Origin of the sequence: Pseudomonas sp. RW3S2 (assembly GCF_014268955.1) — a bacterium.
GTDB classification, from domain to species: domain Bacteria; phylum Pseudomonadota; class Gammaproteobacteria; order Pseudomonadales; family Pseudomonadaceae; genus Aquipseudomonas; species Aquipseudomonas wayambapalatensis.
The window spans coordinates 1-112,963 of record NZ_JABWRM010000010.1 but is presented as its reverse complement, the minus strand read 5'-3'; the positions used below and the strand labels follow the sequence as shown (position 1 = coordinate 112,963).

The window sequence follows — 112,963 nt, the reverse complement described above, 5'->3', positions numbered from 1 at the left end:
GTGCAGGTCGTGGCTGTGATCATGATGGTGGTGATAGACCGCAAGGCTTGGCGCGTTCTGGCCGAACAGCTCGACGAATGCCGGGTCGTTGCTGACCTGCTCCGGGTGGCCCGAACAGCACACATGGCGGTTCAGGCAGACCACCTGGTCGGTGGCGCTCATCACCAGGTGCAGGTCGTGGGAGACCATCAGCACGCCGCAGCCGTGGCGGTCGCGCAGGCGGGTGATGAGGTTGTACAGCTCGGTCTGGCCAACCACGTCCACGCCCTGTACGGGTTCGTCGAGCACCAGCAGCTCAGGCTCGCGCAGCAGCGCCCGAGCCAGCAGTACCCGTTGCATCTCGCCACCGGAGACCGTCTGGATCGGGCTGTCGATGACATGCTCGGCGCCCACCTCCTGCAATGCCGACAGCGCCGCGGCGCGATCCACGCCCGGCACCAGGCGCAGGAATCGCAGCACCGACAGCGGCAGGGTGGCGTCGACCTGGATCTTCTGCGGCATGTAGCCGATGCGCAGGCGCGGCTTGCGCCAGACCTTGCCACTGTGCGGCTTGAGCAGGCCGAGCACGGCGCGCACCAGGGTGGTCTTGCCAGCACCGTTGGGGCCGATCAGGGTGACGATCTGGCGCGGTGCGACCGACAGGTCGATGCTGTCGAGCACCGCCTCGCCGCCAAAGGTGACGCCGACCTGCTCCAGGCGGATCAGCGCGTCGCTCATGCGGCGCCCCGGCAGTTGCCGCACAGGCCGACCACTTCGACGGTCTGGGATTCGACGGCAAAGCCCACGGCCTTGGCACTGGCGACGATGGCGCCGCTGATGCTCTCCTGCTCCAGTTCGATGGCCACGTGGCATTCGCGGCAGATCAGGAATTGGCCCTGGTGCTTGTGTTCAGGGTGGCTGCAGCCGATGAAGGCGTTGAGCGAGGCGATGCGGTGCACCAGGCCGTTCTCGAGCAGGAAGTCCAGGGCGCGGTACACGGTCGGCGGCGCGGCGCGGCGACCGTCCTGCTCGCTGAGCACGGCGAGGATGTCGTAGGCGCCCAGCGGCTTGTGGCTTTGCCACACCAGCTCCAGCACACGGCGGCGCAGCGCGGTCAGGCGCAGACCCTGGCGGACGCACAGGGCGTCGGCTTCGGCCAGGGCGCTGTGGACGCAATGGGAATGATCGTGGGGACGGTGAGCCAGCGGCGTGATTGACATGGGCGGCGACGGTTATCGATGGAGACGTTATTATGTTACCTGTTTCTGACGAGCCGAGTATCCACCGTGTCCCGATTCCTTGCTCTCTTTGTCGCTTTCATCACTTTCTCGGCCCACGCCGACGTGCGTGTGCTGACCAGCATCAAGCCCCTGCAGCAGATCGCTGCCGCGGTTCAGGACGGTGTCGGCAGCCCCGACGTGTTGCTGCCGCCCGGCGCTTCGCCGCACAACTACGCCCTGCGCCCGTCCGACGTACGGAAGGTGGGCGACGCCGACCTGCTGTACTGGATCGGCCCGGACATGGAGAGCTTCCTGCCGCGCGTGCTGGGCAGCCGGAGCAAGCCGACTGTCGCGGTGCAGGCGTTGCCTGGCATGAAGCTGCGCCGTTTCGGCGAAGACAGCCACTCGCATGAAGAAGACCACGACGACCACGACCATGATCACCGCCCAGGGTCGCTCGATGCGCACCTGTGGCTGTCATCGGTCAATGCTCGAGTGATCGCGGCGAAAATGGCCAGTGACCTGGCGGCGGCGGATCCGGCCAATGCGGCGCGCTACCAGGCCAACCAGAAGGCCTTCGGCGAGCGCCTGGATGCGCTCGATCAGCGGATCAAGGCCCGCGTGGCCGGCATTGCCGGCAAGCCCTACTTCGTGTTCCACGAAGCCTTCGACTACTTCGAGGCAGAGTACGGGTTGCGCCATACCGGCGTGTTCAGCGTCGCCGCCGAGGTGCAGCCGGGCGCGCAGCATGTCGCGGCGATGCGCAAGCGCCTGCAGGAAGTTGGTCCGACCTGTGTGTTCAGTGAACCGCCGATCCGTCCGCGCCTCGCCGAAACGCTGGTGGCCGGGCTGCCGGTGACCTTGGCGGAACTGGATGCGCTGGGTGGGACCGATACGGTGGATGGCAAGGGCTACGAGCGCTTGCTGGAGAAGCTGGGGAATGATCTGACCGGTTGCCTGGAGCATCTCTAGCGGCTGACCCGGCCCTATCGCGGGGCAAGACGAATCGTCGCACCGCCCACAGGCAAGGCGCTGATTCTGGGGTCAGCGCTGTGTCTGTGGGAGCGGCGGTGCGACGATTCGACTTGCCCCGCGATTGGGCCGCCGCGCTTACAGCGCGAACGGCAACTTCAACGCCACCTGCTGGCGCTGCACCAACCGCACCTCGAACTCGCTCGGATCATGGATCGTCACGTCCATGCCGGCAAAGTCCCGCGCCGCAATCAACCGCGACAGCCAGAAACGCACGCAACCCACCCGCAGCATCACCTGCCACAGCTCGGCCTCGGCGGCGGTGAACGGCCGCAGCGCGGCGTAGGCGCCCAACAGTGCCTGGGCGCGCGGCAGGTCGATGCCGCCCGCTTCGTTCAGGCACCAGTCATTCACGGTGATGGCGATGTCGTACAGCATCGGCCCGGAACAGGCGTTGTAGAAGTCGATCAGACCGGTCAGGTGGGTGCCTTCGAACATCACGTTGTCGCGGAACAGGTCGGCGTGCAGGTTGGCCCGTGGCAGGGCGAGGATCTGCGCCTTGTGCACGTTGATCTCGTCCAGCGCCGGTTGCAGCAGCGCCACCTGGCTGGCGTCGAGCCCGGCCAGCAGCTCGGCGCCGGACGCCAGCATCCAGTCCAGGCCGCGGTCGGTGCGGCGCTCGATGATGCGCTCACGGGTCGCCAGGTGGATATGCGCCAGCAACTCGCCGACCTGGGCGCAGTGCTGATTGTTCGGCGCCTTGACGTGCTTGCCCGACAGCCGCGGCTGCAGCAGTGCCGGCTTGCCGCACAGTTCGCGCAGACCATTGCCGTCGCGATCGCGCACCGCGTAGGGGACGGGCATGTCGGCGTCATGCAGCACGTCGAGCAGTTCGATGAAGAACGGCATGTCTTCGGCCGGCCCACGCTCGATCAGCGTCAGTACGAATTCCCCTTTTTCCAGGCTTACGAAGAAATTGCTGTTTTCGGTTCCGGCGGCAATGCCCTGGAAGTCGAGCAGACGGCCCAGCTCGTATGGCGCCAGAAAGGTTTCCAGCTCAGGCCGGGACACAGGGGTGAAGACTGACATGTTGAAAAGTTGCCCATACGGGCACTTCCAGGAGGAAGTGCCTGGTTGATAAGAACGATACGCGTTACTACCTTACCATTCGAAGATCTTCCAGGACGGAATCAGCATGTCCGGCTGGTCGGATCGAATGAAATTGCCATCGGAGCCATCGGCGCGTACCAGGAAATAAGGCTTGCCGTTTTTCGGCGTGATCTTGATCGCATACAGGAAACCGTTCTGACGGTACTCCTGGATGGTTCTGTCGCCTTCCGTGCGAATGGTCACATCGGGATCTGCCGATGGGGCGTCGTCCGCCGCCAGCGTAACGACCGGCATGGTGGCCAGCAGGCTGAGCAGTAACAGGCGAATGGGTGTACGCATGATAACCTAAGTCCTTTTGTCGTCACTGATCCGGCTATTCTAGCTCCGGACCCGTCGAAAAGGTTGATTCTCCTCATGAGCCAAGCGCCCCTCGTCCTGGTGGACGGTTCGTCCTACCTCTACCGCGCCTTTCACGCCCTGCCGCCGCTGACCACGTCCAAGGGCATGCCCACCGGTGCGGTCAAGGGCGTGCTGAACATGCTCAAGAGCCTGCGCAAGCAATACCCGGACAGCCTGTTCGCGGTGGTCTTCGACGCCAAGGGCGGCACTTTCCGCGATGCCATGTTCGCCGAGTACAAGGCCAACCGCCCGAGCATGCCCGACGACCTGCGCCTGCAGGTCGAACCGCTGCACGCCAGTGTCAGGGCCCTGGGCTACCCGCTGCTGTGCGTCGAAGGCGTCGAGGCCGACGACGTGATCGGCACCCTGGCCCGCAGCAGTGCGGCAGCCGGGCGTCCGGTCATCATCTCGACCGGCGACAAGGACATGGCGCAACTGGTAGACGGCCACATCACCCTGGTCAACACCATGACCGGCACGGTGCTCGACGTGGCTGGCGTGCACGAGAAGTTCGGCGTCGGTCCCGAGCACATCATCGACTTCCTGGCCCTGATGGGTGACAAGGTCGATAACATCCCGGGTGTTCCGGGAGTCGGCGAGAAGACCGCCGTGGGCCTGTTGACCGGTATCGGTGGCGGCCTGCGTGACCTGTACGAGAACCTCGACAAGGTGCCGGGCCTGGCCATTCGCGGCGCCAAGACCCTGCCGGCCAAGCTCGAGGAGCACCGCGACGCGGCGTTCCTGTCGTATGAGCTGGCGACCATCAAGGTCGATGTCGAGCTGGATGTCGAGGTCGATGCCCTGGTGTGCGGCGAGCCGGACCGCGAAGCATTGCTGGCGCTGTACACCGAAATGGAGTTCAAGAGCTGGGTCGCCGAGGTACAGCGCGACGCCGCCCGGGAGGGTGACACTATTGCTCCGGTCGAGGAGCCTGCGGCCCAGGTCGAGGCGAAATACGAAACTATCCTCGACCAGGCGCGCTTCGATGTCTGGCTCGAGAAGCTGCGCCAGGCGCCTCTGTTCGCCTTCGACACCGAGACCACCGGCCTGGATGCCCAGCGTGCGGAGCTGGTCGGCCTGTCGTTCGCGGTCGAGCCCCATGAAGCGGCCTATGTGCCGCTGGCCCACGACTACGAAGGTGCTCCGAAGCAGTTGGACCGCGACGCGGTGCTGAAGGCGCTCAAGCCGTTGCTGGAAGACCCGGCCAAGGCCAAGGTCGGGCAGAACGCCAAGTACGACATCAACATCCTGGCCAACGCTTCGCTGCCGATCCAGATGCGTGGCGTGGCCTATGACACCATGCTCGAATCCTATGTGCTCGATTCCACCGCCACGCGTCACGACATGGACAGCCTGGCGCAGAAGTACCTCGACCACAGCACCATCGCCTTCGAGGATATCGCTGGCAAGGGCGCCAAGCAGCTGACCTTCAACCAGATCCATCTGGACAAGGCTGGCCCGTACGCCGCCGAAGATGCCGACATCACCCTGCGCCTGCACCACGCACTGCAGGCACGCCTGGCGAAAACGCCCAGCGTGCAGCCGGTGCTGATGGACATCGAGATGCCGCTGGTGCCGGTGCTGGCCAGGATCGAGCGCCAGGGCGCGTTGGTCGACGCGGAGCTGCTCAAGGTGCAGAGCGGTGAGCTGGGCGTGAAGATGGCCGAGCTCGAGCGTCGGGCGTTCGAGCTGGCGGGCGAAGAATTCAACCTGGGTTCACCCAAGCAACTGGGGGTGATCCTCTACGATAAGCTGGGCATGCCGGTACTGAGCAAGACTGCCAAGGGCCAGGCTTCCACGGCCGAAGCCGTGCTCGCGGACCTGGCCGCCGAAGGCTATCCGCTGCCGACGGTGCTGATGGAGTACCGCTCCCTGAGCAAGCTCAAGAGCACCTATACCGACAAGCTGCCGGACCAGATCAACCCGCGTACCGGGCGTATCCACACCTCCTACCAGCAGGCGGTGGCCGCCACCGGGCGCTTGTCGTCCAGCGATCCGAACCTGCAGAACATTCCGGTACGCACTCCCGAAGGCCGACGCATCCGCCAGGCCTTCGTTGCCAGCCCCGGCTACAAGCTGCTGGCCGCGGACTACTCGCAGATCGAGCTGCGCATCATGGCCCACCTGGCCAAGGATGAAGGCCTGCTGCACGCCTTCCGCAATGACCTTGATGTGCACCGCGCGACGGCCGCAGAAGTATTCGGCGTGGCGCTGGATGCAGTCACCAACGACCAGCGTCGCAGCGCCAAGGCCATCAACTTCGGCTTGATCTACGGCATGAGCGCCTTCGGCCTGGCCAAGCAGATCGGCGTCGATCGCAAGCAGTCGCAGGACTACATCGACCGCTACTTCGCGCGCTATCCCGGCGTGCTGGCCTACATGGAGCGCACCCGCACCCAGGCCGCCGAGCAGGGCTTCGTCGAAACCTTGTTCGGGCGGCGCCTGTACCTGCCGGACATCAATGCCAAGAACCCGGCCCTGCGCAAAGGTGCCGAGCGTACCGCGATCAACGCGCCGATGCAGGGTACGGCGGCCGACATCGTCAAGCGCGCCATGGTCGCGGTGGACAACTGGCTGAGCGACAGTGGCCTGGATGCCCGGGTGATTCTCCAGGTGCACGATGAACTGGTGCTGGAGGTGCGTGAAGACCTGGTCGAACAGGTGAAGGCCGAAATTCGCCCCTACATGAGCAACGCCGCGCAGCTCGATGTTCCGCTGCTGGTCGAAGTCGGCGTAGGCTCGAATTGGGACGAAGCTCACTAAACGGTAGGGCGAAGAAGAGTAGGATCTGTGTCGTAGTGCCGCAGATCCGCAGGGTCGGCTCCTCGCCCCCCCCGGTTCTGAAGATTCATGAAACTATCGCAAATAGTTTTCAAGGCTTCGGAACTAAACCGGTGAACCGGAACTCAGAGTAACTGAATGGCTGGTGAAGCCTTTCGATGCTCCTATGTTGTGTTAAGTGTTGGCAGATATCTGGACCCCGCCCTAGCGGTCCGGACTTGGACCCCGAACTTCCCCCTCCCCATATGAAGTCCGGGGTTTTTTTTGCCCGGAATTTGCCTCATCGCTGCTGGAGAAGCCTGTGGCAGCGGACCGGCCCGCCGCCACAGATTGCAGGTGGATCTTCAAGCCACCGGCTTGTCTTCCAGCTCCATCCAATCCGCCAAGACCCGATAGGCCTCTTCCAGCCCCTGGCGCTTGGGTGCCGAGAACAGCTGGATGGACGCCGCGTCGCCCCAGCCCTTGCGAATTTCCGACTGCACCTTGAGCAGGGTGTTCTTGCCCGCGCCGTGCGTGAGCTTGTCAGCCTTGGTCAGCAGGATGTGCATGGGCATGCCGCTGGCCTTGGCCCAGTCGAGCATCATCTTGTCGAAGTCGGTCATCGGGTGGCGCACATCCATCAGCAGGATCACGCCCCGCAGGCATTCGCGCCCGCCCAGGTAGGCCTCCAGGTGTTTCTGCCAGTGCTGCTTGAGCGGAATCGGCACTTTCGCATAACCGTAACCTGGCAGGTCGACCAAACGCCGTTCATCGTCCAGACTGAAGAAATTCAACAGCTGGGTGCGCCCCGGGGTCTTGGAGGTACGCGCCAGGCTGGCATGGGTCAGGGTATTGAGGGCGCTGGATTTACCGGCGTTGGAGCGGCCGGCGAAAGCCACCTCGTAGCCCTGGTCTTCCGGGCATTGTTCGACCTTGGCAGCGCTGAGGGCGAATTTGGCTTTCTGGCAGAGGCCGAGGATGGGGTTCTTGACTTGCATGGGATATCCGATGTGGGTGTTGCCTGATCCAGGCCGCGTTTCCGTTTGGAGGGCGGAAGTATATAATGCCCCAGTTTTTGTGTGCTCATTCTCCCAGCGAAGGAGGACGAGCATGGGGTGTCGATCACTAGCTCGCGCATCAGAACGCAGCGCGGCCCCCAACCCTGTCAGGTCGTTCCGCATGGCGAAATGGCTGCTGGCGGTCGGTATGTTCCAGCCGTTTTTCAGCGCACAGGCTACACAGGATCCCGAGGCGTTGTACAACCGCACATGTGCGGCCTGTCACGCCGGTCAGCTGCCACAGGCCCCGAGGAAGGGCGATGCGGCGGCCTGGGAACCGAGGCTGGCGCGAGGTCTGGATGTACTGGTGGCGCATGTTACCCAGGGTTTCAAGGCTATGCCGCCGCGTGGATTGTGCATGGACTGCAGTGCCGAGGACTACCGATTGGTCATCCTTTGGATGAGCGGCAGTCCCGATACATAACATTTCACCCTTAGCCGTGTTGGATTAGCTGATGAACAAACTATTCGTGAGTCTGCTGTTGACCATGGGTGTCGCAGGTGCGGCCACTGCTGCCGACCCCATCAAAGGCGATGCCGCTGCCGGCCAGGCGAAGACTGCGGTCTGTGGTGCCTGCCATAACCCCGACGGCAACAGCCTGGCGCCGAACTTCCCGAAACTGGCCGGCCAGGGCCAGCGCTACCTTGAGAAGCAACTGCACGACATCAAGTCGGGCAAGCGCACGGTGCTGGAGATGACCGGCATGCTGGCGGCCTTCAATGACCAGGACCTGGCCGATATCGCCGCCTACTTCGCCAGCCAGAAAGGCAGTGTCGGCGCGGCAGATCCCAAGCTGGTAGAGCGTGGTCGTGCGCTGTTCAACGGCGGTGACCTGGAGAAAGGCATGCCCGCCTGTACCGGTTGCCACTCCCCTAACGGCGCAGGCATCGCCCTGGCCGGCTTCCCTCACCTGAGCGGCCAGCACTCGCAGTATGTCAGCAAGCAGCTCACCGACTTCCGTGAAGGCAACCGCACCAACGATGGCGATGCCATGACCATGCGCACCATCGCCGGCAAGCTGAGCAACAAGGATATCGAGGCGCTGGCCAGCTATATCCAGGGGCTGCATTGAGGCGAGCGTTAACACTCGGTTAATGCACCATCGCTAAACATGAAAAGGGTGGCGCAGGCCACCCTTTTTTATGGTCCCAGCCGTTACACTACAGAACTCGAGCCCTTCATGGCCTGTCACAGCATAGGTCGTGTCGAGGCGACCACTGACTGCTCAGGAGTAAAGCATGCGTAAACTGATTCTCAGCGCTGCGCTGGTCGCCGCCAGCGTATTCGGTATGGCCGCGGTACAGGCCGCAGAGCCTGTGGCCGGCAAGGAATATATCGAGCTGAGCAACCCGGTCCCGGTCTCGCAGCCAGGCAAGATCGAAGTCGTCGAGCTGTTCTGGTACGGCTGCCCGCACTGCTACCACTTCGAACCCACCATCAACCCCTGGGTCGACAAGCTGCCGGCAGACGTCAACTTCAAGCGCGTCCCGGCCATGTTCGGCGGCCCTTGGGATGCCCACGGCCAGATGTTCCTGACCCTCGAAGCCATGGGCGTCGAGCACAAGGTCCACGCCGCAGTCTTCGATGCCATCCAGAACCAGCGCAAGCGCCTGACCGACCCGAACGACATGGCCGACTTCCTCGCCACCCAAGGCGTGGACAAGGACAAGTTCCTCGCCACCTTCAACTCGTTCGCCATCAAGGGCCAGGTCAACCAGGCCAAGGAACTGGCGAAGAAGTACGAAATCACCGGCGTGCCGAGCATGGTGGTCAACGGCAAGTACCGCTTCGACCTGGGTACCGCTGGCGGGCCGGAAGGCGTCCTGAACGTCGCCGACCAACTGATCGCCAAGGAGCGTGCCGCTAAGTAAGCGGCGCAGCCATGGCCCGCTTGCGTACCACGCGAAGTGTTGGCCTGCACCAGCCGCGGGTCAACGAACATCATCTGCAGGCCCCAGGCCTGCCGGAGGATGGTCGCCTGCGGCTGCTCAGCTTCAATATCCAGGTCGGCATCAGCACCGAGCGCTACCGCCACTACCTGACCCGCAGCTGGCAGCACCTGCTGCCGCATACCGGGCGGGCCGGCAACCTGCAGAAGATCGGCGACCTGCTCGGTGACTTCGACCTGGTTGCCCTGCAGGAAGCCGACGGCGGCAGCCTGCGCTCGGGCTACGTCAACCAGGTCGAGCACCTGGCCCAGCTCGGCGCCTTCCCTTACTGGTACCAGCAGCTCAACCGCAATCTCGGGCGTTTCGCCCAGCACAGCAACGGCGTGCTCAGCCGACTCAAGCCCCAGCACCTTGAAGACCACCCCCTGCCCGGTCCGTCCGGTCGCGGGGCGATCCTGGTGCGCTTTGGCGAAGGCGAGAACGCGCTGATCGTGGTGATGATGCACCTGGCGCTGGGCGCCAAGACCCGCGCCCTGCAACTGGGGTATGTCCGTGAGCTGATCGGCGGCTACCGCCACCAGATCCTCATGGGCGACATGAACACCCACGCCAACGACCTGCTCGAGCGCTCGCCCCTGCGCGACCTCGGCCTGATCGCCCCACAGGTCGAGGCGACCTTCCCCAGCTGGCGCCCGCAACGCTGCCTGGATCACATCCTGCTCAGCCCGAGCCTGACGCTTGAACGGGTCGAAGTGCTGTCGCAGCCAATTTCCGACCACCTGCCTGTCGCGGTCGAGATCCGATTGCCGGATGCCCTGACTGTGGATACCCTGCCGGTCGTGCGCTGACACACTCAAGAGTTCGCGCTTCGCGCCGAAATCCAGTATTCACATACTCCCTGATGCCATTACCGTTGCGGATCCAGGCATGACCGACGAAGCCGAGCGCTGGAAAGAAAAATATCTAAAAAGCATCGAACGGCAGGAGAAACTCGAGCGCCGTTGGGAAGCCCGCCTCGACCTGCTGCGCCGTGGCCTGGTCCGCAGCACGCTGGCCGCCGAGGGTAGCGACAAGGTCGTCGACCAGTGCATGAAGGAAATGCGCGAGGTCATCCGCAGCGACAGCATGGACGCGGGGCTTGCCGGGCTCATTCCACGCCTGGAAAAGGCGGTGCTGGAGTCTGAACAGCGTCGCGAAACGCGCATGAACCAGGTCAGCGATGCGCTGACCTCGCTGGTCACCCAACTGCAAGGGTTGGAACTGCCTGGCGATGTTTCCCGCCCCCTGAAGAAGCTGGCCAAGAAACTCGACGGTGGCGTCAGCCAGTCGCGTGAGCTGCCGCCGCTACTGGGTGAGCTCAGCGGGCTGCAAGGGCGAGCGTTGTCGTCGCTGCGCAAGGTGACCGAAGAGGCGCGTCCGGGCTTGTTGCAGCGGCTGTTCGGCGGTCGTGAAGACGGCTCTCAGGTCGCACCAGAGCCGGAGCAGGTGCCAGCATTGCCGCGCGCTGCGGTGCACGTCGAGGCGGTGACCGAAGCTCCGCCCGTCCATATGCCCGAGGCGCAACCGCCGGCCCCGCCCCGCTTGCTCGACGCCGACGAGCTGCAGCCCCTGCCTGCGGTGCAGCCGGCACCCGAGCCGGCCCCGGAAGTTGCGCTGCCCGCGCCGGAAGTCACCCCGTCTGTCGAGCAGGTGGAGCCCGTCGCCGAGGCCCCCGAGCAAGCCGACCTTACCCACCCCGCACCTGTTGAAGCTGCCGCCGAGCCTGAGCCAGTCGAACCGCAGCATGTCGCCGACGGCTCGCCACAGGAAGACGCCAACACCCCCGAGCCGCTGGAGGACGAGCCGCTTGCCGAGGACGGCCCCTACGACCTGCCGGATGCCGTGGAGCCGCCCTACAGTCAGGTTGCCGCGCACATCGAGGAAACCCTCATCGGTTTGCTCGATGACCTCAGCCTGCCTGAGCGCCACAAGGCCCAGGCCCTGGATATGCGCGAGCGGGTGGCGCGCGGTCTGAACTGGTATGAGCTGATCCCGGTGCTGGACGACCTTGCGGTGTTGATGCTGGCAATCAACGACAGCGGCCAGCATGAATTCGAAGCCTACCTGCAGCAGATCAACGAGCGCCTGGAGACCTTCCAGAGCCATCTGCAGGAGGCCAGCGAGGGACACGCCGACAACAGCACCGCCGCCCGCGAGCTGGACAGCCAGCTGCGCGAACAGGTCGATGGCCTGCAGAGCAGCGTCCAGGGCGCAGTAGACATCGACAGCCTCAAGCACCTGCTGGACAACCGGCTCGAGGGCCTGCTGGTCACCATGGATGAGCACCAGCACGAGCGTGACCGCCGTGAGCAGGAACTGGCCGGACGCCTGCAGGGCCTGGCCGAGCGAGTGGCGAGCATGGAGCAGGAGGCGCTTGGCTACCGTGAGCATCTGGAAGAACAGCGCCAGAAAGCACTGGTCGATCCGCTGACCGGTCTGCCCAACCGCGCGGCTTGGAGCGAACGGGTCGAGCGCGAGCTTGCCGACTGGCAGGAGAACGGCGGCCACCTGGCCATGGCCATCCTCGACCTCGATCATTTCAAACGCATCAACGACGGCTATGGCCATCTGGCCGGCGACAAGGTGCTGAAGATCGTTGCCGACCAATTGCGCAAGCGCTTGCGCGGGCGCGACTTCATTGCCCGCTTTGGTGGCGAGGAGTTCGTCCTGCTGCTGCCCCAGACATCACCCCCTGCAGCGCTGCAGGTCGCCGAGACGATGCGTGCGGCGATCGAGGCCTGCCCGTTCCACTTCAAGGGGGAGCGCGTGGTGATCACCACGTCCATCGGCGTCAGTGCCTTCCGTTCCGGCGAACGTGGCGACCAGGTGCTCAAGCGCGCGGACGAAGCGCTGTACCGCGCCAAGGACCAAGGGCGCAATCGCGTCGAGCAGGGGTAGATAAGTACCGCTACCCCACCCCTGTGGCGTTCGACACTGTCCGTGCACTTAGTCCGCTGAGTGGGCATCGTTGGGGAATGGGTAATCGGCGATAGCACGTTATACTGTAGCGCTTATACCGACACATGACGTGCCTCCATCCGATGAAAACGCTCGCTACCGCCCTTCTCCTCATCATGCTCGCCGGCTGCTCCAGCGGTCTGCGCATCGACCGCAGCCACACCTCGGCGAACCAGGACAGCCGCATCCAGTTCGTCGTCCTGCACTACACTAACGCTTCGCTGGAGCGCTCGCTGGCGCTGCTGACCCATGGCGAGGTCAGCAGCCATTACCTGGTTGGCGACGGCAATGCCACGGTCTACCAGCTGGTGGATGAAAGCCGCCGCGCATGGCATGCCGGCGACAGTCAGTGGCAGGGCCGCACCTGGCTCAACTCGAGCTCGATCGGTATCGAGATCGTCAATCCCGGCTATACCGATACCCCCAGCGGACGTGTCTGGCACCCCTACAGCGAAGCGCAGATCGAGGCAGTGATCGCCCTGGTCAAGGATATCGTCCAGCGCAACAACATCCAGCCGCGCAACATCATTGGCCACAGCGACATCGCGCCTTTGCGCAAGCTCGACCCGGGGCCGCTGTTCCCCTGGAAGCGCCTGGCTGACGCAGGCCTCGGGATCTGGCCGAACGCCGCCTCCGTGGCGCGCCAGCAGGTGTATTTCGAGGCCAATCCACCGAGCCCGCTCTGGTACCAGCAACAACTGGCCCGTTTTGGCTATGCCATCGAGCAGACCGGCGAGCTGGATGTCTCGACCCGCCATGTCATCGCCGCTTTCCAGATGCATTTCCGCGCGCAGCGCTTCGACGGCATGCCCGATGCGCAGACCGCGGCAATACTGCAGGTGCTCAACAGCATGCGGTGAATCAGGACCGCCTATCGCACCGCGCCAACTGTTCATCCAGTTGCTATACCTTTGGTATTCAACTGGATGCCGCGCATGTCTTCGCTGATCGCCTCTGTGCGCCAAATTTTCCACCGCCCCTGGCTGTTGGCCTCTCTGGTCGCATTGGCCAGTGCTGCGCTGCTGCTGGCCGCCAGCTTCGGTGTCACCCTGCAGCAGATGAAACAGAGCGAAAGCGCGCAGATGAATGCCCGCGGCGAGCGCTTCCTCGAGCGCCTCGAGCAGGTGTTCGGGCAATTGCGCGAGGGGGTCGACCAGTTGCAGACGCTGCCGATACGCGGCTGTGATCCAGCGATGTTGTCTGCGCTGCGTCAGGTGGGCCTGAGCTACCGCTTTGTCTATGAGGCGGCCTATGTCGACGGTGACATCGCCTGTTCCAGCCGAGGCGCAGAGCAGGTCATGCGGCCCATGCGCGCCCCCGATATCCAAGGGCCCACCTACAGCTACTGGCTGAACACCACCACCGAGCCGAACGAAAATCTCGCTGCGTTGATGCTGGGGCGTGGCCACTTCCTGGTGTCCACCTCACGTGGCCACCTGACCGACGTGGTCGATCTCCCGCCCGGTGGCAGCCTGCTGGTGGTGCTCGACCGCGGCAGTCGGGCGATCCCGGTGCTGGGCCCTCCCCAGCCCTGGCCACCGGCGCCGGACTGGCCGCCGCCGTCGCGCAAGGCGCTGATCGAGCTCAGCGACCGCCTCGTCTACCGGATGCCGACCAAGTCGCCGGACTACCAACTCGTCCTCATCGCCCCTCGTGCAAGCTTGCCGCTGAAGCTCAACGGCATGCTCTGGTTGCTGTTCCCCGGCAGCCTGCTGCTCGCCTGCTGCATCGGTTGGCTGGTGCTGCAACTGATCCTGCAGCGTCGCTCGATGAGCTCGGAGTTGCAGCAGGCGCTGCGCCGTGGCGAGTTGCAGGTGCTCTACCAGCCGATCTTCGAGCTGGACAGTCGCCGCTGTGTCGGCGCCGAAGCACTGGTGCGCTGGCGGCGACCGGATGGCAGCCTGACCAGCCCGGAGTTGTTCATCCCGCTTGCCGAGAACACCGGGCAGATCCGCCAGATCACCGATTTCGTCCTGCAGCGAGTACTGGAGCAACTGGGCCAGCTGCTGCGGGCCAATCGGCACCTGTACATCTCGGTGAATCTGGCGGCGTGCGATGTGATGGTGCCGCGTATCGGCCGGGTCGCAGCGCGCTTGCTGGCCCATCATCGGGTGTCTGCAACGCAGATCGCGTTCGAAGTGACCGAGCGCGGCCTGATCGATGTGGTGGTGGCTCGCGACAACCTGCAGGCGCTGCGCTCGGTCGGGCATCAGGTACTGATCGATGACTTCGGCACCGGTTACTGCAGCCTCGCTTACCTGCAGACCCTGCCGGTCGATTGCCTGAAGATCGACAAGGCGTTCATCGACGCCCTGGGCCACGACGCCGCCAGCAGTGGCGTTGCCCCGCACATCATCCGCATGGCCCATGACCTGCACCTGCGGGTGATCGCCGAGGGGATCGAGTGCGAGGACCAGGCCGTGTTGCTCAACAGCGAAGGAGTCAACTATGGGCAGGGTTGGCTGTTCGCCCATCCGCTCAACGCCCGACAGTTCGCTGAGCTGATCACCCGAGGACGGCGGATGGGCGGGCGGCGGCTCGATGATGAGCCTTGAGCCGACGCCTCACACCGGCAGTGCCATGTAGAACTGCGTCCCCTGCCCCGGCCGCGAGAACACGCCCATGCGCCCGCCATGCAGTTGCACGATTTCCTTGCACAAGGCCAGGCCCAGCCCTGCGCCACCTTTCTTGCGCCCGACCTGCACGAACGGCTCGAAGATCCGCCCCTGCTGGCCATAGGCGATGCCTTCGCCGTCGTCCTCGACGCTGATAATCACCCGCTCGGCATGCCGCCGTGCGTGCAGGCGAATGTGCCCGCCGCTGGCGGTGTGGCGGATGGCGTTGTGCAGCAGGTTGTCCAGCACCCGGTCGATCTGCGCAAGGTCGACCTGAATGTGCGGCAGCGGACGCTCCAGCTCGCTGACCAGTTCGATCTGCTTGTGCGCCGCTGATTCGGCGAAGCGTGCCTGGGCCCGCTCCAGCAAGTCATCGAGTGTGCAGGGCGCCAGTTCCAGTTTCTGCAGCCCGCTCTGGTAGCGAGAGAAATTGAGCAGGTCGTTGATCAGTTGGGTCAGACGCTGCATTTCTTCGCCGATGGTGTCGAGCAGATCGTTTTCCCGCGCTTCGGGCGGGAAGGTGATCCGTTCGCGTAGCAGGCCGAAGGCCATGTGCATGCCGGTGACCGGCGTGCGCAGTTCATGGGAGGCACGCAGGACGAACTCGCTGCGTACGCGCTCGAAGGCACGCTGTTCGGTCACGTCATGCAACACCATCACCGCGCCGAGAATCGGCCCCTGCGGATGGCTGACGGGCGTCAGGCTGAAGGTCAGCAGGCGGGTCTCTTCGTCCACCTCGATGCTCAGGTCATCCGGTGGCCGGTCCAGGCTGCCGCCGCGCAGCACCTGGCGCATCTGTTGCTCCAGCTCCGGACGGCTCAAGGCTTCGGCCAGGCTACTGCCGAGCCGGGAGGCATCCCAGCCCAACTGCCGTTGAGCCACGGGGTTGAGGTGCTCCAGGCGGCCTTGGCGATCGATGATCAGCAGGCCGTCGTCGATGCTGTCGAGCACGGCCTGCAGGCGCTGCTGGCCGGCCAGCAGTTCGTCGATATTGGTGGCCTGGTGCTTGCGCAGGGCGTCGGCCATCAGGCCGAAACGGCGGGTCAATTGGTTGAGTTCGGTGGCTTGGGTCACAGGCAGGGTAACGTCGAAGTTGCCCTGGCCAACCTGATCGGCTGCCTTGGCCAGGGCCTCGATCGGCTGGCCGAAGCGACGGGCGATGTTATGCGCGGTGATGAAGCCCAGCACCACCACCGCAAGGCCCATCAGGCCCAATGCACCACTGACCAGCAAGGCATGGTCGCGGGCATGCTCCTCGCTGCGGGAAATGTGCTCCAACGCCTGCTTGTGCGAGTCGATCAGGTCGGTACGAACCTGGTTGAACGCAGCGCCCAAGGGGTCGTCGACGCCCATGCTGCGCGACGGTGAGGGGCTGTCGCGATAGGCCTGGAGGAAGGCCTGGTAGTTGCTGCTGGCCTTGCTGAACCCGGTACGTTCACCGCCCTGCTCTAGGCCCGATACCAGTAGCGCCTGGAAGTTTTCCTGCAGGTTCACCAGGCTTTTCGGATCGGTATCTGCATCGAGTATCAGGTTCAACTGCTCACCCAGGTTCTGCCGCAGCTTGAGCCCGACTTCCAGGGTATGGGTGGTGTCGCGCACCAGCCTCTGCTGCACCGCAGCCATCTGCAGCACGCTGACCAGCCCCAGCAGCAAGCCCAGCAGTGCGACCGTCACCAGTGCCGAGATGCTGAGAAACAGCCGCGTGCGCAGCTTCATGGGCCACTTCACAGTTTGTACTGCTTGCGCTTGCGGTACAGGGTGGAGGCATCGATACCGAGGGTCTTGGCGGCCTGGTCGAGGGTATCGCTGGCCGCCAGGACGGCACCGATGTGGGCGCGCTCCAGCTCATCGAGGCTCAACGCTGCGCCAACCTTCGGGGCGTTGCCGGTGGGCTGCTCGCCCATCCCCAGATGGCCGATTTCCACGCGTTCCTGCGGGCAGATGATGCTGGCGCGCTCCACCACGTTGCGCAGTTCGCGGATGTTGCCCGGCCAGCGGTAGTTGAGCAGGGCCGCCCGGGCCTCCTCGCTGAACCCGCGCGCCGGGCGCGAATACTCCTTCACGAAGCGGGCGAGGAAGCGATCGGCGAGCGTGAGGATGTCCTCGCTACGCTCGCGCAGTGGCGGCAGGTGCAGGGTGATGACGTTGAGGCGGTACAGCAAGTCTTCACGGAAGCGGCTTTCGCGCACCATCTCCTCAAGGTTGAGGTTGGTCGCGGCAAGGATGCGAACGTCGGCCCGACGGGTGACCGGATCGCCGACCCTTTCGTATTCCTTGTCCTGGATGAAGCGCAGCAGTTTGGGCTGCAAGGTCAGTGGGAAATCACCGATTTCGTCGAGGAACAGCGTGCCGCCGTCTGCCTGGCTGACCCGCCCGAGCGTGCTCTCGCTGGCGCCGGTGAAGGCCCCGCGGGTATGACCAAACAGCTCGCTTTCCATCAGCTCGGCGTTCAGCGAGGGGCAGTTGATGGTCACGCAGGCCTTGCGCGCGCGCTTGCTCCAGCCGTGAATGGCGCGGGCCAGCTCGCCCTTGCCGGTGCCGGACTCCCCCAGGATGAGGATATTGGCATCGGTGGTCGCCACCTGCCGCGCGGTTTCCAGCACCGCCATCATTTGCGGGCTGTGCGAGTCGAGGCCGTCCTTGGGCTTGCGCACTTCACCTTCCAGCGCTTCCAGGCGCGCCGACAGCTGGCGCACCTCCAGTTGCTTGGCGGTGGCCAGGCGCAACTGGTCGGGGCTGCAGGGTTTGACCAGATAGTCGGCGGCGCCGGCCTGGATGGCATCCACCGCGGTGTCGATCGCCGAGTGCGCGGTGACGATCACCACGCGCATCCAGGGCGCCTGGATGCGCATCTGTGCCAGCACATCGAGGCCGTTGTCTTCTCCCAGGCGCAGGTCGAGGAAGCACAGATCGAACACCTGGCGTTGCAACAGGGTCTCTGCCTGAGCGGCGCTGTTGGCGGTGGCGACGCTGTAGCCCTCGTCTTCGAGGCAGTAACGGAAGGTGCGCAGGATCGCGGACTCGTCGTCCACCAGCAGAATGCGGCCTTGGTTGTCCTGGGCTGACTCCATTTTTCCTGCGCTCCTTTGGGATTGATCTCAGTTAGTGTCGGAAAAATCGGGCAAGTTGCATGGTCGATTCTGAAGGATTCCGCCCTATGCATGCTAGCTGTTGCCCTGTTTGTTGGCTAACAGATTGAAATAAATAGAGTTTCAGGTACTCGAGAACGCTGGCACGCAGGTTGCGAAAGTGCCTGGATTTGTTACGAAAAGGAGAAGTGCCATGCCTTTGTTCATGCGTCATTGCGCCCTGGCTGCCGGCCTGCTGCTGGTAATCGGCCCTGCTGTCGCCGACCCGTTGCAGGATGCGCGACTGGAGGGGGCCGTGCAGACTGCGGTTTCCCTCAACAAGGTGCTCAATCCGTTCCGCATCGAGGTGCAGGTGGAGGGCCAGCAGGCGCGTCTCAGCGGCGAGGTGGAAAACCCCGTCGAGCGCGACCTGGCCGAGCGTGTCGCCTTGGCCACTCGCGGCATCGAGCGGGTGGACAACCGTTTGCAGGTCAATGCCGAGCTGGCGGAGCAGCCGCTTGAGCGACGTGCCTACGCCCAGCGCCTGGAGGACGCCACCCTGACCGCGATCATCCGCGCGCGCCTGCTCTGGAGCCGGATAACGCAAAAGGCGCCGATCGAGGTCGAGAGCCGCGACGGCGTGGTGACCATGCGCGGTCGCGTCGACAACGTCGAGGCCAAGGAGCTGGCCGGCGTCATCGCCCGTACCAGCGAGGGTGTGTACTTGGTCAACAACCTGATCAGCCTGGATTCCGCAGCCATGGCCCAGGCCCGTGAAAACCCGCCGACTGTGCCGACAGGGCCGCAGCCCAGCGATGCCTGGATCATCGACAAGGTGCAAAGCAGCTTGCGCTATAGCCGCAATCTCGACGGGCCGAACATCAAGGTGGCGAGCCAGGAAGGCCTGGTGCGGCTGTCTGGCGAAGTGGTCAGCCAGGAGCAGAAGACCATTGCCGTGCAGATTGCCGGGCAGATCCTCGGGGTACGCGGCGTGGATGCCGATCTGTTGAAAGTGGCGAGCAAGGTGGAAGGGTGAATCGTGCAAAACGCACGGGTCGACGAGAGGCATCGTGCAGGATACGTCCTCACCTTCTCCGTTGAATTTGGATAACTTGTTGATTAATAAGGATTTTTATCCATCTTAAAAGCTGGCATGCAGGCTGCAATAACCTCCTCAAGGTTTGGATAACAATGACAGCAGGAGGAGCCGGCATGAATCGCCAATCCGTCAACCGCTCGCAGGATGCAGTACTGCCCTTGCATCAGTTTCTGTACCTCGCGATGGCGTTGGTCGTGACCCTTGCCGCCGGGCTGTTCTACCACAGCTGGCAGACCGCCCGCCTGGCCGATCAGGTGGCGGCGCAGACCGCGCTGTTGACGCAATTGAAGACGGCTCATGCCACCACGCTGGTCAAGTCCGCCCAGCCGCTGCCTTCGGCCAAGGCTTCGCCAGCCACCCTGGAAAGCATCGTTCCTCAGGAACGCTGGGTGTTCTAGGTGCCACGCCGACCCTATCCCGAAAAGAAAGGAGAGTCATCATGCTGAGTTGGGCCATCACATTCCTGATCATCGCCATTGTCGCCGCGGTACTGGGCTTCGGTGGTATCGCCGGCGCCGCAACCGGTATCGCGAAGATTCTGTTCATCGTCTTCCTGGTCCTGTTCGTCGCTTCCTTCTTCTTCGGACGCGGTAGAGGTTGACGCCCATGAGCAGGATGCTCTGCAAGGCCCTGGTCACCGCCCTGCTTCTGGGCGGTGGCTCTGCGGCGATGGCAGCCAATGACGGCCAGGTGCGGGCCAACCAGTTGCTGGGTTCGGATCCGGAATACCGAGAGACTTGGCAGAAGACCATAAAGAATGAAGAACGCCTGCCCGAGTGGGTGATCAACCTCAGCGGCAGCTCGGCGCAGCAGATGTCGGCTGTGACCGAGGACGGCGACAAGTATCTGGTCGGACCTCTCTGCGAGTCGGACGACAACTGCACCTACAAGCGCCTGATCGTGGCGTTCAGCTGGGACAAGGATGAAGCCTACGGGATGCTCGTGGAGGTTCCCGAAGGCTTGCCCTCGGACAAGTCGCCGACCCGCCATGCGGATTACCGCTGGCTGGGCAAGCCGGACGACGGCATGAAGGCGCTGCTGAAGGAGCAGCTCAAGCGCGACCCGAACTGGTACTGACCAACGGTCGCGCATTGTAATCATATGGTCGCTGAACGTACTTACCGTTGCGGCGTCCATGATGCGCCGCCTCGAGGAGAGGCAGCACATGACCAGGGGGCCGGGCTGTTCTGATCGCTTCAGGATCGGAGTGGCCTAGGGGTACAGGGAGTACCTCCGACGAGGGCCGGGTCAGGAGAGACAGCGTCGGAAGATCCAGATCAGCGGTGTCGGAAAAGACATGACGGCCTGATCTGGCTTCCGAAGCGTCCACACGCAGATTTGCCTTTTCGGGCGCACTTGTACGATTTCCCCTTCAAGACACATTTTGTCGTAACCGTATATCGAATTTTTTTCCCCTCGATTGTGCGGTGCGCACAGTGCTTTTTGTTCCATTCGGATTGTCGAACAACCCTCCTCTACCCTCGAACTGATCCTGTCGTTTCTGCCTAAAAATGGCGGTTTGGCCTTGTTCGGAAAACCGAACGGCTAGATTTTATGGCCGCTGAATTGGCCGATTTGCGGTCTTTTCTTATGCCGATTCGGCATGGGGTAGTCGTTTCCGGCATTAGACTGGCCCTGTCCACGTCGCAATAGTTGCCGCCTTTTTCGCTGGCCCGAGCGCTCGTTCGCTCGCTGGCGGTGACCTGAGAACAGGGTCGCCGGACGGAAGCCAATCGCTGCCCGTGACGTTGCCAACGGCTCTGGGATGCGCTTTTCCGACCTGTCGGCCATGACCACTACAACAAAGGTAACGACATGAAGAAGGCAAAACTGAGCCTCGCCTGGCAGATTGTGATCGGTCTTGTCCTGGGCGTTGCAGTCGGCGCGCTACTGAATCATTTCAGTGCAGAAAAGGCATGGTGGATCAGCAACGTCCTCCAGCCAGCCGGCGACATCTTCATTCGCCTGATCAAGATGATCGTCGTCCCGATCGTGATTTCGTCGCTGATCGTGGGCATCGCCGGGGTTGGCGACGCGAAGAAACTGGGCAGCATCGGCCTGAAGACCATCATCTACTTCGAAGTGGTGACCACCATCGCCATCGTCGTCGGTCTGGTACTGGCCAATGTGTTCCACCCAGGTGCCGGCATCGACATGAGCACCCTGGGCACCGTCGACATCTCCAAGTACCAGGCCACGGCTGCCGAGGTACAGCATGAGCATGCGTTCATCGAGACCCTGCTCAACCTGATCCCGTCGAACATCTTCGCAGCGCTGATGCGTGGCGAGATGCTGCCGATCATCTTCTTCTCGGTCATGTTCGGCATGGGCCTCTCCAGCCTCAACGCCGACCTGCGCGAGCCGCTGGTGCGTACCTTCCAGGGCGTGTCGGAGACCATGTTCAAGGTCACCCACATGATCATGAACTATGCCCCGATCGGCGTATTCGCCCTGATCGCCGCGACCGTCGCCAACTTCGGTTTCGCCTCCCTGCTGCCGCTGGCCAAGCTGGTGCTGCTGGTGTACTTCGCCATCGCCTTCTTCGCCTTCATGGTGCTGGGCCTGGTGGCGCGCGTGTTCGGCTTCTCGATCATCAAGATCATGCGCATCATGAAGGACGAGCTGATCCTCGCCTACTCGACCTCCAGCTCCGAAACCGTGCTGCCACGCGTCATCGAGAAGATGGAGAAGTACGGTGCGCCGAAGTCGATCTGCTCCTTCGTGGTGCCGACCGGTTACTCGTTCAACCTCGACGGTTCGACCCTGTACCAGAGCATCGCTGCGATCTTCATCGCCCAGCTGTACGGCATCGACCTGTCGATCAGCCAGCAACTGCTGCTGGTGCTGACCCTGATGGTCACCTCCAAGGGTATCGCCGGCGTGCCGGGCGTTTCCTTCGTGGTGCTGCTGGCGACCCTGGGCAGCGTGGGCATTCCACTGGAAGGCCTGGCCTTCATCGCCGGTGTCGACCGCATCATGGACATGGCCCGTACCGCGCTGAACGTAGTGGGTAACGCCCTGGCCGCGGTGGTGATCGCCAAGTGGCAAGGCATGTACGACAGCGCCAAGGGCGAGGCGTACTACAACTCGCTGCTCCAGGCCAACGGCAAGAAGAAAGAAGCCGTGGTGGCGGGCAAGACCGTCAACCAGTAAGCCTCGAGCTGCATGCAAGAGCCCCGACCCGTCGGGGCTTTTTGCATTCTGGAGTCCTACACGATCCCCTGTAGGAGCGGCCTTGTGCCGCGATCGGGCGCGAAGCGGCCGTAAACCAGGCACCGAGATGCTCCAGGAAGATCACGGCCGCCTGACTTGCGGCCGCTTCGCGCCCGATCGCGGCACAAGGCCGCTCCCACAGGGAGATTGGGCTGGCCTTTAGATTTTGAACAAGACAGTTGCTCCCACAGGGAGCGGGTCGGATTCAGAGCGCCTTATGCGCTATCATTCGAGCATTTTTCAGGGGGACTTCAGATGCTCAACGGCCTCTGGCTCGGCTTTTTCGTGGTGGCGGCCATCTCCGCCCTGGCCCAGTGGCTGGTCGGCGGCAATGCTGGCATTTTCGCTGCGATGGTCGAAAGCATCTTTGCCATGGCCAAGCTGTCGGTCGAGGTCATGGTCCTGCTGTTCGGCACCCTCACCCTGTGGCTGGGCTTTCTCAAGATTGCCGAAAAGGCCGGCATCGTCGAATGGCTGGCCAAGGTCCTCGGCCCGCTGTTCGCACGCCTGATGCCGGAAGTGCCGCCCGGCCACCCTGCCCTGGGGCTGATCACCATGAACTTCGCCGCCAACGGCCTGGGCCTGGACAACGCCGCCACGCCCATCGGCCTGAAGGCCATGCGCGCGCTGCAGGAGCTCAACCCCAGCAGCACCACGGCGAGTAACGCGCAGATCCTGTTCCTGGTGCTCAACGCCTCGTCGCTGACCCTGCTGCCAGTCACCATCTTCATGTACCGCGCCCAGCAAGGTGCCCCCGACCCGACGCTGGTGTTCCTGCCCATCCTGCTGGCGACCAGCGTCTCGACCCTGGTCGGCCTGCTGTCGGTCGCCGTGATGCAGCGCCTGCGCCTGTGGGATCCGGTGGTGCTGGCGTATTTCATCCCCGGCGCCCTGCTGCTGGGCGGCTTCATGGCGTTTCTGGGCACGCTGTCGGCGGCTGCGCTGGCGAGCCTGTCGTCGATCCTCGGCAACCTGACGCTGTTCGGCGTGATCATGCTGTTCCTGGTCATCGGTGCGTTGCGCAAGGTGAAGGTCTACGAGGCCTTCGTCGAAGGCGCCAAAGAGGGCTTCGACGTCGCCAAGAGCCTGTTGCCCTATCTGGTCGCGATGCTGGTCGCGGTGGGTGTGCTGCGCGCCTCCGGGGCGCTGGAGCTGGCGCTGGGGGGCATCCGCCATGCGGTCGAGTGGATGGGCGTGGACAGCCGCTTCGTCGAAGGCCTGCCCACGGCGCTGGTCAAGCCGTTCTCCGGCAGTGCGGCGCGGGCGATGCTGATCGAGACCATGCAGACCCACGGTGTTGACAGCTTCCCTGCGCTAGTGGCCGCCACCATTCAGGGCAGTACCGAAACCACCTTCTACGTGCTGGCGGTGTACTTCGGCGCCGTGGGCATCCAGCGCGTGCGCCACGCGGTGGGCTGCGCGCTGCTGGCCGAGCTTTCCGGGGTGATCGCGGCGATCTTCGTCTGCTACTGGTTCTTCGCCTGAGCCTGCATCCGTGAGGCCTGGGCGACCGTCCAGTCCACCACCTGGCGCGCGAGCTGGTCACTGGCCGCGCCGAAGCCACTGACCACTGCCGGCACCTGCTTGTCGGCCAGTGGCTGGTGCACCTCGAAGCGTTGACTGGCGAGGATGCGCTGGCTGCGCCCTTGCACCAGCCGTGCGTCGTAGCGGATCAGTACCTGCACCCCGTCTTCGCGGTATTCGCTCTGGAACGCTTGCAGCTCGCCCACCAGCTCGTAGTCAGCCTGCAGGTTGCTGTCATCGGCGCTCAGGCGCTGGACCCGGCCGTCACGCTGGAAGGCATCGAGCAGGCGATTGCGCACCAGCAGTGGCACCGGATCGCTCCAGCGCGCGCCCTTGTAGCTGCTGATCACGTCGCCTTGCGCAATCACGGCAATGCGCGGCCCGGCCAGGACCTCGCCGGCCAGCGGCTTGTTCAGGCGCAGCGACCAGTCCACCGGTGTCGCCGGGCGGCTCTGCTGGTTAACCGGCAGGCGATAGGTATCGATGGGCTCCGCCTGGGGCAGGATCGAGCAGGCGCTGGCCAGGCTCAGCAGGCTGCCTGCGACGAGCAGGCGAAGGGACGGCCTCATGGCTGGAACTCCTTGTTTGGGTCGCGGCCCAGCAGGTAGCCGCTGGGGTCGGCCTCCAGGCGCCGAGAGATGCCCTTGAGGGCATTGAGGGTTTCGCGCAGCTCGCGGATCGCCGGGGCCAGTTGGTTCAGGCCCTGGGCGCCGTCGTCGAGCGCTTCGCGGTTGTTCTTGAGCAAGTCGTTGATGGTCGCGGTGCTCTGTGCCAGCGACTGCATGGCCTGCTCCGCGCTGCCGAAGGCTTGCTTGCCTTCGCTGCCGAGCAGGCCATTGGCGTTGCGCATCAGGGCCTGGGTTTCGGCCAGGGTGGCGCTGGCCTGCTTGCCGACCTGGCCGAGTTGCTCGATGGCCTGGGCGATGCCGCCCTTCTGGCTGGCGAAGGCACCGGTGGTCTGTTCGAGGTTGGCCAGGGTGTTGCTCAGGCGCTCGATGTTGTTCTCCGAGAACATCTGGTTGGCGTTGTGCAGTAGCAGGTTGATGTTGGTCACCAGGTCGCTGCTGTCGTTGAGCAGGCGTGAGATGGGCGACGGCGAGGCGACGATCACCGGCAACTGCCCGTTCTTGCCCTTGAGCGACGGGCTCTGCGGCGTGCCACCGCTGAGCTGGATGAACGAGTTGCCGGTAACCCCGGCGAGCGTGAGCTTGGCCTGGGTGTCTTCCTTGACCGGTGTGTCGGCGCTCAGGCGGATGCGCGCCAGCACCCGGCGCGGGTCCTGCGGGTCGAGGCGCAAGGTGCTGACATCGCCGACCTTGATGCCGTTGTACTGCACCGCGCTGCCCCGGGACAGGCCCGAAACGGCCTCGTTGAACACCACTTCATAATCTTTGAAGGCGTCGTCGACGCTGGACTTGGTCAGCCACAGGCCGAACAGCATGGCGCCAGCCACCACCAGCACTGTGACCAGGCCGATGAGGACATGATGAGCTCGGGTTTCCATCGTTCAGTGCTCCTGTCCCGCGCTTGCGGCGGCCTGTTCGGCTGCACGTCCGCGCGGGCCGTGAAAGTATTCGTGAATCCAGGGATCGTCGGTGCGTTCGACCTCGGCCAGCGGGCCTGCGACCAGCACTTTCTTTTGCGACAGCACCGCCACCCGGTCGGTGATGGTGTAGAGGGTGTCCAGGTCGTGGGTGATGAGGAACACCGAGAGGCCGAGGGCATCGCGCAGGGTCAGGATCAGTTGGTCGAAGGCTGCGGCGCCGATCGGGTCCAGCCCTGCCGTGGGTTCGTCGAGGAACAGGATATCCGGGTCCAGTGCCAAGGCGCGGGCCAGGGCCGCGCGCTTGATCATGCCGCCGGACAGCGAGGCCGGGTACTTGTCGGCGGCGCTGATCGGCAGCCCAGCCAGTGCCAGCTTGACCCCGGCCAGGTGCTCGGCGTCGGCGCGTGACAGCCCGGCATGTTCGATCAACGGCAGCGCGACGTTCTCGGTGACGGTCAGCGACGAGAACAACGCGCCTTTCTGGAACAGCACGCCGAAGCGCCGTTCCACCTGCGAGCGTTGGTCGTCGTTCAGCGTGGCCAGGTCCTGGCCGAACACCTTCACCCTGCCCTCGTTAGGCCGCCGCAGGCCGACGATGCTGCGCAGCAGCACCGACTTGCCGCTGCCCGAACCGCCGACCACGGCGAGGATTTCGCCGCGGTACAGGTCCAGGTCGAGCTGCTCGTGCACGCTCTGGCTGCCGAAACGGTTGCACAGGCCACGGGCTTCGATCACTGCTTCACGTGCACCACTCACCAGCCCATCTCCATGAAGAACAGCGCGGCCACCGCATCCAGCACGATGACCACGAAGATCGACTGCACCACCGCCGAGGTGGTGTGTGCCCCGACCGACTCGGCGCTACCGCTGACCTTGAAGCCCTCCAGGCAGCCGATGGCGGCGATCAGGAAGGCGAAGAACGGCGCCTTGAGCAGGCCGACCAGGAAGTGCTGCACGCCGATGTCGCTCTGCAGCAGCGAGAGGAACATGGCCGGCGGAATGTCCAGCGACAGCGCACAGACCACCGCGCCACCGACGATGCCGCAGACCATGGCGACGAAGGTCAGCAGCGGCAAGGCGATCAGCAGCGCCAGGACCCGCGGCACCACCAGCAGCTCGATGGGGTTAAGGCCCAGGGTGCGGATGGCGTCGATCTCCTCGTTGGCCTTCATCGAGCCGAGCTGCGCGGTGAAGGCACTGGCCGTGCGCCCGGCCATCAGGATCGCGGTGAGCAGCACGGCGAATTCGCGCAGGAAAGAGAAAGCCACTAGGTCGACGGTAAAGACCGTCGCACCGAAATCGGCCAGCACCGTGGCCCCTAGAAAGGCCACTACGGCGCCGACCAGGAAGGTCAGCAAGGCGACGATGGGCGCGGCGTCCAGGCCTGTCTGCTCGATGTGTGCGACCACTGGGGTGACCCGCCACTTGTGCGGTTGCAGGAGTCGGGTGGCGAGCGTGGCGAGGATCAGGCCGACGAAACCGAGCAGTTGCCGGGTGTCCTGCCAGAGTGTGTCGACGGCGCAGCCGATGCGTGCGAGCAATTGCAGCAGGACCGGTTGTTCGGCTTCCTTGATCGGGATGCAGTAGTCCTGCACCGAGCAATACACCGTCTTGAGCAAGGCCCGGCTGGCCTCGGGGAGCTCGTCGGTGCAGCGCGACAGACGCTCGGCGCCCAGCAACTCGGCCAGCAGCGAGGCGCCGGCGGTGTCCAGGCGCCCAAGCTGGCTGAGGTCGGCGATCGTGTCGGCATCGTACTGGTCGCGCAGGCGCTCGCTGTCGCGCTTGAGGCTGGTGTAGTGGGCCAGGGTCCAGTCGCCGGCGATCAGTAGGCGCGCGGGGTGCTGGCGGGTGTCGAGGGTGGCGCTGGGCTCCATGCTTTTGACTCTGCACGACGGCGGTGGGTCAGATCATAGCCTGTTGCAGTGGCAGTGGCTTCAATCGCGGGGCAAGTCGCAACGGCGAACCCTCACCCCGCCGGTACATCCTCGACCACCTTGAAGCGCAGCACGCCGATCACCTGGCCATCCTCGGTCAGCACGCGCACCTGCCACTTGCCCACTGGGTTGGGCGGGAAGTTCTGCTTGTGGGTCCAGGCCCGATAGCCTTCCTTGCGCCCACCGTGGATGTCCAGGGCGATGCGGTCGACTTCTTTGCCGTCCTGCTGCCACACGTGATAGATCCGCTCGTTCAGCCCGCGTGGGGCGTTGATTGCGGTATAGGCGTACAGCCCCGCGCTGCGAATGCGGCTGGCGGCGATCTCGTCCAGCGATTCGCCGGGCTGGCGGTCCTGCAGCTCGGTGGTCACCGCCACTTCGGTCATCCACAGGGTGGCCGGTGGCACCCATGAACGCAGCAGCCAGCCGCCGCCACCCACGGTCAGGGTCACCAGCACCAGCGCCACGGCGCGGCGCCAGGTGTTGATCGGGAAACTGCTGGCCAGGCTCGGGAACGACAGCACCATGGCCGCGATCAGCGCCAGCTTGAAGCTCTGTGCGGTGGTCAGGTGCAGGATGATCGGCAGCGCCGTGAGCAGCGCGGCGAACAGGGTCAGGGTGTGCAGCGCGAGGAACAGCCAGCGCCGCGGTGCGAGCCATTTGTAGTACAGCGGATCGACGATGGAGATCAGCCCGGCTGCGCCGAGCAAGCCGGTGAACACCAGCTGGCCGCTGTTCCAGGTGGTGGTGATGAAGAAGAACGGCAGGACGAAGAACAGGCTTTCCTGGTGGATCATCTGGGTGGCGTAACGCAGCAGCGGCTGCGGGATTTCGCGCTTGAACGTGCGCGCGAACAGGCCGGTCAGGGTGTTCTCGAGCATCAGCCAGACCCAGCTGACCAGCATCAGCACGGCGATCCAGCTGGCGAGGCCGGCCTGGCGGTCGACCAGGATGAAACTGCCGATTCCGGACAGGAAGCCGCCAAGGGCGATGACCCCTGGGTAGCGTTTGAGCAGTTCGATGATGCGTTGGACGATGTGGGGTATGGGGGGCATGGGTTGGGCAGCGATAGGGGTGACTGTTCTGGCCTCTTCGCGGGCAAGTCGCAACGGCGAAGAGGCCGATACAGGATACCGCCGAATCAGCTGTCCCGTGTAGCGCCGCTGGGGCGATCCGCCGGCTGGCGCCTTTTGCGGATCAGGCCGATGGCGAGTATCAGTCCCAACCCCAGCGCCACCAACCCGTACAGCTCGTCATACCCCAGCAGCGGTTTCTCGATACGCCGGTAGCCCGGTTCCTTGAGCAACAGCCGTAACGCCTCGTTGGCCTGCTTGAGGCTGACCTTGCGCAGTTTGCCGACCGGGTCGCTGAAGTGGCCGTTGTCGTAGTCGTTCAGCGCGCCCCAGTAATAGTCGGCCAGTGCACTGTTGCCCTGGGTGGTCCAGCTTTCGCGGGCAATCGCGGCCTCCTTGAGGCGGGCGAAGGTGTCCGGGTCCAGGCCATGCTTGCGCAGGTGCTCGAACAGCTCCTGCAACACCTTCACCGCCTCGTCGATGTCCTGGCGCTCAAGGTCGGCGTTGAGGCTGAGCATGCCGCTGTCGCCGAAGCTTTCGCGCCGCACCGAAGGTCCGTACGACAAGCCGTGACGCAGGCGCAACTGGTCGTACAGCGCCCAGTCGAGGTAACGCGAGAGCAGCTCGAGTGTCTGGTCGTGGTCGCTGTCGAGCACCGGTTCGATGAACAGCCAATGCAGCCTGGCGGTATCGCCCAGCCAGCCGCGGGTCAGGTCGCGGCGTTGTTCGGCCTGCTGGCTGATGCTGTCGAGGTTGCGTCGCTCGCCCGGCTCGGTGGCTGGCAGCTCGCCGTAGGTGCGCTCCAGATAGGCCGGCAGCAGGCGGTCGAGGCCGCCGACGACGATCAGGCTCATGTTGTTGGCGGCGTACCAATGCTCGCGCATGGCCTGCACCTGTTTCAGGGTCATGCCGTCGATATCCGAGCGCTCCGGGCATTTGAGCCCCAATTCCACCGCCAGCTGGTCGCTGGCCGGATGACCGATGTCCTGGCGGTCCAGCCAGCGTTGCAGGTGGCCGTAATGGCCGCCATCCTCGCGCTCGATGATTTTCTTGGCGGTGGCCAGGGCCTTGGCATCGATCTTCGTGTCCCGCACCGCCGCCAGCAACAGGTCGAGCACCTTGCGCTGGTTGCGTGCCGGCGCCTCGATGACGAAGGTGGTATCGACAGCGCTGGTGAAGGCGTTCCACTCCCCGCCCAGCGCCTGCAGGCGCTCTTCCAGGCCACCTTCGCCGGTTTCGTCGATGCCGCTGAACAGCAGGTGTTCGAGCAGGTGCGGCAACTCGCGCTGCTTGCACTCGAAATCGTCGAGGCCCACGCCGACCACCAGGCGGATCGACACATGATCGCGTTCGTACCCGGACTTGAGGATCACCTGCAGGCCGTTGGGCAACAGATAGCCTTCGACCCGTGAGCGGTCGAGGGCGAACGAGGGCAGGCTGCAGAGAATCAGGCAAACGAAGGTCAGGCAACGCATGGGCGGGCTTCCGGGCCGGTCTCCAGGTGTGCGGGGGTCAGGACAGGCGGGCGTCGTCCGGCACGCTGTCGAGCAGAAGCCCGCCGGTGTCCGCGCCGCCCAGTACCACATAGGCACTGCTGCAGAACAAAGAGTTCAACCGCTTCATGTCGGCGATCAGCTCCAAGTGTAGCGAACTGGTCTCGATACTCTGCACCACTTTGCGTTGCAGGCGGCTGACATGAGCATGTGCCAGGCGCCGTTCCTGGGCGCGAAAGCGACGCTTCTCGCGCAGCAGCAGGCGTGCGCTCTCAGGGTCGGCGCTGAGGAACACCGACAGGCCCAGGCGCAGGTTGGCCAGCAGTTGCTCCTGAAGGCCCGTCAGTTCTTCCAGGCCGACCTGGGAGAACTCCCGGCGTTGTGAGGTCTTCTGCTGCTGCACCTTGCGCAGCATGCGCTCGATCAGGTCGCTGGCCAGCTTGAGGTTGATCGACAGTTCGATGATCTCGGCCCAGCGCCGGTTGTCCTGTTCGCTCAGGTCCTCGCGTGACATCTGCGCCAGGTACAGCTTGATGGCGCTGTACAGGGCCTCGGCGTCCTCGCCCAGGGCGCGGGTCTGTTGTGGTAGTGCGGTCTGGCTGCCGCGCAGGGCGCCGAGCATGGCCTCGAGCAGGCTGTCGACGATGTCGCCCAGGCGCAGGGTCTCGCGGGCTGCGTTGGCCAACGCCAGGCTGGGGGTTTCCAGCGCCGAGGCGTCGAGGTGCCGGGGCTTGGCCTGACCATTGGCGACTTCGCGTTCGGGTAGCAGGGTGGTGCACAGGCGTCCCATAGGTTTGACCGTGGGCAGCATGATCAGGCAACGCAGGGTGTTGTAGAGCAAATGGAAGCCGATCACCAGCTCTTGCGGGCTGAAACTCAGCGAGTCCATCCAGTCCACCAGCGGGTGCAGCACCGGAATGATCAGCAGCAGGCCGATCAACTTGTACAGCAGGCTGCCCAGGGCCACGCGACGCCCGGCTGCGTTCTGCATGCGGGCGCTGATGAAGGCCAGCATGCCACTGCCGATGTTGGCGCCAACCACCAGGCCGATGGCCACCGGCAGGCTGATCACTTCTGCACCGGCCAGGGTCGCGGTAAGCAGCACGGCCGCGAGGCTGGAGTAGGTGATCATGGCGAACAGGGCGCCGACCAGGGCGTCCAGCAGGATATCGCCGGTCAGAGAGGCGAACAGCACTTTCACCCCTTGTGCATGGGTGATCGGCGCAGCAGCCTGCACGATCAGCTCAAGTGCCAGGATGATCAGGCCCAGGCCGATGGCCACTCGGCCCATCTGGCCCAGGCGTGTCTGCTTGCGCGACAGGAAGAAGATCACCCCGACGAACACCAGCAGGGGCGACAGCCACGACAGGTCGAAGGTCAGCACCCGCGCCATCAGCGCGGTACCGACGTCGGCACCGAGCATGATCGCCAGGGCTGGGGTCATGGCCATCAGGCCCTGGCCGACGAAGGAGGTGACCAGCATGGCGGTGGCGTTGCTGCTCTGCACCACGGCGGTGACGACGATGCCGGCAATGAAGGCCAGCGCGCGACGGTCCATGTTCTGGCTGAGCACGCGGCGCAGGTTCGAGCCGTAAACCCGAAGAATGCCGGTGCGCACGATATGTGTGCCCCAGACGAGCAGCGCCACGGCGGAAAGCAGGTTGAGCAGGGTCAGCATGTTTCGAGGCCCCCTTTTTACCGATGCCCCAATGCGGGGCCAATGGGTGAAGCCGTGAGCCTGGCCCGGGGGTGGGCTTTGTATTCAGTGCTCACTGAAGCTTTAGTTGTTTTGCGCGGTTGTCGCCAGCTTGGCATGGCGGGCATTTATTTGAAACATTTCTGTCACAAGTATGTTGGGTGTTTCAGAGCCAGTGCAGACAAACGAAAAAGGCCCCGAAGGGCCTTTTCAGTGACGTCCAGTACTTACTGACCCGGAATGTCCTTGCGCAGTTTCACCGGATCATGCTCCTTGCCTTCCTTGCGCGCCATTGCAGTACGCATGCGGATGTTGATCGCTTCCACTGCCAGCGAGAACGCCATGGCGAAGTACACATAGCCCTTCGGTACGTGCACGTCGAAGGACTCGGCGATCAGCACGGTGCCGACCACGATCAGGAAAGACAGCGCGAGCATCTTCAGCGACGGGTGCTTGTCGATGAAGTCGCTGATGGTGCCGGCGCACAGCATCATCACCAGCACGGCGACGATGATCGCGGCGATCATCACCGGCACGTGCGAGACCATGCCGACTGCGGTGATCACCGAGTCCAGCGAGAACACGATGTCGATGATGGCGATCTGGATGATGGTGTAGAAGAACTTGCCGCCGGCGCCTTTGGGTTCGTCGCTGCCTTCGTCCTCACCCTCGAGGCCGTGGTAGATCTCCTGAGAGCTTTTCCACAGCAGGAACAGGCCGCCGAAGAACAGGATCAGGTCGCGCCCCGAAATGCCCTCGCCAAAGATTACGAACAGGTCGTCGGTCAGGCGCATTACCCAAGTGATCGAGAGCAGCAGCATTATCCGGGTGACCATCGCCAGCGCCAGGCCGAAGATCCGCGTGCGCGGCTGCATGTGCTTGGGCATGCGGCTGACCAGGATCGAGATCATGATGATGTTGTCGATCCCGAGCACGATCTCGAGTGCAGTCAGGGTGAAAAAGGCAACCCAGATTTCCGGGCTGGTCAGCCATTCCATGTGTATTCCTTCGAAGGATGAAGGCGACGCGCCCGGGAGAGCGGGCGTGTCGCGGTGGGGTGGTGCTCTTGTCTTACAGACTACTGATCAGTGGGAAAACTCCCATGAGCAAGGCGGCGAGCATTATGCACAGGCACACCAGAACTGCCCACTTGAGGGTGAAGCGCTGGTGATCGCCGAATTCGATCCCCGCCAGGGCTACCAGCAGGTAGGTGGAGGGTACCAGTGGGCTGAGCAGGTGTACCGGTTGTCCGACGATCGACGCACGGGCCATTTCCACCGGGGTGATGCCGTAGTGGCTGGCGGCTTCGGCCAGTACCGGCAGCACGCCGTAGTAGAAGGCGTCATTGGACATGAAGAAGGTGAACGGCATGCTGACGATCGCGGTGATGGCCGCCAGGTACGGGCCGAGCGCATCCGGGATCACCGCCAGCAGGCTCTTGGACATGGCCTCGACCATGCCGGTGCCGGACAGGATGCCGGTGAAGATACCGGCGGCGAAGATCAGCCCGGTCACGGCCAGCACGCTACCGGCGTGGGCGGCGATGCGGTCTTTCTGCTGCTGCAGGCAGGGGTAGTTGACGATCATGGCGATACTGAAGGCGATCATGAACAGCACCGGCAGCGGCAACACGCCGCAGATCAGCGCGACCATCAGGGCAGCGGTCAGGGCACCGTTGAACCAGATCAGCTTGGGGCGGCGCGCTTCGGGGAACTGCGACACGCTGATTTCGCTGTGATCGATGTCGTCGGTCGGCAGGTGCAGCTCACCCAGGCGGGCACGCTCGCGCTTGCCGTACATGTAGGCGATGGCGAGGATCGCCAGCACACCGAAGGCCATGGCCGGGATCATCGGCACGAAGATGTCCGAAGGGTCGACGTGCAGCGCGCTTGCAGCGCGGGCGGTCGGGCCGCCCCAGGGGGTCATGTTCATCACGCCACCGGCGAGGATGATCAGGCCGGCCATGATTCGCGGGCTCATGCCCAGGCGGCTGTACAGCGGCAGCATGGCGGCGCAGCAGATCATGTAGGTGGTGGCGCCGTCACCGTCGAGCGAGACCACCAAAGCCAGCACGGCGGTGCCGACCGAGACTTTCAGCGGGTCGCCCTTGACCAGCTTGAGGATCTTGCGCACGGCCGGGTCGAACAGGCCGGAGTCGATCATCAGGGCGAAGTAGAGGATGGCGAACATCAGCATCACGCCGGTAGGCGCGAGCTTGCTGATGCCTTCGAGCATCATCGGGCCGATCTTGGCGGAGAAACCGCCGAACAGCGCGAACAGGATCGGAACCAGGATCAGGGCGATCAAGGCCGACAGGCGCTTGGTCATGATCAGGTACATGAAGGTGATGACCATGGCAAAGCCAAGGAAGGTCAGCATGGCGGTACTCCAGGCAGGGCGCGGCGAAAGGACGGACGATTCGGGCGGATCAGCGCGTCAGGCGCTGTGCATGGAATAGCGTGAGGGGTACTGCGGGGAGGCGGGCACAGGAAAGCATCGGTATCACCATTGTTGTTGTTGATTGGGCCGGGTGCGCACGTTGGCGGACACCCTGGCTGGCCGGTCTGTCGCCGGAGGTGGGGCTATCCTAGGGGCGCAAGCTTTCAGCCAGCTTTCGCCTCGATGAAGGCGACGGGAGGTCGTTTCATGAATGACGTACTGGAAGGCGGGTGCCATTGCGGTGCCCTGCGCTATCGACTGGAGGGTGACCTGACGGATATCGCCCATTGCCACTGCTCGATCTGTCGACGGGTCAGCGGCGGGCTGGTGGTGACCTGGCTCACCCTGCCGCGCAAGGGCTTCCAGTGGATGGCGGGTGAGCCGAAGCGTTATATGGCCCCGGCCAGTTGCACGCGCTACTTCTGCGGCGACTGTGGCGCGCATGTGGCGCTGGAGACGACGCACAGTCCGCTGAGCATCGATGTGACGGTGGCGACGCTGGACCGGCCAGAGCAGGTGCGGGCCAATCGGCACATCTGGACCGGCAGCCGACTGCCGTGGCTGCACCTGGATGAGGAGCTGCCTGGCGAGGTCGAGGAGAGTCTGTAACGAAATGCGGGGCCTGGTTACAGGCCCCGCAGGTCTTCAGATGGTCAGCGTCCAGTCGTAGTCGACGATCAGTGGCGCGTGCTGCGAGAAGCGCGGCTGGCGCGGCAGACGCGCACTGCGCACGAAGCGGCGCAGACCCTGGGTGAGGATCTGGTAGTCGAAGCGATAGCCCAGGTTGAGCATCTCGGCCTGTTCGTTGTCCGGCCACCAGCTGTACTGGTCGCCTTCGCGGCTGACTTCGCGCAGGGCGTCGACATAGCCCATTTCGCCGATGATCGCGTCCATCCAGGCCCGCTCTGGCGGCAGGAAGCCCGGCGACTGCTGGCTGTCGCGCCAGTTCTTGATGTCGAGCTTCTGCTGCGCCACGTAGAACGAGCCGCAATAGATGTATTCGCGACGCTTGCGACGCTGCTTGTCCAGGTACTTGGCGAAGTCATCCATCAACTTGAACTTCTGGTTCAAGTCTTCGTCGCCGTTCATTCCCGAAGGCAGCAGCAGGCTGGCGATGCTTACCTTGTCGAAATCTGCTTGCAGGTAGCGCCCGTAACGGTCGGCCGTCTCGAAGCCCAGGCCGGTGATGACTGCCTTGGGCTGCATGCGCGAGTAGAGCGCCACGCCACCTTGGGCAGGCACTTCCGCTTCGCAGGCATAAAGGAAATAGCCATCGAGCTGGAAAGCTGGGTCATCGAGTTCAAAGGCCGAGGCGCGGGTATCCTGAAGGCAGATGACGTCGGCATTCTGGGCTTGCAGCCAGCTGAGCAGTCCACGCTCGGCCGCAGCCTGAATGCCATTCACGTTCACACTGATGATCCGCATAAATGGCCCCAAAAATCTCGTGCGTGTATGATACCCGAGCTCAACTCATTTAGCTAAATCCGTGGTGTCCGGGACTTTTCATGCAGCCGTATCAGCGCGACTTCATTCGTTTTGCCATCGATCGCGGCGTTCTGCGCTTCGGTGAATTCACCCTGAAATCGGGGCGTACCAGCCCGTACTTCTTCAACGCCGGCCTGTTCAACAGCGGATCGGCCCTGGCCCAGCTGGGGCGCTGCTATGCGGCCGCCATCGTCGACAGCAAGATCCCCTTCGACGTGCTGTTCGGCCCGGCGTACAAGGGCATTCCGCTGGCAGCGGCCACGGCGGTGTCCCTGGCCGAGCAGCATCAGCTCGATGTGCCATGGTGCTTCAACCGCAAGGAAGCCAAGGATCACGGCGAGGGTGGTAGCCTGGTTGGCGCCCCGCTGGCCGGTGACGTGCTGATCATCGACGACGTGATCACTGCCGGTACCGCCATCCGCGAAGTGATGCAGATCATCAAGGGCCAGCAGGCCAACGCCGCAGGCGTGCTGATCGCACTGAACCGCGAAGAGCGTGGCAATGGCGAGCTTTCGGCGATCCAGGAAGTGGAGCGTGATTTCGGCATTCCGGTGGTCAGCATCGTTTCGCTGACGCAGGTACTGGAGTTCCTGGCCGACGATCCCCAGCTCAAGCAACACCTGCCGGCGGTCGAGGCGTATCGCGCGCAGTACGGGATCTGATCTCGGATCGGTAATGAAAAAGGCGACCCATGTGGGTCGCCTTTTTCATTGGATCGGCGGCGGGTTTTTCGCGGGCAAGCCCGCTCCCACAGGGATTGGGCTGGCTTCTAGCTTTTGAGCAAGACAGTTGCTCCAACAGAGGTCTACCGCCGCTGTGGGAGCGGGCTTGCCCGCGAAGCAGTCGCCGCTTAGTCCGTGCCGTACTTCGGCGAACGCGGCCCGTACAGGATCCCGCCGTTCGGGTTCGGCGACAGCAGGCGCGCGCTGGTGATACCGGCGATCGGATAACCGGCGTCTTCCTGCACGCTGCTGATGACCTGGTTCACTGCTGCTGTGATCAGCATGCCGATCAGGCCGCCCTGGTTCTGCCGGCCCTCCTCGCTGGATGCAGTGGCGGTGCCAGTCCACAGGGTGGTGCCGGTCTTCAGGTCGACCAGCTTGGCGCTGGCGGTCACGATGGTCGCGCTGCTCAGCACCATGTAGCGGGTGCCGTAGTCGCTGACGGTCACGTACAGCGCCGCGTCGGCACCGAAGATCTCGTGCAGCTTGGCGGTCGGCAGCTCGTGGATGTCAGCCGGGGTGGTCATGCCGTTCTGGCGGAAGGTCTCGGCGACCAGCGCCACCGGCATCACGTAGTAGCCCGCTTCGGCCAGCGGGTAGGTGACCTGCGCGAGCATGCTGTAGCTGGCCTTGACGTCCGGCGAGTTGTTCAGCGGCGGCACGATCAGGATCGACTTCGGACGGCTCTGCTTGTAGGCCGCGTAGTCGGTGGTCTTGCGCTCGGCACAGCCGGCGAACAGGGCCAGCACGCAGGCGCCGACGATCAATTGGGTGAGGCGCTTGATCACTGCTTCGCTCCTTGCGTGGCGTTCTTCATCAGGAAGTCCATGTACGCCGCCGATTCAGGGAACAGCGCCTTCTCGGTGCGGAACTGCTGGATCATCTGGTCGTCCTTGCCCAGGCTCGAATAGAGCAGGCCCAGTTGCGCGTGATACCCAGGCGGGACGGCGCCATTCTTGGCCTTGATCTTCTCCAGGTCGCGCTCCAGGGCGATGACCTGTTCTTCCTTGGACTGGTCGTTGAAGTATTCGCGCACTTGCGGCTGGTAGCTTTCCCACTGGTACAGCGGCTTCTGCGAGTTGCAACCGACCAGCAGGGCGCTGGCCAGCAGGAGCCCGGCGCCAGTGCGCCAGGCCGAGCGGGTGATGCTCATCTACGTGCTTCCTTGTCGTTGTCGTCTTGCTGCAGGGTCTTACTGCGCTTGCGGCTTCCACTGGCCGCTTTCGACAGCGCCGACCAGCTTGTTCACCGCTTCGCGCATGGCCAGGTCGAGGACCTTGCCATTGAGGGTCGAGTCGTAGCTGGCGGTACCGCCGAAGCCGATGACCTCACGGTTGGACAGGGCGTATTCGCCTGCGCCCTGGCTCGAGTAGACCACTTCGGAAGTGCTGATGTTGACGATGTTCAGCGCGACCTTGGCGTAGGCGATCTGAGTCTTGCCACGGCCGAGAATGCCGAACAGCTGGTGGTCGCCGACTTCCTTGCGGCCGAATTCGGTGACATCGCCGGTCACGACGAAGTCAGCGCCCTTCAGGCGTTGGACCTGGCCCTTGATGGCCGCTTCCTGCTGGATCTCACCCATGTTGTCGCGGTCCAGCACGTTGAAACGGCCAGTCTGCTGCAGGTGGGTGATCAGGATGGTCTTGGCCTGGCCGCCGAGGCGATCGACGCCGTCGGAGAAGATGCCGCGCATGTAGCTCGAACGGTTGTCGAACTTGCCTACGGCGATCGGTGCACGCACGCCGCTGTACGGGCGGCTGACGCTCTCGACCTGTTGTACGGCCACGGCGGTGGAAGTTTCGGTAGCGCAGCCGGCGATGGACCCGAGCGCGACGGCAGCTGCCAGCACGAGTCCTTGTGATGCGTATTTCACGCGAGTTCTCCAGGTAAATAGTAACTATTTGCAGCGGGCGTGCATTCTGCCACGTTGTGTCGGCAGCCTGGAGAGAAAGTTGAGGGCGGGACAGAGAAAAGTAATGGCATTGCGCCATGTTTCATTTTGGGTTTGGAGCAAGCCTGCGTGATCCTTGTAGGTGCAGGCTTGTCGGGGCGTACTTTTCGCGGGCAAGTCGGGGCGCCGAACCGCCGCTCCTACGGGGGTTTTGCAGGAGCGGGTCAGCGATCAACGCATCAGTGACGCTTGCGGTTGGTGATCAGGGTGCCCACGCCGCTGTCGGTGAAGATCTCCAGCAGCACCGCGTTCGGCACCCGGCCATCGATGATGTGCGAGCTGTTCACGCCACCCTGCACGGCTTCCAGTGCGCACTTGATCTTCGGCAGCATGCCACCGTAGATGGTGCCGTCGGCGATCAGCTCGTTGACCTGCTCGGTGGTCAGGCCGGTGAGGACCTGGCCCTGCTTGTCCATCAGGCCGGCGATGTTGGTCAGCAGCATCAGCTTCTCGGCTTTCAGGGCCTCGGCGACTTTGCCGGCGACCAGGTCGGCGTTGATGTTGTACGACTCACCGTTGGCGCCCACGCCGATTGGCGCGATCACCGGAATGAAGTCGCCCTTGACCAGCATGTTCAGCAGCTCGGTGTTCACGCCCACGACTTCGCCGACATGGCCGATGTCGATGATTTCCGGGGTGGTCATCTCGGGGGTCTGGCGGCTGACGGTGAGCTTCTTGGCGCGGATCAGCTCCGCATCCTTGCCGGTCAGGCCGATGGCGCTGCCGCCGTGGCGGTTGATCAGGTTGACGATATCCTTGTTGACCTGGCCGCCCAGGACCATCTCCACCACGTCCATGGTCGCCGAATCGGTGACGCGCATGCCGTCGATGAAGTGGCTCTCGATCGACAGGCGCTTGAGCAGGTCACCGATCTGCGGGCCGCCGCCGTGCACGACGACCGGGTTGATGCCCACCGCCTTCATCAGCACGATGTCACGGGCAAAGCCGGTCTTGAGCTCTTCGCTCTCCATCGCGTTGCCGCCGTACTTGATCACCAGGGTCTTGCCGACAAAGCGGCGGATGTAGGGCAGCGCTTCGGACAAAACTTCGGCTACATGGGAAGCGGCATCGCGATCGAGGGTCATGCAGGGCTCCAGTGAGGAACAGATAGTCGGTCAGAACGGCAGTTGCAGGCCAGGTTCGGCCCGCAGCAACTGCGTGCGGAATACAGCCTTGATACGGTCGAGTTCTGCCTCGCTGTCGGCCTCGAAGCGCAGCACCAGCACCGGTGTGGTGTTGGAGGCGCGGACCAGGCCCCAGCCGTGTGGGTAGTCGACCCGCACACCATCGATGGTGGTCAGGTTGGCTTCGCCCCAGTCGGCGTCGCGTTGCAGTGCATCAATGATGCTGAATTTACTCTCGTCGGTCACATCGATGTTGATTTCCGGCGTGGAAATATCGTTCGGGAACGCGGCGAACAGGTTTTCGGCATCCTGGTCGGCCTTGCTGAGGATTTCCAGCAGGCGCGCGGCACTGTAGATGCCATCGTCGAAACCGTACCAGCGTTCCTTGATGAAGATGTGTCCGCTCATCTCGCCGGCCAGCAGCGAGCCGGTCAGTTTCATCTTCTTCTTGATCAACGAATGACCGGTCTTCCACATCAGGGCGCGGCCGCCGTGCTGTTCGATCAGCGGCGTCAGGCGACGGGTGCATTTGACGTCGAAGATGATCTCGGCGCCGGGGTTGCGCGATAGCACGTCCTGGGCGAAGAGCATCAGCAGGCGGTCGGGGTAGACGATGCTGCCGGTGTTGGTCACCACGCCAACGCGGTCACCGTCGCCGTCGAAGGCCAGGCCGAGGTCGGCGCCGGTCTCCCTGACCTTGGCGATCAGGTCTTCGAGGTTCTCGGGCTTGCCCGGGTCCGGGTGGTGGTTGGGGAAGTTGCCGTCGACCTCGCAGAACAGCGGGATCACCTCGCAGTTCAGCGCTTCGATCAGTTGCGGAGCGATCACGCCAGCGGCGCCGTTGCCGCAGTCGACCACCACCTTCAGGCGCTTGGCCAGTTTCACGTCACCGACGATCTGCTGGAAGTAGCGCTCGAGGATCTCGACCTTTTCCACACGGCCTTCGCCGCGCGGTACGTCGTTGGTCTTGAGGCGGGTCAGCAGGGCCTGGATCTGTTCATTGGCCAGCGTATCGCCAGCGATGACGATCTTGAAGCCGTTGTAGTCCGACGGGTTGTGGCTGCCGGTGAGCATCACGCCTGAAGTACCGGCCAGCACGTTGGCGGCGTAGTACAGCGCGGGGGTGGGCACCAGGCCGACGTCGCTGACCTGGCAACCGGCATCGACCAGGCCCTGGATCAGTTGCTCGACCAGCATCGGGCCGGACAGGCGGCCGTCACGGCCCACGGAGATTTTCGGCTCGCCCTGGGCTCGGGTCTGGGCACCGATGGCGCGGCCGATCCAGTAGGCGGTTTCGGCGTGCAGTGTCTTGCCGACGATGCCGCGGATGTCATAGGCACGGAAGATGCTGTCCGGCAATGCGGGTACCAGTTGGGCCATGTCGTTCATCTCTGGGGACTCCAAGGGTCAAAGGCTTCTGGGTAAGCGCAAACTGAACGCTTGGACGGTAGATAGCCCCGAGAGTTCGCCGTCCATGGCCCCGACGGTCGGCTCAGCGGGTGCCGGAGTGGCCGAAACCACCGCTGCCACGCTGGGTTTCGTCGAAGGCTTCGACGATGTCGAAATGCGCCTGCACCACCGGTACCAGGATCAGCTGGGCGATGCGCTCGCCGATGCTGATGGTGAACGGGGTGTTGCCGCGGTTCCAGCACGAGACCATCAGCTCGCCCTGGTAGTCCGAGTCGATCAGACCGACCAGGTTGCCCAGCACCACACCGTGCTTATGGCCAAGGCCCGAGCGCGGCAGGATCATCGCCGCCAGCCCCGGATCGCCGATGTAGATCGACAGGCCAGTGGGGATCAGCAGGGTCTGGCCCGGCTCGAGGACGGTGTCCTCCTTGAGCAGGGCGCGCAGGTCCAGGCCGGCGGAGCCGGGGGTGGCGTATTGCGGCAGGGGGAATTCGGTACCCAGGCGTGGGTCGAGGATCTTGGCTTGAAGAGCGTGCATGGAACTTATTGAACCTGATTGAGCCGTTCGGCGATGAAGGCGACCAGTTGCCGGGCGATCTTGCCCTTGCTGGTCTGCGCGAAGAGGGTCTGGTGCTGCTGGCGGTCGATCACGGTCAGGGCGTTTTCCTCGCTGTTGAAGCCGATGCTGGGGTTGGCCACATCATTGGCGACGATCAGGTCGAGGTTCTTGTCCTTGAGCTTGCGCGTGGCGTAATCGAGCAGGTGCTCGGTCTCGGCAGCGAAACCGACGCTGAACGGGCGGTCGGCGCGGCCAGCGAGGGTGGCAAGGATATCCGGATTGCGCACCATCTGCAGCAGCATGCCGTCGCCAGTCGTAGGGTCTTTCTTGAGCTTTTGCGGGGCGACCACCTCGGGGCGGTAGTCCGCGACTGCTGCCGAGGCGATGAACAGGTCGCACGGCATTGCGGCTTCACAGGCCGCGAGCATGTCCCGCGCGCTCACCACGTCGATGCGGTTGACCCGGTCAGGCGTTGCCAGGTGCACAGGGCCAGTGACGAGGGTCACCCGGGCCCCGGCCTCGGCGGCCGCTTCGGCCAGGGCAAAGCCCATCTTCCCGGAACTATGATTGGTGATGTAGCGCACCGGATCGATGTTCTCTTGGGTGGGGCCGGCGGTGATCAGCACGTGCTTGCCGGTCAGGGCCTGGCGCTTGAAGCTCTCGGCGGCGCACCAGGCAAGGTCGGTGGCTTCGAGCATGCGGCCCAGGCCGACGTCGCCGCAGGCCTGGCTGCCGGAGGCGGGGCCGAACACCTGGATGCCACGGCGCTTGAGCAGCTCTAGGTTGTCCTGGGTGGCCGGGTCGCGCCACATGGCCTGGTTCATGGCCGGGGCGACGGCGACGGTGGCGTCGGTGGCCAGTACCAGCGTGGTCAGCAGGTCATCGGCCATGCCCTGGGCCATGCGCGCCATGAGGTCGGCGGTGGCCGGGGCGATCAGCACCAGGTCGGCCCACTTGGCCAGTTCGATATGACCCATCGCAGCCTCGGCGGCGGGGTCGAGCAGGTCCATGTGCACCGGGTGGCCGGAGAGCGCCTGCAGGGTCAGCGGAGTGATGAACTCGGCGCCCCCGCGGGTCATGACGACACGCACCTGCGCGCCGTGTTCCAGGAGTCGGCGAATCAGCTCGGCGCTCTTGTAGGCGGCAATGCCGCCACCCACGCCGAGAACGATGCGCTTGCGATACAGCCGCTGCATAGGCTTGCCTTTTTCCAGTGAAAGCGGGCGGCGACGTTTGAAATTGCCTGCGGCAGAACGTCGCATTTAACGAGGCGAAATAGATTAACACAGGGCTTGAAGGCACCGCAGTACAACGCAAGGAGGGGTATGAACATCAGGGAATGGCCGCTGGACGAGCGGCCGAGGGAGAAGTTGCTGGCGCGTGGGGCGAGCAGTCTGTCGGATGCGGAACTGCTGGCCGTGTTTCTAGGGTCTGGCGTGCGTGGTCGCAATGTCGTGGAGCTGGCGCGGGGGTTGCTGGCGAAGTTCGGCAGCCTGCGTCAGTTGCTTGAGGCCGACCGGGAAGCTTTCCTGGGCGAACTTGGGCTGGGGCCGGTCAGGTACAGCCAGTTACAGGCGGTGTTGGAGATAGGGCGCCGGCACCTGGCGACCACCATCGAGCGAGAATCGGCCATGGACAGTCCGACGGTAGTGCGGCGCTACCTGAAGTCCATGCTGCGGCATGAGAGCAGCGAGGTGTTCGGGTGTCTGTTTCTGGACAACAAGCACAGGCCGCTGGCGTTCGAGATCCTGTTCAGAGGCACGATCAATCGAGCGGTCGTCTATCCTCGCGAGGTCGTGCGTCGAGCCCTGGCGCACAACGCGGCGGCGCTTATCCTGTGCCACAACCACCCGTCGGGCAACAGCGAGCCCAGCCAGGATGACGTGCATTTGACCCGCACCTTGAAGCAAGCACTGGCGCTGATCGATGTGCGCGTGCTCGATCATGTGATCGTCGGCGATGGCGAGCCGTTGTCGATGGTCGAGCAGGGATGGATCGGAGCATAGGAGCAACTGTCTTGCTCAAAATCCAAAGGCCAGCCCAATCCCTGTAGAAGCGGGCTTGCCCGCGAAAAGGCCGACACCGGACGTCAGTCAGCGCTCCACCGATACCTTGCTGAAGTCCACCCGCCCGAACGGGCTCACCTGATACCCCTTCACGCGATTGCTGAGCAAGGTCGAGGCTTTCGGATGGGCCAGCGGCAGCCACAGCGCCTGCTGCTGGATCAGCGTCTGTGCCTGCTGGTACAGCCTGCTGCGCACGCTCTGGTCGTTGGTGGTACGCCCGGCATTGATCAACTGGTCGAGACGGCTGTCGCAGAACCGCGCGAAGTTGGTCCCCGACTTGATCGCCGCGCACGAGAATTGCGGGCTGAGGAAGTTGTCCGGGTCGCCGTTGTCACCCGCCCAGCCCATGAACAGCAGGTCGTGCTCGCCGGCCTTGGCGCGGCGGATCAACTCGCCCCATTCGATCACGCGGATCTCGGCCTTGATGCCGACTTTCGCCAGGTCGGCCTGGAGCATCTGGGCGCCGAGGCTCGGGTTGGGGTTGAGCAGGCTGCCCGACGGACGGGTCCAGATCGTGGTGCTGAAGCCGTCGGCAAGGCCGGCCTTGGTCAGCAACGCCTTGGCTTTCTTCAGGTCCAGCGCGTAGCCGGGCAGGTCCTTGGCGTAACTCCAGGTGGTGGGCGGGTAGGGGCCGTTGGCGGCGGTGGCGGTGCCTTCGAACACCGCCTTGAGGTAGGCCGGTTTGTCGAAGGCCAGGTTGATCGCCTGGCGCACTTCGGGTTTGTCCAGCGGCGGGTGCTCGCTGTTGATGGCGACGAAGGCGGTCATGAAGGCCGGGGTGGAGGCGACCTTGAGTTTGTCGTTCTGAGCGGCTTCGGCGATGTCCAGCGGCTTGGGCGACAGGGCCACCTGGCATTCGTTGCGCTTGAGCTTCTGCAGGCGCACGTTCGGGTCGGTGGTGATGGCGAACACCAGCGGGTCGACCGCAGGCTTGCCGTCGAAGTAGTCAGGGTTGGCGCGGTAGCGCACCAGGGCGTCCTTCTGGAAGCGCTGGAACACGAACGGGCCGGTGCCGATGGGCTGGCTGTTGAGTTTTTCGGGCGTGCCGTCCTTCATCAGCTTGTCGGCGTACTCGGCCGAGTAGATCGAGGCGAAACCCATGCTCAGGGTGGCCAGGAAGGTCGCGTCCGGGTGGGTGAGGGTAAAGCGCACGCTCTGCGGGTCGGGCGCCTCGATCGACTTGATCAGGCTGCCCAGCTGCAGCGACTGGGCGTGCGGATAACCACCAGGTGCGGTCTTGTGCCAGGCATGGGCGGGGTAGAGCATGCGCTGGAAGCTGAACAGCACGTCGTCGGCATTCAGCTCGCGGGTCGGCTTGAAGTAGTCGGTGCTGTGGAACTTCACGCCATTGCGCAGCGTGAAGTCATAGACCAGGCCGTCTTTGGAGACCGTCCAGCTTTGGGCAAGGCTCGGCACCACCTTGCCCTGGGCGGCGTCGAACTCGACCAGGCGGTTCAACAGCACGTCGGCCGAGGCGTTGGTGGTGGTCAGCGAGTTGTACTGAACCACGTCGAAACCTTCCGGGCTGGCCTCGGTGCACACCGACAGCGGCGCTGCCTGGGCAAGACCTGCGGCGAGCAGGGAAGTGAATAGAACGGAAAGGGCGGCGACGCGCATGGTGGATCCTCGGCTGGTCAGGGGCCCATCTGCCAGTGCAGTCTGGAATAGGAAACGTCCTACCCTAGTGCGCCGGTCGGGAAATGGCCACCTGATTTTTATGCCGTGCGGCGACGAGCGGTCGACAGTGCGCGGGCCTTGTCGCTATGCTGGCCGGGCGCGATCGGCCCGATCGGAATGTGCATCTTCTGTTGTTGTGGCCGACCCTTTCTGGTATAAAGCAGCGCTCTTTTCTAGGGGCTCGGTCTGTCGCTCATTTGAGCCGGTTCGATAAGACCCCCGGAAACACGGCGCCTTGGCGCCATAGACTGAGAGATTAAGCGGCCAACCCATGCCGGGTTGGGCATGTGGTTTTAGAGGGCTGAGGCATGTCGAGAGTCTGTCAAGTTACCGGTAAGGGTCCGGTAACCGGGAACAACATTTCCCACGCAAACAACAAAACCCGTCGTCGTTTCCTGCCGAACCTGCAGCACCACCGTTTCTGGGTTGAATCCGAGAATCGTTTCGTGCGTCTGCGCGTTTCCGCCAAAGGCATGCGTATCATCGACAAGCGCGGCATCGATGCCGTTCTGGTCGACATCCGTAAAGCTGGCGCCAAGGTTTAAGGGAGAACATCATGCGTGAATTGATCCGTCTGGTTTCGAGTGCCGGTACCGGCCACTTCTACACCACCGACAAGAACAAGCGCACCACTCCGGACAAGATCGAGATCAAGAAGTACGATCCGGTCGTTCGCAAGCACGTGGTGTACAAGGAAGCCAAGATCAAGTAATTGATCCGGCAACCAAAAAAACCCGCAACCGAAAGGAAGCGGGTTTTTTTATTGCTGTCTGTTCAGGCTAGTGCGCGCGCCGCAGGTTTCAGCAGTTGCGCAGGCCGGTTATGAAGCCTTCTTCGTCTACATCGATCCTGACCTGGTCGTGCTTGAAGTCCCGCAGGTCTGCACCGGTAACGACCCGGACGGTTGCCAGGCCCGTCAGCTCGAGAACATAGGCGTTCACGCTTTCAACGTAGCGCGAACCGATGACGTGGCGTGCAGGGGCGAGGATGTCGGTAGTCATATGCTGTTCCTTGTCGACTGTCCGGAAGTGGACGCTGCCATCGTTGCAATCCTCGTTCGACGGATGCGGTACTTAATCCTCGCAAGCCCTGTCACTTCTGCTCGAACATCACATAGATCTTGCGGCACGGCTCCAGCACCTCCCAGGTGCCCTTGAAGCCGGCCGGGATGACGAAACGGTCACCGGCCCGCAGGGTCTTGGCGCCGCCGTCCTGGTCGCGCAGCACCGATACGCCCTGGACGATCTCGCAATACTCGTGCTCGGTGTAGTTCACCGTCCACTGGCCGACCTCACCCTCCCAGACGCCTGCGGCAAACTGCCCGCAGGGGCTCGAATAGTGGTTGTAAACCGCCTGGTCCGGCTCGCCCTTGAGGATCTTCTCGGCCGCCGGGCGATAGCGCTCGGCTTCGGTGAGGACCTGGGCGAAGTCGATGATGCTGTCGATGCTCATGCTGGATACCCTGTTGTTGTTTAATAAAATGCACATCAGTAGGCTTTTAAGCCATTCGTGTCAAATATATTGATAGTTTAACCGGCCTGGTTTAGGGTGTCGGATGCCCGTGTGCGCTTGTCGCCCGGCCAGAATTTCTGACAGTGCCCGTGAGTCCTCAATACGGGGCTGCACCTTAACAAGAGGAGGAGTTTCGTATGACCACCCTGACTCGTGCGGATTGGGAACAGCGTGCCCAGCAACTGAAGATCGAAGGCCGTGCCTTCATCAACGGCGAATACACCGACGCCGCCTCCGGCGAAACTTTCGAGTGCCTGAGCCCTGTCGACGGACGCTTCCTGGCCAAGGTTGCCAGTTGCGACCTGGCCGACGCCAACCGCGCCGTGGAAAACGCCCGCGCCACCTTCGACTCCGGCGTCTGGTCGCAACTGGCTCCCGCCAAGCGCAAGGCCAAGCTGATCCGCTTCGCCGACCTGCTGCGCAAGCATGTCGAGGAACTGGCGCTGCTGGAAACCCTGGACATGGGCAAGCCGATCGGCGACTCCTCCACCATCGACATCCCGGGCGCTGCCCAGGCCATCCACTGGACCGCCGAAGCCATCGACAAGGTCTACGACGAGGTCGCACCGACCCCGCATGACCAGCTCGGCCTGGTCACCCGCGAGCCGGTAGGCGTCGTGGGCGCCATCGTCCCTTGGAACTTCCCGCTGCTGATGGCCTGCTGGAAACTCGGCCCGGCGCTGGCCACCGGCAACTCGGTGGTGCTCAAGCCTTCCGAGAAGTCCCCGCTGACCGCCATCCGCATCGCTCAACTGGCCATCGAGGCCGGCATCCCGGCAGGCGTGCTGAACGTGCTGCCTGGCTACGGCCACACCGTCGGCAAGGCCCTGGCCCTGCACATGGATGTCGATACCCTGGTGTTCACCGGTTCGACCAAGATCGCCAAGCAACTGATGGTGTACGCCGGCGAATCGAACATGAAGCGTATCTGGCTGGAAGCCGGTGGCAAGAGCCCGAACATCGTCTTCGCCGACGCCCCCGACCTGCAGGCCGCTGCCGAAGCCGCTGCCAGTGCCATCGCCTTCAACCAGGGCGAGGTCTGCACCGCTGGCTCGCGTCTGCTGGTCGAGCGCTCGATCAAGGACAAGTTCCTGCCGCTGGTGGTCGAGGCCCTCAAGGCCTGGAAGCCCGGCAACCCACTGGATCCGGCTACCACCGTCGGTGCGCTGGTCGATACCCAGCAGATGAATACCGTGCTGTCGTACATCGACGCCGGTCATCAGGACGGCGCCAAGCTGCTCGCGGGCGGCAAGCGCATCCTCGAAGAGACCGGCGGCACCTACGTCGAGCCGACCATCTTCGACGGCGTGACCAACGCCATGAAGATCGCCCAGGAAGAAATTTTCGGCCCGGTGCTGTCGGTGATCGCCTTCGACACCGCCGAAGAAGCCATCGCCATCGCCAACGACACCCCGTATGGCCTGGCAGCCGGCATCTGGACCGCCGATATCTCCAAGGCGCACAAGACTGCCCGCGCCGTGCGTGCCGGCAGTGTATGGGTCAACCAGTACGATGGCGGCGACATGACCGCACCGTTCGGCGGCTTCAAGCAGTCGGGCAACGGCCGTGACAAGTCGCTGCATGCACTGGAGAAGTACACCGAGCTGAAGGCGACCTGGATCAAGCTGTAATCCGGTCGTCTTCTTCGCGGGCAAGCCCGCTCCTACAGGCCCAGCGCCGTCCTTGAGAGCGGCGGCGTACCTGTGGGAGCGGGCTTGCCCGCGAATGGGGCTGAACAAATTTGCCTGGGAGGCTGCAATGCGTTGGGGAACCTACTTTGCCGTGCTGGCGTCGGTGCTCAGTGTCGGGCTTGCGCTCGGCGTGAGCATGCCGCTGGTGTCCCTGCGCCTGGAAGGCTGGGGCTACGGTGGGTTCGCCATTGGTGTGATGGCGGCGATGCCGGCAATCGGCGTACTGCTCGGCGCCAGCCTGGCCAGTCGCCTGGCCGGCTGGGTCGGCGTGCCTTCGGCGATGCGCCTGTGCCTGTGGGGCGGGGCGTTGTCGATCGCACTGGTGGCGGTGCTGCCCAGCTATGCGCTGTGGCTGGCGCTGCGCCTGCTGATCGGCATGTCGCTGACGGTGGTGTTCATCCTCGGCGAAAGCTGGATCAACCAGTTGGTGGTCGAGCAGTGGCGGGGGCGGCTGGTGGCGCTGTATGGCAGCAGCTATGCCCTGAGCCAGCTGGCCGGGCCGCTGGTGCTGGGCTTTCTCGGCTCGGAGGATGATTTCGGTTTTTGGGCCGCGACCGGCCTGCTGTTGCTCGCGCCCTTGCTGTTGCTTGGCCGCGGTGGTGCACCGTCGACCGAGGCGTGCAGCGTGACCTTCCGCGACCTGTTCGCCTTCTGCCGGCGCTTGCCGGTAATCGCCTGGGCCATTGCGTTGTTCGCGGCATTCGAGGCGATGATCCTGACGCTCTTGCCGGTGTACGTATTGCAGCAGGGCTTCACCGCCGAAGTGGCGTTGTTCATGGTCAGTACCGTCGTGGTCGGCGATGCCGTACTGCAGTTGCCGATCGGCGCCCTAGCCGATCGCATGTCCCGGCAAGCCTTGTTCAGTGGCTGTGCTGTGAGTCTGCTGGGTTCGAGTCTGGCGATTCCGCTGCTGCTGCACACCCCGGCGGTGTGGCCGCTGTGGGTACTGTTCGGTGCGAGCGCGGGGGGCTTGTTCACCCTGTCGCTGATCCTGATCGGCGAGCGTTATCGCGATGACGCATTGGTGCGTGCCAACGCCCATGTGGCGCAATTGTGGGGTATCGGTTGTTTGCTCGGGCCTTTGCTGGCGGGGGCAGGGAGCCAGTGGGTCAGTGGGCATGCCTTGCTGTTCCTGATGGCTGCAGGGGCTGCAGGGCTGGTGCTGCTGACCCGGCGTCCCGGCGCGTTCGAGCCGGCGTCTGCCTGAAGGGCGCGGGCCGTTATACGGCCCGCTACTACAGCATCTTCTCCAATCCCACTGCCTTGGCCACCCAGGCATTGAACCGGCGCCATATCCCGCCCGGCTCAGCGGTCAGGGTATGTATCTGGCCATTGTCTTCGGTCACCCAGACCATCTTCCCGTCCACCAGCTTCGGTTGGTAGCTCAACGCCGGCGCCATGCCCTGTTCAGCCAGTGCGCGGGTGTACTCAGCCAGCTCCGGGCTGTCGACCATTACCCCGACCTCGGTGTTCCACAGCACCGAACGCGGGTCGAAATTGAAAGAACCAATGAAGGTCTTGCGCCGGTCGAAGACCATCGCCTTGCTGTGCAGGCTCGAATCGGACTGACCCTTGAAGCTGAGCACGCCGCGCGCGGCGCTGGGGTCTCCGGGCTGGCGACGCAGCTCGAACAGCTCCACGCCATGCTCGAGCAGGGCGCGGCGGTAGGGCGCATAGCCGCCGTGCACGGCCGGCACATCGGTGGCTTCGAGCGAGTTGGTCAGCAGCTTGACCGAGGTGCCGGCGTCGGCGCGGCTGGTGAGGTACAGCAGGCCTGGCTCGCCCGGCACGAAGTAGGCCGAGACCAGTATCAGCTCGCGGTGTACGTTCTTCAGGTCGGGCGCCAGTTGCTGGGTCATCAGCAACTGCGGGTCTGGCTCGCCGCGGGCCAGCACCTTGCTCGGCGCATCCCACAGCGCCTGGCTGTGCGCCCAGATCAGCTCGTTGCGCCAGATGTCCAGGCGTGGCTCGCTCTGATAGGCCATCAGTCGGTCGTACAAAGCCTTGCGCTGCACCCTGGCCTGCGCCAGCCAGGTTTCCAGGCGCTGGCGGCTGGCGCGCAGGTCGCTGGCGTCCGGCGTGCTCCACAGGAAGTCGCCGATCGGCCGGCTCAGGGCGCTGTTCCAGTACTGGTCGAAGCTATGCCCGAGCTGCTCGGCCACAGGCCCTACACCCAGCAGGTCGATGTCAGTGAAGTTCAGGTTGGGCTCGGCGTCGAAGTACTCGTCGCCCAGGTTGCGCCCGCCGACGATGGCCATGCTGTTGTCGACCAGGAACAGCTTGTTGTGCATGCGCCGGTGCTGCAGCGACAGGTTGAACAGCCGCCCCATGGCGCGCGTCAGGCCGGTGCTGCGGCCCAGGTGCAGCGGGTTGAACACGCGGATCTGGATATGGGGGTGGGCAGCAAGGGTGCCGATCAGGCTGTCCAGGCCATCGCTGGTGGTGTCGTCGAGCAGGATGCGTACCCGCACGCCGCGGTCGGCGGCGCGCAGCAGCTCGTGCACGAGGGCGCGGGTGCTCAGGCCATCGTGGACGATGTAATACTGCAGGTCGATGCTGGTCTGGGCGTTGCGGATCAGCTCGGCACGGGCGCGGAAGGCTTCGTTGCTGTTGGGCAGCAGGCGAAAGCCGGAGCGCCCCTCATAGGGCGCAGCCTGGCGCTGGACCGAGCGGCCGAACGCCGAGTCGTTGGCCGGCAGCGCCTGGCTCACGTCGCGAGGTGTATCGATGCTGGCGCAGCCGCTCAGGCCGAGCAGCAGCACCAGCAGCAGAGGCAGAACGCGCTGGAGTCTCAAGGGCGAATCGTCCTGTACGACAGGTCACTGGAAGGTTGGACCGTGGAAGGCGCTGCAAAGTTACCCGGCGCCGCTGTCCTGCGCCAGTAGGCGATAGGCAGTTTCACCCACCTTGCGTACCGCCGCCTCGATTTCCGGGGTGGCGCGGGTGGCGAAGTTCATGCGCAGGCAGTGGCGGTACTTGCCCGACGCCGAAAAAATGCTGCCCACGGCAATCTGTACGCCCTGTTCCAGCAGCGCACGGTTCAGTCGCAGGGTGTCGAAGCTCTCGGGCAGTTCCACCCACAGCATGAAGCCGCCCTGGGGCCGGCTGGCGCGGGTGCCGGGCGGGAAGTAGCGGGTCACCCAGTCGCTCATCTGGTCGCGGGCGCGGTGGTACTGCGCCCGGACCCGGCGCAGGTGCGGCTGGTAGTGGCCTTCGGCGATGAAGTCGGCGATCGCCAATTGGGGCTGGCAGGCGGTGCTGCCGGTGCTGATGTACTTCATGTGCAGCACCCGCTCCAGATAACGCCCGGGCGCCACCCAGCCGACCCGCAGGCCCGGCGCCAGGGTCTTGGAGAACGAGCTGCAAAGCAGCACGCGGCCATCCTCGTCGAACGATTTGATGGTGCGTGGGCGTGGGTAGGTGTAGGCCAGGTCGCCGTACACATCGTCTTCGAGGATCGCCACGTCGTAGCGCTGGGCCAGGGTCAGCAGGGCCTTCTTGCGCGCCTCGGGCATGATGTAGCCCAGCGGGTTGTTGCAGCTGGGGGTGATCTGGATGAGCTTGATCGGCCACTGCTCCAGCGCCAGTTCCAACGCCTCCAGGCTGATGCCGGTGGTCGGGTCGGTGGGGATCTCCAGCGCCTTCATGCCCAGGCCCTTGAGCGTCTGCATGGCGCCGTGGAAGCTGGGCGAATCCACCGCCACGATGTCGCCCGGCTCGCACACTGCGCGAATGCTGGTCGACAGTGCTTCATGACAGCCGGTGGTCACCACCAGGTCGCCCGGCCCGAGGTTGCAGCCTGAGTCGAGCGTCAGGCGGGCGATCTGCTCGCGCAGGGCGTCGTTGCCGTGGATGTTGTCGTAGTACAGCCCTGGCATGTCCAGGCGCCGGCTGAGCTGGGCAAGGCTGCGCAGCAGGGGCTTGAGCGTCGGGCTTTCGATGTCGGGCATGCCGCGGCCGAGCTGGATCACGTCCGGGTGGGGGCTGGCGCGTACCAGCTCGAGCACCTGCTCCCACTGGGAGATATCCACAGGGCGTTGGGCGGGGCGGCTGATGGCGGGCAGGGCCGGCAGGCTGCGATTTTCCGTGACGAAGTAGCCGGACTTGGGGCGCGGAGCCACCAGGCCGTTGTCCTCCAGCTGACGATAGGCCTGCTGTACGGTGCTCAGGCTGACGCCGTGCTCAAGGCTCAATGAGCGCACCGACGGCAGGCGTTCGCCAGGACGATACAGGCCTTGTTCGATCCGGGCACCGAGCAATTCGGCGAGGTTCATGTAGAGGGTCACGGCATACTCCTGCACACAGGGGGCAAGGTGAGCGATACAGATTGGCCAAAAATACTGCATTCAGCCGCCGCTTTGCCAATTCTGTATGGAAATAATAACGCTGGGTTGAATCTGTATCGTACATGTCTGCCGAGCGCATGCTTTCTCCAGCTTTCGAGGCAATCAGGAGACATGGCAATGAACGGCTTGAGCGATGTACGGCTGCAACTGTTGGCGGAAGAACTGCGCGCAGGGCAGTGGCCCAAGGTTTCCAGCGCCCCTGTGGGCTTGGGGCGCCTGGGGCTGATGGTGCATCGCTGGCGCTCGCGCAGGGCGCTGCGCGAGTTGAGCGATCAGCAACTGCTGGATATCGGCATCAGCCGCCAGCAGGCCCGGGAGGAAGGGTGCAAGCCATTCTGGCGAGCGTGATCAGAGCAGTTCCTTCAACCGGTACCAGAGCATCCCCAGCGCCAGCAGCGGCGAGCGCAGGTGCTTGCCGCCAGGGAAGGTCGCGTGCGGCACCTTGGCGAACAGGTCGAAGCGCCCCGCCTGCTGGCCGCTGATGGCCTCGCCCAGCAGGCGTCCGGCCAGGTGCGTGGCGTTCAGGCCATGGCCGGAGTAGGCCTGGGCGTAAAAGACGTTGGGCTGGCTGGCCAGGCGCCCCACCTGCGGCAGGCGATTGGCGCCGATGCCGATCATGCCGCCCCACTGATAGTCGATGCGCACACCGGCCAGCTGCGGGAACACCTTGAGCATCTTCGGGCCCATGTAGGCGCCAATGTCCTTCGGGTCGCGCCCGGAGTAGTGGCAGGCGCCGCCGAACAGCAGACGGTGATCGGCGGACAGGCGGAAGTAATCCAGTGCCACGCGCTGGTCGCACACGGCCATGTTCTGTGGCAGCAACTGGCGGGCACGTGCTTCGCCCAGGGGTTCGGTGGCGATGATGTAGCTGCCGGCGGGCAGCACCTTGCCGCCCAGTTCGCGGTTGAGGTCGTTGTGGTAGGCGTTGGTGCACAGCACCAGCGTACTGGCGCGCACCCGGCCCCGCGCCGTGTGCACCTGGACTTGCGGGCCGTAGTCGATGCGGGTTACTGCCGAACCCTCGTGCAGCTTCACGCCCAGGCGCTCGGCGGCGGCCGCTTCGCCCAGAGCCAGGTTGAGCGGGTGCAGGTGGCCCGAGCCCATGTCGACCAGGCCGCCGACGAAGCTGTCGGAGCCGACCACGCTGCGGATCTCGGAGGCCGGCACCACGCGGACCTCGTGGCGGTAGCCCAGGCTGCGCAGTTCTTCGGCGTTTTCAGCGAAACCGTCCAGCTCGGCGGGCTTGTATGCCAGGTCGCAGTAACCCCAGGTCAGGTCGCAGGCGATGGCGTGGCGCTCGATGCGTTGACGTGCGATCTCCACGGCCTCCAGGCCCATCAACTTGAGGCTGCGTACGCCATCCTCGCCAAGCACCGGCAGGAACTGCTCGACATCGTGGCCGACGCCGCGGATCAACTGCCCACCATTGCGACCGCTGGCGCCCCAGCCGATCTTGCGGGCTTCGAGCAGGATCACCGAAAAGCCGCGCTCGGCCAGTTCGATGGCGGTATTCAAGCCCGAATATCCACCGCCGACGATGCACACGTCAGCGCTGTGCTCGCCTTCCAGGCTTGGGTAATCCGGTTGCGGCGCGCTGCTGGCGGCATAGTAGGAGGCGGCGTGCTGCGCGCTGTTGATCATCTGGAGAGGCCCTGGGGTCGGTGCGAAGGGGGCGAGGATAAGCCGGGGTTTCGCGGTTGGGCAACCGGGCGAAGGCTTGTTCCACGAATGGCCCTATAATCCTCACAAATCCCGATGACACACCGCCCATGCCCTGCAACCACAAGATCCAGTTCCTGCGCGAACTCATCCCGTCCTTCGAATGCGAGCCGGGCTGCCACGACTGCTGCGGCCCGGTCACCACGTCCAGCGAAGAGATGGCCCGTCTGCCGCGCAAGACCCAGGCCGAGCAGGATGCCGCGCTGGAGCGCCTGGACTGCGTGCACCTCGGCCCGCAAGGCTGCACTGTCTATGAAGAGCGCCCGTTGATCTGCCGCCTGTTCGGCACCACGCCGCGCATGGCCTGCCCCCGTGGCTGTGGTCCGCAGCAGCCGATCGAGCCCGAGGCCGAGCGGCTGATCCATGGCTATATCGCCAGTACCCGCCAGGTGCTGGTCTGACGGTTCAGTCCGGAATCGGCAGGCAGAGGCTCTCCTTGACCTCTTCCATCACGATGTAGCTCTTCGATTCGCGCACATGCGGGAGCTTGAGCAGGATGTCGCCCAACAGCTTGCGGTACGAGGCCATCTCGGAAATGCGCGCCTTCACCAGGTAGTCGAAGTCGCCCGACACCAGATGGCACTCCAGTACATGGGGCAGCTTGAGGACGGCGCGGCGGAACTCTTCGAAGGTATCGCCGGACTTGTAGTCCAGGCTGATCTCGACGAACACCAGCAGGCTACCCTTGAGGTGTTGCGGATTGAGGCGGGCGTTGTAGCCCATGATGATGCCCTCACGTTCCAGGCGGCGGACACGCTCGGTGCAGGGGGTGGTCGACAACCCGACTTTCTCGCCCAGTTCGGTGAAGGAGATACGGCCGTCGTTCTGCAGGATGCGCAGGATGTTGCGGTCGATCTTGTCCAGTTCACGTTTGCTCTGGTGTTGGGTTCTCATAGGGGATGCCCCTCCGTGAAAGGCGTTTTTGCCGAGAATTCTCGCCAAATATAGGTTTTTATATAGTGAAATGCACTGGGTGGAGATTCTTATACTGCCCGCATCCATGCCATTTCAACAAAAGACTGCGGTGTACCGCGTGCGAGGGATAGACGATGCGAGTTCTGGTACTTGGTAGCGGTGTGATCGGAACCGCCAGTGCCTACTACCTGGCCCGGCAAGGTTTCGAAGTGACAGTGGTCGATCGCCAGCCGGCGGTGGCCATGGAAACCAGCTTTGCCAACGCTGGCCAGATCTCGCCTGGCTATGCCTCGCCCTGGGCCGCGCCCGGCGTGCCGCTCAAGGCCATCAAGTGGCTGCTCGAGCGCCACGCACCGCTTGCCATCAAGCTGACCGGTGACATCGACCAGTACCTGTGGATGGCGCAGATGCTGCGCAACTGCACCGCCAATCGCTATGCGGTGAACAAGGAGCGCATGGTGCGCCTGTCCGAGTACAGCCGCGACTGCCTCGACGAGCTGCGTGCCGAAACCGGTATCGCCTACGAAAGCCGCACCCTGGGCACCACCCAGCTGTTCCGCACCCAGGCCCAGGTCGATGCCGCAGCCAAGGATATCGCGGTGCTCGAGCAGTCCGGCGTGCCCTACGAGCTGCTCGACCGCGACGGCATCGCCCGCGTCGAGCCTGCGCTGGCGGGCGTGAAGGACATCCTTGCTGGCGCCCTGCGCCTGCCCAACGACCAGACCGGCGACTGCCAGCTGTTCACCACCAAGCTGGCCGATATGGCCATCAAGCTGGGCGTCGAGTTCCGTTTCGGCCAGAACATCCAGCGCCTGGACCATGCCGGTGACCGGATCAATGGCGTGTGGATCGACGGCAAGCTGGAAACCGCCGATCGCTACGTGCTGGCGCTGGGCAGCTATTCGCCGCAATTGCTCAAGCCGCTGGGCATCAAGGCACCGGTGTATCCGCTCAAAGGCTACTCGCTGACCGTGCCGATCACCGATGCCGACATGGCGCCGACCTCGACCATTCTCGACGAAACCTACAAAGTCGCCATCACCCGTTTTGACAACCGTATCCGTGTCGGTGGCATGGCTGAAATCGCCGGTTTTGACCTGTCGCTGAACCCGCGTCGACGCGAAACGCTGGAGATGATCGTCAACGACCTTTATCCTCGCGGCGGCGACCTGAGCCAGGCCAGTTTCTGGACCGGCCTGCGCCCGGCCACTCCGGATGGCACCCCGATCGTCGGCGGTACTGCGTTCCGCAACCTGTTCCTGAATACGGGTCACGGCACCCTTGGCTGGACCATGGCTTGCGGTTCCGGTCGCCTGCTGGCCGACCTGATCGCGCGCAAGAAGCCGCAGATCAGTGCCGAAGGTCTGGATATCTCGCGCTATGGCAACAGCCGCGAGAGTGCTGGCCAAGGTAGCCCGGTGTCGGCTCACCAGTAATTTCAGCGCTGGCTTCCTCAAGAGCGAGCCCGCTCCCACGGCAGGATGAGGACTTGTGGGAGCGGGTTTGCCCGCGAAAAGGCCAGCACCGTTCCTCCGTCATAAACAGATCCACCAGAAGGCTGCCCTCCATGCGCCCCGCCCGTGCCCTGATCGACCTCCAAGCCCTCCGTCACAACTACCGTCTGGCCCGTGAACTGTCCGGTGCCAAGGCCCTTGCCGTGGTCAAGGCCGATGCCTATGGCCACGGTGCGGTACGTTGCGCCCTGGCGCTGGAAACCGAGGCTGACGGTTTCGCCGTTGCCTGCATCGAAGAGGCCCTGGAGCTGCGTGCCGCAGGGATCAAGGCTCCGGTGCTGCTGCTCGAAGGCTTCTTCGAGGCCAGCGAGCTGGCGCTGATCGCCGAGCACGACCTGTGGTGCGTGGTGCACTCGCTGTGGCAGCTCGAAGCGATCGAGCAGACCGCCGTGCGCAAGCCGCTGAACATCTGGCTCAAGCTCGACAGCGGCATGCACCGCGTCGGCCTGCACCCCAAGGACTACCACGAGGCCTACCAGCGTCTGCTGGCCAGCGGCAAGGTCGCGCGCATCGTGCTGATGAGCCACTTCGCCCGCGCCGACGAACTCGATGCCTCGACCACCGAGCAGCAGGTCGCGGTGTTCGAGGCCGCCCGCCAGGGGCTGGCCGCCGAGTGCAGCCTGCGCAACTCCCCCGGTGTGCTGGGCTGGCCGCAGGTGCCGAGCGACTGGGTACGCCCAGGCATCATGCTGTACGGCGCCACGCCGTTCGAGGTCGCGCAGGCCGCAGCCGCGCGCCTGCAACCGGTGATGACCCTGCAATCGCGCATCATCAGCGTGCGCGAACTGCCAACCGGTGAGCCGGTCGGCTACGGTGCCAAGTTCACCAGCCCGCGCCCGACCCGGGTTGGCGTGGTCGCGATGGGTTACGCCGATGGCTACCCACGCCACGCGCCCACTGGCACCCCGGTGTTGGTCGCCGGCAAGCGGACTCAACTGATTGGCCGGGTCTCGATGGACATGCTCTGCGTTGACCTCACCGAAGTGCCCGAGGCGGGTGTCGGCAGCCCGGTCGAACTGTGGGGCAAGCAGGTCCTGGCCAGTGACGTGGCGCAGCAGGCGGGCACCATTCCCTACCAGATCTTCTGCAATCTGCGGCGCGTACCGCTGGATTATTACGGCGAATGAGGCGCTGAAGCGGACAGGCTGGGGTCTTGCGTGTTGTAAATACTGAACGGCATTGCCATGATATCGTTCACATTTGACCCCACCTCGACCGTTTCTGGAGGCGCAAGCTTTGGACGTCGGCGAACGACTGCAAGCCATCCGCAAGCTCAAGGGCCTGTCCCAGCGCGAACTCGCCAAACGGGCGGGCGTAACCAACAGCACCATCTCGATGATCGAGAAGAACAGCGTGAGCCCGTCGATCAGCTCCCTGCGCAAGGTGCTCAGCGGCATTCCCATGTCGATGGTCGAGTTCTTTTCCGTCGAGCTGGCCCCTGAAAGCCCTACCCAGATCGTCTACAAGGCCCACGAGCTGATCGACATTTCCGACGGCGCGGTGACCATGAAGCTGGTCGGCAAATCGCACCCCAACCGTGCCATCGCCTTTCTCAACGAGGTCTATCCACCGGGCGCCGACACGGGGGAGGAGATGCTCACCCACGATGGCGAAGAGACCGGAATCCTGCTCGAAGGCCGCCTGGAACTCGTGGTCGGGGCGGAGACCTTCATCCTCGAAGCGGGCGACAGCTACTACTTCGAGAGCACCCGCCCGCACCGCTTCCGCAACCCTTTCGAAGAACCTGCCCGCCTGATCAGTGCTGCCACGCCTTCGAACTTTTGATCCAGCGCAGCGTATTGTTTCGCCAATACCCCTTTCCTGTGTGGGGTCGTTTCACGCCTTCCGGGTAGCCGCTATACTTTTCAACGCTCGCCAACCGTGGCCGCGGGCGTGATTAGCCACCATGAGGGTGTACGCGTGAACCAAATCAAGAAGATGCTGGCCGTACCAGCAGCCGTATTCGCCCTCTGGGCACTCAATGCAACCGCTGCGACCAATGACGACATCGCCAAGCGCCTGGAACCGGTGGGGCAGGTGTGCGTCCAGGGCCAGGAGTGCAAGGGCATGGAAGTGGCCGTATCGGCCGGTGGCGGTGGCGCCAAGACGCCCGATGAAATCATCGCCAAGCACTGCAATGCCTGCCATGGCACGGGCCTGCTGAACGCGCCGAAAATCGGCGACACGGCCGCCTGGAAAGAGCGCGCCGATCACCAGGGCGGCCTCGACGGCATCCTGGCCAAGGCCATTACTGGCATCAACGCCATGCCGCCCAAGGGGACCTGTGCGGATTGCTCGGACGACGAGCTCAAGGGTGCGATCAAGAAAATGTCGGGGCTGTAGGCCGGACCGGATTTGCGCAAAGCCCGCCATCGATGGCGGGCTTTGCATTTGCGGGGGAATCTGCCCGTAGGAGCGGGCTTGCCCGCGAAAGCGCCGGCCCGCTCAGCAAATCAGCTAGGGTAATGGTCACAGCCTGTACGCCCCGAAAAAGCCACAGGAGCCCCCCATGCCCCACCGCTGCTCGATCGACCAGGCCGTCGACCAGGTCCTGGCCCGTCTCCCCGCCCATATCCACATGGGCCTGCCCCTTGGCCTGGGCAAACCCAATGCCTTCGTCAACGCCCTCTATGCGCGCATCCGAGACCTGCCCGAGCGCCGCCTGACGATCTACACCGCCCTCAGCCTGGGCCGACCGCCGCTGGGTGACGGCCTGCAGCGGCGTTTCCTCGAACCCTTCGTCGAGCGCGTGTTCGCCGACTACGAAGAGCTCGACTACCTCGCCGACCTGCGCAACGACACCCTCCCGGCCAACATCCGTGTCGAGCAGTTCTTCATGCAGCCCGGTTCGCTGCTGCACAGCGAGACCGCCCAGCAGGACTACGTCAGTAGCAACTACAGCCACGCTGCGCGCGATATCAACGCCAAGGGCCTGAACCTCATCGCCCAGATCGTCGCCGCCACGCCCGAGCGTCCGGATCACCTGAGCCTGGCCTGCAACCCCGATATCACCCTCGACCTGCTGCCGATGATCGCCAAGCGCCGCGCCGCCGGCGAAACCATCCTGCTGCTTGGCCAGGTGCATGTCGAACTGCCCTACATGCCGGGCGACGCCGAGCTTGCGGCCGAGGATTTCGACCTGCTGATCGACACTCCCGAGCAGCGTCGGCTGTTTTCCACGCCGAACATGCCGGTCACCCTCCAGGATCATTGCATCGGCCTGCACGCCAGCACCCTGGTGCGCGATGGTGGCACCCTGCAGATCGGCATCGGCGCCATGGGCGATGCCGTGGCTGCTGCGTTGCTCGCGCGTCAGGGCGACAACGACGGCTACCGCGCGCTGCTCGAAGACCTGGACCTGAACCCCTGGAAAACGCTGATCGAGCGTGAGGGTGGTATGGATGCCTTTGCTCAGGGGCTCTACGGCTGCAGCGAGATGTTCGTCAACGGCCTGCTGGCGCTGGCCGAAGCGGGCGTGGTGCGGCGTCCGGCCGACGAGCAGGGCGTGCTGGTGCATGGCGGATTCTTCCTCGGTAGCGCGGATTTCTACCGGCGCTTGCGGCAGATGCCTCTTGAACAGCGCAAGCGCTTCGCCATGACCGCCATCAGCTTCATCAACGAGCTGTATGGCGACGAAGCGCTCAAACGTCGCCAGCGCCGCGATGCGCGCTTCGTCAACACGGTGTTCGGCATGACCCTGCTCGGCGCCGGGGTGGCCGATCAACTGGAGGATGGCCGGGTACTCAGTGGCGTGGGCGGGCAGTACAACTTCGTCGCCCAGGGCCATGCGCTGGAGGGCGCGCGTTCGATCCTGCTGCTGCGCAGCTGGCGCGAGGCGGGTGGCGAGGTGACGTCGAATGTGTTCTGGCAGTACGGCCATTGCACCATTCCCCGGCACCTGCGCGACATCGTGATCACCGAATACGGCATCGCCGACCTGCGTGGGCAGACCGACAGCGAGGTGATCGCACGGCTGCTGGCGATCAGCGACTCACGTTTCCAGAAGCCTTTGATGGAGCAGGCCAAGAAGGCCGGCAAGCTGGCGCGGGACTTTGAGCTATCGGCACGTTTCACCGACAACACGCCCGAGCGCCTGGAGGCGATCAAGGCGCGGCATGCGGGGTTGTTCCCCGAGTATCCGTTGGGCAGCGACTTCACGCCTGAGGAGCAGGACCTGCTGCGGGCGCTGAACTGGCTCAAGAGCAAGTTCAAGCTGAGCGAGGTGCTGGAGTTGGGCAAGGCTGCGCTGGATGCGCCAGAACCTCAGGCCTATCCGGCGCATCTGCTGCGGATGGGGCTGAGTGAACCGCAGGGGCTGAAGGAGGAGCTGTACCAGCGGTTGCTGCTGGCGGGGTTGCAGGCGAGTCAAAAAAGCTAGGAGCAAACGAGGCCCCGTGGAGCTGTCAGTGCCGACCTCTTCGCGGGCAAGTCGCAGCGGCGAACCGCCACTCCCACCGGTACAGCGCTGACCTGTGGGAGCGGGCTTGCCCGCGAAGAGGCCCTCATTGAATGGCCACAATCGAGTGAGTGTGGCGCCGCCTTACTCGATGAAGGTCACGACCCCACCTTCCAGCGACTTCACCCGAGCCAGCGATTCGACGCGATAGCCCTGGCTGTCCAGCTCGGCGCGGCCGCCCTGGAACGACTTCTCGATGACGATCCCAAGGCCCGCCACCGTGGCGCCGGCCTGCTTGATGATCGAGATCAGCGCCTGGGAAGCCTTGCCGTTGGCCAGGAAGTCATCGATCACCAGCACGCGGTCGCTGCTGTTGAGGTGCCGCGGCGAGATGGCCACGGTGTTCTCGGTCTGCTTGGTGAAGGAATACACCGAAGCGGTCAGCAGGTTCTCGGTCAGGGTCAGCGACTGGTGCTTGCGGGCGAAGATCACCGGCACGCCCAGCTTCAGGCCGGTCATCACTGCCGGAGCGATACCCGACGCCTCGATGGTGACGATCTTGGTCACGCCGGAGTCTGCGAACAGGCGGGCGAACTCGTCACCGATCAGTTGCATCAGTGCAGGATCGATCTGGTGGTTGAGAAACGCGTCGACTTTGAGAACTTGATCGGAAAGCACGATGCCTTCTTCGCGAATCTTCTGATGCAGTGCTTCCACTGTGTATTCCTCGATGTAGCAAGAGTGGCCGCATCCAGAAGGTAGCGGCAAAGGTTGAAAGAGTAATGGTTGATCAGCGTTTGAGCATGGCCCGGATGTCGGCCAGCGCGTTGTTGCCCCGCGCCGCCTTCACCTCCACAGGCGCATCCTCCAGGCCTTCCCAGGCCAGGTCGTCCGGCGGCAGTTCGTCGAGGAACCGGCTGGGCGTGCAATCGATGATTTCGCCGTACTGCTTGCGCTTGGCGGCGAAGGTGAACGCCAGGGTCTGACGGGCGCGGGTGATGCCCACGTAGGCCAGGCGGCGCTCTTCCTCGATGGTGTCGGCTTCGATGCTCGAGCGGTGGGGGAGGATTTCCTCCTCCATGCCCATGATGAACACGTAGGGGAACTCCAGGCCCTTGGAGGCGTGAAGGGTCATCATCTGCACACCTTCGGCGTTTTCTTCCTCTTCCTGCTGGCGCTCGAGCATGTCGCGCAGCACCAGCTTGCCGATGGCGTCCTCGATGGTCATGTCACCCTCTTCGTCCTTCTCGAGGGTGTTCTTCAGCGCATCGATCAGGAACCAGACGTTGCCGATGCGAAAATCCGCCGCCTTGTCGCTGGCGGTGTTCTGGCGGATCCAGTTCTCGTAGTCGATATCCTTGACCATCTCGTGCAGCGCAGCGATCGGGTCTTCCAGGGCGACCTTGTGGCGCACGCCGTCGAGCCAGTGCTTGAAGCGCTGCAGGCGTTCGGTGTAGCGCGCATCCAGGTGCTCGCCCAGGCCCAGTTCCTCGCTGGCGGCATACATCGACACGCCACGCTCGGTGGCGTAGTTGCCGAGTTTTTCGAGCGTGGTCGAGCCGATCTCGCGGCGCGGCACGTTGATTACTCGCAGGTAGGCGTTGTCGTCGTCCGGGTTGACCAGCAGGCGCAGGTAGGCCATGAGGTCCTTGACCTCCTGGCGACCGAAGAAGCTGTTGCCGCCCGACAGGCGATAGGGCACCTGGTGGTGCTGCAGCTTCAGCTCGATCAGCTTGGCCTGGTAGTTGCCGCGGTAGAGGATGGCGAAGTCGCTGTACGGGCGATTGGTGCGCAGGTGCAAGGTAAGGATTTCCATGGCCACGCGCTCGGCCTCGGCTTCCTCGTTCTTGCAGCGGATCACGCGGATTTCGTCGCCCACGCCCATCTCGCTCCACAGCTGCTTCTCGAAGTCGTGGGGATTGTTGGCGATCAGCACGTTGGCGCAGCGCAGGATACGGCTAGTGGAGCGATAGTTCTGCTCGAGCATCACCACTTTCAGGGAGGGGTAGTCCTCCTTGAGCAGCATCAGGTTTTCCGGGCGCGCGCCACGCCAGGCGTAGATCGACTGATCGTCGTCGCCCACCACGGTGAACTGGTTGCGCATGCCGATGAGCATCTTCACCAGCAGGTACTGGCTGGCGTTGGTGTCCTGGTATTCGTCGACCAGCAGGTAGCGCACGCGGTTCTGCCAGCGCTCGAGCACGTCGGTGTGCTCCTGGAACAGCTTGACCGGCAGCAGGATCAGGTCGTCGAAGTCCACCGCGTTGTACGCCTTGAGCGTGCGCTGGTAGTGGGTGTAGACGATGGCGGCGGTCTGCTCGCGCGGGTTGCGCGCTTTCTCCAGGGCTTCGGCGGGCAGGATCAGGTCGTTCTTCCACGAGCCGATCATGTTCTTGATCTCGTCCAGCCCGTCGTCGCCGGAGTATTCCTTCTGCATGATGTCCGACAGCAGCGCCTTGATGTCGGATTCGTCGAAGATAGAGAAGCCTGGCTTGTAGCCCAGGCGCTGGTGTTCCCGGCGGATGATGTTCAGGCCCAGGTTGTGAAAGGTGCACACCGTCAGGCCCCGGCCTTCGCCCGGACGCAGCAGGGTGCCGACCCGCTCCTTCATCTCGCGCGCGGCCTTGTTGGTGAAGGTCATGGCGACGATGTACTGGGCACGGATGCCGCAGTTCTGGATGAGGTGGGCAATCTTGCGCGTGATCACGCTGGTCTTGCCGGAGCCTGCACCGGCGAGCACCAATAGAGGGCCGCCGACGTAGTCTCGGGCTTCCTGTTGCCGGGGATTGAGTCGGGACATGCTAGAAACCGGGAGTAACCAGAAAATAGCCGCGCATTCTAGCAGGCATGGGTCGGTTATGGCGCGACCGTCTGACAGTGTGATGCAGCGCACCATTCAGATTTGCGGGCGTTGCGACTTTCGCGCAGGATGCACGGCACAATCCGTCGAGATGCGGGGCAGGGAACGCCACATGTAAAAGTGAGAATCATTTCTACTTGTCGGTTAGGATACGGCGCATCCTCGGTCACACCGTTCAAGCCCTAAGGAGCCCGCTTGTCCACGCCCGTCGAACCGTTGCGCTTGCTGCTGTTGGCCGATGAGCCGGAATGGGCTGCATTGCTGCGCGAATGTGTCCAGCCGCTGGCCGGCAGCGCGGTGCTGTTGACTGCGCCGAGCTGGGAGGCGGTGGACAGCCTGTTCGTTCACGATCGCCAGGCTGTGGTGCTGGCCACGCCCGACCTGCAGCCGGCACCCGGGCGCTGCGACCTGCCGACCATCCTGCTGCTGGAGCACGAGCCCGAGGCGCCTCCGGTGGGGGTGAGCGACTGGCTGGTGCGCGGGCAGCTGAACAGTGATGCGCTACGCCGCTCGTTGCGCCATGTACGCGAACGCGGTGTGCTTGTCGCCACCTTGCAACGCCTGGCCGAGCAGGACCCGCTCACCGGCATCGCCAATCGCCAGGGCTTCCAGGCACTGCTCACCGCCCGCCTGGCGGAGAACGCAGGCCGCGGCCTGGCCCTCGGCCACCTGGACCTGGACAACTTCCGCCACGTCAACGACGCCCTGGGGCACCAGGGCGGTGACCGCCTGATCCTGCAGGTGGTCAACCGTCTCAAGCAGCAACTGGAGGCCGGCGACCAGTTGGCCCGCCTGGGCAGCGATGAGTTTGCGCTGTTGATCGACACCCGCCGCGACCCCAGCCGCGCCGAGCGCACTGCCGAGCGAATCGTCGAGGCCCTCGCCGAGCCCTACTGGATCGATGGCGAAAGTCTGCTGCTCGGCTGCAGCCTGGGCCTGGCCCATGCCCGTGCGCAAGCGGGTGCCGATCCGTTGATGTGGCATGCACACATCGCCATGCGCCAGGCCAAGGGCAGCCAGGGCTGCACGTATCACGTGTTCAACGAGCGGATAAACAGCAACGCCCGCAGCCTCGCCGACCTGGAAAGCGAGCTGCGCCGGGCCCTGCGTCGTGACGAGCTGGAACTGCACTACCAACCGCGCCTGAACCTCAGGGACGGCACCATCGTCGGCCTCGAGGCGCTGGTGCGCTGGCGCCATGCCGAGCGTGGCCTGCTGCCGCCGAGCGAGTTCGTGCCGCTGGCCGAGCAGAGCGGGCTGATCGTTCCGCTGGGCTACTGGGTCATCTCCCGCGCCCTGCGTGACATGCAGGCTCTGGGCGAGCACGGCCTGGCGCCGTTGCACATGGCGGTGAACCTGAGCTTCCGCCAGTTCCAGGACAGCCAGCTGTTGGCGACCCTGAGCCGGCTGATCGTCGAGCACGGCGTCGATGCGCGCTGGCTGGAGTTCGAGCTGACCGAGACCGCGGTGATGCGCCGCAACGAAGTGGTGCGCCAGACCATGGATGCACTGGGGCGCCTGGGTGTGCGTTTCTCGCTGGATGACTTCGGCACTGGTTTTTCGTCGTTCGTGCACCTGAACAGCCTGCCCATCACCTTGCTCAAGGTCGATCGCAGCTTCGTCGCTGGCATGGAACAGCGCGAAGAGAACCGCAAGCTGGTGCATGCGATGATCAACCTGGCGCACAACCTCAACCTGGAGGTGGTCGCCGAGGGGGTGGAAAGCGACGAGCAACTGGGGCTGCTGCGTGACTTCGGTTGCGACCAGGTGCAGGGGTTCCTGGTGAGCCGACCGTTGCCGATCGATGAGCTGATCGTCTACCTGTTCCAGGTGGGCAAGCCGCAGCTGGTGAGTGTTTAGCCTGTAGCGGCCCTGTCGCGGGGCCGCCACCGATTTCAGGCCGACACCGCCACCCCCACGGCCGCCTTGCCCAGCAGCCGCTTCATCCGCCATTCGAACGCCAGTGTCAGCGCCACCGCCGCGCACGCCAGCCCCAGCGCCAAGCCCCACCAGATACCCACCGCACCCCCGCCGAGGGTGAAGGCGAACACCCAGGCGCAGGGTGCGCCCACCAGCCAATAGCACAGCAGGCCGATCACGAACGTGGTCTTGGCGTCCTTCAGGCCGCGGATCGAGCCCATGGCGATGGTCTGTGTGCCGTCGAACAGCTCGAACCAGGCGGCCACCATCACCAACTGCACGGCGAGCGCGAAGATGGCGGCGAACGCCGGGTCATTGCGGTCGACCAGCAGCCCCACGAAGGTTTCCGGGAACAGCCAGAACAGCACCGCGAAGGCGAACATCACCACCGCGCCCAGGCCGATTCCGATGCGCCCGGCGCTGCGCGCGGCCAGCAGGTTGCCTGCACCGTAGTACAGCCCGACCCGCATGGTCACCGCGTAGGACAGCCCGGTCGGCACCATGAACGCCGCGGAAATGATCGGCAGGGCGATCTGGTGCGCGGCCAGCTCGGTATCGCCCAGTACACCCATGCACAGGGCGGCGAAGGCGAACAGGCCGACCTCGACGATGTAAGTGCCGCCGATCGGCAGGCCCAGCCGCCACAGCTCGCGCAGTGCATCGAGCGAGGGGCGTGACAGGCCTTTGCGCAGCGGATAGGCGTCGTATGCGCGGTGCCAGTGGATGTACAGCGCCAGGGCGATGGCCATGCCCAGCGACACCACGGCAGTGACCAGGCCGATGCCCATCAGGCCCAGCTTGGGCAGGCCGAACATGCCTTCGATCAACGCGTGGTTGAACAGGTAGTTGAGCACCGTGCCCACCAGGCTGATGATCATCACCGGGGTCGAATGGCCCAGGGCACTGGTAAAGCCGCGCAGGGCCATGAAGGTCAGGTAGCCGGGCAGCGCCAGGGGCAGCAGGGTGAGGAACTGCATGGCCATATCGACGTTGTCCGGGCGTTGGCCGAACAGCAGCAACACAGGCTTGAGGTTCCACAACACCAGGGCCGCGCCCAGCGCCAGGCCCCAGGCCAGCCACAGGCCGTTCTGCGCCAGGCGCGTGGCCCCGGCGATGTCACCTGCGCCCTTGCGGAAGGCCACCAGGGTGCCGACCGCAGCGATCACGCCCAGGCAGAAGATCGACACGAACGAGTAGCTCGCCGCACCCAGGCCGCCCCCTGCCAGCGCCTGTGGGCTGATGCGCGCCATCATCAGGGTGTCGGTGAGCACCATCAGCATGTGCGCCAATTGCGAGGCGACCAGGGGCCCGGCCAGGCGCAGCAGAGCCTTGAGTTCGGTGGTGGGCGCGACATGCATGGGGCGAAGTCCTTGAGTATGAGTCCTACAGCGAGAATTGGGGATTCTGAGGCTTCGGTCAGCATTCCACAAAAGGATAAAAGCGATCGTTGGCATGAGTTCAACTCATGGATGTATGATTTCGATGATTCGCCTCATGCCCACGTATGACAGGTGTCCCATGTCCCGTCAGCTACCACCGCTGTATGCCCTGCGCGCATTTGAAGCGGCCGCGCGGCTGAGCTCCTTCACCCGCGCCGGGGAGGAGTTGTCCATTACCCAGAGTGCGGTCAGCCGCCATATCCGCACCCTCGAAGAGCACTTTGCCTGCCGGCTGTTCGTGCGCAACGGCCGCAACCTGCAGCCCACCGAGGCGGCGCGGATGCTGCTGCCTGGCGTGCGCGACGGTTTCGCGGCACTGGAACGGGCCTGCAATACCTTGCGCGGTGAGGACGACATCCTGCGCATGAAAGCCCCCTCGACCCTGACCATGCGCTGGCTGCTGGCGCGCCTGAGCCGTTTCCGCCACTTGCAGCCGGGCAACGAGGTGCAACTGACCAGCGCCTGGATGGACGTCGACCATGTGGACTTCAATCAAGAGCCCTTCGATTGCGCGGTACTGCTCAGCGATGGCAGCTTTCCGGTGGATTGGGAGGTGCGCCGGCTGTTCGCCGAGCTGCTGATCCCGGTGGGCGCCCCGGACCTGCAGGCCGAGGCGCCCTGGGACGCGCGCAGGCTGGCCAGCGTCGAGCTGCTGCACCCGACGCCCGATCGTCGCGACTGGCGCAGTTGGCTGGCGCGCATGGGCCTGAGCGAAACGGTGTCGCTCAAGGGCGGGCAGGTGTTCGACACCCTGGAGCTGGGCATGATCGCCGCCGCCCGGGGTTATGGGGTGTCGATGGGTGACCTGCTGATGGTCGCCGAAGACGTCGCCCAGGGGCGCCTGAGCCTGCCATGGCCGACGGCGGTGGCCAGCGGTCTGGACTATTACCTGGTGTGGCCGCGCACCCGGCCGGGGGGCGAGCGACTGCGGCGCTTGAGTGCCTTCTTGCAGGAGGAAGCGGCGGCGATGGATTTGCCTGAGGTGGAGATCCTGGGAGCGTCTTGAGCGGGCCGATTCAGAGCGTATTCGTTGCAAGATTTTTCATGAAATCCGCCCGCGAACCTTGAGCAAGGCTGATTGGAAGTGAACAATGTTCGCTTTCGTATTCTCGCCGAGATCGCCCCATGACTCCCCGTTCCCGTCCGCTCGCCTGGTTGCCGGCCTTGTTGCTCGGTCCGGTGCTGGCGCTGTGCAGCACCCTGGCGCAGGCCGAAGCCCCCGCCGAGGCCACCAAGGCGTTGCACCTGCTGGACTACATCGGTGCCGACTACCCGCCGACCGTGCATGACGGCAAGGTGGTGGATGAGGGTGAATATCGCGAACAGCAGGAGTTCAGCGGGGTGCTGGCCGAGCTGGTCAAGGGCTTGCCCGCCAACCCCGAGCGCGACGCCCTCGAGCAGGGTGTGCAGGCGCTGCGCCAGACCATCGAGCAACGCCAGGACGGTGGCGCCGTGGCGCACCAGGCTCGGCAGTTGGGTGCGCGGCTGGCGGTGGCCTATGAGGTCAGCCAGGCGCCGGTGATCACGCCGGATCCGGCTCGCGGTGCCGCGCTGTATGCGCAGAACTGCTCGATCTGCCACGGTGACAGCGGTGCCGGTGACGGCCCGGCGGGTGTCGGCCTGGAGCCTGCGCCGGCCAACCTGCGCGAAGCCCAGCGCCTTGACCAGTTGAGCCTGTTCGACCTGTACAACACCCTCGGCCTGGGTATCGAGGGCACCGAGATGCCGTCATTCGCCGATCAGCTCGACGAGCGCCAGCGCTGGGACGTGGCCGCCTACATTGCCAGCTTCACCGCCGACCCGCAGGCGGCCAAGGGCGACAAGACCTGGAACATCGCCGACCTGGCCCGCCAGACCCCGGCCGAAGTCGGCGCCAATGAAGGCGCCGACGCCGTTGCTGCATTCCGTGCCCAGCGCGCCCAGCCACCGCAGGTCAAGCGTGGCCCGGCACAGCTGCTCGAATACACCTCCAGCACCCTGGACAAGAGCCTGGCGGCCTACCGCGAGGGCGATCACGACCAGGCCTACGACCTGTCGGTGGCCGCTTATCTCGAAGGTTTCGAGCTGGTGGAGAGCTCGCTCGACAACATCGACGCGCAGGTGCGCAAGGATACCGAGAGGTCGTTGATGGCCTACCGGCAGTCGCTGCAGGATGGCCTGCCTGCCGAGCAGGCCGCGCAGCGCCTGGCCGAGGCCAAGGTCAAGCTGGAGCAGGCTGCGAAACTGCTTGGCAGCGACGGCCTGAGCTGGTCGCTGAGCTACATCTCCGGGCTGCTGATCCTGCTGCGCGAGGGCCTGGAGGCGATCCTGGTGCTGGCGGCGATCCTCGCCTTCCTGCGCAATACCGGGCAGCAGTCGGCGGTACGCAGCGTCAACATCGGTTGGGGCCTGGCCCTGGTTGCAGGTTTCGCCACCTGGGCCCTGGCGGCCTACGTGATCGATGTCGGCGGCGCCCAGCGCGAGTTGCTCGAGGGCTGCACGGCGCTGTTCGCTGCGGTCATGGTGCTGTGGCTGGGGGTGTGGATGCATGACCGGCGCCACGCCGCAGCCTGGCAGGACTACATCAAGAGCAGCCTGCTCAGTGGCGGCGGGCGCTTCGGCTTCGCCTTGCTGGCGTTCTTCTCGGTGTACCGCGAGCTGTTCGAGGTGATCCTGTTCTACGAAACCCTGTGGCTGCAGGCCGGGCCTGCCGGGCACCAGGCGGTGCTGGCCGGTGGTGCCACTGCGCTGGTGTTGCTGGTGGGGTTGGCCTGGGTGATCCTGCGCGGGTCGGCGAAGCTGCCGCTGTCGCTGTTCTTCAGCATCAACGCCGCGTTGTTGTGCGCCCTGTCGGTGGTGTTCGCCGGGCACGGCGTCAAGGCGCTGCAGGAAGCTGGAGTGCTGGGCACGCGGCCGGTGCCGTTCTTCGAGTTCGATTGGCTGGGGATTCACGCCGACGCCTATTCGCTGAGTGCGCAGGCGGTGGCGTTGCTGGCTATCGTGGCGCTTTACGGGCGCTCGCGGATTGCCGAGAAGCGCAGGGTAGCAGCGAACTGAGGTCGGGGCTGGCACACTATCTCTTTTCGAATTACGGAAACATCGTCATGCGCATATGGATCGACGCCGACGCCTGCCCCAAGGCGGCCAAGGACCTGATCGTCAAGTTCGCCCTCAAGCGCAAGCTGGAAGTGGTGATGGTGGCCGGCCAGGCGGTGGCCAAGCCGGCCTTCGCGATCGTGCGGTTGATCGTGGTGCCCAGCGGCATGGATGCCGCCGACGACTACCTGGTGGAGCATGCCGAGCCCGGCGAGCTGGTGATCTGCAGCGATGTACCGCTGGCCGATCGCCTGATCAAGAAGGGTGTAGCGGCGCTGGATCCGCGTGGTCGCGAGTTCGACGAGCGCAACATGGGGGATCGGCTGGCGGTGCGCAACCTGTTCACTGAATTGCGTGAACAGGGGCAGGTCGGCGGCGGGCAGGCGCCCTATGGCGAGCGGGAGAAGCAGGCGTTTGCCAATTCGCTGGATCGGATCCTCACGCGGTTGATGCGTTGACCTTTTCGCGGCCTTGCCCGCGAAAAGGCTCGCCCTGATGCGTTTCAGTCCTTCTCGTGAGTCAGCTCCAGCACCCGGTCCACCAGTTTGTAGATCCCACCCGCCGCTTCGCTGATCGACTTGGCCAGCATGTAGGCCGGGGTGGTCACCAGCTTGCGCTGGGTGTCTTCGACGATGTCATGTACATCGCACTCTTCATGGGTGCCGCCCATCTTCACCACGGCTGCGCTGGTGCCGGCATCGTTGCCGATGGTGCAGACCACGCCCGGGCCGTAGATCTTCGCGGCCAACGCCGGCGAGATGCAGATCAGGCCGACCGGCTTGCACGCCGCCGCGAAAGCCTCGGCCAGCGCCAGCACATCGGGGTTCACGCTGCAGTTGGCGCCTTCGACGGCGAAGTTGGACAGGTTCTTGGCTGCGCCGAAACCACCGGGCACGATCAGCGCGTCGAAGTCCTCGGCCTTGGCTTCGCGAATGTCCTTCACTTCACCGCGGGCGATGCGCGCCGACTCCACCAGCACATTGCGCGACTCGGGCATTTCTTCGCCGGTCAGGTGGTCGATCACGTGCATCTGCGCGATGTTCGGCGCGAAACACTGCACCTGGGCGCCGCGCTGGTCGAGGCGCAGCAGGGTGATCACGCTTTCGTGGATTTCGGCGCCGTCATAGACGCCACAGCCGGAAAGAATCACCGCTACCTTTTTCGTCATGCTCATTACTCCAGTGTCGAGGCGCTAAATGTCCTCTAGTTTGGCAGATGTGGCCATAGGGGTTGTGTGCGACGCGGCCTAATCTCTGTGGATAACGCTTGGAATCGTCGCCATGGACCTGATTCTGCTGGCCGTGCCGTTCTTCTTCGTGCTGATTGCTGTGGAGCTGGTCGCCGACCGGCTGCGCGGGCAGCGCAACTATCGTCTGGCCGATTCGATCAACAGCCTGAGCACCGGGGCGCTGTCGACCAGTACGGGGCTGCTGACCAAGGGCGTGGGGCTTGTCAGCTACGCGTTGGTCTGGGAGCACCTGGCCCTGCTGCGCCTGCCGGACAGAGCGGTTTGGGTCTGGCTGCTGGCGTTCGTGCTCTACGACTTCTGCTATTACTGGCTGCACCGCCTGGGCCATGAGCGCAACGTGCTGTGGGCGGCGCATTCGGTGCATCACCAGAGCGAGGAGTACAACCTCACCACCGCCCTGCGCCAGACCAGCAGCGGCTTTCTCTTCTCGTGGATCTTCTACCTGCCGCTGGCCGTGGTTGGCGTACCGCCGCTGGTGTTCGTCACCGTGGCATCGCTGAACCTGCTGTACCAGTTCTGGGTGCATACCCGCCACGTGCCCAAGCTGGGCTGGCTCGAGTGGGTGCTGATCACGCCGTCCAACCATCGCGTCCACCATGCGCAGAATCCTTTGTACTTGGATCGCAACTACGGCGGCGTGTTCATTCTCTGGGATCGCCTGTTCGGCACTTTCCAGGAGGAAGACCCGCGCGAGCCCGTGGTGTTCGGCGTGACCACGCCGCTGGCGAGCTGGAACCCGTTGTGGGCCAACCTGCAGTTCTATGCCCAGCTCTGGCGCGATGCGCGGCGCACTCGCAGTCTGTGGGACAAGCTGCGGATCTGGTTCATGCCCACCGGTTGGCGACCGGCGGATGTGGCGCTGGGTTATCCACAGGCCAAGGCCGATCTGGCGCAGTTTCGCAAGTTCGAGATACCGCTGGGCCGGGCCCAGCAGCTGTACGTGGCGCTGCAGTTCGCCGTGTATGCGGGCTTGGGCAGTTACCTGATGGAGGTGGCCGACCGCGTGCCGCCAGTGGCGCTGGTGCTGGGCTGGACACTGATGGCGTTTGGCTTGTTCGTGCTTGGGATGGCGCTGGAGAACCGGCCTCGGGCCGCGCGCCTTGAGCTGCTGCGGCTGGTGTCCAACGGCCCGGCGCTTTACCTGGGCGGGGCGCTGGGCCTAGGGACGGTTACGCCCTTGGCCTGGCTTCTGCTCGGGCTCTACAGCCTGCTCAGCCTGTGGGGATTGGCCTTCTGCCGCCGCCTTGCGCTCCGCACGCAGGTTGCGGAAACGTCGGCGCAGCCAGAGCAGTCCGCCCAGCACCAGCAGGCCACCGAGCACCCATAGCTCGTATTTCTTCACGTTGCCCAGCAGGCCTTCGAGGATGGCGCCGAAGTGATAGGCCGCCGCGCCCAGGGCCAGGGCCCAGATTGCCGCGCCGATGCCGTTGAGCAGCAGGTAGCGCCGCGGAGGATAGCCGGACAGGCCGATGGCCACCGGCATCACGGTGCGCAGCCCATAGACGAAACGGAAGCTCAGCACCCAGATGTCGGGATGGCGGCGGATATGCTCCAGCGCGCGGTCGCCCATCGCCTGCCAGCGCGGTTTGCGCGCAAGGATCTTGCGCCCGTGGCGACGGCCCATGAAATACCAGAGCTGGTCACCGGCATAGCTGCCGAAGAACGCCACCACCACGACCAGGCTAATGTCCATGTATCCACGGAACGCGAGGAATCCTGCAAGTACCAGGATGGTCTCGCCTTCGAAGAAGGTGCCTAGAAAGAGGGCGAAATAGCCGAAATCCTGCAGGAATTGTTGAAGCATTTTCTGAGGTGCTGGCGAAATGAACGCGCAGCCTACCCCTTCGCGCGCCTGGGGGAAAGTGTCCAAATGTGTCTCGACGTGAACATTTCCTACAAGGACAATGCCTGCGGCCACAAGTCGCAGGGTTGCTCTTCCCTGTAACCTAGGCGTCATAATGGGCGCTTATAACTGTCGCGCTAGCCCGCCTGCGCGGGCTCAGGAGTCTGCCGTGAGTTTTACCCCCGCCAACCGCCTGTTTCCTGCTACCCGCCTGCGTCGCAACCGCCGGGACGAATTCTCCCGTCGTCTGGTTCGCGAGAACACCCTGACCGTCGATGACCTGATCCTGCCGGTATTCGTGCTGGACGGCGAAAATCGCCGCGAGGAAGTGCCGTCGATGCCGGGCGTCGAGCGCCTGTCGATCGACCTGCTGCTCGAAGCCGCACAGGGTTGGGTGGAGCTGGGGATTCCGGCGCTGGCGCTGTTCCCGGTCACCCCGGTGGAGAAAAAGTCCCTCGACGGTGCCGAGGCCTGGAACCCGGACGGCATCGCCCAGCGTGCCACCCGCGCCTTGCGTGCGCGCTTCCCGGACCTGGGGGTGATCACCGACGTTGCGCTCGACCCCTTCACCACCCACGGCCAGGACGGCATCCTCGACGAAGAGGGCTACGTGCAGAACGACATCACCGTCGACGCCCTGGTGCGTCAGGCGCTGTCGCACGCCGAAGCGGGTGCCCAGGTGGTGGCGCCGTCCGACATGATGGACGGTCGTCTGCAGGCGATCCGCGAAGCCCTGGAGCTGGCCGGTCACGTCAACGTGCGCATCATGGCTTACTCCGCCAAGTATGCCAGCGCCTACTACGGCCCGTTCCGCGATGCGGTCGGCTCGGCGCTGAACCTGGGCAAGGCCAACAAGGCCTCCTACCAGATGGACCCGGCCAACAGTGACGAGGCCCTGCATGAAGTGGCCACCGACCTCGCCGAAGGCGCCGACATGGTCATGGTCAAGCCGGGCATGCCGTACCTGGACATCGTTCACCGCGTCAAAACCGAATTCCGCGTGCCGACCTTCGTGTATCAGGTCAGCGGCGAATACGCCATGCACATGGCGGCCATCCAGAACGGCTGGCTCAGCGAAGCCGTGATTCTCGAATCCCTAACCGCTTTCAAACGGGCCGGCGCCGATGGCATCCTCACCTATTTCGCCGTGCGTGCCGCTCAATTGTTGAGAGGGCAGTAACGCCCTCACAGGAACGTCAGATGAATAACGAAGTGCTCACTGCTGTCGAGATCAAGGAAGCCAAGGCCCTCCCGGAGGAACTGATGCAGACCCCGCCGGACCTCCCAGCGGCGCCTGCACCTGAGCCGGTGCCTGTCGTCGAGGCCGCCGCCCCGGCGCCGGCCCCGGCGATTCCGGTGCCGGGCCTGGACGACAGCAGCCTGTACATTCATCGTGAACTTTCGCAGCTGCAGTTCAACATCCGCGTGCTGGAACAGGCGCTGGATGAGTCCTACCCGCTGCTGGAGCGTCTGAAGTTCCTGCTGATCTTCTCCAGCAACCTCGACGAGTTCTTCGAGATCCGCGTCGCCGGGCTTAAGAAGCAGATCAATTTCGCCCGCGAACAGGCCGGCGCCGACGGCCTGCAGCCGCATCAGGCGCTGGCGCGGATCAGCGAGCTGGTGCACCTGGAGGTGGACCGCCAGTACGCGATCCTCAACGACGTGCTGCTGCCGGAGCTGGAGAAGCATGCGATTCGCTTCATCCGCCGCCGCCACTGGACGCCCAAGCTCAAGACCTGGGTGCGTCGCTTCTTCCGCGACGAGATCGCCCCGATCATCACCCCGATCGGCCTCGACCCGACCCACCCGTTCCCGCTGCTGGTGAACAAGAGCCTGAACTTCATCGTCGAGCTCGAGGGCGTCGATGCCTTCGGTCGCGACTCGGGCCTGGCGATCATTCCGGCGCCACGCCTGCTGCCGCGGGTGATCCGTGTGCCGGAAGAGGTTGGCGGCCCCGGCGACAACTATGTATTCCTGTCGTCGATGATCCACGCTCACGCCGACGACCTGTTCCAGGGCATGAAGGTCAAGGGCTGCTATCAGTTCCGCCTGACCCGAAACGCCGACCTGGCGCTGGACTCCGAAGAGGTCGACGACCTTGCCCGCGCCCTGCGTGGCGAGCTGTTCTCGCGCCGCTACGGCGATGCTGTGCGCCTGGAGGTTGCCGACACCTGTCCGAAGCACCTCTCCGACTACCTGCTCAAGCAGTTCAGCCTGAGCGAGAGCGAGCTTTACCAGGTCAATGGCCCGGTCAACCTGACCCGTCTGTTCAGCATCACCGGCCTGGACAGCCACCCGGAGCTGCAGTACACCCCGTTCACCCCGGCGATCCCGAAGATCCTGCAGAACGCCGACAACATTTTCAGCGTCATCAGCAAGCAGGATGTGCTGCTGATGCACCCGTTCGAATCCTTCACCCCGGTGGTCGACCTGCTGCGCCAGGCCGCCAAGGACCCGCACGTGCTCGCTGTGCGCCAGACCTTGTACCGCTCCGGGGCCAACTCGGAGATCGTCGACGCGTTGGTCGATGCGGCGCGTAACGGCAAGGAGGTCACTGCGGTGATCGAACTGCGTGCGCGTTTCGACGAAGAGTCCAACCTGCAGATGGCCAGCCGCCTGCAGGCAGCCGGCGCGGTGGTGATCTATGGCGTGGTCGGCTTCAAGACCCACGCCAAGATGATGCTGATCCTGCGCCGCGAGCAGGGCGAGATCGTCCGCTACGCGCACCTGGGTACCGGTAACTACCACGCCGGCAACGCCCGCCTGTACACCGACTACAGCCTGCTGACCTCCGATGACGCACTCACCGAGGACGTCGGCAAGCTGTTCAGCCAGCTGATCGGCATGGGCAAGACCCTGCGCATGAAGAAGCTGCTGCATGCACCCTTCACCCTCAAGAAGGGCATGCTCGACATGATCGCCCGCGAGACGCAGTTCGCGCTCGACGGCAAGCCGGCGCACATCATCGCCAAGTTCAACTCGCTGACCGATGCCAAGGTCATCAAGGCCCTGTACAAGGCGAGCCAGTCGGGCGTGCGCATCGACCTGGTGGTGCGTGGCATGTGCTGCCTGCGCCCGGGCATCCCGGGGGTGTCGCACAACATCAATGTGCGCTCGATCATCGGCCGCTTCCTCGAGCACACGCGGGTGTTCTACTTCCTCAACGGCGGCGAGGAGCAGATCTACCTGTCCAGCGCCGACTGGATGGAGCGCAACCTCGACAAGCGTGTCGAGACCTGCTTCCCGGTAGAGGGCAAGAAGTTGCTGCTGCGGGTGAAGAAGGAGCTCGAAGGCTACCTGACCGACAATACCCAGGCCTGGACCTTGCAGCCTGATGGTCGTTATGTGCGCAGCACGCCGACCGGCAACCAGAACCCGCGCAGCGCCCAGGCGACCCTGCTGGAGCGCCTGAGCAACCCGGTGCTGAACGTACGGTAGTCAGATTGCTGGGGCTGCAAAACAGCCCCAGCACACTCAAACCTTCAACGCACGCTCAGCACGAACCCGACCCGCGCCAGCCACTCAGCCTCGTTGGCGAAGTCGGCCTGGGTCAGCTGGTTCTGCTCCAGCCAGCCTTCAGGGAACACCACTTCCAGACTGTCGTCGGCAGCCTTGAGCTCGACCTTGGGCATTTGCTGGGTGCCGCGGATGTGGTGGAAGAGGATGGCGAAGCGCAGCAGCACGCACAGGCGGATCAGCTTGACGCCTTCGTCGCCGAACTCGGCGAACTTGTCCTTGGGGATGTTGCGGCGATGGCCGCGTACCAGCAGGGCCAGCATCTGCTGGTCCTCGCGGGAGAAGCCCGACAGGTCGGAGTGCTCGATCAGGTAGGCGCCGTGCTTGTGGTAGTGGTAGTGGGCGATGTCCAGCCCGACCTCATGCACCTTCGCCGCCCAGCCCAGCAGGTCGCGCCAGTTGCCGTTTTCCAGATCCCACGCCTTGGCCACCTGGTCGAAGGCGTGCAGCGCCTTGCGCTCCACCCGTGCGGCCTGGCCCTGGTCGACGTGATAGCGCTCCATCAGCGAGTTCAGCGTGCGCTCACGCACGTCCTCGTGATGATGGCGGCCGAGCAGGTCGAACAGCACGCCTTCACGCAGGGCGCCGTCACAGTGGTCCATGCGCTGCAGTTCGAGGGCGTCGAAGATCGCCTCGAGAATCGCCAGCCCCGCAGGGAAGATGGTGCGCCGGTCCGGTTTGACGCCGTCGAAGTCGATCTTGTCGACTTCGCCCAGCTTGAACAGCTTGCGCTTGAGCACGGCCAGGCCTTCGGCGTTGACTTCGCCGTTGCCATGGCCGTTGGCTTTGATCGCGGCGCCGATGGCGCGGATGGTGCCCGACGAGCCGATGGCCTCGTCCCAGGTCAGGCGGTGCAGGGCGTTCTCGATGCTCATCAGCTCAAGGCGCGCGGCGGTGTAGGCCTGGGCGTAGCGTGCCGGGGTGATCTTGCCGTCGCGGAAATAGCGCTGGGTGAAGCTTACGCAGCCCATCTGCAGGCTCTCGCGCAGCAGGGGCTCGAAGCGTTGACCGATGATGAACTCGGTGCTGCCGCCGCCGATATCGGCGACCAGGCGTTTGCCGGGCGTGTCGGCGAGGGTGTGCGACACACCCAGGTAGATCAGGCGCGCCTCTTCACGGCCTGAAATGACCTCGACCGGATGGCCGAGGATGGCTTCGGCACGCAGGATGAAGTCATTGCGGTTGCGCGCTTCACGCAGGGCGTTGGTGCCGACGATGCGCACTGCGCCGGCCGGCATGCCGTTGATCAGCTGGGCGAAACGCTTGAGGCATTCGAGGCCCCGCTGCATGGCTTCTTCGCTGAGCTGGCGGTCTTCGTTGATGCCCGCAGCCAGTTGAACCTTCTCCCCCAGCCGTTCGAGAATGCGGATCTCGGTATGGTGGGCCTTGGCCACGACCATGTGGAAGCTGTTGGAGCCAAGGTCGATGGCGGCGATCAGAGACAGGTTCTTCGCGGTGGTTTGCGGCATGATCTGGATGTTCTCGGTCGATAACCCGGCAATCCTGCCATGATCGCGGGCATACGCCAACGCGCGACATGGCGAGGATTGATGCAGGGCAATGTGCGGGTGGCCTGGATGACTGATCAACAAAGGCCTCGGACAAATCCTATGACGCTTGTATGACGGTTTCGATTCGGGGCGTCTTGCACAACTATAGTTACACTCAATCGGCCGTGGCTTCCTGTAGGGCGTGGGTGCGGCTATGATGGGCAACGTTTTTTATGCTTACGACCTGGAGAACTCCATGAGCAGCGATCTGATCAAACACGTCACCGACGCCACCTTCGAAGCCGAAGTGCTGCAGGCTCAAGGCCCGGTGCTGGTCGACTACTGGGCTGAATGGTGCGGTCCATGCAAGATGATCGCTCCGGTCCTGGACGACATCGCCTCCACCTACGAAGGCAAGCTGACCGTCGCCAAGCTGAACATCGACGACAACCAGGAAACCCCGGCCAAGCACGGCGTGCGCGGCATCCCGACGCTGATGCTGTTCAAGAACGGCAACGTCGAGGCCACCAAGGTCGGCGCGCTGTCCAAGTCCCAGCTGGCTGCGTTCCTCGACGCCCACCTGTGATGTGAAAAAGCCCCGCGAATGCGGGGCTTTTTTTGCCCCTGAGGCTCGATTTCCCCTGTCAAAACCACTAGACGTCGAAAAAAGCAAGTGTTACATTCGGCCTCGCACTGCTTCTCCAGTGCCCTCTGCACGCCGTCGCGACGCACTCCCAATTCGAATCAGTACGCGATCCTGTCGCCAATCTAGCGGCGCGACCTCATTAAGCCAGAAGCTTAATTCCCCCCTTCTTACATGATTACGTCACTCCCCTTATGAACCTGACAGAACTCAAGCAAAAGCCGATTACCGATCTGCTGGAAATGGCCGAACAGATGGGCATCGAAAACATGGCCCGTTCGCGCAAGCAGGACGTGATTTTCGCCCTGTTGAAAAAACACGCGAAGAGCGGCGAAGAGATCTCGGGTGACGGCGTGCTGGAGATTCTCCAGGATGGATTCGGTTTCCTGCGTTCGGCAGATGCCTCGTATCTGGCCGGCCCTGACGATATCTACGTCTCGCCCAGCCAGATCCGCCGCTTCAACCTGCGCACCGGCGACACCATCGTCGGCAAGATCCGCCCGCCTAAGGAAGGGGAGCGTTACTTCGCCCTGCTGAAGGTCGATACCATCAACTTCGACCGTCCGGAAAACGCGAAGAACAAGATCCTGTTCGAGAACCTGACGCCGCTGTTCCCGAACCATCGCCTGAAGATGGAAGCCGGTAACGGTTCCACCGAAGACCTCACCGGCCGTGTCATCGACCTGTGCGCGCCTATCGGCAAAGGCCAGCGCGGCCTGATCGTCGCTCCGCCGAAAGCGGGCAAGACCATCATGCTGCAGAACATCGCGGCCAACATCACCCGTAACAACCCCGAGTGCCACCTGATCGTCCTGCTGATCGACGAGCGCCCGGAAGAAGTGACCGAGATGCAGCGCACCGTGCGCGGCGAAGTGGTCGCCTCGACCTTCGACGAGCCGCCGACCCGCCATGTGCAGGTTGCCGAAATGGTGATCGAAAAGGCCAAGCGCCTGGTCGAGCACAAGAAGGACGTGGTCATCCTGCTCGACTCCATCACCCGTCTGGCGCGTGCCTACAACACCGTGATCCCGAGCTCCGGCAAGGTCCTGACCGGTGGTGTCGACGCCCACGCCCTGGAAAAGCCCAAGCGTTTCTTCGGTGCTGCCCGTAACATCGAGGAAGGCGGCTCGCTGACCATCATCGCCACCGCGCTGGTCGAGACCGGCTCGAAGATGGACGAGGTCATCTACGAAGAGTTCAAGGGTACCGGCAACATGGAGCTGCCGCTGGACCGCCGCATCGCCGAGAAGCGTGTGTTCCCGGCCATCAACATCAACAAGTCCGGCACCCGCCGCGAAGAGCTGCTGACTGCCGACGACGAGCTGCAGCGCATGTGGATCCTGCGCAAGCTGCTGCACCCGATGGATGAAGTGGCGGCCATCGAGTTCCTCATCGACAAGCTCAAGCAGACCAAGACCAACGATGAGTTCTTCCTGTCGATGAAGCGCAAGTAAGCGTTTCCGTCGGTACAGCGAATTGGGGCTGCTGCGCAGCCCATCGCGGGACAAGCCCGCTCCTACAAGGATCACGCCAGACCTGTAGGAGCGGGCTTGTCCCGCGATGGGCCGCATAGCGGCCCCAAGTCATTGATGCGCCCTAACGAACGAGCGCATTGCACTCTGCCATTTGGCTATCAAAGCCCGATCGGCGCTACACTCTGCACCCCGACCGATACAGCCAACACGAGGCTCACGCATGCAGTATCGCGATTTGCGCGACTTTATCCGTGGCCTGGAGCAGCGCGGTGAACTCAAGCGCATCCAGGTTCCTATCTCGCCCGTCCTGGAAATGACCGAAGTCTGCGACCGCACCCTGCGGGCCAAGGGCCCGGCGCTGCTGTTCGAAAAACCCACGGGTTTCGACATTCCGGTACTGGGCAACCTGTTCGGTACTCCCGAGCGTGTGGCCATGGGCATGGGGGCCGAGTCGGTCGGCGAACTGCGTGAAATCGGCAAGTTGCTGGCCTTCCTCAAGGAGCCCGAGCCGCCGAAGGGCCTGAAGGATGCCTGGTCGAAACTGCCGATCTTCAAGAAGGTCGTGTCAATGGCACCCAAGGTGGTCAAGGATGCGGTGTGCCAGGAGGTGGTGGTCGAGGGTGACGATGTCGACCTTTCGCAATTGCCGATCCAGCACTGCTGGCCAGGTGACGTGGCGCCACTGATTACCTGGGGCCTGACGGTCACCCGTGGTCCGAACAAGGATCGCCAGAACCTGGGCATCTATCGCCAGCAGGTCATCGGCCGCAACAAGGTCATCATGCGCTGGCTGAGCCATCGTGGCGGCGCGCTGGATTACCGCGAATGGTGCGAGAAGCACCCAGGTCAGCCGTTCCCGGTGGCCGTCGCGCTGGGTGCAGACCCGGCCACTATCCTTGGCGCCGTGACGCCGGTGCCCGACACCCTCTCCGAGTACGCTTTCGCAGGGCTTCTGCGCGGCAACCGCACCGAGCTGGTCAAGTGCCGCGGCAGCGACCTGCAGGTGCCGGCCACCGCCGAAATCATCCTCGAAGGTGTGATCCATCCGGGTGAAATGGCCCCGGAAGGCCCTTACGGCGACCACACTGGCTACTACAACGAGGTGGACAGCTTCCCGGTGTTCACCATCGAACGCATCACCCATCGGCAAAAGCCGATCTACCACAGCACCTACACCGGCCGGCCGCCAGATGAGCCGGCGATCCTCGGCGTGGCGCTGAACGAAGTGTTCGTGCCGATCCTGCAGAAGCAGTTCCCCGAGATCGTCGACTTCTACCTGCCACCGGAAGGCTGTTCCTACCGCATGGCGGTGGTGACCATGAAAAAGCAATATCCGGGGCACGCCAAGCGCGTGATGCTGGGTGTGTGGTCGTTCCTGCGACAGTTCATGTACACCAAGTTCGTTATCGTCACCGACGACGACGTCAACGCCCGCGACTGGAACGACGTGATCTGGGCCATCACCACGCGCATGGATCCCAAGCGTGATACGGTGATGATCGACAACACGCCGATCGACTACCTCGACTTCGCGTCGCCGGTATCGGGCCTGGGGTCGAAGATGGGCCTGGACGCCACGCACAAGTGGCCGGGCGAGACTACACGCGAATGGGGCCGGGTCATCGTCAAGGACGAGGCCGTTACCCGCCGTATCGATGAGCTGTGGGACCAGTTGGGAATAGATTGATGCAGGTGACCTTGCAGCCGTCCGGCGCGGTGCTGTCCATCGAGCCGGGCGAGAGGATTCTGGATGCCGCGCGGCGCCTGGGCTACGAGTGCCCGAGCAGCTGTCGCAACGGCAATTGCCATGTGTGTGCGGCGTTGCTGGTGGAGGGGCGGGTACGACAGGACGGTGAGGTCCGCGATCACGGCGAACTGTTCACCTGCATCGCCGAACCGCTGGAAGACTGCGTGCTGCTGTGGGATGGCGTGCTGGCCCTGGGCGAGTTGCCCGTGCGCAAGCTGGCCTGCACCGTCAGCGAGTGCGTCGAGGTCGGCGGGGATGTCTGGCGCGTGCGTCTGCGCGCGCCCGCCGGCAAGCCGCCGCGCTACCACGCCGGGCAATACCTGATGATCGAGCGTGAGGGCGCCGACAAGGCCGCCTTTTCCCTGGCGTCTGCCCCGCATTCGGGCCGTGATCTCGAGCTGCATGTGCTGGCCCGCGAAAGCAGCGCGGTAAAGCTGATCGAGCAGTTGCAGCGCAACGGTATGGCCCGCATCGAGCTACCATTCGGTGACGCACACCTGGCCGAGCTGCCGGACGGGCCGCTGGTGCTGATTGCTGCCGGGACCGGCATGGGCCAGATGCACAGCCTGGTCGAGCATTGCCGCGCCAACGGCTTCAAGCATCCGGTGCACCTTTACTGGGGTGTGCGTCGGCCCGAGGAGTTCTACACCCTCGAGCACTGGGCCGAATGGGAGCGTCTGCCCAACCTGTTCCTGCACAAGGTGGTCAGCGACCTGTGTGGCTGGGAGGGGCGTTGCGGCCTTTTGCACGAGGCAGTGTGCGAGGATATCGCCGACCTGAACAGTGTGCATGTCTATGCCAGCGGTTCACCGAACATGGTCTATGGCACGCTCGATGCGCTGGTCGAGGCGGGCATGGATGCACACCGCATGCGCGCCGACGTGTTTGCCTACGCTCCACGCGGCTGAGTAACTAGGTCTTCATGAGCGCCTGCGGCGCGCTGCAATGGCGCGCCGTGATTAATAACCAAAGTTATCGTCGTCGATTATAAGCGGTGAATTATTACTCGCCGGGTTAATAACTTTTACTATGCTTATAACAACACTTTCCAGTCGTCGGTATCGCGCGTGAAACTTTGCCAAAAGGGGTTGAGGTTTCGCCGTCATATGTCTTACGGTAGGCACATCGTCATCAACCTCTTGCGGTACAGGCCCCGCAGCATTGGGTGCGGGCTCGCAGGCGAAGGCGTCGATCGCAACACAGCTCTCCGGTAGTTACACAGGAAATAATGGCGGCAGCCTATGTCGGCACTTGAAAGTTCTTCGTGGCAGGTTTCCTATCCTCCGTCGCTCGACTTCGGTCAACAACTGACCCCTGAGCAATTGCAGCACTCCATGACAACGACCATGTCCCGTCATGACGGTGGGCCTGTGTGGTTGTTCGCCTATGGTTCGTTGATCTGGCGTCCGGAGTGCAACTCGGTAGAGCGCCAGCGTGCGCGGGTGCACGGTTATCATCGTGGGCTTTACCTGTGGTCCCATGAGCACCGCGGTACACCGGAATGCCCCGGGCTGGTGTTCGGCCTGGATCGTGGAGGGTCGTGCAGCGGCTTTGCTTACCGCCTGGACGAGAGCTGCCTGGACGACTCGCTGATGGCTCTGTGGCAGCGGGAGATGCCCTATCCGGCCTATCGCCCGCATTGGCTGACCTGCCGACTCGATGACGGCAGCAAGGTGCAGGCCTTGGGCTTTGTGCTCGAGCGTCACTTGCCGTGCTATGCCGGCAACCTGCCGGACACCCTGTTCAGCCAGATTCTGGCCAGTGCCAAGGGGCGTTACGGCACCACGCGGGAGTATGTGGAGCAGACGCTCAACGCCTTGCGCAGCCACCAGATGCCTGATCGGGGGCTGGAGGCGCGGTTTCAGCGCTGCCATAACCTGCGCGAGGTTTGACTGCGCTGGCCTCTTCGCGGGCAAGCCCGCTCCTGCAGAGACGGTCCAGTTTGTAGGAGCGGGCTTGCCCGCGAAGAAGTCATCACCGAATCACCTGGCCAACACCACCAGCTTGCCCACCGCCTGCCGCTGCCCCAGCCGTTCGATAGCCGCCCCGGCCTCGCCCAGCGCGTAGGTCTGCGACACCAGCGGTTTCAACTTGCCCTCGGCATGCCACGCAAACAGCTGACGGAAGTTGGCAACGTTGTCTTCTGGCTGGCGCTGGGCGAACGCGCCCCAGAACACCCCCAGCACTGCAGCGCCCTTGAGCAGCACCAGGTTGGCCGCCATCTGCGGAATGCTGCCGCTGGCAAAGCCCACCACCAGCAGCCGGCCGTTCCAGGCCAGGCCTCGCACTGCCTGGTCGAACAGCTCGCCGCCGACCGGGTCGTAGATCACGTCCGCACCCTGGCCGTTGGTCAGGCGCTTGATCTCTTCCTTGAGGCTGGCCTGGCTGTAGTCGATCAACTCATCCGCGCCGGCTGCCTTGGCCACGGCGAGCTTTTCGGCACTGCTGGCCGCCGCGATGACCCGTGCACCCAACGCCTTGCCGATTTCCACCGCTGCCAGCCCGACGCCGCCTGATGCACCGAGCACCAGCAGGGTTTCGCCCGCCTTGAGCTGGCCGCGCTGGGTAAGTGCGTGCATCGAGGTGCCGTAGGTCATGCCGAAGGCGGCCGCCGTGGTGAAATCCATACCTGCCGGAATGGGCAGCACATTGTAGTGAGGCACCGCGACCTGCTCGGCGAAGGCGCCCCAGCCGGTGAGGGCCATGACCCGGTCGCCGACCTTGAAAGCCCCGGCCTTCTCGCCGACTGCCGCCACCACGCCGGCCGCTTCGCCGCCGGGCGAGAAGGGCAGAGGCGGTTGGAACTGGTACTTGCCCTCGATGATCAGGGTGTCGGGGAAGTTGACCCCGGCGGCATGCACCTCGAGGAGGATCTCGTTCTTCTTCGGCACGGGATCCGCGACCTCTTCCAGCACCAGGTCCCGTGCCGGGCCCAGGGTTTTGCACAACACAGCTTTCATCGGGCTATTCCTTTGCGGGTGATGGCCGATAAGTGTAGGAGGACGAAGGGGCGGGTCAACGAGCATGGCCTGCTCTGATAGGCCGGCATAAGCCCGGACTTGGGTTTGAGCGACGCGCTGGGTAAGCTGGCGCCAATTGTATTGAGGAGCGATTTCGTGAAAGCGTGGATCTTGATGGTGCTGGCCTTGATGCTGCCGGTGGCGGCCATGGCCGAAGAGGGCAAGGAAGGCGAGCCAAAGGTTGCCTACATCAACCTGACCCCGCCTCTGGTCGGCAACTATGCCCTCGATGGCGGCCCCAGGCTGCGCGTCTACAAGGCCGACGTGGCCCTGCGCGTGACCGGCGATGCTGCCGCCGCGGCGGTCAAGCACCATGAGCCGCTGATCCGCAACCAGCTGGTGGCGCTGTTCACCCAGCAAGGCGTGGATAACATGAGCAATGTCGAAGCCAAGGAGGCGTTGCGTCAGGAAGCCTTGAAGCAGGTTCAGCAGGTGATGGAAACCGAAGAAGGCAAGCCGATCGTCGAGGACCTGCTGTTCAACAACCTGATCGTGCAGTGAGTTCCTCGGCGCGCTCCCGCACAGCGGCTGCCTGGATCACCTCGCCAGCGCGCAGATTGCCTGCCATTGCTCCGGGGTCACTGGCATCACCGACAGGCGGCTGCCTTTCTGCACCAGTGCAAGTGCTTCGAGCGCCGTCTGCTGCTTGAGCAAGCCGAGGCCAAGCACCTGACCGAACGTGCGCACATGCTCGACATCCACTGCGCTCCAAGGGTTCTTCTCGGCACTGGCCTTGGCGTCGAAGTAGTGGCTTTGCGGGTCCAGCGCCGTCGGGTCGGGGTAGGCGCCGGCCTTGATCCGGGCGATCCCGGCGATACCCGGTTGCGGGCAACTGGAGTGGTAGAAGAAGAATTCGTCGCCTACGCTCATATCCCGCAGGAAATTGCGTGCCTGGTAGTTGCGCACCCCGTCCCAGCGCGCCTGGCCGAGGCGGGCCAAGCCTTCGATGGAAAGTTCGTCGGGCTCGGATTTCATCAGCCAATAGGCCATGGATGCTGCTCCTGACAAGGTTTGAAATAAGATGTTGCATCAAACCGACAGCCGGTTGGCGTCAACATTTGCGTGGCGCGTCACGTTGTCGGAAAATGCGCCGATTTTAAAGCTATACGCTCCGGTAGCACCAAGAAGGCTGCCGAGCCTGAACAGTTTGCCTAGGGGGGCAACGATGAACAAACGCAAACCGGACCTGCTGTGGATCCTGGCTTTCATCTTCGGTCTGGGTGTCGTCACCACCGGTTATGCGCAGGGTCTGTGGGAGCGAAAGCTCGACGCCGCCTATCAGGCGCCGACCGTATCCGCCCAACAGCAGCGCTGAAGTTTCGCGGCGCGCGGCTTCACGCCGGCGCCAGATACCAGCCGCGGTCCGAGACCGTTCCGCGCAAGGGTACGTCCCAACTGGCCTGCGCCAGTCGTTCCACCTTCTGGCATTCATGTGCCAGCCCCAGCAGCAGCGGTTTCTTCCACGCCTTGCGCCGCCCCTGATAGGCCAGGCTGCGATCATAGAAGCCGCCGCCCATCCCAAGCCGTCCGCCCACTTCATCGAAACCCACCAGTGGCAGCAGGATCAGGTCCAGCGACCAGACCGGCCGCTGACGCTTGCGCTCGATGACTGGTTCAGGGATGCGGAAGCGATTACGTCGCAGTTTTTCGCCCTGTTCGAAGCGTTGGAACACCATGCGCGTGCGTGGCCAGGCATGCAGCACTGGCAGGTAGGTGCGCTTGCCGCGCCGCTGGGCTTCGCGCAGCAACAGGCGCGGGTCGATCTCACCGTCGTTGGGCAGGTACAGAGCGATATGCCGCGCGCGGCGAAACAGCGGGTGCTGGGCCAGTTGCCGGTACAGCCCGACGGCGGCCTGGCGTTGCTGGGCGGGCGTCAACGCGCGTCGTGCGTTGCGCAGCACGCGGCGAAGTTGCGGACGGGTGAGCGGCACGGTGTCGGTCATGGCACAGGCGATCCCGGATGCTGGCCGCCGACGGCGGCACAAACGAAATGCCCGCCGGTAAAGGCGGGCATTGAGAATTCAGGCTCCCCGACAAGACCGCTATCGGTGTAGCCCTTGAACCCGAAAGTTCAAGGTGGAGATTGCAGGAGGCGTTAAGGCTTTCCGTCGAGCGGACATGCACACCTGCCCCACGTGCAACCCCCGTGGTTGTGCGTATCGGCTCAGGGACATAACCGACTGGCGCATCCCCCAGGGAGTCGCGCCAGTATACCAATCTCAATCGTTTTTGCTAACCGCGTCGTCGGACAGCGCCTGGTCGACGCGCTCGAGCAGGTCGCGCACCTGTTCGCGGGTGGTGCCGCCGCTGGCGACGTCAGGGCGCTCCTGGCGGTGCAGCAGCTCATGGGTGATGTTCAAAGCCGCCATCACCGCGATGCGGTCGGCGCCAATCACCTTGCCGCTGCTGCGGATCTCGCGCATCTTGCCGTCCAGGTAGCGCGCGGCACCCACCAGGTTGTTGCGTTCTTCCGGCGGGCAGATGATCGAGTATTCCTTGTCGAGAATCTGGACGGTGACGCTATTGCTTGAACTCATGAGTCTTGCTCCAGGGCCTTCAGACGCAAGATCATCGACTCGATCTTGTGCCGGGCGATCTCGTTCTTTTCGATGAGGTGGGCGCGCTCTTCGCGCCAGGATTTTTCCTGAGCTACTAGGAGTGCATTTTGCCGTTTTAGTTGCTCGACGCGCTCGATCAGCAACTCGAATCGGCTCATCAGCGCTTGCAGGTCATTGTCTTGCATGGGTTGCACTCGATCCGCTCCTTCGTCGATCGCCTGGCGATCATGCCTCTGCCCGAGCCGCGACGGCCAGCGCAGATGGTCTTGGCGCGCCTGCCGGTGCTAGGATACAAGGTCTTCATTCTAGTCATATGCGCCGTCTGGCGCCTAGCCGCCCATGCCCAATACCCAATCGCCTTACATCGCCTTCGCCATGCTGCTCTCCAGCAATGGCCATCCCGCCACTCCTGCCGAGCTGCACGGCCTGCTGATCGGTCGCAGTTGCGCCGGTGCCGGCTTCGATGCCGATGCCTGGCTGGCCGACGCCGCCCAACTGCTTGAAACCGAGCCCGGTGACACTGTCCGCAACGCCCTGATCGGCCTGCAGGAGATGGTCAAGGCCGAGCTGACCGGCGAAGACGTCGCCATCGTGCTGCTGCTGCCGACCGACGATGCCGCCCTGAGCGATCGCGCCACGGCGCTGGGCCAATGGTGCCAGGGCTTCATTACCGGTTTTGGCCTGAACGCCGGTGGCAAGGACCTGTCCACCGATGCCAAGGAAGTGCTCCAGGACCTGGTCGCCATCTCCCAGGTGCAAGAAGCGCTGGAAGAGTCCGAGGACGGCGAGAGCGACTACATGGAAGTCATGGAGTACCTGCGCGTCGCACCGCTGCTGCTGTACACGGAGCTGGCCGCGCCTGTCGCGCCGGCGCCAAAACCATCGCTGCATTGATCGACCCGGGGGTCGTTTGCCCATGAGCCACATACCCAAGGCGGAGTACGCCCGTCGGCGCAAGGCGCTGATGGCGCAGATGGTCCCCGACAGCATCGCCATCCTGCCGGCGGCGGCGGTCGCGATTCGTAACCGCGACGTCGAGCACGTCTATCGCCAGGACAGCGACTTCCAGTACCTGAGCGGCTTCCCGGAGCCCGAGGCGGTGATCGCCCTGATCCCCGGCCGCGAGCACGGCGAATACGTGCTGTTCTGCCGCGAGCGCAACCCCGAGCGTGAGCTCTGGGACGGTCTGCGTGCCGGCCAGGAGGGCGCGATACGCGACTTCGGCGCCGACGATGCCTTCCCGATCACCGACATCGACGAGATCCTCCCTGGCCTGATCGAAGGTCGCGAGCGGGTCTACAGCGCCATGGGCAGCAACCCCGAGTTCGATCGCCGGCTGATGGACTGGATCAATGTGATCCGCTCCAAGGCGCGCCTCGGTGCGCAACCGCCGAACGAGTTCGTTGCCCTGGATCATCTGCTGCACGACATGCGCCTGTATAAGTCGGCAGCGGAAGTGAAGGTAATGCGCGAGGCTGCGGCAATTTCCGCGCGCGCCCATGTGCGGGCCATGCAGGCCTGCCGCGCCGGTCTGCACGAATACAGCCTGGAGGCCGAACTGGACTACGAGTTCCGCAAGGGTGGCGCGAAGATGCCGGCCTATGGCTCGATCGTCGCCGCCGGGCGCAACGGCTGCATCCTGCATTATCAGGAGAACGATGCGCCGCTCAAGGACGGTGACCTGGTGCTGATCGACGCCGGTTGCGAGATCGACTGCTACGCCAGCGACATCACCCGCACCTTCCCGGTCAGCGGGCGGTTCTCGCCCGAGCAGAAGGCGATCTACGAACTGGTGCTCAAGGCCCAGGAAGCCGCTTTTGCCGAGATCGCCCCGGGCAAACACTGGAATCACGCCCATGAGGCGACGGTGCGAGTGATCACCCAGGGGCTGGTCGAGCTGGGGCTGCTCAAGGGTGAGGTGCAGGCGCTGATCGACAGCGAAGCCTACCGCGCGTTCTACATGCACCGCGCCGGCCACTGGCTGGGCATGGATGTGCACGATGTGGGCGAGTACAAGGTCGGCGGCCAGTGGCGAGTGCTCGAACCGGGCATGGCGCTGACCGTCGAGCCAGGTATCTACATCGCCGCCGACAACCAGAGTGTGGCGAAGAAGTGGCGCGGCATCGGGGTGCGGATCGAGGACGACGTGGTGGTCACCAGAAAGGGCTGTGAAATTCTCACTTTGGGTGTGCCGAAGACAGTCGACGAAATCGAGGCACTGATGCTCGACGCGCGCAAGGACGTGGCATGAGCCGGGTCAACCTGGCGATCATCGGCGGCGGCCTGGTCGGTGCCAGCCTCGCGCTGGCGCTGCAGGCCGGGGCCAAGGTGCGTGGCTGGAAGATCCTGCTGATCGAGCCGTTCGCCCCCGGCGACAGCTTCCAGCCCAGCTACGACGCACGTTCCTCGGCGCTGTCCTTCGGCACTCGGCAGATCTACGACCAGCTTGGCCTGTGGCAGGGCATCGAGCGCCGCGCCGAGCCGATTCGGCAGATCCAGGTGTCTGACCGCGGCCGCTTTGGCGCCACCCGGCTGGATGCCCAGGAAGAAGGTGTGCCTGCGCTGGGTTATGTGGTGGAGAACGCCTGGCTCGGCCAGTGCCTGTGGCAGGGGCTGGACAGCGAGGTGGTGAGCTGGCGCTGCCCGGCCGAAGTCAGGGCCATGCAGCCCGTCGAGGGCGGTTATCGCCTGCAACTCGACGATGACACCAGCCTTGAGTGCGACCTGGCGATTCTCGCCGATGGCGGCCGCTCCGGCCTGCGCGAGCAGTTGGGCATTCATGTGCGCCGCACGCCCTATGACCAGAGCGCGCTGATCGCCAACATCTCTCCAGGCGAGGCCCATCGTGGCCAGGCCTTCGAACGATTCACCGAACAAGGCCCGATGGCCTTGCTGCCACTGCCGGAAAACCGCTGCGCGCTGGTCTGGACCCGCCAGGGCATGGACGCGCGGCGTCTGGCCGATATCGACGAGCGCGCCTTCCTGCGCGAACTGCAGGACGCGTTCGGCTACCGCCTCGGCGCTCTGCGCCAGGTCGGCGCACGGCATCTCTACCCGTTGGCGCTGGTCGAAGCCGAGGAGCAGGTACGCCCGCACCTGGTGGTGCTAGGCAACGCGGCGCACAGCCTGCATCCGATCGCAGGCCAGGGCTTCAACCTGTCGCTGCGTGACGTGCAGGCGCTGGCCGAGGCCCTGCTCGCAGGCCCGCAGCAGCCGGGCGACCTGGCAACGTTGCAGGGCTATCGCCAGCGCCAACGCCTGGACCAGAGTCTGACCATCGGCTTCTCCGACCAGGTCACCCGCCTGTTCGGCAGCGCCCAACCGCTGTTGGCCGCCGGGCGCAACCTCGGCCTGCTGGGGCTGGACCTGCTGCCGCCGGCAAAGAGCTGGTTCGCCCGCCAGGCCATGGGCCTGGGAACCCGCCCCGACCCGCGAGGCCGCGCATGAAAGACGCCCGCAAGCTCGCGCGCCGGGCCCGCATGCTGCGCTGGTTGCTGAATTTCTACCCGCCCTACCTGGGGGCCGGTATCCGCGTGCAGCACATCAGCCCCGACATGCGCAGCGTCAAGGTGCGCATGAACCTGACCCGCTGGAACCGCAACTACGTCGGCACCCAGTTCGGTGGCAGCCTCTACTCGATGGTCGATCCGTTCTACATGCTGTTGCTGATCGAGCAGCTGGGCCGCGAGTACATCGTCTGGGACAAGGCCGCCAGCATCGACTTCATCGCACCGGGCAAGGGCCCGGTGTTCGCCGAATTCCACATCGACGACGCACTGCTGGACGACATCCGCCAGCAGACGGCCGGTGGCAAGAAGTGCCTGCCGCGTCTGCAGGTCGATATCCGCGACGGCGCCGGCGAGCTGGTGGCGCGGGTCGACAAAACCCTATACGTGCGGCTCAAGCCGCAAGCGAGGCAGGCGTAAGGCATGGACATGCGCGCGGATCTGTTGATTGTCGGTGCCGGTATGGTCGGCAGCGCCCTGGCCCTGGCGTTGCGCCACAGTGGCCTGGAGGTGCTGCTGCTCGATGGCGGGCCGCTGTCGGTCAAGCCTTTCGATGACGCCGCGCCCTTCGAGCCGCGGGTCAGTGCCCTGTCGGCCGCCAGCCAGCGCATTCTCGAGCGTCTTGGCGCCTGGGAGGGCATTGCCGGGCGCCGCGTGACGCCCTATTCGGACATGCAGGTCTGGGACGGTAGCGGCACCGGTCAGATTCATTTTTCAGCCGCCAGTGTGCATGCTCAGGTGCTCGGCCACATCGTCGAGAACCGTGTGGTGCAGGACGGCCTGCTGGACCGTCTGCACGACAGTGACGTCGGGCTGCTGCCCAATGCGCGGCTGGAACAGCTGCGCCGCTCTGGCGATGAGTGGCTGGTGACCCTGTCCGATGGCCGTCGCTTGCGTGCGCCGCTGGTGGTCGCTGCCGATGGCGCCAATTCGGCGGTGCGGCGCCTGGCGGGCTGCGAGACGCGCGAGTGGGATTACCTGCACCACGCCATCGTCACCAGCGTGCGCTGCAGCGAGGCGCACCGCGCCACGGCCTGGCAGCGCTTCACCGACGAAGGTCCGCTGGCCTTTCTGCCGTTGTCGCGCGATGACGGCCAGCACTGGTGTTCGATCGTCTGGTCCACCACGCCGGAGCAGGCCGAGCAGGCCATGGCGCTGGATGATGCGGCGTTCTGCCAGGCACTGGAGCGCGCCTTCGAAGGCCGCCTGGGCCAAGTGCTGCATGCCGACCGCCGCGTCTGCGTGCCGCTGCGCCAGCGTCATGCCAAGCGCTATGTGGAAGAAGGCCTGGTGCTGATCGGCGATGCGGCCCACACCATTCATCCCCTGGCGGGGCAGGGCGTCAACCTGGGCTTTCTCGATGCGGCAGTGCTGGCCGAGGAACTGGTGCACGCGTGCGAGCGTGGCGAGCGTCTGGCCGATGTGAGGGTGTTGAGTCGCTACGAGCGCCGACGCATGCCGCACAACCTTGCCCTGATGGCGGCGATGGAGGGCTTCGAGCGCCTGTTCCAGGCCAACCCGCTGCCGCTGCGCTGGCTGCGCAATACCGGGTTGAAGCTGGTGGAAGGGATCCCTGAGGCCAAGGCGGTGTTCGTGCGCCAGGCCTTGGGGTTGAGCGGCGACCTGCCAGACCTGGCCAAGGCTTGAGGGCCCTATCGCGGGGCAAGCCCGCTCCTGCAGGTACATCACCTGCCTGAAGAGCGGGGTGGTCCTAGAGGGGCGGGCTTGCCCCGCGATTGCTTTGCAACATCCGGTAACGGCTCCAAGGGTGAGTGGGAAAATGGGATTCACTACCATTTGCACCTCTCTAACCCCGAGGAGCATCCACCATGTCGCCCCGCAAGCCCCTACTGGCCGCCCTGGCCCTGACCTTGTTTGCCGGTTCCGTCCAGGCGGCGGATGATGAAGTGGTGGTGTACTCCTCGCGCATCGACGAGCTGATCAAGCCGGTATTCGATGCCTACACCGCCAAGACCGGGGTGAAGATCAAGTTCATCACCGACAAGGAAGCGCCGCTGATGCAGCGCATCAAGGCCGAGGGCCAGAACGGCGTCGCCGACCTGCTGCTCACCGTGGATGCCGGCAACCTCTGGCAGGCCGAGCAGATGGGCATTCTGCAGCCGATCAAGTCGGACATCATCGACAAGAACATTCCGCCGCAGTACCGCGCTTCGTCCCACGACTGGACCGGCCTGAGCCTGCGTGCGCGGACCATCATCTACTCCACCGAGCGGGTCAAGCCCTCGGAGCTGAGCACCTACGAAGCCCTGGCCGACAAGCAGTGGGAAGGCCGCCTGTGCCTGCGCACCGCAAAGAAGGTCTACAACCAGTCGCTGACCGCCACCCTGATCGAGACCCACGGCGAGGCCGAGACCGAGAAGCTGGTCAAGGGCTGGGTCAGCAACCTGTCCACCGACGTGTTCTCCGACGACAACGCCGTGATTCAGGCCGTTGCCGCAGGGCAATGCGACGTGGGTGTGGTCAACACCTACTACTACGGGCGCCTGCACAAGGCCGACCCGAATCTGCCGGTGAAGATCTTCTGGCCCAACCAGGGCGACCGTGGCGTGCACGTCAACCTCTCGGGCATCGGCCTGACCAAGCATGCCCCGCACCCGGAAGCGGCGAAGAAACTGGTCGAGTGGATGACGGGCGAGGAAGCGCAGAAACTGTTCGCCGACATCAACCAGGAGTTCCCGGCCAACCCCAAGGTCAAGCCGTCGGATGAAGTCGCGGCCTGGGGCAGCTTCAAGGCCGACAGCCTGCCGGTGGAAGTGGCGGGCAAGCGCCAGGCCGAAGCCATTCGCCTGATGGATCGGGCTGGCTGGAACTGAGTTTCAGCGCTTATCCTTTCGGGGCCGTTCAAGGCCCCTTCGCAGTTGAAGTCACTCCCAGACGTTGAGAGTGGCTTTGGCCGCGAACGACCGCACAGCGGTCGCAACCTGCAACCGAGATACCTGTCTTGCCCCACTCCCCCCAACGCCGCTGGTACCTTCCGGTCAGCCTTGTCGCCGCCCTGGTGCTCCTGCCCCTGAGCGTACTGGTGCTGTCGTGGCAGTCGATCGACACGCAGATCTGGTCGCACCTGCTCGACACCCAGATGAGCCGCCTGCTGGGCAACACCCTGACCCTGGTGCTGGGCGTGGGTGTCGGCGTCACCGTGCTGGGGGTCAGCCTGGCCTGGCTCACCAGTCTCTGTGAGTTTCCCGGCCGGCGCTGGCTCGACTGGGCACTGATGCTGCCCTTTGCCATTCCCGCCTATGTACTGGCCTTCGTCTTCGTCGGCCTGCTGGACTTCTCCGGCCCGGTGCAGAGTGCCTTGCGCGAGGTGTTCGGGCCGATGCGCCTGCCCCGGGTACGTTCGACCGGTGGGGTCATCATCGTGCTGGTGCTGGTGTTCTATCCCTATGTCTACCTGCTGGCGCGCACCGCCTTCCTGGCCCAGGGCAAGGGCTTGATGGAGGCCGCGAGGGTGCTGGGGCTGTCGCCGCTACAGGCGTTCTGGCGGGTGGCGCTGCCGATGGCGCGGCCGGCCATCGGCGCGGGCATCGCCCTGGCGTTGATGGAAACGCTGGCGGACTTTGGTGCGGTATCGGTGTTCAACTTCGATACCTTCACCACTGCCATCTACAAGACCTGGTATGGATTCTTCAGCCTGTCCGGTGCGGCGCAACTGGCCAGCCTGTTGTTGCTGGTCGTGATGCTGGTGCTCTATGGCGAACGCCGCGCCCGTGGCGCCAGCCGCAGCGGCAACGAGCGCCCGCGCGGGCAGGCGCTCTATCATCTGCGCGGGCTCAAGGCGCTGGCGGCCAGTGGCTGGTGCCTGCTGGTGTTCGCCTGCGCCTTCGTCATCCCGCTGCTGCAGTTGCTGGCGTGGTTCTGGCAGCGTGGCCGACATGACCTGGACGAACGCTATGGCGCATTGATCCTGCACACCCTGTACCTGGGCGCGATGGCGGCGTTGATCACCGTCAGCGTGGCACTGTTGCTGGCCTTCGCCCGGCGTCAGGCGCCCACGCCATCGATTCGTGCCGGCGTCGGCTTGGCCAACCTGGGCTACGCCTTGCCTGGTTCGGTGCTCGCGGTATCGATCATGCTGGCGTTCAGCTATCTGGACAATCAACTGGTGATCCCGCTTTCCACCTGGCTGGGCGGGGCCGGCAAGCCGCTGTTGCTGGGCAGTGTGGCTGCGCTGTTACTGGCTTATCTGGTGCGCTTCATCGCGGTGGCCTACGGGCCGCTGGAAAGCAGTCTGGAGCGGATCCGCCCGTCGCTGCCGGAGGCTTCTCGCAGCCTCGGCGTGGCCGGGCCGAGATTGTTTTTCAAGGTGTATCTACCGCTGCTGGTCCCGGGTGCGCTCAGTGCCGCGTTACTGGTGTTTGTCGATGTGCTGAAAGAGATGCCGGCCACCCTTTTGATGCGGCCGTTCGGCTGGGACACCCTGGCCGTGCGGGTGTTCGAGATGACCAGCGAGGGCGAATGGGCGCGCGCCTCGCTGCCGGCCCTGACCCTGGTGCTGGTAGGGCTTTTGCCGGTCATCGGCCTGATCCGTCGCTCCGCCTATCGCCCTGGGCATCCTCACTGAGGGTGCCAGCCCCCGCCCTTGCGGCTACAATGCGCGGCATTCGTAGAGGTGGGTCCTACAAGATCAGGTGCTGATTCAACAGCGCCGACCGCCTCTGCTTCGCCACGCCCGGAAGGAGAAACCCATGGGACAGCGCACGCCCCTGTACGACCTGCACCTGGCGCTTGGCGCCAAGACGGTCGATTTCGGCGGTTGGGACATGCCCCTGCATTACGGCTCTCAGGTCGAAGAACATCATCAGGTCCGCAGTGATTGCGGCGTCTTCGACGTTTCCCACATGACAGTCATCGACATCGACGGTGCCGACGCCACCCCCTGGCTACGGCGCCTGCTGGCCAACGACGTGGCCCGCCTCGAAAGCCCCGGAAAAGCCCTCTACAGCCCGTTGCTCAATGAGCAGGGCAAGGTCATCGACGACCTGATCGCCTACCGCACCGAAGACGGCTATCGACTGGTGGCCAATGCTGCCACCCGCGACAAGGTACTGGCCTGGTTGAACGCGCAGAGCGAAGGCTTTGCCGTCGGTATCGAGGTACGCCCCGATCTTGCGATCCTCGCCATCCAAGGGCCCCAGGCCCGCGAGAAGGTCGCCGCACTGCTCAGTGCTGCGCGTGCCGCGCTGATTCGCGAGCTGCGCCCGTTCGAGGGCGTCGGCGAAGGCGACTGGTTCATTGCCCGCACCGGCTACACTGGCGAAGACGGGTTGGAAATCATCTTGCCAGGCGATCAGGCCGCAACGTTCTTCTACGATCTGGTCGGCGCCGGCATTGCCCCCAGCGGCCTTGGCGCTCGTGACACGCTGCGCCTGGAAGCCGGCATGAACCTGTACGGCCAGGATATCGACGAAGCCCACACACCGCTGACCTCCAACCTGGGTTGGAGCATCGCCTGGGAGCCAGCCGAGCGCGATTTCATCGGCCGCAGCGGCCTGCTGGCGGAAATCGAGCGTGGTGTGCAGGACAAACTGGTCGGCCTGGTACTGGAGGAGCGCGGCGTTCTGCGTGCCCACCAGATAGTTCGTGTTGCCGGTATTGGCGAAGGAGAGATCACCAGTGGTAGTTTCTCCCCTACGCTAAGCAAGTCCATTGCCTTGGCGCGCGTGCCCATCGCCACTGGCGACCGCGCCGAAGTAGAGATTCGCGGCAAGTGGTATCCGGTGCGGGTGGTCAAACCGACCTTCGTGCGCCACGGCAAGACCCTGATCTGAACACTCAATTACCGGCGGTAGACCGCTGAGCCAACCGAGGAATACGACACATGAGCAATATCCCCGCCGACCTGCGTTTTGCTGAAAGTCATGAATGGGCGCGCCTGGAAGCCGACGGCACCGTGACCGTGGGTATCAGCGATCACGCCCAGGAAGCTCTGGGTGATGTGGTGTTCGTCGAACTGGCCGAAGTCGGCAAGGTGTTCGCCGCGGGCGACGCTGCGGGGGTGGTCGAGTCGGTCAAGGCCGCATCCGACATCTACGCCCCGGTCGGCGGCGAAGTCATCGCCGTCAACGAGGAGCTGGCCGAAAGCCCTGAGCTGCTCAATGAAGCGCCCTACGAATCGTGGATCTTCAAGCTCAAGCCAAGCGACAAGGCCGAGCTGGACAAACTGCTGGACGCGGCGGGCTACAAGGCTGCCATCGGCGAGTGATGGTGTGCGGCCGAGGCCGCACGAAGGGGCTGCCTGGCAGCCCCGATGGCCTTAGTTCAGCGCAACGCCCAAGGCCTGTGCACAGGCTTGCAGCGAACGTCGTTCGCTCTGGGCGTACAGCGCCAGTTCGTCCTGCACCTTGAGGCCCAGCGCTGCCTCGAAGGCATCGCGGTTGGCATTGCTGCCATAGTCAGCCTGGGCATCGTCGCCAAGGTTCGACTGGAAGATCCCTGCGGCACTGACCGGCAGGAAGTCCTCGTACACCAGCGCCTCGAAATGCACATGGCCAGCGTCGATCAGGCCTTGTAGCGTGGACGGTCGATCCTGGCGATCTCGCTCGGCCAGGCCTTTTTCGGTGGCGAAGTAACGGAAGTAGGCCAGCCCCTGCTCGCGCATCTGCGTCAGATCATCCGGGAATTCGGCAAAGTGCTGCGCCAGCAGCGTCTTGTAGTGCTCGGCATTGGTTTCGGCCGGCACCCCGTTGAGGGCGGCCCGGGTAGCGTCGAGCAGGCGGTCGTAGAGCGCACGGCCTTTGGGGGTCAGCGCCGCACCCCGTTGCTCGATTTCGCCGAAGCGCGCGGTGTGGCTGCCCTGGGCATCGCTGAACGCGACCTTTTCCTGCAATGCCTTGAAGCTGGTCTGACGCAGCAGTATCGGGTGGCGCCGGGTGGGTGGGCCTTCGACCACGGCTTTGGGCGGAATGCCCTTGGCCGGCATGCCGACCTGGATTGCATCGATGTCCAGGGTGCGTGGGGTCAGGTGATTGATATGCGGGCCCTTGAAGGCCACCACATCGGCGATCAGGCGGTGCTGGTCGTGCAGTTGCTGGTACTGTTCGGCGGTGACCGTGGCCTGCTGGTGCCAGCGGAAGGTGTGCAGCGCCTCCTGTACGAAGGTTTCGGCATCGGCCGCGCTCAGGCCGCCGTCGCGTTCGCACTGAGCGATCAGCTCCTGCACGCGCGGGGTGAAGATCTGGCGCTTGGCCAGGATGTCCTGGGCCAATGCGCGCAGGGGCGGGTTATCGATCAGCTCCAGGCGCAGCAGCGAGGTGAACACGCGGAACGGGCTGATGTGCAGCGCCTGTTCGTGCACCGCGCGAAAGGCGGTGGAGTGCACCGGAACCCCAGCCGAGCTCAGGTCGTAGTAGCCAACCGGCTCCATGCCCATGACGGCGAACAGGCGGGCGATGGTCGCCAGCTCTTCGGCGGTGCCGACACGGATCGCGCCATGGCGCTCCTGATCCAGGCGTTCGACTTCACCGGTCCAGCGCAGGGCCTGGGCGACTTCAGGCTGCTGGGCCATGACCTGCTGGTTGATTTCGCTCACCAGCTCCAGCAGCGTGCCGTAGAGCGGCACTTCCTGTTTGTACATGAGCGACATGGCGGCAGAGAACTGCGCGCGGATGCTGTCGGGGCTGACGAAATCGTGGGCGGGCATCGCTAGCTTCCTGAAGGTCAGTAGATACCCTTACATGAAAGCGGGGAATGGACTTTGTCCACAAGCGAAAAAAAGTGTGAGGGTCATTCCTTTTGCTATTGAATTTGCCGGCCCTATCGCATCACCCCGGCAACTGCGCGCGAATCCATTCCACCAACGCCCGCACCTTCGGCACCTCCGCCGCATGTTCGGCGAACGCCAGGTAGTGCTTGCCATTGCTCGGCATCGCATGGTTCCAGGCCACTACCAGGCTGCCTTCGGCCAATTCCTTGGCCGCCAGATAGCGCGGCACCAGGGCCACGCCGCAGCCGGACTGTGCGGCGCTGAGCGCCATGTAGAAGGTATCGAAGCGCGGACCATGGTAGCTGTTGTCGGTGTGCAGCCCCTGTTCCAGGAACCATTCATGCCAGGCCTCCGGCCGCGAGGTGCTTTGCAGCAGCACCTGCCTGGCCACCGCACCGGGGCCGTCCAGCTCTTGTCCGCCCAGCAGCTCCGGGGCGCACACCGGCACCACCTCTTCGCCGAACAGTTCCACGCAGGTCGCACCCGGCCAGGTGCCCTGGCCGAAAAAGAACACCACGTCGGCCGAGCCCTGCAGCAGGGCGAAGGGCTCCATCTCGTTGCGGATGTCCAGGTGGATGTTGGGGTGGCGTTTGCCAAAGCCCTTGAGCCGAGGAATCAACCAGCGCACGCCAAAACTCGGTTGAGTGGCTACTTTCAATACTTCGGTCTGTTCGCCATAGGTGAGGACATAGCGGCTGGACATGTCCACCTGGGTGAGGATCTTGTTGACCTCGGCCAGGTACAGCGCACCCGCCGGCGTGAGCTGCAGGCGCCGTCGGATGCGCAGGAACAGGTGGTGACGCAGCATCTCTTCGAGCTGTGCCACCTGCTTGCTGACGGCGCTCTGGGTCAGGTGCAGCTCTTCGGCGGCGCGGGTGAAGTTCAGGTGACGGGCGGCGGCCTCGAAGCACTGCAAGGCTGTCATCGACGGAACCAGGCGTTTGGACATGGCACTCTCTAGGGCTGCGATACCATTCCGCAGGGGAATGATAAGAGGAATAAAGGTCGTTTGTTGCAGCAATGTAATCGGATTAATACTGATCCCCATCACCTTTTCAACCCTTCACCCGATGTAGGAGAAGCACAATGGTTGCTGCATTGCTCGAGCGCCTCGGCGTCGCCGCCGCGGATTACACCCAGGGCGACTACCCTGTTCACACGCCGATCGACGGCAGCCAGATCGCCTCGGTGAAATTGCTCGGCAAGGCCGAGACCATCGCCCGCATCGACCAGGCGCAAGCAGCCTTCGAAGCCTGGCGCAACGTGCCGGCCCCGCGTCGCGGCGAGCTGGTGCGTCTGTTTGGTGAAGTGCTGCGTGCGCACAAGGCTGACCTTGGCGAGCTGGTGTCCATCGAAGCCGGCAAGATCACCCAGGAAGGCCTGGGCGAAGTGCAGGAGATGATCGACATCTGCGACTTCGCCGTCGGCCTGTCGCGTCAACTCTACGGCCTGACCATCGCCTCCGAACGTCCGGGCCACCACATGCGTGAATCCTGGCATCCGCTGGGCGTGGTCGGGGTGATCAGTGCCTTCAACTTCCCGGTTGCGGTATGGGCATGGAACACCACGCTGGCGCTGGTAGCCGGCAACTCGGTGGCGTGGAAACCGTCGGAAAAGACCCCGCTGACCGCACTGGCCTGCCAGGCGCTGTTCGAGAAGGCCCTGAAAGCCTTTGGTGAGGCGCCGCAGGGCCTCAGCCAACTGGTGATCGGCGGGCGTGAAGCCGGTGAAGCCCTGGTCGATGACCCGCGTGTACCGCTGGTCAGCGCTACCGGCAGCACCCGCATGGGCCGTGAAGTGGGCCCGCGGGTTGCGGCGCGCTTCGGTCGCAGCATCCTCGAACTGGGCGGCAACAACGCCATGATCCTCGCCCCGAGCGCCGACCTCGACCTGGCCGTGCGCGGCATCCTGTTCTCGGCCGTGGGCACCGCTGGCCAACGCTGCACCACGCTGCGCCGGCTGATCGTCCACCGCTCGATCAAGGACGAAGTGGTCGCCCGTGTCAAAGCCGCCTACGGCAAGGTGCGCATCGGCGACCCGCGCAAAGACAACCTGGTCGGCCCGCTGATCGACAAGCTGTCGTTCGACGCCATGCAGGGCGCGCTGGCCAAGGCGCGCGACGAGGGTGGGCAGGTCTTCGGTGGCGAGCGCCAATTGGCCGACCAGTACCCCAATGCCTACTACGTATCGCCCGCCATCGCCGAGATGCCGGCGCAGAGCGAGGTGGTGCGCCACGAAACCTTCGCGCCGATTCTCTACGTGCTGGCCTACGATGACTTCGAAGAGGCCCTGCGCCTGAACAACGAAGTGCCACAGGGCCTGTCGTCGTGCATCTTCACCACCGACATCCGCGAGGCCGAGCGCTTCCAGAGCGCCTCGGGCAGTGATTGCGGTATCGCCAACGTCAACATCGGCACCAGCGGCGCGGAAATCGGCGGCGCGTTCGGTGGCGAGAAAGAGACGGGTGGTGGCCGTGAGTCCGGTTCGGATGCGTGGAAGGGCTACATGCGCCGTCAGACCAATACCGTGAACTACTCGCGTGAGCTGCCGCTGGCGCAGGGCATCGTGTTCGACTGAGGTGAATGGCCGGGGGCTTTGGCCCCCGGTTCGCGGGACAAGTCGGGGCGCCGAACCGCCGCTCCTACAGGGATCGCGCAGGCGATGGGGATCCCTGTAGGAGCGGGCTTTTCCCGCGATTGGGCGGTACGCCGACCTAACCGCAACAAGAACAATATTGCTGGAGCCGGGCCATGTCCGAACTGCGTCAAGAATGTCTGTGGGAATCGATCACCCGACCGACCGTCGCTTCACAGGCGCTGGCCGGTGAGCACACGGCCGATGTCTGCGTGATCGGCGCAGGAATCACCGGGCTGTCGGCTGCGATCCACCTGCTCGAACAGGGCAAGTCGGTCATCCTGCTGGAGGCCTGGAAGGTTGGACATGGCGGCTCCGGGCGCAATGTCGGGCTGGTCAACGCCGGGACCTGGATCCGTCCCGACGATGTCGAGGCGACCCTGGGGCTGGAGCAGGGCGGGCGCCTGAACAAGGTGCTTGGCGAGGCGCCCGGGGAAGTCTTCGCCATGATCGAACGCCTGGGCATCGACTGCCAGGCCCAGCACAAAGGCAACCTGCACATGGCGCACAACGCCACGGGCCTCGCCGACCTCGAGGCACGCCATGAACAATGGCGACGCCGGGGTGCCGACGTGGAGCTGCTGCGGGGTGCCGAATGCCAGGAATACTGCGGTACCGACAAGATTTCCGCCGCGCTGCTCGACCGCCGCGCCGGCACCATCAACCCCATGGGCTACACCCAAGGCCTGGCCGCAGCGGTGCAGCGTCTGGGTGGCAAGCTGTTCCAGCAGTCGCCTGTCGAAGGCCTGACGCGTGATGGCGACGGCTGGCGAGTCGCCACCAACCGTGGCAGCGTGCGCGCCGACAAGGTGGTGATTTCCACGGGCGCCTACACCGAAGGCGACTGGAGCCACCTGCAGAAGCACTTCTTCCGCGGCTACTACTATCAGATCGCCTCCAAGCCGCTGCAGGGTGCGGTGGCCGACAGGATCCTGCCCCATGGCCAGGGCTCGTGGGATACCCGCACCGTGCTCAGCAGTATCCGCCGTGATGATCAGGGTCGCCTGCTGCTCGGCAGCCTGGGCCGGGTCGACAACAAGCCGGCGTGGTTCGTGCGCAGTTGGGCCGATCGCATCCAGAGCCATTACTTCCCTGAGTTGGGCAAGGTCGAGTGGGAAATGCACTGGACCGGCTGCATCGACTTTACCCCCGACCACCTGATGCGTCTGTTCGAACCGGCGTCGGGAGTGGTAGCGGTGACAGGCTACAACGGCCGTGGCAATACCACGGGCACCGTGATTGGCCGGGCTCTTGCGCAGTTTCTGCTCAAGGATGATCCGGACCGCCTGCCGATCCCGTTCTCACCGATGAAGCCGGTGAGTGCGCCTTCGTTGCGCACGGCATTCTACGAGTCGGGCTTCTCGCTGTATCACGCAGGGCAGTGCCTGCGCGTGGTGCTGTGATTGCACTGGCCCCTTCGCGGATAAACCCGCGAAGGGGCCCGCTTATTTGTGCAGCCAACTCAGAAAGCCGCCCTTCTTCACCGCTGCCGGCTTCTGCATCAGCAGCGACTCCCGGCTCTGCAGCCTGAACCGCTGCAGCTTGTTCAACGCCTGCACCACGTCGCCGCGCTCGGCCAGGCAACTGCGCACCTGCTCCTTGTCGATCCGGTACAGCAGGCAGCCAGTCAGGGTGCGGAACTCGGCGAACGAACTGTTCTCGTCCATGATGCCCTCGATCCCCAGCACTTCCCCCGGCCCCATGCGCCCGGCCTCCACGCGCTTGTCGCCATTGCGGATCGAGGCCTGGACCACGCCGCTGCCGATCACCAGCAAGTGATCGGACTGTTGGCCGACATCCAGGATCACCTGGTCGGCCAGATACTCCACCGCCATCATGCGCTGGCTGAGGGCATCGCGTTCCTCGCTGCTCAGCGAACGGAACACCCGCACTTCGTCGAGCAGCTCACGCTGTCGGCTACGCGGGGCGACGGCCAGGTCGAGGTTCCACATCACACCGCTGGCCTCGAGATGGCGGTGGGCGAGGTCGAACAGCAGGTTGCGTACGTCGGTCTTTTGCGCCGCGTCGGCGATGAAACCGCTGGCCTCGTATTCCACCGACTCCAGCGTCGAGGCTTTCACCGACACTTTCGCTGCGGGTGACGGCAGCAGGGCGCTGGTGCCTTGCAGGGCCTTCTCCAGCGCGTCGAACACCCGCTTGGGGCGGATTCTGGCGGGTACCACCACACTGATCGAAACCCCGTGGCGGTCGGCTGGCCGGCTGTGGTTGAGCAGGCGCGCCTTGGCCGCCACCGAGTTGGGAATCACCGCCAGGCTGCCGCTGCCGGTGATCAGCCGCGTGGCGCGCCAGTCGATATCCACCACCTTGCCCTCGGTGCCGTCGATGGAGATCGAGTCGCCGATCTGGTAGGGCCGCGTGGTGTTGAGCACGATGCCGGAGAACACGTCGGCCAGGGTGCTCTGCAGCGCCAGGCCGATGACGATGGCCATCACTCCGGAGGTCGCCAGCAGCCCTTTGACCGGCAGTTGCAGGACATAGGCCGCCGCCGCCACGGCTGCGGCAAGAAAGATCAGCGCGCCCACGACATCCTGCAGCAGGCGCCCGCCGTGACTGCCGCGGGCGATCATCAGCAGGCCGAACACCACCGTCACCGTGCGCGCTCCGAACAGCCACCAGCCGATGGTCAGCACCGTGGCGATCAGGTTGCGCGCGACATCGTCCGCCCATGGCGGCGGTTGCAGCGGGCTCATGCCGGCGGCCAGCAGGACGGCGCTGAAGATCACGAAGATGCCCAGGCGCGTGACGATACGCCAGGCGCGGCGCTCCAGCGGGATCAGTTGCCAGAGCAGCAGGTCGAGGAAGATCAGGCAGGTTCCCAGCAGCAGGGGGTAGGACTGGATGAAGGCCAGCATGGTGGTCTCGGGGCTAGGGGAGGGCTGAGGGGTAGTAAAGAGCAGGTTGGTTGCCCAGGCAATGGGGCATCTGTGGGTGTGGGTTTACCTGTGAAAAGGGCGACATCCGTTTCATCGTTCCAAAAAAAGAACGCTAAGGCCGTTTTTCACTATCTACCGCCAGAAACGCGATGTTTTTAATCTGTGCCCATGCAGTCGAGACAACAACCCAACCCACCCGAAGGAGCACGACCATGAGCCAATTCACCTACAACCGCCTGAACAAAGACGACGCCGCCGTATTGCTGGTGGACCACCAGGCAGGCCTGCTGTCGCTGGTCCGCGACATCGAGCCGGACAAGTTCAAGAACAACGTGCTGGCCCTGGCCGACCTGGCCAAGTTCTTCAACCTGCCGACCATCCTCACCACCAGCTTCGAGCAAGGCCCCAACGGCCCGCTGGTGCCAGAGCTCAAGGCCCTGTTCCCGGACGCGCCCTACATCGCCCGCCCTGGCCAGATCAACGCCTGGGACAACGAAGACTTCGTCAAGGCAGTGAAGGCCACTGGCAAGAAACAGCTGATCATCGCCGGTGTGGTAACTGAAGTGTGCGTGGCCTTCCCGGCGCTGTCGGCCCTGGCCGAAGACTTCGAAGTGTTCGTGGTGGCCGATGCCTCCGGCACCTTCAACGAGATGACCCGCGATGCCGCCTGGCGCCGCATGGAAGCTGCCGGTGCGCAACTGATGACCTGGTTCGGCGTGGCCTGCGAGCTGCACCGCGATTGGCGCAACGATGTCGAAGGCCTGGCCGCGCTGTGCTCCAACCACATCCCGGACTACCGCAACCTGATCACCAGCTACAACGCTCTCACCGCTGGCAAGTGACCCACCCCGCCAGGCGCCACCCACGGCGCCTGGTCAAATTTTGCTCAGGTATTCAGCGATGAACAACAGCAGCGTGGTCACCCTGGTGATCCAGCACAAAGTCCGGGCCGATGCCCTGGCGCACTACGAGACCTGGTTGCGTCGTACCGTCGGTGTTGCCCGCCGCCAGCCTGGTCATCTGGACGTGAACGTGATTCGTCCGGATGACAATGGCGGCCAGTTCACCACCGTGGTGCGTTTTGCCGATGCAGGGCAACTGCGTGCCTGGGTCGATTCACCGGAGCGCCAGCGCCTGGTCGCCGAAGTGCTGCCGCTGCTGGAAGAGGGTGACCAGACCCGTATCCACGACGATCCGGAGTTCTGGTTCACCCCGTCCAGCACGCCAGCCACACAGCCTGCGCGCTGGAAGCAGGCGGTGCTCACTTATCTGGTGATCTGCCCGATGACCCTGCTGGTGCCCCAGTTGCTGGCGCCGCTGTTCGCAAAGGTGCCGCCGCTGGGCGGGCCGTTGGCCAGCAACTTGCTGGTCAACCTGTGCGTCATCCTCCCGGTGGTGTTCTTCATCATGCCGTGGGTGACGCGCCGCTGCGCCGGATGGCTGCGCCGTTGAGCGCACGCCTGACGATCCACTGCTAGCGTTCAATCGCCTGCCGATCACCCCACCGGACGGAGAGCACCATGAACCAGGATCCCACCGACAAGAGCCGCCGCCGTTTCCTCGCCAACAGCACCCTGCTCGGTGCGGCCGGCGCGCTCTGGTCCGCACTGCCCTTCACCGATTCCGCCCATGCCGACATTTCAGGAGATCCCATGACCGCAGACCTCATTCTGTTCAACGGCAAGCTGCACACCGTCGACCGTGAAAACCCCACAGCTACCGCCGTGGCCATCAAGGACGGGCGCTTCGTCGCCGTGGGCAGCGATGCCGAGGCCATGGCCCACAAGGGCAACAGCACGCAGATCATCGACTTGAAGCAGCGCACGGTGATCCCCGGCCTGAACGACTCGCACCTGCACCTGATCCGCGGCGGCCTGAACTACAACCTCGAGCTGCGCTGGGAAGGCGTGCCATCGTTGGCCGACGCCCTGCGCATGCTCAAGGAGCAGGCCTTGCGCACACCCACGCCGCAATGGGTACGGGTGGTGGGTGGCTGGAACGAATTCCAGTTCGCCGAAAAGCGCATGCCCACCCTCGAAGAAATCAACCAGGCAGCGCCTGACACGCCGGTGTTCATCCTGCACTTGTATGACCGGGCGCTGCTCAACCGCGCCGCATTGCGTGCCGTCGGCTATACCAAGGACACGCCCAATCCGCCCGGTGGCGAAATCCAGCGTGACAAGTTCGGCAACCCGACCGGCATGCTCATCGCCCGCCCCAACGCGACCATCCTCTACGCCACCCTGGCCAAGGGGCCGAAGTTGCCGCTGGAGTACCAGGTCAACTCGACCCGCCAGTTCATGCGTGAGCTCAACCGTCTCGGGCTGACCAGCGCCATTGATGCCGGTGGCGGCTACCAGAATTTCCCGGATGACTATTCGGTGATCCAGCAGCTGGCCGACAACGACCAACTGACCGTGCGCATCGCCTACAACCTGTTCACCCAGAAACCCAAGGAAGAACTGGACGACTTCAAGAAGTGGACTTCAAGCGTCAAGGTCCACAGCGGCACCGACTTCCTGCGCCATAACGGTGCTGGCGAGATGCTGGTGTTCTCCGCCGCCGACTTCGAGGACTTCCTCGAGCCGCGTCCGGACCTGCCGCAGACCATGGAAGAGGAACTCGAACCGGTGATCCGTCACCTGGTCGAGCAGCGCTGGCCGTTCCGTCTGCATGCCACCTACGACGAGTCCATCTCGCGCATGCTCGATGTGTTCGAGAAGGTCAACCGCGATATCCCGTTCAACAACCTGCCGTGGTTCTTCGACCACGCCGAAACCATCTCGCCGAAGAACATCGAGCGGGTGCGGGCGTTGAATGGCGGGATTGCCATCCAGGACCGCATGGCCTTCCAGGGTGAGTATTTCGTCGACCGCTACGGCGCCAAGGCTGCAGAGAAAACCCCGCCGATCCAGCGCATGCTCGCCGAGGGCGTGCCAGTGGGTGCTGGCACCGATGCCACCCGGGTGTCGAGCTACAACCCCTGGACCTCGCTGTACTGGATGGTCAGCGGCAAGACCGTCGGCGGCCTGGAGCTGTACCCGGAAGGCCTGAGTCGCGCCACGGCGCTCGAGCTGTTCACCCATGGCAGTGCCTGGTTCTCCAGCGAGCAGGGCAAGAAGGGGCAGATCAAGGTCGGGCAGTTGGCTGACCTGGCGGCGCTGTCGCTGGACTTCTTCAGCGTCGAGGAAGAGGCGATCAAGAGCATCGAGTCGGTGCTGACGGTGGTGGATGGCAAGGTGGTGTACGGCGCGGCGGAGTTCGACAAGCTCGGCCCGGCGCAGATTCCGGTGGTGCCCGAGTGGTCGCCGGTGGCCAAGGTGCCGGGCCACTGGCGGGCCGGTGCGCCGCTGGCTGCGGCGGTACACCAGTGCGTCGGGCCGTGCGGGGTGCATGCGCACAGCCATGAGAAGGCTCGGCATTCGAGCGTGCCGGTGAGCGACTATCAGGGCTTCTGGGGAGCGCTGGGCTGCTCCTGCTTCGCGTTCTGACGCTCAAGCCATATCGCTGACCGCAAACTCATCGGCCAGATGGTCGATCAGCGAGCGCACCGAAGGCAGCAGCCCGCGCCGCGACGGGAAGATCGCATGGACGATCCCGCAGCGCGGCTGCCACGCCGGCAACATCTCCACCAGGCGCCCCTGGGCCAGGTCCTCGCGCACCGCCACCCGCGGCAAGTGCGCGATGCCCACCCCCGCGACCACGAAATGCCGCAGCGCGAACAGATCATCGGTGACCATGCGCGGCGTGTGCGCGATCACCAGCTTGCGCGCCATGTCCTCCCCCTGAAACAGCTCCCATTGATACTTCTGCTGCGCCGCGCCCCAGTGCAGGCTCGGCAGCGTGCTCAACATCTGCGGTTCGAAACCCTCGGGCAGCTGGGCGAGAAACGATGGATGGCCCACCAGGCATTGGGTGCTGTTGCTCAGCACCTTCATCACCATGTCGGTGTTCTCCAGCGGCGGGAAGCGCACCCGTAGCGCCACATCGAAGCCTTCATGCAACAGGTCGACGCGACGGTTGGTGCTCTCGATGAACAGCTCCACCTGTGGGTACTTGAGCATGTAGCGCGTGAGCATCGGCCCGACCCACGAGTTGAGCAGGGTAGTGGGGCAACTGATACGCACCAGGCCACGTGGTTCGCTGCGGTTGCGCTCGATGATCTCTGCCGCGCCCTCGGCTTCCACACGCATGGCCAGGCAACGGTTGTAGTAGGCCTGGCCGATCTCGGTCAGCGAACAGTGGCGGCTGGTACGGTGCAGCAGGCGAACGCCAAGACGGTCTTCCAGGTCGGCGATGCGCCGGCTGAGTTTCGACTTGGGCATGTCCAGCGCCCGGCCCGCCGGGGCGAAGCCGCCATGCTCGACGACCTGGGTGAAGAAATAGAGGGAATTCAGATCTTCCAAGATCGTTCTCCAGATAGAACGCTACAGACAATTTTTGCAGTCTACCGCATCAAAGGTGATGTTTTTAATCTGTACTCATCAACGCGCACTACCCCACCTACCGCACATCGAAGACACATTTGGGAGTACAGACCATGAGCCAATTCACCTACAACCGCCTGAACAAAGACGACGCCGCCGTACTGTTGGTCGACCATCAGGCAGGCCTGCTGTCGCTGGTCCGCGACATCGAGCCGGACAAGTTCAAGAACAACGTGCTGGCGCTGGCCGACCTGGCCAAGTTCTTCAACCTGCCGACCATCCTCACCACCAGCTTCGAGCAAGGCCCCAACGGCCCGCTGGTGCCAGAGCTCAAGGCCCTGTTCCCGGACGCGCCCTACATCGCCCGCCCTGGCCAGATCAACGCCTGGGACAACGAAGACTTCGTCAAGGCAGTGAAGGCCACTGGCAAGAAACAGCTGATCATCGCCGGTGTGGTAACTGAAGTGTGCGTGGCCTTCCCGGCGCTGTCGGCCCTGGCCGAAGACTTCGAAGTGTTCGTGGTGGCCGATGCCTCCGGCACCTTCAACGAGATGACCCGCGATGCCGCCTGGCGCCGCATGGAAGCTGCCGGCGCGCAACTGATGACCTGGTTCGGCGTGGCCTGCGAGCTGCACCGCGACTGGCGCAACGACGTCGAAGGGCTGGCCGCGCTGTGCTCCAACCACATCCCGGACTATCGCAACCTGATCACCAGCTACAACGCTCTCACCGCTGGCAAGTGACCCACCAATGGCCGGTCGGTACGCCTCGTGGCCGACCGGTCAGCTGCGCGATGGAATGTTCCTCGCGCCCCGTACTCAAGATCCAGACCTACCCGACTTTCAGGAGATTCCGACATGAGCACACTAGTTACCCGCGATGGCACCGCGATCTATTACAAGGACTGGGGCAGCGGCAAGCCCGTGCTGTTCAGCCACGGCTGGCCGCTGGACGCCGACATGTGGGATGGCCAGATGGAATTCCTGGCCAGCCGCGGCTATCGCACCATCGCCTTCGACCGCCGCGGCTTCGGGCGTTCCAGCCAGCCGTGGAACGGTTACGACTACGACACCTTCGCCGATGACATCGCCCAGCTGATCGAGCACCTGGACCTGCGCGACGTCACCCTGGTCGGCTTCTCCATGGGCGGTGGCGATGTCACCCGCTATATCGCCAAGCATGGCAGCGAGCGCGTGGCCGGGCTGGTGCTGCTGGGGGCGGTAACCCCACTGTTCATCAAGACCGCCGACAACCCCGAGGGTGTCGACAAGTCGGTATTCGACGGCATCCGCGACGGCCTGCGCGCCGACCGCGCGCAGTTCATTTCCGACTTCGCCGCGCCGTTCTATGGCATCAACCATGGGCAGAAAGTCTCCCAGGGCGTACAGGCCCAGACCCTGAACATTGCCCTGCTGGCCTCGCTCAAAGGCACCATCGACTGCGTAACGGCGTTCTCCGAAACGGATTTCCGCCCGGATATGGCCAGGATCGATGTGCCGACCCTGGTGATCCACGGCGATGACGACCAGATCGTGCCGTTCGAGACCACCGGCAAGAAAGCCGCCGAGATGATCAAGGGCGCGCAGTTGAAGGTATATCCCGGTGCACCACACGGCTTTGCCGTGACCCATGCGCAGCAACTGAACGACGACTTGCTGGCATTTCTGGCGAAGTGACCGGCTGAGGCCGGGCCTGCGCGACTGCGGCATCGAGGGCGACTGGAGACAGTCGCCCTTTTTGCTGTTTGTGTGGCGGGTTTTGTTTGAGCGACGTTCGTGTCACCCAACTCAGTCGCTATCCGATTCGAACAACCGCTCCAGCTCCACCCTGGCCTCCTTGGCCGTCTGCATCACCTTCGCCCGGTCATCGCGAACCCGCCCCTGTGCCTCCAGCACCTGCTGGTCGTGCTCGGTGAAGCGCTGGATGCGGTCTGCCGCCTGGGTCTCGCTCAGGCCGAGGCCGATCAGGGTCAGGCGGGTCATCTCCAGGCTCGAGTAGAAGGTCTCGCGAATCGGCTCGGCGCCGACATCGAGCAACTTGTGCACGTGCTGGCGGTTACGCGCGCGGGCGATCACTTTCAGGTGCGGGTACTCATGCTTGACCCGCTCGGCGATGCGGATGGTCGCTTCCGGATCGTCGGTGGTGATGACGAAGTACTCGGCCTCGCCGACCTTGGCTGCATGCAGCACCTCGGGGCGCATCGGGTCGCCGTAGAACACCGGGGCCTGTTCGAAGGTGCGGGTCATCTCGATGGCATCGACCGAGGTATCCAGGGCGATGAAGGAGACTTTCTGTGCCCGCAGGATACGCGCCACGATCTGCCCCATGCGGCCCATGCCGATGATCACCACGCGCGGAGCGTCAGCCTGGATCGTGCGGTATTGCTCCGGCACTTCGCGCGCTGGCGCCGGGCGCTTGATCAGGCGCGAGCTGGCCAGCAGCAACATCGGCGTCAGGGCCATCGACAGCGTGATGGTCATCAGCAGCAGATCGTAGGTGTAGGTGTCGAACAAGCCTTGGTCCTTGCCCAGCTTGAACACCACGAAGGCGAACTCACCTCCTGCCGCCAGCACCAGCCCCAGGCGTAGCGCGCTCAGGTTGTTCAGCCCGCCCACCGCACGCCCGACCAGCATCAGCAGTGGCAGTTTCACCGCTACCAGCAGCAAGGTCAGGCCCAGCAGCAGCGCGGGTGCCTCCAGCAGCAGGCCAAGGTTGGCGCCCATGCCGACGCTGATGAAGAACAGCCCCAGCAGCAGGCCCTTGAACGGTTCGATCTGCGACTCCAACTCGTGCCGGTATTCGGAGTCGGCCAGCAGCAGGCCCGCGAGGAACGCGCCCAGCGCCATGGAAATGCCGGCTTCCTCCATCAGCCAGGCCGTGCCGATCACCACCAGCAGTGCGGTGGCCGTGGACACTTCCGGCAGGCCGGTACGGGCGACGATGCGAAACAGCGGGCGCAGCAGGTAGCGGCCGCCGACGATGACGATGGCGATGCTGCCGAACACCCGCAGGCCATGTTCGATGCTGTCGCCGTGGCTGGTGTCCGGGCCGCTGGCCGCCAGCAGGGGCACCAGCGCGATCAGCGGGATCGCGGCAATGTCCTGGAACAACAGGATGGCAAAGGCCAGGCGCCCGTGGGGGGCGTTCAGTTGCTTGCTTTCGGCCAGGCTCTGCAGGCCCAGTGCGGTGGATGACAACGCCAGGCCCAGGCCGAGCACCACCGCCGCTGGCAGGGACTGGGCAAAGCCGAACAGGGCGATGGCACCGATGATCGCGCCGGTCAGCACCACTTGTGCCAGGCCTACGCCGAACACCGCCTTGCGCATCAGCCACAGACGTCGTGGGGAAAGTTCGAGGCCGATGATGAACAGCAGCAGGACTACGCCCAGTTCGGAAATGTGCGCCACGCTCTCGGTGTCGCGAATCAGGCCCAACGCTTGTGGACCGATGGCCACGCCAGCCAGCAGGTAGCCGATGACGGCACCCAGTTGCAGGCGCTTGGCCAGAGGCACGGCGACGACGGCGGCAAGCAGGAATATCACTGCGGTCTGCAGGATGCTGCCTTCATGTGGCATGGGTAGAACTCCAGGAGGCTTGGATGAAGCGCTGTGTGAGCAGGCGCCGGGGACGGTAGGCATTTTCGTCTCGGCGGGGGGAGTGGGCAACCGTAGGGGGTGGGAAGCAGCGTTCAGGATTTGGAGCCTTTGCAGCCCTCAAGGGCCTCTTCGCGGGCAAGCCCGCTCCTACAAATGTGGGAGCGGGCTTGCCC

General features: G+C 64.2%; 105 protein-coding genes, 1 other RNA gene and 1 pseudogene (1 of these 107 cut by a window edge). 59 read left to right on the top strand and 48 right to left on the bottom strand.

From position 1 onward, the window contains the following. On the bottom strand, positions 1–717 hold the 5' portion of the coding sequence (gene znuC, locus HU748_RS16015; protein ID WP_186669952.1) for a zinc ABC transporter ATP-binding protein ZnuC. Its footprint begins 57 nt before the window's first position; 717 of the gene's 774 nt are visible here — the first part of the coding sequence; its start codon is at positions 715–717; the stop codon falls past the left edge of the window. Further along, positions 714–1,199 carry a zinc uptake transcriptional repressor Zur gene (zur, locus tag HU748_RS16010; protein ID WP_186669950.1) on the bottom strand — a complete coding sequence of 162 codons (486 nt, stop codon included), beginning with the start codon at positions 1,197–1,199 and terminating at the stop codon, positions 714–716. The genes znuC and zur overlap by 4 nt, the downstream gene beginning before the upstream one ends. 66 nt (positions 1,200–1,265) lie before the next feature. Between zur and HU748_RS16005 the strand changes: the two genes are divergently transcribed. Beyond that, entirely contained in the window at positions 1,266–2,171 is a 906-nt protein-coding gene (locus HU748_RS16005; RefSeq protein ID WP_186669948.1) for a zinc ABC transporter substrate-binding protein, read from the top strand. A gap of 138 nt (positions 2,172–2,309) precedes the next feature. Here HU748_RS16005 and HU748_RS16000 read toward each other — a convergent pair whose 3' ends face one another. Then, positions 2,310–3,260 carry a homoserine kinase gene (locus tag HU748_RS16000; RefSeq protein ID WP_186669947.1) on the bottom strand — a complete coding sequence of 317 codons (951 nt, stop codon included), beginning with the start codon at positions 3,258–3,260 and terminating at the stop codon, positions 2,310–2,312. Positions 3,261–3,332: 72 nt separating this feature from the next. After that, positions 3,333–3,620: a DUF2782 domain-containing protein gene (locus HU748_RS15995; RefSeq protein ID WP_063542000.1), complete on the bottom strand. Its 288-nt coding sequence runs from the start codon at positions 3,618–3,620 to the stop codon at positions 3,333–3,335. Positions 3,621–3,695: 75 nt separating this feature from the next. Here HU748_RS15995 and polA point away from each other — a divergent pair, with 75 nt between their 5' ends. Next, positions 3,696–6,443, top strand: coding sequence for a DNA polymerase I (polA, locus tag HU748_RS15990; RefSeq protein ID WP_186709823.1), 2,748 nt, complete (start codon positions 3,696–3,698; stop codon positions 6,441–6,443). 362 nt (positions 6,444–6,805) lie between these two features. Here polA and yihA read toward each other — a convergent pair whose 3' ends face one another. Beyond that, the gene (gene yihA / locus HU748_RS15985) at positions 6,806–7,438 is read right to left on the bottom strand and encodes a ribosome biogenesis GTP-binding protein YihA/YsxC (protein ID WP_054893353.1); all 633 of its coding nucleotides are present in this window, start codon (positions 7,436–7,438) and stop codon (positions 6,806–6,808) included. Positions 7,439–7,619: 181 nt separating this feature from the next. Here yihA and HU748_RS15980 point away from each other — a divergent pair, with 181 nt between their 5' ends. The 7 genes from HU748_RS15980 to HU748_RS15950 all read left to right on the top strand — a co-directional run bounded on the left by HU748_RS15980 (position 7,620) and on the right by HU748_RS15950 (position 14,940). Continuing rightward, complete coding sequence (locus HU748_RS15980; RefSeq protein ID WP_186669944.1) at positions 7,620–7,922, top strand: c-type cytochrome; 303 nt, start codon at positions 7,620–7,622, stop codon at positions 7,920–7,922. 31 nt (positions 7,923–7,953) lie between these two features. Beyond that, positions 7,954–8,571 (top strand): c-type cytochrome, encoded by a 618-nt coding sequence (locus HU748_RS15975; RefSeq protein WP_054893351.1) that lies wholly within the window; start codon positions 7,954–7,956, stop codon positions 8,569–8,571. 166 nt (positions 8,572–8,737) lie between these two features. Beyond that, positions 8,738–9,370 (top strand): thiol:disulfide interchange protein DsbA, encoded by a 633-nt coding sequence (gene dsbA / locus HU748_RS15970; protein ID WP_186669943.1) that lies wholly within the window; start codon positions 8,738–8,740, stop codon positions 9,368–9,370. An 11-nt stretch (positions 9,371–9,381) separates the two neighbouring features. After that, a complete protein-coding gene (locus HU748_RS15965; RefSeq protein WP_186721078.1) occupies positions 9,382–10,236 on the top strand; it encodes an endonuclease/exonuclease/phosphatase family protein in 855 nt (284 codons plus the stop codon). 79 nt (positions 10,237–10,315) lie between these two features. Continuing rightward, on the top strand, positions 10,316–12,325 hold the full coding sequence (locus HU748_RS15960) for a GGDEF domain-containing protein (RefSeq protein WP_186721076.1): 2,010 nt from the start codon (positions 10,316–10,318) through the stop codon (positions 12,323–12,325). 143 nt (positions 12,326–12,468) lie between these two features. Next, the gene (locus HU748_RS15955) at positions 12,469–13,245 is read left to right on the top strand and encodes an N-acetylmuramoyl-L-alanine amidase (protein ID WP_186721073.1); all 777 of its coding nucleotides are present in this window, start codon (positions 12,469–12,471) and stop codon (positions 13,243–13,245) included. 75 nt (positions 13,246–13,320) lie between these two features. Then, the gene (locus tag HU748_RS15950; RefSeq protein ID WP_186709814.1) at positions 13,321–14,940 is read left to right on the top strand and encodes an EAL domain-containing protein; all 1,620 of its coding nucleotides are present in this window, start codon (positions 13,321–13,323) and stop codon (positions 14,938–14,940) included. Positions 14,941–14,949: 9 nt separating this feature from the next. Here the strand turns inward: HU748_RS15950 and HU748_RS15945 are convergent, their stop codons facing one another. Together HU748_RS15945 and algB are read right to left on the bottom strand one after the other, a co-directional pair. Next, positions 14,950–16,728 (bottom strand): KinB sensor domain-containing domain, encoded by a 1,779-nt coding sequence (locus HU748_RS15945; protein WP_186709813.1) that lies wholly within the window; start codon positions 16,726–16,728, stop codon positions 14,950–14,952. Next, positions 16,725–18,071, bottom strand: a complete 1,347-nt coding sequence (gene algB, locus HU748_RS15940) for a sigma-54-dependent response regulator transcription factor AlgB (protein ID WP_186669937.1) — start codon at positions 18,069–18,071, stop codon at positions 16,725–16,727. The genes HU748_RS15945 and algB overlap by 4 nt, the downstream gene beginning before the upstream one ends. 211 nt (positions 18,072–18,282) lie before the next feature. Here algB and HU748_RS15935 point away from each other — a divergent pair, with 211 nt between their 5' ends. The 6 genes from HU748_RS15935 (at position 18,283) to HU748_RS15910 (ending at position 23,865) form a co-directional block, all read left to right on the top strand. Beyond that, positions 18,283–19,104 (top strand): BON domain-containing protein, encoded by an 822-nt coding sequence (locus HU748_RS15935; protein ID WP_186721072.1) that lies wholly within the window; start codon positions 18,283–18,285, stop codon positions 19,102–19,104. A 176-nt stretch (positions 19,105–19,280) separates the two neighbouring features. Beyond that, positions 19,281–19,565 (top strand): hypothetical protein, encoded by a 285-nt coding sequence (locus HU748_RS15930; protein WP_186721071.1) that lies wholly within the window; start codon positions 19,281–19,283, stop codon positions 19,563–19,565. Between the two features lie 41 nt (positions 19,566–19,606). After that, the gene (locus HU748_RS15925; RefSeq protein WP_003252966.1) at positions 19,607–19,768 is read left to right on the top strand and encodes a DUF1328 domain-containing protein; all 162 of its coding nucleotides are present in this window, start codon (positions 19,607–19,609) and stop codon (positions 19,766–19,768) included. A gap of 5 nt (positions 19,769–19,773) precedes the next feature. Further along, positions 19,774–20,244, top strand: coding sequence for an inhibitor of vertebrate lysozyme family protein (locus HU748_RS15920; protein ID WP_186721069.1), 471 nt, complete (start codon positions 19,774–19,776; stop codon positions 20,242–20,244). 738 nt (positions 20,245–20,982) lie between these two features. Next, the gene (gene gltP, locus HU748_RS15915; protein ID WP_186669929.1) at positions 20,983–22,320 is read left to right on the top strand and encodes a glutamate/aspartate:proton symporter GltP; all 1,338 of its coding nucleotides are present in this window, start codon (positions 20,983–20,985) and stop codon (positions 22,318–22,320) included. Positions 22,321–22,635: 315 nt separating this feature from the next. Beyond that, the gene (locus tag HU748_RS15910) at positions 22,636–23,865 is read left to right on the top strand and encodes a spore maturation protein (protein WP_054893339.1); all 1,230 of its coding nucleotides are present in this window, start codon (positions 22,636–22,638) and stop codon (positions 23,863–23,865) included. Here HU748_RS15910 and HU748_RS15905 read toward each other — a convergent pair. The 9 genes from HU748_RS15905 to HU748_RS15865 form a co-directional block, all read right to left on the bottom strand. After that, positions 23,847–24,473 (bottom strand): ABC-type transport auxiliary lipoprotein family protein, encoded by a 627-nt coding sequence (locus HU748_RS15905; RefSeq protein WP_186721067.1) that lies wholly within the window; start codon positions 24,471–24,473, stop codon positions 23,847–23,849. The genes HU748_RS15910 and HU748_RS15905 overlap by 19 nt on opposite strands. Further along, positions 24,470–25,408 carry an MlaD family protein gene (locus HU748_RS15900; protein ID WP_186669926.1) on the bottom strand — a complete coding sequence of 313 codons (939 nt, stop codon included), beginning with the start codon at positions 25,406–25,408 and terminating at the stop codon, positions 24,470–24,472. Before HU748_RS15900 ends, HU748_RS15905 begins: the two co-directional genes overlap by 4 nt. A 3-nt stretch (positions 25,409–25,411) precedes the next feature. Further along, entirely contained in the window at positions 25,412–26,206 is a 795-nt protein-coding gene (locus HU748_RS15895) for an ATP-binding cassette domain-containing protein (RefSeq protein ID WP_186669924.1), read from the bottom strand. Continuing rightward, entirely contained in the window at positions 26,203–27,324 is a 1,122-nt protein-coding gene (locus HU748_RS15890; protein ID WP_186721065.1) for an MlaE family lipid ABC transporter permease subunit, read from the bottom strand. Before HU748_RS15890 ends, HU748_RS15895 begins: the two co-directional genes overlap by 4 nt. A 92-nt stretch (positions 27,325–27,416) precedes the next feature. Beyond that, on the bottom strand, positions 27,417–28,439 hold the full coding sequence (locus HU748_RS15885) for a DUF5924 family protein (RefSeq protein ID WP_186669922.1): 1,023 nt from the start codon (positions 28,437–28,439) through the stop codon (positions 27,417–27,419). An 86-nt stretch (positions 28,440–28,525) separates the two neighbouring features. Beyond that, entirely contained in the window at positions 28,526–29,932 is a 1,407-nt protein-coding gene (locus tag HU748_RS15880) for a pitrilysin family protein (RefSeq protein ID WP_186721063.1), read from the bottom strand. 37 nt (positions 29,933–29,969) lie between these two features. After that, the gene (locus HU748_RS15875; protein ID WP_186721061.1) at positions 29,970–31,628 is read right to left on the bottom strand and encodes a Na/Pi cotransporter family protein; all 1,659 of its coding nucleotides are present in this window, start codon (positions 31,626–31,628) and stop codon (positions 29,970–29,972) included. A 245-nt stretch (positions 31,629–31,873) separates the two neighbouring features. Further along, complete coding sequence (locus tag HU748_RS15870) at positions 31,874–32,644, bottom strand: TerC family protein (protein WP_186669919.1); 771 nt, start codon at positions 32,642–32,644, stop codon at positions 31,874–31,876. 73 nt (positions 32,645–32,717) lie between these two features. After that, positions 32,718–34,025: a CitMHS family transporter gene (locus HU748_RS15865; RefSeq protein ID WP_186721059.1), complete on the bottom strand. Its 1,308-nt coding sequence runs from the start codon at positions 34,023–34,025 to the stop codon at positions 32,718–32,720. Positions 34,026–34,292: 267 nt separating this feature from the next. Here HU748_RS15865 and HU748_RS15860 point away from each other — a divergent pair, with 267 nt between their 5' ends. Continuing rightward, entirely contained in the window at positions 34,293–34,694 is a 402-nt protein-coding gene (locus HU748_RS15860) for a GFA family protein (protein ID WP_186669918.1), read from the top strand. A gap of 36 nt (positions 34,695–34,730) precedes the next feature. Here the strand turns inward: HU748_RS15860 and HU748_RS15855 are convergent, their stop codons facing one another. Continuing rightward, a complete protein-coding gene (locus HU748_RS15855; protein WP_054893329.1) occupies positions 34,731–35,510 on the bottom strand; it encodes an exodeoxyribonuclease III in 780 nt (259 codons plus the stop codon). 80 nt (positions 35,511–35,590) lie between these two features. Between HU748_RS15855 and pyrE the strand changes: the two genes are divergently transcribed. Next, complete coding sequence (pyrE, locus tag HU748_RS15850; RefSeq protein WP_125931046.1) at positions 35,591–36,232, top strand: orotate phosphoribosyltransferase; 642 nt, start codon at positions 35,591–35,593, stop codon at positions 36,230–36,232. A 188-nt stretch (positions 36,233–36,420) separates the two neighbouring features. Here pyrE and HU748_RS15845 read toward each other — a convergent pair whose 3' ends face one another. From HU748_RS15845 to coaBC, 7 genes are all read right to left on the bottom strand, one after another. Then, on the bottom strand, positions 36,421–37,080 hold the full coding sequence (locus tag HU748_RS15845; RefSeq protein WP_346655321.1) for a DUF799 domain-containing protein: 660 nt from the start codon (positions 37,078–37,080) through the stop codon (positions 36,421–36,423). After that, entirely contained in the window at positions 37,077–37,445 is a 369-nt protein-coding gene (locus tag HU748_RS15840) for a DUF4810 domain-containing protein (protein ID WP_054893326.1), read from the bottom strand. Before HU748_RS15840 ends, HU748_RS15845 begins: the two co-directional genes overlap by 4 nt. 39 nt (positions 37,446–37,484) lie before the next feature. Further along, positions 37,485–38,165 (bottom strand): CsgG/HfaB family protein, encoded by a 681-nt coding sequence (locus HU748_RS15835; RefSeq protein WP_054926178.1) that lies wholly within the window; start codon positions 38,163–38,165, stop codon positions 37,485–37,487. Positions 38,166–38,422: 257 nt separating this feature from the next. After that, positions 38,423–39,328: an acetylglutamate kinase gene (gene argB, locus HU748_RS15830; protein WP_063542032.1), complete on the bottom strand. Its 906-nt coding sequence runs from the start codon at positions 39,326–39,328 to the stop codon at positions 38,423–38,425. Between the two features lie 30 nt (positions 39,329–39,358). Further along, positions 39,359–40,756 carry a phosphomannomutase/phosphoglucomutase gene (locus HU748_RS15825; protein ID WP_186711311.1) on the bottom strand — a complete coding sequence of 466 codons (1,398 nt, stop codon included), beginning with the start codon at positions 40,754–40,756 and terminating at the stop codon, positions 39,359–39,361. A gap of 103 nt (positions 40,757–40,859) precedes the next feature. Continuing rightward, on the bottom strand, positions 40,860–41,315 hold the full coding sequence (gene dut / locus HU748_RS15820) for a dUTP diphosphatase (RefSeq protein WP_063542034.1): 456 nt from the start codon (positions 41,313–41,315) through the stop codon (positions 40,860–40,862). A gap of 5 nt (positions 41,316–41,320) precedes the next feature. Continuing rightward, entirely contained in the window at positions 41,321–42,532 is a 1,212-nt protein-coding gene (gene coaBC, locus HU748_RS15815) for a bifunctional phosphopantothenoylcysteine decarboxylase/phosphopantothenate--cysteine ligase CoaBC (RefSeq protein WP_186711310.1), read from the bottom strand. 129 nt (positions 42,533–42,661) lie between these two features. Between coaBC and radC the strand changes: the two genes are divergently transcribed. After that, entirely contained in the window at positions 42,662–43,342 is a 681-nt protein-coding gene (gene radC / locus HU748_RS15810) for a DNA repair protein RadC (protein ID WP_186669915.1), read from the top strand. Between the two features lie 87 nt (positions 43,343–43,429). Here the strand turns inward: radC and HU748_RS15805 are convergent, their stop codons facing one another. Further along, on the bottom strand, positions 43,430–45,019 hold the full coding sequence (locus HU748_RS15805) for an ABC transporter substrate-binding protein (protein ID WP_186721056.1): 1,590 nt from the start codon (positions 45,017–45,019) through the stop codon (positions 43,430–43,432). A gap of 368 nt (positions 45,020–45,387) precedes the next feature. Here HU748_RS15805 and rpmB point away from each other — a divergent pair, with 368 nt between their 5' ends. Both rpmB and rpmG read left to right on the top strand, forming a co-directional pair. Further along, on the top strand, positions 45,388–45,624 hold the full coding sequence (gene rpmB, locus HU748_RS15800) for a 50S ribosomal protein L28 (protein ID WP_054894119.1): 237 nt from the start codon (positions 45,388–45,390) through the stop codon (positions 45,622–45,624). 11 nt (positions 45,625–45,635) lie between these two features. Beyond that, positions 45,636–45,791 carry a 50S ribosomal protein L33 gene (rpmG, locus tag HU748_RS15795; RefSeq protein WP_003253507.1) on the top strand — a complete coding sequence of 52 codons (156 nt, stop codon included), beginning with the start codon at positions 45,636–45,638 and terminating at the stop codon, positions 45,789–45,791. A gap of 88 nt (positions 45,792–45,879) precedes the next feature. Here rpmG and HU748_RS15790 read toward each other — a convergent pair whose 3' ends face one another. Both HU748_RS15790 and HU748_RS15785 read right to left on the bottom strand, forming a co-directional pair. Next, positions 45,880–46,080, bottom strand: a complete 201-nt coding sequence (locus HU748_RS15790) for a hypothetical protein (RefSeq protein WP_186669911.1) — start codon at positions 46,078–46,080, stop codon at positions 45,880–45,882. Between the two features lie 91 nt (positions 46,081–46,171). Continuing rightward, complete coding sequence (locus HU748_RS15785) at positions 46,172–46,531, bottom strand: cupin domain-containing protein (protein ID WP_003253509.1); 360 nt, start codon at positions 46,529–46,531, stop codon at positions 46,172–46,174. 197 nt (positions 46,532–46,728) lie between these two features. On the opposite strand from HU748_RS15785, the gene HU748_RS15780 reads away from it, so the two are divergent. Then, positions 46,729–48,222, top strand: a complete 1,494-nt coding sequence (locus HU748_RS15780) for an aldehyde dehydrogenase (RefSeq protein ID WP_054894116.1) — start codon at positions 46,729–46,731, stop codon at positions 48,220–48,222. 127 nt (positions 48,223–48,349) lie between these two features. Next, positions 48,350–49,489 (top strand): MFS transporter, encoded by a 1,140-nt coding sequence (locus tag HU748_RS15775; protein WP_186721054.1) that lies wholly within the window; start codon positions 48,350–48,352, stop codon positions 49,487–49,489. A 28-nt stretch (positions 49,490–49,517) separates the two neighbouring features. Here HU748_RS15775 and HU748_RS15770 read toward each other — a convergent pair whose 3' ends face one another. Both HU748_RS15770 and HU748_RS15765 read right to left on the bottom strand, forming a co-directional pair. Next, positions 49,518–51,077, bottom strand: coding sequence for a phospholipase D family protein (locus tag HU748_RS15770; RefSeq protein ID WP_186669905.1), 1,560 nt, complete (start codon positions 51,075–51,077; stop codon positions 49,518–49,520). A gap of 60 nt (positions 51,078–51,137) precedes the next feature. Then, entirely contained in the window at positions 51,138–52,568 is a 1,431-nt protein-coding gene (locus HU748_RS15765; RefSeq protein WP_186721053.1) for an aminotransferase class I/II-fold pyridoxal phosphate-dependent enzyme, read from the bottom strand. A gap of 177 nt (positions 52,569–52,745) precedes the next feature. Between HU748_RS15765 and HU748_RS15760 the strand changes: the two genes are divergently transcribed. Next, complete coding sequence (locus HU748_RS15760) at positions 52,746–52,976, top strand: DUF1127 domain-containing protein (protein WP_186711306.1); 231 nt, start codon at positions 52,746–52,748, stop codon at positions 52,974–52,976. Here HU748_RS15760 and HU748_RS15755 read toward each other — a convergent pair whose 3' ends face one another. Next, positions 52,977–54,269: an FAD-binding oxidoreductase gene (locus tag HU748_RS15755; protein ID WP_186721052.1), complete on the bottom strand. Its 1,293-nt coding sequence runs from the start codon at positions 54,267–54,269 to the stop codon at positions 52,977–52,979. Positions 54,270–54,397: 128 nt separating this feature from the next. On the opposite strand from HU748_RS15755, the gene HU748_RS15750 reads away from it, so the two are divergent. Beyond that, complete coding sequence (locus tag HU748_RS15750) at positions 54,398–54,748, top strand: YkgJ family cysteine cluster protein (protein WP_186721051.1); 351 nt, start codon at positions 54,398–54,400, stop codon at positions 54,746–54,748. A 4-nt stretch (positions 54,749–54,752) separates the two neighbouring features. Here HU748_RS15750 and dadR read toward each other — a convergent pair whose 3' ends face one another. Beyond that, complete coding sequence (gene dadR / locus HU748_RS15745) at positions 54,753–55,241, bottom strand: transcriptional regulator DadR (RefSeq protein WP_003258963.1); 489 nt, start codon at positions 55,239–55,241, stop codon at positions 54,753–54,755. A gap of 155 nt (positions 55,242–55,396) precedes the next feature. Between dadR and dadA the strand changes: the two genes are divergently transcribed. From dadA to HU748_RS15720, 5 genes are all read left to right on the top strand, one after another. Then, complete coding sequence (gene dadA / locus HU748_RS15740; RefSeq protein ID WP_186721050.1) at positions 55,397–56,698, top strand: D-amino acid dehydrogenase; 1,302 nt, start codon at positions 55,397–55,399, stop codon at positions 56,696–56,698. A 131-nt stretch (positions 56,699–56,829) separates the two neighbouring features. Beyond that, positions 56,830–57,903 (top strand): alanine racemase, encoded by a 1,074-nt coding sequence (gene alr, locus HU748_RS15735; protein ID WP_186669899.1) that lies wholly within the window; start codon positions 56,830–56,832, stop codon positions 57,901–57,903. A gap of 109 nt (positions 57,904–58,012) precedes the next feature. Continuing rightward, positions 58,013–58,561, top strand: coding sequence for a cupin domain-containing protein (locus HU748_RS15730; protein ID WP_186669898.1), 549 nt, complete (start codon positions 58,013–58,015; stop codon positions 58,559–58,561). A 135-nt stretch (positions 58,562–58,696) separates the two neighbouring features. Continuing rightward, positions 58,697–59,119 carry a c-type cytochrome gene (locus tag HU748_RS15725; RefSeq protein ID WP_186669897.1) on the top strand — a complete coding sequence of 141 codons (423 nt, stop codon included), beginning with the start codon at positions 58,697–58,699 and terminating at the stop codon, positions 59,117–59,119. Between the two features lie 166 nt (positions 59,120–59,285). Further along, on the top strand, positions 59,286–61,154 hold the full coding sequence (locus HU748_RS15720) for an acetyl-CoA hydrolase/transferase family protein (RefSeq protein ID WP_186721049.1): 1,869 nt from the start codon (positions 59,286–59,288) through the stop codon (positions 61,152–61,154). A 162-nt stretch (positions 61,155–61,316) separates the two neighbouring features. Here HU748_RS15720 and xpt read toward each other — a convergent pair whose 3' ends face one another. Next, positions 61,317–61,889 carry a xanthine phosphoribosyltransferase gene (xpt, locus tag HU748_RS15715; protein WP_028689919.1) on the bottom strand — a complete coding sequence of 191 codons (573 nt, stop codon included), beginning with the start codon at positions 61,887–61,889 and terminating at the stop codon, positions 61,317–61,319. Positions 61,890–61,962: 73 nt separating this feature from the next. Beyond that, positions 61,963–63,972, bottom strand: coding sequence for a DNA helicase Rep (gene rep, locus HU748_RS15710; protein WP_054894105.1), 2,010 nt, complete (start codon positions 63,970–63,972; stop codon positions 61,963–61,965). Positions 63,973–64,227: 255 nt separating this feature from the next. On the opposite strand from rep, the gene HU748_RS15705 reads away from it, so the two are divergent. Then, the gene (locus HU748_RS15705; protein ID WP_186721048.1) at positions 64,228–65,892 is read left to right on the top strand and encodes a bifunctional diguanylate cyclase/phosphodiesterase; all 1,665 of its coding nucleotides are present in this window, start codon (positions 64,228–64,230) and stop codon (positions 65,890–65,892) included. 35 nt (positions 65,893–65,927) lie between these two features. On the opposite strand, the gene HU748_RS15700 is transcribed toward HU748_RS15705, so the two are convergent. After that, positions 65,928–67,310, bottom strand: a complete 1,383-nt coding sequence (locus HU748_RS15700; protein ID WP_186669892.1) for a NorM family multidrug efflux MATE transporter — start codon at positions 67,308–67,310, stop codon at positions 65,928–65,930. 160 nt (positions 67,311–67,470) lie between these two features. On the opposite strand from HU748_RS15700, the gene HU748_RS15695 reads away from it, so the two are divergent. The 3 genes from HU748_RS15695 (at position 67,471) to HU748_RS15685 (ending at position 70,924) form a co-directional block, all read left to right on the top strand. Continuing rightward, positions 67,471–68,397 carry a LysR substrate-binding domain-containing protein gene (locus HU748_RS15695; RefSeq protein ID WP_186721046.1) on the top strand — a complete coding sequence of 309 codons (927 nt, stop codon included), beginning with the start codon at positions 67,471–67,473 and terminating at the stop codon, positions 68,395–68,397. A 119-nt stretch (positions 68,398–68,516) separates the two neighbouring features. Further along, entirely contained in the window at positions 68,517–70,427 is a 1,911-nt protein-coding gene (locus tag HU748_RS15690; protein ID WP_186721044.1) for a cytochrome c/FTR1 family iron permease, read from the top strand. A gap of 47 nt (positions 70,428–70,474) precedes the next feature. After that, positions 70,475–70,924 (top strand): YaiI/YqxD family protein, encoded by a 450-nt coding sequence (locus HU748_RS15685; protein ID WP_186721042.1) that lies wholly within the window; start codon positions 70,475–70,477, stop codon positions 70,922–70,924. Positions 70,925–70,968: 44 nt separating this feature from the next. On the opposite strand, the gene elbB is transcribed toward HU748_RS15685, so the two are convergent. Then, positions 70,969–71,634 (bottom strand): isoprenoid biosynthesis glyoxalase ElbB, encoded by a 666-nt coding sequence (gene elbB / locus HU748_RS15680; RefSeq protein ID WP_186721040.1) that lies wholly within the window; start codon positions 71,632–71,634, stop codon positions 70,969–70,971. A gap of 112 nt (positions 71,635–71,746) precedes the next feature. Here elbB and HU748_RS26465 point away from each other — a divergent pair. After that, positions 71,747–72,373, top strand: a pseudogene (locus HU748_RS26465) (sterol desaturase family protein); the annotation flags it as partial. Positions 72,374–72,874: 501 nt separating this feature from the next. Here the strand turns inward: HU748_RS26465 and HU748_RS15670 are convergent. Beyond that, positions 72,875–73,519 carry a DedA family protein gene (locus HU748_RS15670; protein ID WP_186669887.1) on the bottom strand — a complete coding sequence of 215 codons (645 nt, stop codon included), beginning with the start codon at positions 73,517–73,519 and terminating at the stop codon, positions 72,875–72,877. Positions 73,520–73,727: 208 nt separating this feature from the next. Here HU748_RS15670 and hemB point away from each other — a divergent pair, with 208 nt between their 5' ends. Together hemB and ppk1 are read left to right on the top strand one after the other, a co-directional pair. Beyond that, a complete protein-coding gene (gene hemB, locus HU748_RS15665) occupies positions 73,728–74,738 on the top strand; it encodes a porphobilinogen synthase (RefSeq protein ID WP_186669886.1) in 1,011 nt (336 codons plus the stop codon). 20 nt (positions 74,739–74,758) lie between these two features. Beyond that, entirely contained in the window at positions 74,759–76,996 is a 2,238-nt protein-coding gene (ppk1, locus tag HU748_RS15660) for a polyphosphate kinase 1 (protein WP_186721038.1), read from the top strand. A 44-nt stretch (positions 76,997–77,040) separates the two neighbouring features. Here the strand turns inward: ppk1 and ppx are convergent, their stop codons facing one another. Continuing rightward, entirely contained in the window at positions 77,041–78,543 is a 1,503-nt protein-coding gene (gene ppx / locus HU748_RS15655) for an exopolyphosphatase (RefSeq protein ID WP_186709989.1), read from the bottom strand. Positions 78,544–78,820: 277 nt separating this feature from the next. Here ppx and trxA point away from each other — a divergent pair, with 277 nt between their 5' ends. The 5 genes from trxA to HU748_RS15630 all read left to right on the top strand — a co-directional run bounded on the left by trxA (position 78,821) and on the right by HU748_RS15630 (position 84,321). Further along, positions 78,821–79,150 carry a thioredoxin TrxA gene (gene trxA / locus HU748_RS15650; RefSeq protein WP_009684153.1) on the top strand — a complete coding sequence of 110 codons (330 nt, stop codon included), beginning with the start codon at positions 78,821–78,823 and terminating at the stop codon, positions 79,148–79,150. 251 nt (positions 79,151–79,401) lie between these two features. Then, the gene (gene rho / locus HU748_RS15645) at positions 79,402–80,661 is read left to right on the top strand and encodes a transcription termination factor Rho (protein ID WP_039581904.1); all 1,260 of its coding nucleotides are present in this window, start codon (positions 79,402–79,404) and stop codon (positions 80,659–80,661) included. A gap of 241 nt (positions 80,662–80,902) precedes the next feature. Then, positions 80,903–82,369, top strand: a complete 1,467-nt coding sequence (gene ubiD, locus HU748_RS15640; protein ID WP_186669884.1) for a 4-hydroxy-3-polyprenylbenzoate decarboxylase — start codon at positions 80,903–80,905, stop codon at positions 82,367–82,369. Further along, complete coding sequence (locus HU748_RS15635) at positions 82,369–83,337, top strand: CDP-6-deoxy-delta-3,4-glucoseen reductase (protein WP_186669883.1); 969 nt, start codon at positions 82,369–82,371, stop codon at positions 83,335–83,337. The genes ubiD and HU748_RS15635 overlap by 1 nt, the downstream gene beginning before the upstream one ends. Positions 83,338–83,670: 333 nt before the next feature. Then, the gene (locus HU748_RS15630; protein ID WP_065861755.1) at positions 83,671–84,321 is read left to right on the top strand and encodes a gamma-glutamylcyclotransferase; all 651 of its coding nucleotides are present in this window, start codon (positions 83,671–83,673) and stop codon (positions 84,319–84,321) included. 90 nt (positions 84,322–84,411) lie between these two features. On the opposite strand, the gene HU748_RS15625 is transcribed toward HU748_RS15630, so the two are convergent. Beyond that, positions 84,412–85,389 (bottom strand): NADPH:quinone oxidoreductase family protein, encoded by a 978-nt coding sequence (locus tag HU748_RS15625; protein WP_186721036.1) that lies wholly within the window; start codon positions 85,387–85,389, stop codon positions 84,412–84,414. A gap of 156 nt (positions 85,390–85,545) precedes the next feature. Here HU748_RS15625 and HU748_RS15620 point away from each other — a divergent pair, with 156 nt between their 5' ends. Then, a complete protein-coding gene (locus HU748_RS15620) occupies positions 85,546–85,950 on the top strand; it encodes a flagellar basal body-associated protein FliL (RefSeq protein WP_186669879.1) in 405 nt (134 codons plus the stop codon). Positions 85,951–85,986: 36 nt separating this feature from the next. Here the strand turns inward: HU748_RS15620 and HU748_RS15615 are convergent, their stop codons facing one another. Then, a complete protein-coding gene (locus HU748_RS15615; RefSeq protein WP_186669877.1) occupies positions 85,987–86,439 on the bottom strand; it encodes an EVE domain-containing protein in 453 nt (150 codons plus the stop codon). Positions 86,440–86,614: 175 nt separating this feature from the next. Here HU748_RS15615 and HU748_RS15610 point away from each other — a divergent pair, with 175 nt between their 5' ends. Continuing rightward, on the top strand, positions 86,615–86,764 hold the full coding sequence (locus tag HU748_RS15610) for a hypothetical protein (RefSeq protein WP_186721034.1): 150 nt from the start codon (positions 86,615–86,617) through the stop codon (positions 86,762–86,764). Positions 86,765–86,783: 19 nt separating this feature from the next. Here the strand turns inward: HU748_RS15610 and HU748_RS15605 are convergent, their stop codons facing one another. The 4 genes from HU748_RS15605 to HU748_RS15590 all read right to left on the bottom strand — a co-directional run bounded on the left by HU748_RS15605 (position 86,784) and on the right by HU748_RS15590 (position 88,192). Then, the gene (locus HU748_RS15605; RefSeq protein WP_054894086.1) at positions 86,784–87,392 is read right to left on the bottom strand and encodes a 5-formyltetrahydrofolate cyclo-ligase; all 609 of its coding nucleotides are present in this window, start codon (positions 87,390–87,392) and stop codon (positions 86,784–86,786) included. An 80-nt stretch (positions 87,393–87,472) separates the two neighbouring features. Then, a non-coding RNA gene (gene ssrS, locus HU748_RS15600) (6S RNA) lies at positions 87,473–87,651 on the bottom strand. A gap of 17 nt (positions 87,652–87,668) precedes the next feature. Then, on the bottom strand, positions 87,669–87,986 hold the full coding sequence (locus HU748_RS15595) for a cell division protein ZapA (RefSeq protein WP_054894085.1): 318 nt from the start codon (positions 87,984–87,986) through the stop codon (positions 87,669–87,671). After that, complete coding sequence (locus HU748_RS15590) at positions 87,983–88,192, bottom strand: TIGR02449 family protein (protein WP_054894084.1); 210 nt, start codon at positions 88,190–88,192, stop codon at positions 87,983–87,985. Before HU748_RS15590 ends, HU748_RS15595 begins: the two co-directional genes overlap by 4 nt. 154 nt (positions 88,193–88,346) lie before the next feature. Between HU748_RS15590 and HU748_RS15585 the strand changes: the two genes are divergently transcribed. The 9 genes from HU748_RS15585 to gcvH all read left to right on the top strand — a co-directional run bounded on the left by HU748_RS15585 (position 88,347) and on the right by gcvH (position 97,739). Then, positions 88,347–88,901 (top strand): YecA family protein, encoded by a 555-nt coding sequence (locus tag HU748_RS15585; RefSeq protein WP_186669875.1) that lies wholly within the window; start codon positions 88,347–88,349, stop codon positions 88,899–88,901. Between the two features lie 22 nt (positions 88,902–88,923). After that, on the top strand, positions 88,924–90,258 hold the full coding sequence (gene pepP / locus HU748_RS15580) for a Xaa-Pro aminopeptidase (RefSeq protein WP_186721032.1): 1,335 nt from the start codon (positions 88,924–88,926) through the stop codon (positions 90,256–90,258). After that, entirely contained in the window at positions 90,255–91,454 is a 1,200-nt protein-coding gene (gene ubiH / locus HU748_RS15575) for a 2-octaprenyl-6-methoxyphenyl hydroxylase (protein ID WP_186709954.1), read from the top strand. The genes pepP and ubiH overlap by 4 nt, the downstream gene beginning before the upstream one ends. Next, positions 91,451–91,933: a DUF4442 domain-containing protein gene (locus tag HU748_RS15570; protein WP_054894080.1), complete on the top strand. Its 483-nt coding sequence runs from the start codon at positions 91,451–91,453 to the stop codon at positions 91,931–91,933. The genes ubiH and HU748_RS15570 overlap by 4 nt, the downstream gene beginning before the upstream one ends. A 9-nt stretch (positions 91,934–91,942) precedes the next feature. Continuing rightward, positions 91,943–93,160 carry a 2-octaprenyl-3-methyl-6-methoxy-1,4-benzoquinol hydroxylase gene (locus HU748_RS15565; RefSeq protein ID WP_186721161.1) on the top strand — a complete coding sequence of 406 codons (1,218 nt, stop codon included), beginning with the start codon at positions 91,943–91,945 and terminating at the stop codon, positions 93,158–93,160. A 182-nt stretch (positions 93,161–93,342) separates the two neighbouring features. Beyond that, on the top strand, positions 93,343–94,347 hold the full coding sequence (locus HU748_RS15560; protein WP_186721030.1) for an extracellular solute-binding protein: 1,005 nt from the start codon (positions 93,343–93,345) through the stop codon (positions 94,345–94,347). Between the two features lie 128 nt (positions 94,348–94,475). Beyond that, positions 94,476–96,098 (top strand): iron ABC transporter permease, encoded by a 1,623-nt coding sequence (locus HU748_RS15555; RefSeq protein WP_186709952.1) that lies wholly within the window; start codon positions 94,476–94,478, stop codon positions 96,096–96,098. 124 nt (positions 96,099–96,222) lie between these two features. Next, positions 96,223–97,305: a glycine cleavage system aminomethyltransferase GcvT gene (gene gcvT / locus HU748_RS15550; RefSeq protein ID WP_186669867.1), complete on the top strand. Its 1,083-nt coding sequence runs from the start codon at positions 96,223–96,225 to the stop codon at positions 97,303–97,305. 50 nt (positions 97,306–97,355) lie between these two features. Further along, positions 97,356–97,739 (top strand): glycine cleavage system protein GcvH, encoded by a 384-nt coding sequence (gene gcvH / locus HU748_RS15545; RefSeq protein WP_186709948.1) that lies wholly within the window; start codon positions 97,356–97,358, stop codon positions 97,737–97,739. A gap of 51 nt (positions 97,740–97,790) precedes the next feature. Here gcvH and HU748_RS15540 read toward each other — a convergent pair whose 3' ends face one another. Both HU748_RS15540 and HU748_RS15535 read right to left on the bottom strand, forming a co-directional pair. Continuing rightward, entirely contained in the window at positions 97,791–99,176 is a 1,386-nt protein-coding gene (locus HU748_RS15540; protein ID WP_186721029.1) for a VOC family protein, read from the bottom strand. Between the two features lie 121 nt (positions 99,177–99,297). Then, positions 99,298–100,188: a LysR substrate-binding domain-containing protein gene (locus HU748_RS15535; protein WP_186669864.1), complete on the bottom strand. Its 891-nt coding sequence runs from the start codon at positions 100,186–100,188 to the stop codon at positions 99,298–99,300. Positions 100,189–100,325: 137 nt separating this feature from the next. On the opposite strand from HU748_RS15535, the gene HU748_RS15530 reads away from it, so the two are divergent. Together HU748_RS15530 and HU748_RS15525 are read left to right on the top strand one after the other, a co-directional pair. After that, positions 100,326–101,816 carry an aldehyde dehydrogenase family protein gene (locus HU748_RS15530; RefSeq protein WP_186669863.1) on the top strand — a complete coding sequence of 497 codons (1,491 nt, stop codon included), beginning with the start codon at positions 100,326–100,328 and terminating at the stop codon, positions 101,814–101,816. Between the two features lie 173 nt (positions 101,817–101,989). Beyond that, positions 101,990–103,276: an FAD-binding oxidoreductase gene (locus HU748_RS15525; RefSeq protein ID WP_186721026.1), complete on the top strand. Its 1,287-nt coding sequence runs from the start codon at positions 101,990–101,992 to the stop codon at positions 103,274–103,276. Positions 103,277–103,318: 42 nt separating this feature from the next. On the opposite strand, the gene HU748_RS15520 is transcribed toward HU748_RS15525, so the two are convergent. Then, positions 103,319–104,746, bottom strand: coding sequence for a mechanosensitive ion channel family protein (locus tag HU748_RS15520; RefSeq protein WP_186721024.1), 1,428 nt, complete (start codon positions 104,744–104,746; stop codon positions 103,319–103,321). A 233-nt stretch (positions 104,747–104,979) separates the two neighbouring features. Between HU748_RS15520 and ycaC (HU748_RS15515) the strand changes: the two genes are divergently transcribed. The 3 genes from ycaC (HU748_RS15515) to HU748_RS15505 all read left to right on the top strand — a co-directional run bounded on the left by ycaC (HU748_RS15515) (position 104,980) and on the right by HU748_RS15505 (position 108,258). After that, the gene (gene ycaC / locus HU748_RS15515; protein ID WP_054893711.1) at positions 104,980–105,609 is read left to right on the top strand and encodes an isochorismate family cysteine hydrolase YcaC; all 630 of its coding nucleotides are present in this window, start codon (positions 104,980–104,982) and stop codon (positions 105,607–105,609) included. 58 nt (positions 105,610–105,667) lie between these two features. Continuing rightward, positions 105,668–106,219 (top strand): antibiotic biosynthesis monooxygenase, encoded by a 552-nt coding sequence (locus HU748_RS15510; protein ID WP_186669860.1) that lies wholly within the window; start codon positions 105,668–105,670, stop codon positions 106,217–106,219. A gap of 200 nt (positions 106,220–106,419) precedes the next feature. After that, positions 106,420–108,258, top strand: coding sequence for an amidohydrolase (locus tag HU748_RS15505; protein WP_186670025.1), 1,839 nt, complete (start codon positions 106,420–106,422; stop codon positions 108,256–108,258). A 3-nt stretch (positions 108,259–108,261) separates the two neighbouring features. Here the strand turns inward: HU748_RS15505 and HU748_RS15500 are convergent, their stop codons facing one another. Further along, positions 108,262–109,173, bottom strand: a complete 912-nt coding sequence (locus tag HU748_RS15500; RefSeq protein ID WP_186721022.1) for a LysR substrate-binding domain-containing protein — start codon at positions 109,171–109,173, stop codon at positions 108,262–108,264. A gap of 134 nt (positions 109,174–109,307) precedes the next feature. Between HU748_RS15500 and ycaC (HU748_RS15495) the strand changes: the two genes are divergently transcribed. After that, positions 109,308–109,937 (top strand): isochorismate family cysteine hydrolase YcaC, encoded by a 630-nt coding sequence (gene ycaC, locus HU748_RS15495; protein ID WP_054893711.1) that lies wholly within the window; start codon positions 109,308–109,310, stop codon positions 109,935–109,937. A gap of 114 nt (positions 109,938–110,051) precedes the next feature. Beyond that, positions 110,052–110,870, top strand: coding sequence for an alpha/beta hydrolase (locus HU748_RS15490; protein WP_186721021.1), 819 nt, complete (start codon positions 110,052–110,054; stop codon positions 110,868–110,870). Between the two features lie 111 nt (positions 110,871–110,981). On the opposite strand, the gene HU748_RS15485 is transcribed toward HU748_RS15490, so the two are convergent. After that, the gene (locus HU748_RS15485) at positions 110,982–112,769 is read right to left on the bottom strand and encodes a monovalent cation:proton antiporter-2 (CPA2) family protein (protein ID WP_186669852.1); all 1,788 of its coding nucleotides are present in this window, start codon (positions 112,767–112,769) and stop codon (positions 110,982–110,984) included. Positions 112,770–112,963 lie beyond the last annotated feature (194 nt).

Coding starts and splice junctions, on each gene's coding strand:
- dadR (WP_003258963.1), bottom strand. CDS start 55,241: ATGAGAACCCAACACCAGAGCAAACGTGAACTGGACAAGATCGACCGC.
- HU748_RS15595 (WP_054894085.1), bottom strand. CDS start 87,986: ATGAGTTCAAGCAATAGCGTCACCGTCCAGATTCTCGACAAGGAATAC.
- HU748_RS15570 (WP_054894080.1), top strand. CDS start 91,451: ATGAAAGACGCCCGCAAGCTCGCGCGCCGGGCCCGCATGCTGCGCTGG.
- HU748_RS15690 (WP_186721044.1), top strand. CDS start 68,517: ATGACTCCCCGTTCCCGTCCGCTCGCCTGGTTGCCGGCCTTGTTGCTC.
- HU748_RS15750 (WP_186721051.1), top strand. CDS start 54,398: ATGCCCTGCAACCACAAGATCCAGTTCCTGCGCGAACTCATCCCGTCC.
- HU748_RS15510 (WP_186669860.1), top strand. CDS start 105,668: ATGAACAACAGCAGCGTGGTCACCCTGGTGATCCAGCACAAAGTCCGG.
- ubiD (WP_186669884.1), top strand. CDS start 80,903: ATGCAGTATCGCGATTTGCGCGACTTTATCCGTGGCCTGGAGCAGCGC.
- elbB (WP_186721040.1), bottom strand. CDS start 71,634: ATGACGAAAAAGGTAGCGGTGATTCTTTCCGGCTGTGGCGTCTATGAC.
- HU748_RS15980 (WP_186669944.1), top strand. CDS start 7,620: ATGGCGAAATGGCTGCTGGCGGTCGGTATGTTCCAGCCGTTTTTCAGC.
- HU748_RS15885 (WP_186669922.1), bottom strand. CDS start 28,439: ATGCCCCCCATACCCCACATCGTCCAACGCATCATCGAACTGCTCAAA.
- HU748_RS15490 (WP_186721021.1), top strand. CDS start 110,052: ATGAGCACACTAGTTACCCGCGATGGCACCGCGATCTATTACAAGGAC.
- HU748_RS15635 (WP_186669883.1), top strand. CDS start 82,369: ATGCAGGTGACCTTGCAGCCGTCCGGCGCGGTGCTGTCCATCGAGCCG.
- HU748_RS15910 (WP_054893339.1), top strand. CDS start 22,636: ATGCTCAACGGCCTCTGGCTCGGCTTTTTCGTGGTGGCGGCCATCTCC.
- HU748_RS15485 (WP_186669852.1), bottom strand. CDS start 112,769: ATGCCACATGAAGGCAGCATCCTGCAGACCGCAGTGATATTCCTGCTT.
- HU748_RS15890 (WP_186721065.1), bottom strand. CDS start 27,324: ATGGAGCCCAGCGCCACCCTCGACACCCGCCAGCACCCCGCGCGCCTA.
- HU748_RS15605 (WP_054894086.1), bottom strand. CDS start 87,392: ATGACCGACACCGTGCCGCTCACCCGTCCGCAACTTCGCCGCGTGCTG.
- HU748_RS15965 (WP_186721078.1), top strand. CDS start 9,382: ATGGCCCGCTTGCGTACCACGCGAAGTGTTGGCCTGCACCAGCCGCGG.
- dsbA (WP_186669943.1), top strand. CDS start 8,738: ATGCGTAAACTGATTCTCAGCGCTGCGCTGGTCGCCGCCAGCGTATTC.
- argB (WP_063542032.1), bottom strand. CDS start 39,328: ATGACCCTCGATCGCGATGCCGCTTCCCATGTAGCCGAAGTTTTGTCC.
- HU748_RS15870 (WP_186669919.1), bottom strand. CDS start 32,644: ATGGAATGGCTGACCAGCCCGGAAATCTGGGTTGCCTTTTTCACCCTG.
- alr (WP_186669899.1), top strand. CDS start 56,830: ATGCGCCCCGCCCGTGCCCTGATCGACCTCCAAGCCCTCCGTCACAAC.
- HU748_RS15625 (WP_186721036.1), bottom strand. CDS start 85,389: ATGAAAGCTGTGTTGTGCAAAACCCTGGGCCCGGCACGGGACCTGGTG.
- ycaC (WP_054893711.1), top strand. CDS start 104,980: ATGAGCCAATTCACCTACAACCGCCTGAACAAAGACGACGCCGCCGTA.
- HU748_RS15615 (WP_186669877.1), bottom strand. CDS start 86,439: ATGGCCTATTGGCTGATGAAATCCGAGCCCGACGAACTTTCCATCGAA.
- ubiH (WP_186709954.1), top strand. CDS start 90,255: ATGAGCCGGGTCAACCTGGCGATCATCGGCGGCGGCCTGGTCGGTGCC.
- HU748_RS15950 (WP_186709814.1), top strand. CDS start 13,321: ATGTCTTCGCTGATCGCCTCTGTGCGCCAAATTTTCCACCGCCCCTGG.
- gltP (WP_186669929.1), top strand. CDS start 20,983: ATGAAGAAGGCAAAACTGAGCCTCGCCTGGCAGATTGTGATCGGTCTT.
- rpmB (WP_054894119.1), top strand. CDS start 45,388: ATGTCGAGAGTCTGTCAAGTTACCGGTAAGGGTCCGGTAACCGGGAAC.
- zur (WP_186669950.1), bottom strand. CDS start 1,199: ATGTCAATCACGCCGCTGGCTCACCGTCCCCACGATCATTCCCATTGC.
- HU748_RS15920 (WP_186721069.1), top strand. CDS start 19,774: ATGAGCAGGATGCTCTGCAAGGCCCTGGTCACCGCCCTGCTTCTGGGC.
- HU748_RS15755 (WP_186721052.1), bottom strand. CDS start 54,269: ATGATCAACAGCGCGCAGCACGCCGCCTCCTACTATGCCGCCAGCAGC.
- HU748_RS15760 (WP_186711306.1), top strand. CDS start 52,746: ATGAACGGCTTGAGCGATGTACGGCTGCAACTGTTGGCGGAAGAACTG.
- HU748_RS15880 (WP_186721063.1), bottom strand. CDS start 29,932: ATGCGTTGCCTGACCTTCGTTTGCCTGATTCTCTGCAGCCTGCCCTCG.
- HU748_RS15900 (WP_186669926.1), bottom strand. CDS start 25,408: ATGGAAACCCGAGCTCATCATGTCCTCATCGGCCTGGTCACAGTGCTG.
- HU748_RS15630 (WP_065861755.1), top strand. CDS start 83,671: ATGTCGGCACTTGAAAGTTCTTCGTGGCAGGTTTCCTATCCTCCGTCG.
- yihA (WP_054893353.1), bottom strand. CDS start 7,438: ATGCAAGTCAAGAACCCCATCCTCGGCCTCTGCCAGAAAGCCAAATTC.
- HU748_RS15685 (WP_186721042.1), top strand. CDS start 70,475: ATGCGCATATGGATCGACGCCGACGCCTGCCCCAAGGCGGCCAAGGAC.
- dadA (WP_186721050.1), top strand. CDS start 55,397: ATGCGAGTTCTGGTACTTGGTAGCGGTGTGATCGGAACCGCCAGTGCC.
- ycaC (WP_054893711.1), top strand. CDS start 109,308: ATGAGCCAATTCACCTACAACCGCCTGAACAAAGACGACGCCGCCGTA.
- HU748_RS15840 (WP_054893326.1), bottom strand. CDS start 37,445: ATGAGCATCACCCGCTCGGCCTGGCGCACTGGCGCCGGGCTCCTGCTG.
- HU748_RS16000 (WP_186669947.1), bottom strand. CDS start 3,260: ATGTCAGTCTTCACCCCTGTGTCCCGGCCTGAGCTGGAAACCTTTCTG.
- HU748_RS15995 (WP_063542000.1), bottom strand. CDS start 3,620: ATGCGTACACCCATTCGCCTGTTACTGCTCAGCCTGCTGGCCACCATG.
- HU748_RS15530 (WP_186669863.1), top strand. CDS start 100,326: ATGGTTGCTGCATTGCTCGAGCGCCTCGGCGTCGCCGCCGCGGATTAC.
- rep (WP_054894105.1), bottom strand. CDS start 63,972: ATGTCCCGACTCAATCCCCGGCAACAGGAAGCCCGAGACTACGTCGGC.
- HU748_RS15670 (WP_186669887.1), bottom strand. CDS start 73,519: ATGCTTCAACAATTCCTGCAGGATTTCGGCTATTTCGCCCTCTTTCTA.
- HU748_RS15565 (WP_186721161.1), top strand. CDS start 91,943: ATGCGCGCGGATCTGTTGATTGTCGGTGCCGGTATGGTCGGCAGCGCC.
- gcvH (WP_186709948.1), top strand. CDS start 97,356: ATGAGCAATATCCCCGCCGACCTGCGTTTTGCTGAAAGTCATGAATGG.
- algB (WP_186669937.1), bottom strand. CDS start 18,071: ATGGAGTCAGCCCAGGACAACCAAGGCCGCATTCTGCTGGTGGACGAC.
- HU748_RS15925 (WP_003252966.1), top strand. CDS start 19,607: ATGCTGAGTTGGGCCATCACATTCCTGATCATCGCCATTGTCGCCGCG.
- pyrE (WP_125931046.1), top strand. CDS start 35,591: ATGCAGCCGTATCAGCGCGACTTCATTCGTTTTGCCATCGATCGCGGC.
- HU748_RS15525 (WP_186721026.1), top strand. CDS start 101,990: ATGTCCGAACTGCGTCAAGAATGTCTGTGGGAATCGATCACCCGACCG.
- HU748_RS15700 (WP_186669892.1), bottom strand. CDS start 67,310: ATGCATGTCGCGCCCACCACCGAACTCAAGGCTCTGCTGCGCCTGGCC.
- HU748_RS15560 (WP_186721030.1), top strand. CDS start 93,343: ATGTCGCCCCGCAAGCCCCTACTGGCCGCCCTGGCCCTGACCTTGTTT.
- HU748_RS15775 (WP_186721054.1), top strand. CDS start 48,350: ATGCGTTGGGGAACCTACTTTGCCGTGCTGGCGTCGGTGCTCAGTGTC.
- polA (WP_186709823.1), top strand. CDS start 3,696: ATGAGCCAAGCGCCCCTCGTCCTGGTGGACGGTTCGTCCTACCTCTAC.
- radC (WP_186669915.1), top strand. CDS start 42,662: ATGAACATCAGGGAATGGCCGCTGGACGAGCGGCCGAGGGAGAAGTTG.
- gcvT (WP_186669867.1), top strand. CDS start 96,223: ATGGGACAGCGCACGCCCCTGTACGACCTGCACCTGGCGCTTGGCGCC.
- ppx (WP_186709989.1), bottom strand. CDS start 78,543: ATGCCGCAAACCACCGCGAAGAACCTGTCTCTGATCGCCGCCATCGAC.
- rho (WP_039581904.1), top strand. CDS start 79,402: ATGAACCTGACAGAACTCAAGCAAAAGCCGATTACCGATCTGCTGGAA.
- dut (WP_063542034.1), bottom strand. CDS start 41,315: ATGCACGCTCTTCAAGCCAAGATCCTCGACCCACGCCTGGGTACCGAA.
- HU748_RS15855 (WP_054893329.1), bottom strand. CDS start 35,510: ATGCGGATCATCAGTGTGAACGTGAATGGCATTCAGGCTGCGGCCGAG.
- HU748_RS15585 (WP_186669875.1), top strand. CDS start 88,347: ATGCCCAATACCCAATCGCCTTACATCGCCTTCGCCATGCTGCTCTCC.
- HU748_RS15860 (WP_186669918.1), top strand. CDS start 34,293: ATGAATGACGTACTGGAAGGCGGGTGCCATTGCGGTGCCCTGCGCTAT.
- ppk1 (WP_186721038.1), top strand. CDS start 74,759: ATGAATAACGAAGTGCTCACTGCTGTCGAGATCAAGGAAGCCAAGGCC.
- HU748_RS15790 (WP_186669911.1), bottom strand. CDS start 46,080: ATGACTACCGACATCCTCGCCCCTGCACGCCACGTCATCGGTTCGCGC.
- HU748_RS15520 (WP_186721024.1), bottom strand. CDS start 104,746: ATGCTGGCCTTCATCCAGTCCTACCCCCTGCTGCTGGGAACCTGCCTG.
- HU748_RS15780 (WP_054894116.1), top strand. CDS start 46,729: ATGACCACCCTGACTCGTGCGGATTGGGAACAGCGTGCCCAGCAACTG.
- HU748_RS15590 (WP_054894084.1), bottom strand. CDS start 88,192: ATGCAAGACAATGACCTGCAAGCGCTGATGAGCCGATTCGAGTTGCTG.
- HU748_RS15935 (WP_186721072.1), top strand. CDS start 18,283: ATGCCTTTGTTCATGCGTCATTGCGCCCTGGCTGCCGGCCTGCTGCTG.
- HU748_RS15905 (WP_186721067.1), bottom strand. CDS start 24,473: ATGAGGCCGTCCCTTCGCCTGCTCGTCGCAGGCAGCCTGCTGAGCCTG.
- pepP (WP_186721032.1), top strand. CDS start 88,924: ATGAGCCACATACCCAAGGCGGAGTACGCCCGTCGGCGCAAGGCGCTG.
- HU748_RS15505 (WP_186670025.1), top strand. CDS start 106,420: ATGACCGCAGACCTCATTCTGTTCAACGGCAAGCTGCACACCGTCGAC.
- HU748_RS15610 (WP_186721034.1), top strand. CDS start 86,615: ATGAACAAACGCAAACCGGACCTGCTGTGGATCCTGGCTTTCATCTTC.
- HU748_RS15975 (WP_054893351.1), top strand. CDS start 7,954: ATGAACAAACTATTCGTGAGTCTGCTGTTGACCATGGGTGTCGCAGGT.
- HU748_RS15805 (WP_186721056.1), bottom strand. CDS start 45,019: ATGCGCGTCGCCGCCCTTTCCGTTCTATTCACTTCCCTGCTCGCCGCA.
- HU748_RS15825 (WP_186711311.1), bottom strand. CDS start 40,756: ATGAACGACATGGCCCAACTGGTACCCGCATTGCCGGACAGCATCTTC.
- HU748_RS15875 (WP_186721061.1), bottom strand. CDS start 31,628: ATGCTGACCCTGCTCAACCTGCTTTCCGCCGTGGCGCTGCTCGTCTGG.
- coaBC (WP_186711310.1), bottom strand. CDS start 42,532: ATGCAGCGGCTGTATCGCAAGCGCATCGTTCTCGGCGTGGGTGGCGGC.
- trxA (WP_009684153.1), top strand. CDS start 78,821: ATGAGCAGCGATCTGATCAAACACGTCACCGACGCCACCTTCGAAGCC.
- HU748_RS15695 (WP_186721046.1), top strand. CDS start 67,471: ATGTCCCGTCAGCTACCACCGCTGTATGCCCTGCGCGCATTTGAAGCG.
- rpmG (WP_003253507.1), top strand. CDS start 45,636: ATGCGTGAATTGATCCGTCTGGTTTCGAGTGCCGGTACCGGCCACTTC.
- HU748_RS15720 (WP_186721049.1), top strand. CDS start 59,286: ATGCCCCACCGCTGCTCGATCGACCAGGCCGTCGACCAGGTCCTGGCC.
- HU748_RS15960 (WP_186721076.1), top strand. CDS start 10,316: ATGACCGACGAAGCCGAGCGCTGGAAAGAAAAATATCTAAAAAGCATC.
- HU748_RS15535 (WP_186669864.1), bottom strand. CDS start 100,188: ATGTCCAAACGCCTGGTTCCGTCGATGACAGCCTTGCAGTGCTTCGAG.
- HU748_RS15955 (WP_186721073.1), top strand. CDS start 12,469: ATGAAAACGCTCGCTACCGCCCTTCTCCTCATCATGCTCGCCGGCTGC.
- HU748_RS15865 (WP_186721059.1), bottom strand. CDS start 34,025: ATGCTGACCTTCCTTGGCTTTGCCATGGTCATCACCTTCATGTACCTG.
- HU748_RS15785 (WP_003253509.1), bottom strand. CDS start 46,531: ATGAGCATCGACAGCATCATCGACTTCGCCCAGGTCCTCACCGAAGCC.
- HU748_RS15930 (WP_186721071.1), top strand. CDS start 19,281: ATGAATCGCCAATCCGTCAACCGCTCGCAGGATGCAGTACTGCCCTTG.
- HU748_RS15540 (WP_186721029.1), bottom strand. CDS start 99,176: ATGCCCGCCCACGATTTCGTCAGCCCCGACAGCATCCGCGCGCAGTTC.